103 protein-coding genes, 1 tRNA gene and 4 pseudogenes (2 of these 108 only partly in view) are annotated in these 114,902 nt (G+C 70.9%); 65 read left to right on the top strand and 43 right to left on the bottom strand.

Annotated elements, in window-relative coordinates; all coding sequences use genetic code 11:
- A protein-coding gene (locus BN1187_RS11215) for a putative quinol monooxygenase (protein WP_040161752.1) crosses the window boundary here: on the top strand, positions 1-196 show its 3' portion. Its footprint begins 128 nt before the window's first position; only the last 196 of its 324 coding nucleotides appear in the window; the start codon falls outside the window, past its left edge; the stop codon is at positions 194-196.
- Positions 197-238: 42 nt separating this feature from the next.
- On the opposite strand, the gene BN1187_RS14365 is transcribed toward BN1187_RS11215, so the two are convergent.
- Positions 239-1,732 (bottom strand): protein kinase domain-containing protein, encoded by a 1,494-nt coding sequence (locus BN1187_RS14365; RefSeq protein ID WP_072042056.1) that lies wholly within the window; start codon positions 1,730-1,732, stop codon positions 239-241.
- Positions 1,733-1,874: 142 nt separating this feature from the next.
- Here BN1187_RS14365 and BN1187_RS11205 point away from each other — a divergent pair, with 142 nt between their 5' ends.
- Entirely contained in the window at positions 1,875-2,666 is a 792-nt protein-coding gene (locus BN1187_RS11205; protein ID WP_157754771.1) for a thiamine phosphate synthase, read from the top strand.
- A 40-nt stretch (positions 2,667-2,706) separates the two neighbouring features.
- On the opposite strand, the gene BN1187_RS11200 is transcribed toward BN1187_RS11205, so the two are convergent.
- Positions 2,707-3,816: a polyprenyl synthetase family protein gene (locus BN1187_RS11200; protein ID WP_040161750.1), complete on the bottom strand. Its 1,110-nt coding sequence runs from the start codon at positions 3,814-3,816 to the stop codon at positions 2,707-2,709.
- 50 nt (positions 3,817-3,866) lie between these two features.
- Here BN1187_RS11200 and BN1187_RS11195 point away from each other — a divergent pair, with 50 nt between their 5' ends.
- Positions 3,867-4,769 carry a methylenetetrahydrofolate reductase gene (locus tag BN1187_RS11195; protein WP_040161747.1) on the top strand — a complete coding sequence of 301 codons (903 nt, stop codon included), beginning with the start codon at positions 3,867-3,869 and terminating at the stop codon, positions 4,767-4,769.
- Here the strand turns inward: BN1187_RS11195 and BN1187_RS11190 are convergent.
- The 5 genes and pseudogenes from BN1187_RS11190 to BN1187_RS11170 form a co-directional block, all read right to left on the bottom strand.
- Positions 4,702-6,885, bottom strand: coding sequence for a HelD family protein (locus BN1187_RS11190; RefSeq protein WP_052462781.1), 2,184 nt, complete (start codon positions 6,883-6,885; stop codon positions 4,702-4,704). The genes BN1187_RS11195 and BN1187_RS11190 overlap by 68 nt on opposite strands.
- 187 nt (positions 6,886-7,072) lie before the next feature.
- Positions 7,073-7,189: pseudogene (locus BN1187_RS14360) on the bottom strand (carotenoid dehydrogenase); the annotation flags it as partial.
- Between the two features lie 262 nt (positions 7,190-7,451).
- A pseudogene (locus BN1187_RS15235) lies at positions 7,452-8,294 on the bottom strand (FAD-dependent oxidoreductase); the annotation flags it as partial.
- Entirely contained in the window at positions 8,294-8,905 is a 612-nt protein-coding gene (locus BN1187_RS11175; protein ID WP_082034663.1) for a DUF4126 domain-containing protein, read from the bottom strand. The gene BN1187_RS11175 and the pseudogene BN1187_RS15235, both read right to left, overlap by 1 nt.
- Positions 8,906-8,992: 87 nt before the next feature.
- On the bottom strand, positions 8,993-9,862 hold the full coding sequence (locus BN1187_RS11170) for an exodeoxyribonuclease III (protein WP_040161738.1): 870 nt from the start codon (positions 9,860-9,862) through the stop codon (positions 8,993-8,995).
- A gap of 97 nt (positions 9,863-9,959) precedes the next feature.
- On the opposite strand from BN1187_RS11170, the gene BN1187_RS11165 reads away from it, so the two are divergent.
- From BN1187_RS11165 to BN1187_RS11145, 5 genes are all read left to right on the top strand, one after another.
- Complete coding sequence (locus BN1187_RS11165; protein ID WP_040161736.1) at positions 9,960-10,283, top strand: DUF6504 family protein; 324 nt, start codon at positions 9,960-9,962, stop codon at positions 10,281-10,283.
- A 45-nt stretch (positions 10,284-10,328) separates the two neighbouring features.
- Positions 10,329-12,989 (top strand): DNA polymerase III subunit alpha, encoded by a 2,661-nt coding sequence (dnaE, locus tag BN1187_RS11160; RefSeq protein ID WP_452436141.1) that lies wholly within the window; start codon positions 10,329-10,331, stop codon positions 12,987-12,989.
- Positions 12,990-13,042: 53 nt separating this feature from the next.
- Positions 13,043-14,404 (top strand): helix-hairpin-helix domain-containing protein, encoded by a 1,362-nt coding sequence (locus tag BN1187_RS11155; RefSeq protein WP_452436299.1) that lies wholly within the window; start codon positions 13,043-13,045, stop codon positions 14,402-14,404.
- Positions 14,401-15,561 carry a DNA polymerase IV gene (dinB, locus tag BN1187_RS11150; protein WP_040163086.1) on the top strand — a complete coding sequence of 387 codons (1,161 nt, stop codon included), beginning with the start codon at positions 14,401-14,403 and terminating at the stop codon, positions 15,559-15,561. Before BN1187_RS11155 ends, dinB begins: the two co-directional genes overlap by 4 nt.
- A 189-nt stretch (positions 15,562-15,750) precedes the next feature.
- Positions 15,751-16,128 carry a DUF3040 domain-containing protein gene (locus tag BN1187_RS11145; protein WP_040161731.1) on the top strand — a complete coding sequence of 126 codons (378 nt, stop codon included), beginning with the start codon at positions 15,751-15,753 and terminating at the stop codon, positions 16,126-16,128.
- Between the two features lie 200 nt (positions 16,129-16,328).
- Here BN1187_RS11145 and BN1187_RS11140 read toward each other — a convergent pair whose 3' ends face one another.
- From BN1187_RS11140 to BN1187_RS11125, 4 genes are all read right to left on the bottom strand, one after another.
- The gene (locus tag BN1187_RS11140; RefSeq protein WP_147675113.1) at positions 16,329-18,455 is read right to left on the bottom strand and encodes a transglutaminase TgpA family protein; all 2,127 of its coding nucleotides are present in this window, start codon (positions 18,453-18,455) and stop codon (positions 16,329-16,331) included.
- The gene (locus BN1187_RS11135; RefSeq protein WP_040161727.1) at positions 18,452-19,222 is read right to left on the bottom strand and encodes a DUF58 domain-containing protein; all 771 of its coding nucleotides are present in this window, start codon (positions 19,220-19,222) and stop codon (positions 18,452-18,454) included. The genes BN1187_RS11140 and BN1187_RS11135 overlap by 4 nt, the downstream gene beginning before the upstream one ends.
- Before the next feature lie 90 nt (positions 19,223-19,312).
- The gene (locus BN1187_RS11130; protein WP_040161724.1) at positions 19,313-19,789 is read right to left on the bottom strand and encodes a hypothetical protein; all 477 of its coding nucleotides are present in this window, start codon (positions 19,787-19,789) and stop codon (positions 19,313-19,315) included.
- Complete coding sequence (locus BN1187_RS11125; RefSeq protein WP_040163083.1) at positions 19,789-20,715, bottom strand: AAA family ATPase; 927 nt, start codon at positions 20,713-20,715, stop codon at positions 19,789-19,791. The genes BN1187_RS11130 and BN1187_RS11125 overlap by 1 nt, the downstream gene beginning before the upstream one ends.
- Before the next feature lie 416 nt (positions 20,716-21,131).
- Between BN1187_RS11125 and mraZ the strand changes: the two genes are divergently transcribed.
- The 20 genes from mraZ (at position 21,132) to pyk (ending at position 42,270) form a co-directional block, all read left to right on the top strand.
- Positions 21,132-21,569, top strand: a complete 438-nt coding sequence (gene mraZ / locus BN1187_RS11120) for a division/cell wall cluster transcriptional repressor MraZ (protein ID WP_040161723.1) — start codon at positions 21,132-21,134, stop codon at positions 21,567-21,569.
- Between the two features lie 158 nt (positions 21,570-21,727).
- The gene (rsmH, locus tag BN1187_RS11115; protein WP_040161722.1) at positions 21,728-22,693 is read left to right on the top strand and encodes a 16S rRNA (cytosine(1402)-N(4))-methyltransferase RsmH; all 966 of its coding nucleotides are present in this window, start codon (positions 21,728-21,730) and stop codon (positions 22,691-22,693) included.
- Positions 22,690-23,220: a cell division protein FtsL gene (locus tag BN1187_RS11110; protein ID WP_052462623.1), complete on the top strand. Its 531-nt coding sequence runs from the start codon at positions 22,690-22,692 to the stop codon at positions 23,218-23,220. The genes rsmH and BN1187_RS11110 overlap by 4 nt, the downstream gene beginning before the upstream one ends.
- Before the next feature lie 10 nt (positions 23,221-23,230).
- The gene (locus tag BN1187_RS11105; protein ID WP_052462622.1) at positions 23,231-25,072 is read left to right on the top strand and encodes a peptidoglycan D,D-transpeptidase FtsI family protein; all 1,842 of its coding nucleotides are present in this window, start codon (positions 23,231-23,233) and stop codon (positions 25,070-25,072) included.
- Between the two features lie 2 nt (positions 25,073-25,074).
- Complete coding sequence (locus tag BN1187_RS11100; RefSeq protein ID WP_452436136.1) at positions 25,075-26,583, top strand: UDP-N-acetylmuramoyl-L-alanyl-D-glutamate--2,6-diaminopimelate ligase; 1,509 nt, start codon at positions 25,075-25,077, stop codon at positions 26,581-26,583.
- A gap of 2 nt (positions 26,584-26,585) precedes the next feature.
- On the top strand, positions 26,586-28,007 hold the full coding sequence (locus tag BN1187_RS11095) for a UDP-N-acetylmuramoyl-tripeptide--D-alanyl-D-alanine ligase (protein ID WP_040161721.1): 1,422 nt from the start codon (positions 26,586-26,588) through the stop codon (positions 28,005-28,007).
- On the top strand, positions 28,004-29,071 hold the full coding sequence (gene mraY / locus BN1187_RS11090) for a phospho-N-acetylmuramoyl-pentapeptide-transferase (protein WP_040161719.1): 1,068 nt from the start codon (positions 28,004-28,006) through the stop codon (positions 29,069-29,071). The genes BN1187_RS11095 and mraY overlap by 4 nt, the downstream gene beginning before the upstream one ends.
- Positions 29,053-30,531, top strand: a complete 1,479-nt coding sequence (murD, locus tag BN1187_RS11085; protein WP_040161717.1) for a UDP-N-acetylmuramoyl-L-alanine--D-glutamate ligase — start codon at positions 29,053-29,055, stop codon at positions 30,529-30,531. Before mraY ends, murD begins: the two co-directional genes overlap by 19 nt.
- 8 nt (positions 30,532-30,539) lie before the next feature.
- A complete protein-coding gene (gene ftsW, locus BN1187_RS11080) occupies positions 30,540-31,832 on the top strand; it encodes a putative lipid II flippase FtsW (protein WP_218184641.1) in 1,293 nt (430 codons plus the stop codon).
- A gap of 13 nt (positions 31,833-31,845) precedes the next feature.
- Complete coding sequence (murG, locus tag BN1187_RS11075; protein WP_040161715.1) at positions 31,846-32,946, top strand: undecaprenyldiphospho-muramoylpentapeptide beta-N-acetylglucosaminyltransferase; 1,101 nt, start codon at positions 31,846-31,848, stop codon at positions 32,944-32,946.
- Position 32,947: 1 nt separating this feature from the next.
- The gene (gene murC / locus BN1187_RS11070; RefSeq protein WP_040161713.1) at positions 32,948-34,369 is read left to right on the top strand and encodes a UDP-N-acetylmuramate--L-alanine ligase; all 1,422 of its coding nucleotides are present in this window, start codon (positions 32,948-32,950) and stop codon (positions 34,367-34,369) included.
- Complete coding sequence (locus tag BN1187_RS11065) at positions 34,366-35,082, top strand: cell division protein FtsQ/DivIB (protein WP_052462621.1); 717 nt, start codon at positions 34,366-34,368, stop codon at positions 35,080-35,082. The genes murC and BN1187_RS11065 overlap by 4 nt, the downstream gene beginning before the upstream one ends.
- A 198-nt stretch (positions 35,083-35,280) precedes the next feature.
- Entirely contained in the window at positions 35,281-36,531 is a 1,251-nt protein-coding gene (gene ftsZ, locus BN1187_RS11060; protein WP_040161712.1) for a cell division protein FtsZ, read from the top strand.
- Positions 36,528-37,283: a purine nucleoside phosphorylase YfiH/LACC1 family protein gene (locus BN1187_RS11055; protein WP_040161711.1), complete on the top strand. Its 756-nt coding sequence runs from the start codon at positions 36,528-36,530 to the stop codon at positions 37,281-37,283. The genes ftsZ and BN1187_RS11055 overlap by 4 nt, the downstream gene beginning before the upstream one ends.
- 33 nt (positions 37,284-37,316) lie before the next feature.
- Complete coding sequence (locus BN1187_RS11050; protein WP_040161709.1) at positions 37,317-37,877, top strand: cell division protein SepF; 561 nt, start codon at positions 37,317-37,319, stop codon at positions 37,875-37,877.
- 76 nt (positions 37,878-37,953) lie between these two features.
- Positions 37,954-38,799 (top strand): DivIVA domain-containing protein, encoded by an 846-nt coding sequence (locus BN1187_RS11045; protein ID WP_040161706.1) that lies wholly within the window; start codon positions 37,954-37,956, stop codon positions 38,797-38,799.
- Between the two features lie 112 nt (positions 38,800-38,911).
- A complete protein-coding gene (locus BN1187_RS11040; protein WP_040161701.1) occupies positions 38,912-39,331 on the top strand; it encodes a TraR/DksA family transcriptional regulator in 420 nt (139 codons plus the stop codon).
- Positions 39,332-39,381: 50 nt separating this feature from the next.
- On the top strand, positions 39,382-39,879 hold the full coding sequence (locus tag BN1187_RS11035) for a signal peptidase II (RefSeq protein ID WP_052462780.1): 498 nt from the start codon (positions 39,382-39,384) through the stop codon (positions 39,877-39,879).
- A complete protein-coding gene (locus BN1187_RS11030; protein ID WP_040161699.1) occupies positions 39,876-40,790 on the top strand; it encodes an RluA family pseudouridine synthase in 915 nt (304 codons plus the stop codon). Before BN1187_RS11035 ends, BN1187_RS11030 begins: the two co-directional genes overlap by 4 nt.
- Before the next feature lie 64 nt (positions 40,791-40,854).
- Complete coding sequence (pyk, locus tag BN1187_RS11025; protein WP_040161696.1) at positions 40,855-42,270, top strand: pyruvate kinase; 1,416 nt, start codon at positions 40,855-40,857, stop codon at positions 42,268-42,270.
- A 79-nt stretch (positions 42,271-42,349) separates the two neighbouring features.
- Here pyk and BN1187_RS11020 read toward each other — a convergent pair.
- A tRNA-Leu gene (locus tag BN1187_RS11020) sits at positions 42,350-42,432 on the bottom strand.
- Between the two features lie 125 nt (positions 42,433-42,557).
- Here BN1187_RS11020 and BN1187_RS11015 point away from each other — a divergent pair.
- The gene (locus BN1187_RS11015; RefSeq protein WP_040161692.1) at positions 42,558-43,211 is read left to right on the top strand and encodes an ANTAR domain-containing response regulator; all 654 of its coding nucleotides are present in this window, start codon (positions 42,558-42,560) and stop codon (positions 43,209-43,211) included.
- Positions 43,212-43,214: 3 nt separating this feature from the next.
- Here the strand turns inward: BN1187_RS11015 and BN1187_RS11010 are convergent, their stop codons facing one another.
- Complete coding sequence (locus tag BN1187_RS11010; RefSeq protein WP_235750660.1) at positions 43,215-43,643, bottom strand: PaaI family thioesterase; 429 nt, start codon at positions 43,641-43,643, stop codon at positions 43,215-43,217.
- A 23-nt stretch (positions 43,644-43,666) separates the two neighbouring features.
- Between BN1187_RS11010 and polA the strand changes: the two genes are divergently transcribed.
- Positions 43,667-46,363, top strand: coding sequence for a DNA polymerase I (polA, locus tag BN1187_RS11005; RefSeq protein ID WP_040161684.1), 2,697 nt, complete (start codon positions 43,667-43,669; stop codon positions 46,361-46,363).
- Between the two features lie 75 nt (positions 46,364-46,438).
- Here polA and BN1187_RS11000 read toward each other — a convergent pair whose 3' ends face one another.
- Positions 46,439-47,005, bottom strand: a complete 567-nt coding sequence (locus tag BN1187_RS11000) for a CG0192-related protein (RefSeq protein ID WP_040161681.1) — start codon at positions 47,003-47,005, stop codon at positions 46,439-46,441.
- A 269-nt stretch (positions 47,006-47,274) separates the two neighbouring features.
- On the opposite strand from BN1187_RS11000, the gene BN1187_RS10995 reads away from it, so the two are divergent.
- A complete protein-coding gene (locus BN1187_RS10995; RefSeq protein ID WP_040161678.1) occupies positions 47,275-48,630 on the top strand; it encodes a dicarboxylate/amino acid:cation symporter in 1,356 nt (451 codons plus the stop codon).
- Between the two features lie 183 nt (positions 48,631-48,813).
- Entirely contained in the window at positions 48,814-50,277 is a 1,464-nt protein-coding gene (rpsA, locus tag BN1187_RS10990; RefSeq protein ID WP_040161675.1) for a 30S ribosomal protein S1, read from the top strand.
- Between the two features lie 104 nt (positions 50,278-50,381).
- On the opposite strand, the gene BN1187_RS14355 is transcribed toward rpsA, so the two are convergent.
- The gene (locus BN1187_RS14355) at positions 50,382-50,531 is read right to left on the bottom strand and encodes a hypothetical protein (protein ID WP_157754770.1); all 150 of its coding nucleotides are present in this window, start codon (positions 50,529-50,531) and stop codon (positions 50,382-50,384) included.
- Positions 50,532-50,670: 139 nt separating this feature from the next.
- On the opposite strand from BN1187_RS14355, the gene coaE reads away from it, so the two are divergent.
- The 3 genes from coaE (at position 50,671) to uvrB (ending at position 54,851) form a co-directional block, all read left to right on the top strand.
- Positions 50,671-51,318, top strand: coding sequence for a dephospho-CoA kinase (gene coaE, locus BN1187_RS10985; RefSeq protein WP_052462620.1), 648 nt, complete (start codon positions 50,671-50,673; stop codon positions 51,316-51,318).
- An 83-nt stretch (positions 51,319-51,401) separates the two neighbouring features.
- Complete coding sequence (locus BN1187_RS10980) at positions 51,402-52,718, top strand: Nramp family divalent metal transporter (protein ID WP_235750659.1); 1,317 nt, start codon at positions 51,402-51,404, stop codon at positions 52,716-52,718.
- A 57-nt stretch (positions 52,719-52,775) separates the two neighbouring features.
- Positions 52,776-54,851, top strand: a complete 2,076-nt coding sequence (gene uvrB / locus BN1187_RS10975; RefSeq protein ID WP_040161669.1) for an excinuclease ABC subunit UvrB — start codon at positions 52,776-52,778, stop codon at positions 54,849-54,851.
- A 45-nt stretch (positions 54,852-54,896) separates the two neighbouring features.
- Here the strand turns inward: uvrB and BN1187_RS10970 are convergent, their stop codons facing one another.
- The 3 genes from BN1187_RS10970 to BN1187_RS10960 are packed head-to-tail and all read right to left on the bottom strand — an operon-like array spanning position 54,897 to position 56,530.
- Complete coding sequence (locus BN1187_RS10970; RefSeq protein WP_052462619.1) at positions 54,897-55,187, bottom strand: potassium channel family protein; 291 nt, start codon at positions 55,185-55,187, stop codon at positions 54,897-54,899.
- A 19-nt stretch (positions 55,188-55,206) separates the two neighbouring features.
- A complete protein-coding gene (locus BN1187_RS10965; protein ID WP_040161666.1) occupies positions 55,207-55,806 on the bottom strand; it encodes an MBL fold metallo-hydrolase in 600 nt (199 codons plus the stop codon).
- Between the two features lie 10 nt (positions 55,807-55,816).
- Entirely contained in the window at positions 55,817-56,530 is a 714-nt protein-coding gene (locus tag BN1187_RS10960) for a maleylpyruvate isomerase family mycothiol-dependent enzyme (RefSeq protein WP_052462617.1), read from the bottom strand.
- Positions 56,531-56,611: 81 nt separating this feature from the next.
- On the opposite strand from BN1187_RS10960, the pseudogene uvrA reads away from it, so the two are divergent.
- Positions 56,612-59,443: pseudogene (gene uvrA / locus BN1187_RS10955) on the top strand (excinuclease ABC subunit UvrA); the annotation flags it as partial.
- Between the two features lie 17 nt (positions 59,444-59,460).
- Here the strand turns inward: uvrA and BN1187_RS10950 are convergent.
- Positions 59,461-59,865 carry a Rieske (2Fe-2S) protein gene (locus BN1187_RS10950; RefSeq protein WP_040161663.1) on the bottom strand — a complete coding sequence of 135 codons (405 nt, stop codon included), beginning with the start codon at positions 59,863-59,865 and terminating at the stop codon, positions 59,461-59,463.
- 31 nt (positions 59,866-59,896) lie between these two features.
- On the opposite strand from BN1187_RS10950, the gene uvrC reads away from it, so the two are divergent.
- From uvrC to BN1187_RS10905, 9 genes are all read left to right on the top strand, one after another.
- Entirely contained in the window at positions 59,897-61,861 is a 1,965-nt protein-coding gene (gene uvrC, locus BN1187_RS10945) for an excinuclease ABC subunit UvrC (protein WP_040161659.1), read from the top strand.
- A gap of 48 nt (positions 61,862-61,909) precedes the next feature.
- A complete protein-coding gene (gene rapZ, locus BN1187_RS10940) occupies positions 61,910-62,773 on the top strand; it encodes an RNase adapter RapZ (protein ID WP_040161656.1) in 864 nt (287 codons plus the stop codon).
- A complete protein-coding gene (locus BN1187_RS10935) occupies positions 62,773-63,723 on the top strand; it encodes a gluconeogenesis factor YvcK family protein (protein ID WP_040161653.1) in 951 nt (316 codons plus the stop codon). Before rapZ ends, BN1187_RS10935 begins: the two co-directional genes overlap by 1 nt.
- A 10-nt stretch (positions 63,724-63,733) precedes the next feature.
- The gene (gene whiA / locus BN1187_RS10930; protein WP_040161650.1) at positions 63,734-64,720 is read left to right on the top strand and encodes a DNA-binding protein WhiA; all 987 of its coding nucleotides are present in this window, start codon (positions 63,734-63,736) and stop codon (positions 64,718-64,720) included.
- Between the two features lie 110 nt (positions 64,721-64,830).
- On the top strand, positions 64,831-65,835 hold the full coding sequence (gene gap, locus BN1187_RS10925) for a type I glyceraldehyde-3-phosphate dehydrogenase (protein WP_040161647.1): 1,005 nt from the start codon (positions 64,831-64,833) through the stop codon (positions 65,833-65,835).
- A 47-nt stretch (positions 65,836-65,882) separates the two neighbouring features.
- Positions 65,883-67,085, top strand: coding sequence for a phosphoglycerate kinase (locus BN1187_RS10920; RefSeq protein WP_040161645.1), 1,203 nt, complete (start codon positions 65,883-65,885; stop codon positions 67,083-67,085).
- Positions 67,086-67,089: 4 nt separating this feature from the next.
- Positions 67,090-67,875: a triose-phosphate isomerase gene (gene tpiA / locus BN1187_RS10915; protein WP_040161643.1), complete on the top strand. Its 786-nt coding sequence runs from the start codon at positions 67,090-67,092 to the stop codon at positions 67,873-67,875.
- A 72-nt stretch (positions 67,876-67,947) separates the two neighbouring features.
- A complete protein-coding gene (secG, locus tag BN1187_RS10910; RefSeq protein WP_040161641.1) occupies positions 67,948-68,226 on the top strand; it encodes a preprotein translocase subunit SecG in 279 nt (92 codons plus the stop codon).
- A 45-nt stretch (positions 68,227-68,271) separates the two neighbouring features.
- Positions 68,272-68,628: an RNA polymerase-binding protein RbpA gene (locus BN1187_RS10905; RefSeq protein ID WP_040161639.1), complete on the top strand. Its 357-nt coding sequence runs from the start codon at positions 68,272-68,274 to the stop codon at positions 68,626-68,628.
- A 79-nt stretch (positions 68,629-68,707) separates the two neighbouring features.
- Here BN1187_RS10905 and pgl read toward each other — a convergent pair whose 3' ends face one another.
- From pgl to tal, 4 genes are read right to left on the bottom strand one after another with little or no spacing between them, the layout of a single operon-like run.
- Positions 68,708-69,427, bottom strand: coding sequence for a 6-phosphogluconolactonase (gene pgl, locus BN1187_RS10900; protein ID WP_040161637.1), 720 nt, complete (start codon positions 69,425-69,427; stop codon positions 68,708-68,710).
- Positions 69,424-70,392 carry a glucose-6-phosphate dehydrogenase assembly protein OpcA gene (locus BN1187_RS10895; RefSeq protein ID WP_052462615.1) on the bottom strand — a complete coding sequence of 323 codons (969 nt, stop codon included), beginning with the start codon at positions 70,390-70,392 and terminating at the stop codon, positions 69,424-69,426. Before BN1187_RS10895 ends, pgl begins: the two co-directional genes overlap by 4 nt.
- A 14-nt stretch (positions 70,393-70,406) precedes the next feature.
- A complete protein-coding gene (gene zwf / locus BN1187_RS10890; RefSeq protein ID WP_235750658.1) occupies positions 70,407-71,945 on the bottom strand; it encodes a glucose-6-phosphate dehydrogenase in 1,539 nt (512 codons plus the stop codon).
- A gap of 40 nt (positions 71,946-71,985) precedes the next feature.
- Positions 71,986-73,074: a transaldolase gene (gene tal / locus BN1187_RS10885; protein ID WP_040161630.1), complete on the bottom strand. Its 1,089-nt coding sequence runs from the start codon at positions 73,072-73,074 to the stop codon at positions 71,986-71,988.
- Between the two features lie 171 nt (positions 73,075-73,245).
- Here tal and BN1187_RS10880 point away from each other — a divergent pair.
- Positions 73,246-74,151, top strand: a pseudogene (locus BN1187_RS10880) (heme o synthase); the annotation flags it as partial.
- A gap of 18 nt (positions 74,152-74,169) precedes the next feature.
- Here BN1187_RS10880 and BN1187_RS10875 read toward each other — a convergent pair.
- Genes BN1187_RS10875 through BN1187_RS10860 form a run of 4 tightly spaced genes read right to left on the bottom strand, consistent with a single transcriptional unit; the run spans position 74,170 to position 79,236 of the window.
- Positions 74,170-75,084, bottom strand: a complete 915-nt coding sequence (locus BN1187_RS10875) for a COX15/CtaA family protein (protein ID WP_040161627.1) — start codon at positions 75,082-75,084, stop codon at positions 74,170-74,172.
- Positions 75,072-75,833, bottom strand: coding sequence for an ABC transporter permease (locus BN1187_RS10870; protein ID WP_040161624.1), 762 nt, complete (start codon positions 75,831-75,833; stop codon positions 75,072-75,074). The genes BN1187_RS10875 and BN1187_RS10870 overlap by 13 nt, the downstream gene beginning before the upstream one ends.
- Entirely contained in the window at positions 75,830-76,567 is a 738-nt protein-coding gene (locus tag BN1187_RS10865; protein WP_082034660.1) for an ABC transporter ATP-binding protein, read from the bottom strand. The genes BN1187_RS10870 and BN1187_RS10865 overlap by 4 nt, the downstream gene beginning before the upstream one ends.
- Before the next feature lie 41 nt (positions 76,568-76,608).
- A complete protein-coding gene (locus BN1187_RS10860) occupies positions 76,609-79,236 on the bottom strand; it encodes a sodium-translocating pyrophosphatase (RefSeq protein ID WP_082034659.1) in 2,628 nt (875 codons plus the stop codon).
- A gap of 162 nt (positions 79,237-79,398) precedes the next feature.
- On the opposite strand from BN1187_RS10860, the gene BN1187_RS10855 reads away from it, so the two are divergent.
- Genes BN1187_RS10855 through BN1187_RS10820 form a run of 8 tightly spaced genes read left to right on the top strand, consistent with a single transcriptional unit; the run spans position 79,399 to position 86,176 of the window.
- Positions 79,399-80,064: a helix-turn-helix transcriptional regulator gene (locus BN1187_RS10855; protein ID WP_187119674.1), complete on the top strand. Its 666-nt coding sequence runs from the start codon at positions 79,399-79,401 to the stop codon at positions 80,062-80,064.
- Positions 80,061-81,497 (top strand): Fe-S cluster assembly protein SufB, encoded by a 1,437-nt coding sequence (sufB, locus tag BN1187_RS10850; protein ID WP_040161618.1) that lies wholly within the window; start codon positions 80,061-80,063, stop codon positions 81,495-81,497. The genes BN1187_RS10855 and sufB overlap by 4 nt, the downstream gene beginning before the upstream one ends.
- 45 nt (positions 81,498-81,542) lie before the next feature.
- Positions 81,543-82,730, top strand: a complete 1,188-nt coding sequence (sufD, locus tag BN1187_RS10845; protein ID WP_052462614.1) for a Fe-S cluster assembly protein SufD — start codon at positions 81,543-81,545, stop codon at positions 82,728-82,730.
- Positions 82,727-83,059, top strand: a complete 333-nt coding sequence (locus BN1187_RS10840; protein WP_040161617.1) for a non-heme iron oxygenase ferredoxin subunit — start codon at positions 82,727-82,729, stop codon at positions 83,057-83,059. The genes sufD and BN1187_RS10840 overlap by 4 nt, the downstream gene beginning before the upstream one ends.
- 1 nt (position 83,060) lies before the next feature.
- Positions 83,061-83,825, top strand: a complete 765-nt coding sequence (gene sufC, locus BN1187_RS10835) for a Fe-S cluster assembly ATPase SufC (RefSeq protein WP_040161613.1) — start codon at positions 83,061-83,063, stop codon at positions 83,823-83,825.
- A complete protein-coding gene (locus BN1187_RS10830; protein WP_082034658.1) occupies positions 83,818-85,341 on the top strand; it encodes a cysteine desulfurase in 1,524 nt (507 codons plus the stop codon). The genes sufC and BN1187_RS10830 overlap by 8 nt, the downstream gene beginning before the upstream one ends.
- A complete protein-coding gene (gene sufU, locus BN1187_RS10825) occupies positions 85,338-85,793 on the top strand; it encodes a Fe-S cluster assembly sulfur transfer protein SufU (protein ID WP_040161611.1) in 456 nt (151 codons plus the stop codon). The genes BN1187_RS10830 and sufU overlap by 4 nt, the downstream gene beginning before the upstream one ends.
- Complete coding sequence (locus BN1187_RS10820; protein WP_052462613.1) at positions 85,790-86,176, top strand: metal-sulfur cluster assembly factor; 387 nt, start codon at positions 85,790-85,792, stop codon at positions 86,174-86,176. The genes sufU and BN1187_RS10820 overlap by 4 nt, the downstream gene beginning before the upstream one ends.
- On the opposite strand, the gene BN1187_RS10815 is transcribed toward BN1187_RS10820, so the two are convergent.
- Together BN1187_RS10815 and BN1187_RS10810 are read right to left on the bottom strand one after the other, a co-directional pair.
- On the bottom strand, positions 86,173-88,677 hold the full coding sequence (locus tag BN1187_RS10815) for an AAA family ATPase (protein ID WP_052462612.1): 2,505 nt from the start codon (positions 88,675-88,677) through the stop codon (positions 86,173-86,175). The genes BN1187_RS10820 and BN1187_RS10815 overlap by 4 nt on opposite strands.
- Positions 88,678-88,872: 195 nt before the next feature.
- Complete coding sequence (locus BN1187_RS10810) at positions 88,873-90,033, bottom strand: AI-2E family transporter (protein ID WP_052462611.1); 1,161 nt, start codon at positions 90,031-90,033, stop codon at positions 88,873-88,875.
- 92 nt (positions 90,034-90,125) lie between these two features.
- On the opposite strand from BN1187_RS10810, the gene BN1187_RS10805 reads away from it, so the two are divergent.
- A complete protein-coding gene (locus tag BN1187_RS10805; RefSeq protein ID WP_040161608.1) occupies positions 90,126-91,727 on the top strand; it encodes an ABC-F family ATP-binding cassette domain-containing protein in 1,602 nt (533 codons plus the stop codon).
- Between the two features lie 52 nt (positions 91,728-91,779).
- A complete protein-coding gene (locus BN1187_RS10800; RefSeq protein WP_040161606.1) occupies positions 91,780-92,274 on the top strand; it encodes a DUF456 domain-containing protein in 495 nt (164 codons plus the stop codon).
- Positions 92,275-92,280: 6 nt separating this feature from the next.
- Here BN1187_RS10800 and BN1187_RS10795 read toward each other — a convergent pair whose 3' ends face one another.
- From BN1187_RS10795 to BN1187_RS10775, 5 genes are all read right to left on the bottom strand, one after another.
- On the bottom strand, positions 92,281-93,492 hold the full coding sequence (locus BN1187_RS10795) for a M20 metallopeptidase family protein (RefSeq protein WP_040161602.1): 1,212 nt from the start codon (positions 93,490-93,492) through the stop codon (positions 92,281-92,283).
- A 159-nt stretch (positions 93,493-93,651) separates the two neighbouring features.
- The gene (locus BN1187_RS10790) at positions 93,652-94,362 is read right to left on the bottom strand and encodes a putative RNA methyltransferase (protein WP_097677332.1); all 711 of its coding nucleotides are present in this window, start codon (positions 94,360-94,362) and stop codon (positions 93,652-93,654) included.
- A 4-nt stretch (positions 94,363-94,366) separates the two neighbouring features.
- The gene (locus BN1187_RS10785) at positions 94,367-95,125 is read right to left on the bottom strand and encodes an SDR family oxidoreductase (RefSeq protein WP_040161599.1); all 759 of its coding nucleotides are present in this window, start codon (positions 95,123-95,125) and stop codon (positions 94,367-94,369) included.
- 4 nt (positions 95,126-95,129) lie between these two features.
- Positions 95,130-95,993, bottom strand: a complete 864-nt coding sequence (locus BN1187_RS10780) for an SURF1 family cytochrome oxidase biogenesis protein (RefSeq protein WP_052462610.1) — start codon at positions 95,991-95,993, stop codon at positions 95,130-95,132.
- Positions 95,994-95,998: 5 nt separating this feature from the next.
- Positions 95,999-96,346, bottom strand: a complete 348-nt coding sequence (locus tag BN1187_RS10775; RefSeq protein WP_052462609.1) for a DUF3099 domain-containing protein — start codon at positions 96,344-96,346, stop codon at positions 95,999-96,001.
- An 86-nt stretch (positions 96,347-96,432) separates the two neighbouring features.
- Between BN1187_RS10775 and fabG the strand changes: the two genes are divergently transcribed.
- The 6 genes from fabG to BN1187_RS10745 all read left to right on the top strand — a co-directional run bounded on the left by fabG (position 96,433) and on the right by BN1187_RS10745 (position 103,388).
- A complete protein-coding gene (fabG, locus tag BN1187_RS10770; RefSeq protein WP_040161596.1) occupies positions 96,433-97,152 on the top strand; it encodes a 3-oxoacyl-ACP reductase FabG in 720 nt (239 codons plus the stop codon).
- A 36-nt stretch (positions 97,153-97,188) separates the two neighbouring features.
- Complete coding sequence (gene fabI / locus BN1187_RS10765) at positions 97,189-97,962, top strand: enoyl-ACP reductase FabI (protein WP_040161593.1); 774 nt, start codon at positions 97,189-97,191, stop codon at positions 97,960-97,962.
- 55 nt (positions 97,963-98,017) lie between these two features.
- Complete coding sequence (locus BN1187_RS10760; RefSeq protein WP_040161591.1) at positions 98,018-98,803, top strand: ABC transporter ATP-binding protein; 786 nt, start codon at positions 98,018-98,020, stop codon at positions 98,801-98,803.
- 32 nt (positions 98,804-98,835) lie between these two features.
- Positions 98,836-99,312, top strand: coding sequence for an NfeD family protein (locus tag BN1187_RS10755; RefSeq protein WP_040161588.1), 477 nt, complete (start codon positions 98,836-98,838; stop codon positions 99,310-99,312).
- Positions 99,313-99,371: 59 nt separating this feature from the next.
- Complete coding sequence (locus BN1187_RS10750) at positions 99,372-100,700, top strand: SPFH domain-containing protein (protein ID WP_082034655.1); 1,329 nt, start codon at positions 99,372-99,374, stop codon at positions 100,698-100,700.
- 201 nt (positions 100,701-100,901) lie between these two features.
- Positions 100,902-103,388: a phosphoketolase family protein gene (locus BN1187_RS10745; RefSeq protein WP_040161586.1), complete on the top strand. Its 2,487-nt coding sequence runs from the start codon at positions 100,902-100,904 to the stop codon at positions 103,386-103,388.
- 96 nt (positions 103,389-103,484) lie between these two features.
- Here BN1187_RS10745 and BN1187_RS10740 read toward each other — a convergent pair whose 3' ends face one another.
- The 3 genes from BN1187_RS10740 to BN1187_RS10730 are packed head-to-tail and all read right to left on the bottom strand — an operon-like array spanning position 103,485 to position 106,513.
- Positions 103,485-104,060, bottom strand: coding sequence for a hypothetical protein (locus tag BN1187_RS10740; RefSeq protein ID WP_040161584.1), 576 nt, complete (start codon positions 104,058-104,060; stop codon positions 103,485-103,487).
- Positions 104,057-105,706 carry a phospho-sugar mutase gene (locus BN1187_RS10735; protein WP_040161582.1) on the bottom strand — a complete coding sequence of 550 codons (1,650 nt, stop codon included), beginning with the start codon at positions 105,704-105,706 and terminating at the stop codon, positions 104,057-104,059. Before BN1187_RS10735 ends, BN1187_RS10740 begins: the two co-directional genes overlap by 4 nt.
- Positions 105,707-106,513 (bottom strand): purine-nucleoside phosphorylase, encoded by an 807-nt coding sequence (locus BN1187_RS10730; RefSeq protein ID WP_040161580.1) that lies wholly within the window; start codon positions 106,511-106,513, stop codon positions 105,707-105,709. It abuts the gene before it with no gap.
- 43 nt (positions 106,514-106,556) lie between these two features.
- Here BN1187_RS10730 and BN1187_RS10725 point away from each other — a divergent pair, with 43 nt between their 5' ends.
- On the top strand, positions 106,557-107,966 hold the full coding sequence (locus tag BN1187_RS10725) for an NAD(P)H-quinone dehydrogenase (protein WP_097677331.1): 1,410 nt from the start codon (positions 106,557-106,559) through the stop codon (positions 107,964-107,966).
- 60 nt (positions 107,967-108,026) lie between these two features.
- Here the strand turns inward: BN1187_RS10725 and BN1187_RS10720 are convergent, their stop codons facing one another.
- The 5 genes from BN1187_RS10720 to BN1187_RS10700 all read right to left on the bottom strand — a co-directional run bounded on the left by BN1187_RS10720 (position 108,027) and on the right by BN1187_RS10700 (position 113,254).
- Positions 108,027-109,838 carry an acetyl/propionyl/methylcrotonyl-CoA carboxylase subunit alpha gene (locus BN1187_RS10720; protein WP_052462608.1) on the bottom strand — a complete coding sequence of 604 codons (1,812 nt, stop codon included), beginning with the start codon at positions 109,836-109,838 and terminating at the stop codon, positions 108,027-108,029.
- Between the two features lie 63 nt (positions 109,839-109,901).
- Positions 109,902-110,828, bottom strand: a complete 927-nt coding sequence (locus tag BN1187_RS10715) for a decaprenyl-phosphate phosphoribosyltransferase (protein ID WP_235750656.1) — start codon at positions 110,826-110,828, stop codon at positions 109,902-109,904.
- A gap of 11 nt (positions 110,829-110,839) precedes the next feature.
- Positions 110,840-111,436, bottom strand: coding sequence for a Maf family protein (locus BN1187_RS10710; protein WP_040161574.1), 597 nt, complete (start codon positions 111,434-111,436; stop codon positions 110,840-110,842).
- 10 nt (positions 111,437-111,446) lie between these two features.
- Positions 111,447-111,683 (bottom strand): acyl-CoA carboxylase subunit epsilon, encoded by a 237-nt coding sequence (locus tag BN1187_RS10705; protein ID WP_040161572.1) that lies wholly within the window; start codon positions 111,681-111,683, stop codon positions 111,447-111,449.
- On the bottom strand, positions 111,680-113,254 hold the full coding sequence (locus tag BN1187_RS10700; RefSeq protein WP_040161570.1) for an acyl-CoA carboxylase subunit beta: 1,575 nt from the start codon (positions 113,252-113,254) through the stop codon (positions 111,680-111,682). The genes BN1187_RS10705 and BN1187_RS10700 overlap by 4 nt, the downstream gene beginning before the upstream one ends.
- Before the next feature lie 83 nt (positions 113,255-113,337).
- Between BN1187_RS10700 and BN1187_RS10695 the strand changes: the two genes are divergently transcribed.
- Positions 113,338-114,120, top strand: coding sequence for a biotin--[acetyl-CoA-carboxylase] ligase (locus BN1187_RS10695; RefSeq protein ID WP_040161568.1), 783 nt, complete (start codon positions 113,338-113,340; stop codon positions 114,118-114,120).
- A gap of 31 nt (positions 114,121-114,151) precedes the next feature.
- The gene (locus BN1187_RS10690; RefSeq protein WP_040161566.1) at positions 114,152-114,718 is read left to right on the top strand and encodes a DinB family protein; all 567 of its coding nucleotides are present in this window, start codon (positions 114,152-114,154) and stop codon (positions 114,716-114,718) included.
- A gap of 9 nt (positions 114,719-114,727) precedes the next feature.
- Here the strand turns inward: BN1187_RS10690 and BN1187_RS10685 are convergent, their stop codons facing one another.
- A protein-coding gene (locus BN1187_RS10685) for an alpha/beta fold hydrolase (protein WP_082034653.1) crosses the window boundary here: on the bottom strand, positions 114,728-114,902 show its end. It continues 464 nt past the right edge of the window; the window shows 175 of its 639 coding nt (coding positions 465-639); its start codon lies beyond the right edge, outside the window — the gene reads right to left on this strand; it ends in the stop codon at positions 114,728-114,730.

Below are 114,902 nucleotides of genomic sequence, written 5' to 3'. Positions count from 1 at the left end.
CCGCGGCTTCTCGCTGGAGCGGTCCCTGGACAACCCCACCCATTACCGGGCCACGATCCTGTGGGAGACGCTCGACGATCACCTCGTCGGCTTCCGCGGCAGCCCGGCGTTCGGACGCTGGCGCGAGCTCGTCACGCCGCACCTGACCGAGCCGCCGAAGGCGGAGCACTTCCAGGACGCGTCGGCCGGATTCTGACTGACAGCCGGATTCTGACCGACAGAGGCGAGGCCGTCCGGCTCAGCCCCGCGCGCCGCGGGACACGACGAGCCGGACGGTTGCGCCGCGTTCGAGCGTCCCGGCCGGCGGATTCTGGGTGAGGACGGTGCCCTTGGGCGCGGCGTCGGAGTACTGCTCGGCGGTCAGGACGCGCAGGCCGAGATCCCACAGGTCGCGGCGCGCATCCTGGAACGGGCGACCACGGACGTCCGGGACGCTCACCGTCGTCGCATCCCGGGCCGTGCCGCCGGGCGCCGCGGAGGCGGTGGCGGGAGGGCGTCCGGCCTCGGCCGAGAGGTCCCCGGGCAGCAGCTGGCCGACGCCGAGGACCAGGCCGATCACCAACGCCACGGTCGCGGCCAACACGCCCGCTCGGCGTCGCCGGTGCACCGGACTGTGCTGCCACTGCGACGGGGGAGGAAGGCTCGGCAGCCCGCGCGTCGCCGGCGACACGGGCGACAGCGGGCCGGGGCGCCCGTCGGAGTAGTACGGGACGCCGTCGGTGGCGAGCTCGAACGACGGCGACACGGGGAAGCTCGGGGTGAACAGCACCTCACGCGCGGCCGTCGCGCCGGAGGAGCTGACGAGGGGACGGCGACCGTCCCGTCCGCGCGGGGCGCTCGGCCGCGTGGCGGTCAGCGCCTTGGCGAGCACGGGGTCGTCGCCATCACCGCGGCCGAGGGCGGCGCGGGCCCGGCGCAGGTGCTCGGCGAACAGATCGGCGTCCTGCGGCCGGCCGCGCCGCTCGCGCGCGGTGGCGGCCTGCACGAGGGCGTCCACGTAATCAGGGATGCGCCCCGTCGTGAGCGCCGCGGTGGGCGCCTGAGACGGCGGCGGGACGTCGTGGTGGACGTGGCGGTACGCGACGTCGACCGGCGAGTCGCCGCGGTGCGGCTTCTTCCCGGTCAGCAGCTCGTAGAGCATGATGCCGAGGGAATAGACGTCGCTGCGGGCGTCCGCGCGGCCCCGGGTGACGAGCTCGGGCGCGATGTAGGACACCGTGCCGATCACCACCTCGCCCTCGGCGGCGGGCGTCGTCTCAGCGATGAGCTTGGCCAGCCCGAAGTCGGCGACCTTGATCTCGCCGCGGTCGGAGATGAGGACGTTCTCGGGCTTCACATCGCGGTGGACGAGGCCGGCGGCGTGCGCCGCGCCCAGGGCGCTGGCCACGGGCTCGAGCAGGTCGATCGCCCGGCGCGGGTCGAACGGCGCCTCGCGGGTGATGACCTGGCGCAGCGTGCAGCCCTTGACGAGTTCCATGACGATGTAGGGGTGGTCGCCCTCGACGCCCTGGTCGAAGACCGACACGACGTGCGGGTGCGACAGCAGCGCCGCGGCGCGGGCCTCGGCATCGAACCGGCCGGCCAGATCCGCGTCGCCGTCAAGCCCATCGCGCATGATCTTGACCGCGACGATGCGCGAGAGCCGGGTGTCGAAGGCCTCGTAGACGGTGGCCATGCCGCCACGTGCCACCCGCCGGACGACCTCATAGCGGTCGCCCAGTATCTGTCCCACGGCGGGATCGTGGGTGCGCGTACTTGTCACAGCTGTGCTCCGGACACGGGTCGGGGAAGAAGGCCGATGCCGAACGTGTCTTCACCCTAGGTCGCCGGATGGTCGTCGCCGCGCCGACCCGCCGATGCCTATGCTGAGGCCCGTGACTGTATTGCTGGGCGTCGAGGCCCGCCTGCGCCGCACCCGCCTGTTGTTCGCCACCGACGCGCGCCCGCCCTCGGGCGACCTGGAGTCGCTCGCGTCCGCAGCGATCGCAGGCGGGGCCGGCATGATCGCGCTCGTCGACGACGCCTTGGACGCCCGCGGGCAACTGGACGCCCTCGAGGCGCTGCGCCGCGCCGGAGAGCGCCAGCAGGTGCTCGTCGCCGTCTACAATGACGCGGACGTCGCCGGCGAGTTCGCCGCGGACGTCCTGCTTCTGCCCGACGACGGCTCCTCGGCGAAGAAGGCCCGCCGGGCGCTGCACGAGAACGCGCTGATCGGACGGTCCTGCCGCGGCGAGGCCGACATCGACGCCGCCGTCGCCGACCCGGACGTGAACTTCTTCGTCGTGGACTCCGACGCCGCGACGGTCGGCTACGCCGCCAAGGCGGCGCCACCCTCGAACCCCGACGCCAAGCCCTGGTTCGCCGCGGGCGGTATTACTCCCGGCAACGTGGACGAGGCGCTGGGTGCAGGGGCCCGCCGCGTCATGGTGTCCCGGGCGATCGAGCGCGCCGGAGACCCGCAGGCAGCGGCATCCGCGCTGGACGAGCGGCTCGCGAAGGCGTGGCAGGGCGCCGACATGGAGGCCGCGATCTTCGGCCACCCGGGGCGTCCGGTCATGAGCGCGGAAGAGGCCTTCCCCGGCCTCGCCGGGACGGGCGGCTCGGTGGGCGGCTCGGGAGGCGGCGGCACGCGGGGGTCCGGCTCGACGAGGGCCGAGGACAGCTGAACCGGCCGGTGGCGGCGTCCGGACGAGAAGGGGCCGGGGACTAGAAGGCGCGGTGCACGGCCACGTCGGCCAGGGCGCGCAGTCCGCGGCGGCCGTCCTCGCGCAACGGGGCGTCCTCCAGGGCGGTGACGGCGGCGGTGTACTCGCGCTCGATCGCCTGCTCGACCATCTCCCGGGCGCCGGACGCGACGATGATCTCGCGGGCGGCGTCGATGTCGGAGGCGCCGAGATCGGGCCGGCCGAACAGCTCGCTGAGCCGGCGGGCGTCCGGATCCGAGGCGTGGCCGAACGCGTGCGCGACCAGCAGCGTGAGCTTGCCCTCGCGCAGGTCCTCACCGGAATCCTTGCCGGTCAGCGCCTCGTCGCCGAAGACCCCGAGCAGGTCGTCGCGATACTGGAACGCCCGGCCGAGCGGCTGACCGTAGGCGGCGAACACCGCGTGCTGCTCCTCGGACGCCCCGGCGAGCGCCCCGCCGATGTCGAGCGGGCGCCGGATCGTGTACGAGGCGGACTTGTAGGTGACGGCGTTGCCGACGATCTCGACGAGCTCGGCCAGGCCGTCGGGGGTGCGGGAGATCGCGTAGGGGTCGTGGGCCTGGGCGAGGACGTCCAGGTACTGCCCGACGGTGACCTCGGTGCGGACGGCCTCGAGGTAACGCTCGGCGCGCCGCAGGTCGGCTGCCGGCAGCCCGCAGCTGCGGAACAGCTCGTCCGACCACACGAGCAACAGGTCGCCGAGCAGGATCGCGCCGGCGTGCCCGAACGCCTCGCTGTCGCCCCGGAGCCCGGCCTCGCGATGGTCCGCCTCGAACTGGCGGTGCGCCGCGGGGACGCCGCGGCGGGTGTCCGAGGCGTCCATGACGTCGTCGTGGACGAGCGCGGACACGTGGAGGAGGTCGAGGCTGGCGGCCGCCCGCAGCACCTCATCGCCGGGGCTGCCGGCGACCGCGGCGTAAGCCCAGGCGCAGAAGGCGGGGCGCAGCCGCTTGCCGCCGCCGGTGAAGAGCCGGGCGCGCTCCAGCAGGGGCGCCGTCCGGGCGCTGATGCGGCGCAGGCCGGGCTCTTGGGCGTCCAGGAACGCCGTCAGTTCGCGCGAGACGGCGTCCCGGAAGGCCTGATCGACGGGATGTGCTGAGTCCAAGGTGACCACGGTGCGAGCCTAGCCGAGCCCCCATCGGGCCGCTGGTTAGGGTGGCGGGCATGCCAGCGAACGACGCGACGATCCCGCACGCCCTCACGACAGGCGGCTCGCCGACGTTCTCGTTCGAGTACTTCCCGCCCAAGGACGCCGTCGGCGTCGACAAGCTCCGCGAGGCCGTGTCGAACCTCAGCCGGCTGTGTCCGAGCTGGGTGTCGGTGACCTACGGCGCCACGGGCGCGACCCGTGAGCGCACGTTCGAGGCGACCCGGGTGATCCGTTCCGCGACCCCGGTCACGACCATGGGCCACCTGACGGTCGCGGGGCAGAGCGTCGACGAGGTGCGCGCCGCCATCGAGAGCTACGCGGGGCTGGGGCTGACCCACATCCTGGCGCTGCGCGGCGACCCGGCCGGCGGCCCGACCGCGCCGTTCGAGGCGCACCCGCACGGACTGTCGAACGCGACCGAGCTCGTCCGGCTCATCAAGCAGACCGGCGACTTCCGCGTCGGCGTCGCCGCGTTCCCCGACATCCACCCCGACAAGGGCGATCGCGATCTCGACGTGCAGATCCTGCTCGACAAGCAGGAGGCCGGCGCGGAGTTCGCCATCACCCAGCTCTTCTTCCGCGCCGAGAACTACTTCGACCTCGTCGAGCGCTTCCGGGCCCGCGGCGGCACCATGCCGATCGTCGCCGGCATCATGCCGGTGACGAACGTCGGCCAGATCGAGCGGTTCCGGGACATGTCGGGCGTCGCGATGCCCGACGAGTTCTCCCGGCCGCTCCTGCAGCGCGCGGACGACCCGGCGTCCTTCCGGGCGCTCGGCATCGAGCAGATGACGCGGCTGTGCGACGACGTGCTGGCGGGCGGGGCGCCCGGCCTGCAGTTCTTCACCCTCAATCGGTCGACCGCGACGTCGGAGATCCTCGCCAAGCTCCGGGAGATGCCCCCACGTCGATCGTGACGAGCCGCTGCGTCGGGCGCGTCAGCGCGACGTAGAGCACCCGGACGCCGCCCGGGCTCTCCTCGACCACGGCGTCCGGGGCGATGACGACGACCGCGTCGTACTCCAGCCCCTTGGCCTCCAGCGGCGAGATGAACGTGACGCGCTGGGCGTCCTCGCCGAGGGCCTCCGCGAGACGGCCGGTGGCGGCGTCGCGCACGGCGTCCAGCAGCGACGGCGGCACGATGACGCCGATGGTGCCGGCGACGTCGCCCGCGAGCTCGGTGACGATCCGCTCCACCTCGTCGTCCAGCTCCTCGGGGGCGGCGACCAGCAGGTCGGGCTCGACGCCGGTCGAGCGGACGGCCTCGGGCAGGTCGGCGTTGGGGTAGGCCGCGCGCACCACGTCTGCGGCCAGGTTGAACACCTCGGCCGGCGAGCGGTAGTTCACCGACAGCCGGAACTCGCGGTGCGGCGCGTTGCCGATGAGGTCGCGGACGGCGCGGCCCACCTCGTCCAGGTCGGGCCACGAGCTCTGCGCCAGGTCGCCGACGATCGTCCAGGACGCCTGCGAGCCCCGGCGGCGCAGCATGCGCCACTGCATGGGGGTGATGTCCTGGGCCTCGTCGATCAGCATGTGCGCGTAGGTGTCGTGGAGATCGTCGGTCAGGTCCGCGGGCTCGGACGGCGCCTGCAGCCGGTCGGCCGTGGTGACGAGTTCGGCGACGTCCGCGCCGGAGGTGAGGAACAGCGTCGGGTCCTCTTCCTCCTCGGCGGGCGGGGTGCCGAGGATCGCGGCGAGCTCGTCCAGCAGGGCGGTGTCACCGACGCTCCAGTCGTCGTGGCCCCGCAGGCTCTCGGACAGCGCCCGCTGTTCGGAGTCGTCGAGCACGCCGTCGGCCACGCGGGCGACGACGTCCGGGTCGGCCAGCCGGGCGAGCACGTCCGGGGCGGACAGCGGCGGCCACCACGCGTTCATGAACATCTTGAACTGGGCGGTGTCGGTGATGAGGTCCTCGATCGCCTCGGGCTCGAGGTCGATCTCGTCGGGCACCTGCGCCATCAGCGCGGCGACGACGGCCTTCTGCGCCGACTCGCGGCCGTGGTTGACCTTGTTGTGCGCCAGCACGGACGCCCTGATGCGGTTCAGCTCCGGCTCGCGCAGAGTCAGCGGCTCACCCTTGACGGTGAGCCGCAGCAGCAGGCCTTCGTCGCCGGGGGAGACCAGCGGCAGGTTCACCAGCCGCTTGAGCACGTCGACCATGCGCAGGCTGCCCTTCACGAAGGACGCCTGCGCCGAGTCGGCGCGGTGGGCGTGGACGCCGGGCAGCACGTCGCTGACGACCGAGCCGATGGCGCGCAGCGTGACGGAGTCCTCGCCGAGGCTCGGCAGGACGCGCTCGATGTAGTTCATGAACACGGGGCCCGGCCCGACCACGAGGATGCCGCCGTTCTCGAACCGGCGCCGGTTGGAGTAGAGCAGGTACGCCGCGCGGTGCAGCGCGACGACGGTTTTGCCGGTGCCCGGGCCGCCGCTGATCACGGTGACGCCGCGGTAGTCGGCGCGGATCGCGTCGTCCTGTTCGGCCTGGATCGTGGCGACGATGTCGCGCATCCGGGGCCCGCGAGCGCGGGACAGCGCGGCCATCAGCGCGCCCTCTCCGATGATCGGCAGGTCGTCGTGGTTCGCCTCGGCGTTGAGCAGGTCGTCCTCGATCCCGATGACCTTGTCGGAGCGGCAGCGCAGGACGCGGCGGCGCACGACATCCATGGGGTTGTTCGGGGTGGCGCGGTAGAACGGCTCGGCGGCGCGGGCGCGCCAGTCGATCACCAGGGGTTCGTAGTCGTCGTCTCGGACGCCGATGCGGCCGATGTAGCGGACCTCGCGGTCGGCGTCGTCGTCGAGGTCGAGCCGGCCGAAGACCAGGCCCTCGTGCTCGGCGTCCAGCACGGCGAGCCGGCGCGCTGCCTGGTAGGCGAAGGCGTCCCGCTCGAACAGGGCCGTGCCGTCCTCCTCGCGGACGTAGCTCTCGCGGTCGGAGTGGTAGAGCGAGCGTCCCTGGTCGGCGGCCGAACGGGCCGACTCGGTCGCCTCGGCGAGCCGGTCGTAGACCGTGTCGACGTGGGCCTGCTCGATGGAGAACTCACGGGCGACGACCTCGGGCGGATTCGTGTCGTTCGAGGTTGTCGCGACGGACTGTTCAGACAAAAAAGACCCCTTCGTGCTAACAGACGAAGCATTTTACGCCACGCGTCAACCACTCCGGCGTGCACGAGCGTGCGGGGCGCGTCGCGCGGACCCCTGCTCAATGCCGGGTGAGGTTGCGGTTGGAGGGGCGGATATCCTCGCCGGTGAGGGCCTCGTGCGCGGCGTAGGTGGCCAGGGCCGCCGAGAGGAGCTGGGCCCAGGGCTCGGGGCCGCCGCGGCTGCTCGCGGACGCGGTGAACAGCCGGTCGTCGTCCGGGTCGCGCAGCGCGGGCAGGTCGAGCCACTGCTCGGCGAACGACGGCGTCCGGACGAACAACCCGCGGCGGGGTCGCAGCCAGGCGGGCGCGCCCGGGACGGCCCCGGACGTCCCGGTGAGGTGGCCGGCGGGGTCGGGCGCGGTGGCGGCGCCGGGGCGCGGCGCGCGAGGGGCGGGGCGTCCGGTGAGGGCGGCCCACCGGACGCCCCGCCCCTCGCGCGCCGGGGCGCGGCGCGCGAGGGGCGGGGCGTCCGGTGAGGGCGGCCAGCTCCCAGGCGTCCACGGTGCAGACGACGGCGTCGGCGCCGAGCTCGCCGGCGTCCGTGACGACCCGGCGCCCGGACACCGCGGTGGCGGTGGTGCCCAGCTGGACGCGGACGCCGCGCTGGACGGCTCGGTCGGCGGCGGCGTCGATCAGCAGGCGGGTGGGCTGCGGCGATCCCTCGCGACCGACGAGGTGCCACCGGCCGAAGGTGCGCCGCACGCTCAGGCGCGCGAGCACCCAGTGCGGGACGGCGTCGGCCGGACCGTAACAGGCGGTCATCGAGCGCACGAGCGAGGCGACGGGGCGCGAGCCGATCCGCGCCGTGACGTCGGCGACGCTGCGCTCGGGGCCGAGGACGGGGGCGGCGCGGTCGAGCTGGGCGCGGGTGGCGAACTCGCCCTCGAGGCCGAGCGGCCGCAGTGCCTGCCAGACGTCGTCGTAGCGGTCCACGAGGTCGCGCCAGGCAACGGCGTGCTGCTCGCCGAGGGCGGCGCTGAGCGCACGCCACTGGTCGCCGCGATCGGTGGGCAGCGCGATCGCGGTGCCGTCGTCGAGGGTGTGGACGTCCGGCGGTGCGGGGACGAGGTCGAGGCCGCGCGCGCCGAGGGTTCCGGCGATGGGGCGTCCGGTCTTGGCGAACAGGTCGCGCCACGCGGCGGGCAGGTCGATCGCCGGGGCCAGGACGCCTGGCTCGACGAGGCGTCCGCCCAGGCTGTCGCGGCGCTCGACGAGCGTGACGTCGTGCCCGGCCTTCGCGAGGCGGCCGGCCGCTGCCAGCCCAGCCGGCGCGCCGCCTACGACGATGATGCGCGACATCAGTCGGCGCGAGGCTGGCGGAAGCCGGGGACGTGCTCGGCGCGCCAGCGGACGTGCTGGCGACGGCCGGCGCGGACGCGGTCGACGTTGCGGGCCAGCCCGGCCAGCGCGGCGGCGAGCAGCAGGCCGGACACGAGCGCGGCGGTGGGGGCCGCGACGGTGATGAGGGTGGAGACGATGGCGGCGGCCACCTCGCCGGCGGTGGACGCGGTGGCGGTGGCGACCGGGAGGTTGGTCGCGTGCAGAGCGAAACGCAGCCCGACCCGGGTCAGGTCGCTGAGCAGTGCCGCCAGCGCACCGACCGTGGCCAGCACGATGAGCCAGCGGTCATCCTGCCCGATCGAATAGACGACGCCGAACAGCAGGCCGCCCAGCGTGCGGAGGACGAGCGAGGGCATCGCCAACAAGACGTCGAGGTGGGGCAGCTTGTCGACGACGAAGACGAAGGCGGCGAGGATCGCGGCGATGATCAGCACGTCGGTGCGCTGGAGCACCACAGGGACGCCCGCGAGCCCGCCGAAGCGGCCGAGGAGGCCCAGGGCGAGAGCCGTCGTATACGGGTTGACTCCGCAGGCCCACCCCCCGGCGAACACGGCCGCGAGTAAATCCATGGGGCGAAGACTACTCACCCGGCCGGCTGCGAGGGCCGGGTGGTCCGATCAGCGTCCACCGCCGCCGTGGGGTTCGCCGCCGCCGCGTCAGCCGGACGCCGGGCCCTGCGGGAGGCGGCGTCCCCGCGGGTTGGCGGGGTTGGACGGCGGCGGCACCATCGGCCCGATGTCGCCGTCGGGTGCCTCGTCGAGGTCGACGATCACGGGGGCGTGGTCGCTCGGTGTCTTGCCCTTGCGGGCTTCGCGGTCGATCCAGGCGGCGTCGACCCGGCCGGCCACGGCCTCGGAGGCGAGGATCAGGTCGATGCGCATGCCCAGGTCGCGATGGAACATGCCGGCGCGGTAGTCCCAGTAGCTGAAGACCCGCTCGTTCGGCCACCGGTCGCGGACGACGTCGCGCAGCCCCAGCGCCATCAGGTCGGCCAGCGCCGCGCGCTCGGGGCCGGTGACGTGGGTGTGGCCCGCGTAGGCGGCGGGGTCGAACACGTCGGCGTCCGCCGGGGCGATGTTGAGGTCGCCGCACACCACGGACGCAGGCCCGTCGGCGGCAGCCTGGTCGCGCAGGGCGCGCAGCCAGGCGAGCTTGTAGCGGTAGTGGTCGCTGTCGACCGTGCGCCCGTTGGGGACGTAGACGCTGTGCACGCGGAGGTCGCCGCAGGTCGCGGCGATCGCCCGGGCCTCCGGGTCGGGGAAGCCCGGCTCGTCCGGCAATCCGCGCTCGACATCGTCGAGGCCGACCCGCGAGAGGATCGCGACCCCGTTCCACTGGCCGAGCCCGTGCGTGGCGTACTGGTAGCCCCGGGCGGCCAGGTCGTCGCCCAGGAGGCCGGTGAACGCCGCGTCCGTCAGCTTCAGCTCCTGCAGGCAGACGATGTCGGGGCGGCGCTGCTCCAGCCAGGGCCAGAACCGGGGCAGGCGCGGCCTGATCGAGTTCACGTTCCAGGTGGCGATGCGCATTCTCCGATCTTTCCATGTCCCGGCGGGGGATGTTTTTTGTCGGAGGGGACGCCTACTGTTCGAACACACGTTCTAAAAGAAGGTTCGGAGGTGGGCGATGCGCAGGTATGACGAGCCGATCGCGGTGCGATCGGAGCAGGCCGGGGTCGGCGAGGCGGAGGTCCCGGAGGGTGCGGAGGCGGCGGCGCCGGCGGGCTTCGTGTGGCGCAATCGGCTGTGGCGAGTGTTGGGGGTCGAGACGCGCTGGCGCGAGACGGCCGACTGGTGGAGCGATCCCGGCGACGACCTGCTCGCCGAGTCGGAGGTGTGGCGGGTGGTGGCCTCGCCGGGGAGCGCCGCGACGCCCGGGGTCTTCGAGCTGGCCTCCCGCGCGGGCGACGACGGTGAGCGGTCGTGGCGGTTGCGCCGGGCGCTCGACTGAGGGGGTGGTGGGTGACTTGACGCGTCCGCCGGGCGGGTTCTTATAGTGGTGGGTATCGAACACCTGTTCGAAAAGGAGGGTGATGGTGGGACGGCGTGGGACGGCGACCGCGGTCGCGTTGCGGGGTGCGGCGTGAGCGACCCGTTCGTCCATCTGCGGGTGGCGTCGGGGTACTCGCTGCAGTACGGCGCCAGCCACCCGTCCGAGCTCGTCGCGGCGGCGGCCGGGCATGAGATGGACACCCTCGCGCTCACCGACCGGGACGGCCTCTACGGTGCGATCCGGTTCGCGAAGGCGTGCGCCGCGGCCGGCATCGCGCCCATCGTGGGGGCCGACCTGGCGCTGGCGGGGGCTCGGCCGGACGCCCCGTCCGCGGGCCGGGCGGTGCTGCTGGCGTCCTCGCGGCGGGGCTGGGCGTCGCTGTGCCGGTTGACGTCGGCCACCCACCTGGGCGGGGAGCGCGGCCGGCCGCGCACCACCCGTGCGTTGATCGGCGGGCACCGCGACGATCTGGTGGTGATGCTGGGCGCCGACTCCGACCTCGGCCGCGCGCTCGCCGACCGCGACGACGCCCGAGCCGAGGCGGTGCTGCGCTCGTGGCTCGAGACGGTCGAGCCCGGCAACCTCGTCATCGCCGCCACCCACCACCTCATCGGCGGCGCAGGTCCCGGCTCGGCGAGCCACGCCGGCCGCATGCTGGCCTTCGCCGACGCGCACGGCCTCACCGGCGTCCTCACGAACGCGGTCCGCATGGCAAGGCGCACCGACGCGCCCACCGCCGACGTCCTCGACGCCGCGCGGCGGCTGGTGCCCCTCGACCTGCGCAACGTCGACCGCCGCAACGCCGAGGGCTACCTGAAGTCGGGCAAGGAGATGATCGAGGTGGCCGACGAGGTGAGCCGGCTGGCCGGGCGCCGCGACGCGTCCCGGCTGTTCGGCGACACCCGCACTCTCGCGCTCCGCTGCCGTCTCGACCCGGCGGCCGACATCGGCCTCGGCGAGATCCACCTGCCCGAGTTCGAGGTGCTCGACGCCCGGTCCGGCGACGCGTTCACCGAGCTGCGGCGGCGCTGCGAGGCGGGGCTGGTGCGCCGCTACGGGCGGGTGGACGCGGCGGCCGTCGACCGCATCGACGACGAGCTCGCGGTGGTGCGGCAGCTGGGGTTCGCGCCCTACTTCCTCACCGTCGGCAAGGTGGTCGACGCGATCCGTGAGAAGGGCATCCGGGTGGCCGCGCGCGGCTCGGGGGCGGGCAGCCTCATCAACTACGCCCTGGGCATCTCCGGGGTCGACCCGCTGCGCTACGACCTCATCATGGAGCGGTTCCTTTCCCCGCTGCGGGTCGCGCTGCCCGACATCGACATCGACGTGGAGTCGGCCCGGCGCACCGAGATCTACGACATGATCTTCGCGATGTTCGGCCCCGAGCGGGTCGCCTGCGTCGCGATGATGGACACCTACCGCGTGCGACACGCGATCCGTGACGTCGGCAAGGCGATGAGCCTGCCGCCCGCCGACGTGGACGCCATCGCGAAGTCGTTCCCGCACATTCGGGCGCGCGACGTCCGGCACGCGCTGCGCGACCTGCCCGAGCTGCGGGCGGCGAACCTCGGCGACCGGCAGCTGCAGGTGCTGTTCGAGCTGGTCGAGTCGCTCGACGGCCTGCCCCGGCACGTCGCCCTGCACCCGTGCGGGGTGCTGCTGAGCGACACCACGCTGCGCGACCGCACCCCGGTGGAGGCCAGCTTCGGCGACTACCCGATGAGCCAGTTCGACAAGGACGACGTCGAGGACATCGGGCTGCTCAAACTGGACGTCCTCGGCATCCGCATGCAGTCGTCCATGGCGCACGCCGTCGACGAGATCGAGCGCCTCGAGCACGAGCGCATCGACCTGGACGCGCTGGCTCCCTTCGACGACCGTTCCGTCTACGACCTCATCGCCCGCGCCGAGACACTGGGCTGCTTCCAGATCGAGTCGCCGGGGCAGCGCGAGCTGGTGGGCAAGTTCGGGCCGGCCGAGTTCAACGACATCATCATCGACATCTCGCTGTTCCGGCCGGGGCCGGTCAAGTCCGACATGGTCGTGCCGTTCCTGGAGGCGCGCAACGGCTGGGCGAGGCCGCGCTACCTGCACCCCGACCTGATCCCGGCGCTGGCCGAGACCCGCGGCGTCATCGTCTACCACGAGCAGGTGATCAAGGTGATCGCGGTGATGACCGGCTGCAGCCTCGCCTACGGCGACGAGGCGCGCCGGGCGCTCGGCTCGCCCGAGGGCCAAGAAGACGTGCGGCGGTGGTTCATCCCGGCGGCGCGGGCGCGCGGGTACGACCACGCCCTCGTCGATGACGTCTGGCAGGTGCTGGTCTCGTTCGCGTCCTTCGGCTTCTGCAAGGCGCACGCGGCGGCGTTCGCGCTGCCCACCTACCAGTCCGCGTGGCTGAAGACCTACTACCCGGCGCACTTCATCGCCGGGCTGCTCACCCACGACCCCGGCATGTACCCCAAGCGGCTGATCCTCGAGGAGGCCCGGCGCCTGGACATCCCGGTGCTGCCGCTCGACATCAACCGCAGCGCCATCGAGTACCGCGTGGAGAAGGTCGGCGGGTGGGGCGGGGGCCGTCCCGCCGGCAGGGGGCGCCCGGCCCCGCCCNCAAGGCGCACGCGGCGGCGTTCGCGCTGCCCACCTACCAGTCCGCGTGGCTGAAGACCTACTACCCGGCGCACTTCATCGCCGGGCTGCTCACCCACGACCCCGGCATGTACCCCAAGCGGCTGATCCTCGAGGAGGCCCGGCGCCTGGACATCCCGGTGCTGCCGCTCGACATCAACCGCAGCGCCATCGAGTCCCGCGTGGAGAGGGCCGGCGGGTGGGGCGGGGGCCGTCCCGCCGGCAGGGGGCGCCCGGCCCCGCCCGGGACCCCACCGCCGGGCACCCGCGGGATCCGGCTGGCGCTGGCCGACGTGAAGGGCATCAGCGAGGCCGAGCGGGAGCGGCTGGTGGCCGGGCGGCCGTACGCCGGGCTGGTCGACTTCTGGCGGCGGGCCGGCCTCTCGGTCGACGTCGCCGAGCGCCTCGTGCTCGCCGGCGCCTTCGACGAGCTGTACGGCATCGGGCTGCCCGTGCCGGTGGGCGTCCGGGGCGTCGTCACCCGCCGCGACCTGCTGCTGACCCTGGCCGACCTTGAGCGGGAACGGCGTGCCGACAACCGCGTCAACGGGCGGCGCGCCCGCGGGCTCGGCTCGTCGGCGGCTCCGCAGCAGCAGGCGGTGCAGCTCGCCCTCGACTTCGGCGGCGAGGTTGCCGATCCCGAGCCGGCCGAGCCCGACTTCGCCGGGCCGGAGGTGCACGGCGGCCGGGGGCGTCCGGGCGACGTCCGGGTGAGCGGGCTACCGGAGATGACGCCGGCCGAGCGCATGGCGGCCGAACTCGACATCATCGGCATGGATGCCACCCGGCACGTGCTGAGCGACCACCTGGAGTTCCTGACCGCGATCGGCGTCACCTGGAGCCGGGAGCTGCTCGAGCGGCGCGCCCGAAGTTCGCTGCTGGTCGCCGGGGTGAAGGTGGCCACGCAGACACCGCCGGTGCGCTCGGGCCGGCGGGTGGTGTTCCTCACGCTCGACGACACCACCGGGCCGGTCGATCTCACCTTCTTCGAGGACGCGCAGGGCCCCTACGCGGCGACCGTGTTCAACTCCTGGCTGGTGCTGGCCCGCGGGGAGCTGCGCCGTACCGGCCCGCGCGGCGTGTCGCTGCGGGCGACCGGCGCGTGGGACCTCGCGCACCTGCACGGCGTGTGGCGCCAGGTGCTGGACGCCTCCGGCGACGCCGAGCGCGCGGCCGCGGCCGTCCACGCGGTCATCGACGCGCCCGTGGAGATGCCGGCGCACGACCCGGGCGATGCCGAGTGGGAGTCCGGCCCGACGGCCGACCCGCAGGCCCACGGCCGCGCGGGTGGCATGGGGCAGCGGCGTGTGTTCCTGCACCCGAGCGGTTTCGTCCAGTCGCCGTACACCGATGTCGCGCCCGCCGGCCCCTCGGCCGCTGCGATCCCGCGGGAGTTCACCGACCCGGGCCGCAAGTTGTGGCACTCGAGCCCGGGGAGCACGGGCCGATGAGCGTCGTCCTGCACGTCGACATGGACGCCTTCTACGCCTCGGTCGAACTGCGGCGGCGCCCCGAGTTGCGCGGGCGTCCGCTGTGGGTCGGCGGCGCCGACCGCGGGGTGGTGCTGTCGGCGACGTACGAGGCGCGGGCCTACGGGGTCGAGGGTGGCATGTCGTCGACGCGGGCGCGCCGGCTGTGCCCGGACGCCGTGGCGATCCCGCCCGACTTCGACACCTACAGCGCGGTGTCGGAGGGGGTGTTCGCGATCTTCGAGGCGATCACCCCGGCGGTCGAGCCGATGTCTCTGGACGAGGCGTTCCTCGACGTGACCGGCGCCCAGCGCCGCCTCGGGACGCCCCGGCAGATCGGGGAACTGATCCGCGCGCTGGTCGCCGACGAGCAGCGCATCCCCTGCTCGGTGGGAATCGCGCCGACCAAGTTCCTCGCGAAGCTGGCCTCGAACGCGGCCAAACCCAACGGTCTGGTCGAGGTGACGCCCGGCGAGGTGATCCCGTTCCTGCATCCGCTGGGGGTGGAGAAGATGTGGGGCGTCGGCGCCGCGACGGCGGACGCGCTGCACCGGCTCGGCCTGTCCACGATCGGCGACCTGGCGCACACCCCGAAGGTGACGCTGCAGCGGGCGCTGGGCAACACCGGCGCGCACCTGCACGATCTGGCCTGGGGCATCGACGTGCGCCGGGTCGTGCCGCGCGAGCGGGAACGCAGCGTCGGCAGCCAGGAGACGTTCGGGAAGGACACCGACGACCTGCGGCTCATCGAGACCGAACTGCTCCGCGTGGCCGCGCGGGTGGCGTCCCGCATGCGGCTGGCGCGGGTGCTGGGCCGCACGGTCACGGTGCACGTCCGGTTCGCCGACTTCCGGGTCACCCAGCGTTCGCTCACCCTCGCCAGCCCCACCGACAGCACCGACGAGGTGCACGCGAGCGCGGTGAAGCTGTTCCGCGCGATGCGGCTGGTGCGGCCGCGGATTCGCCGCGTGGGCGTCCGCGTCGAGGGGCTGGTGGACGCCGACCAGGCCTACCAGCAGCCCACTCTCGACGACCGGGAGCACGGCTGGCGCGAGGCGGAGCGGGCCGCGGACGCCGTCGTCGCGAAGTACGGTCCGCGGGCGGTGCAGCGCGCGACCCTGACCGCGCGTCGGCCGTGATCGCCGCGCGGCCGTGATCCGGACGGGTGCCGTCCGGGGCCGGCCGACGGGGACGCCGTTGACCAGCGCGAACAGTGAACGATGCCGAGGCCGGACGCCCTCGCTCGTGTTCCGTTTGACAGGTTCGGCATCTACACTGACTCCAAGCGCGACTCCAGCGTCATCGATCACGAATCAAGGGAGGCTGAGATGGCCCTCTCGGAGGAAGAACAGCGGCTCCTTGAGCAGATGGAAGCCGCTCTGGCGGCCGACGATCCCAAGTTTGCCAGCACCCTGCGCGGCACCACGAACCGCAAGCTGCATCGCCGCCGGGCCGCCCTCGCGGGGCTCGGGTTCGCTGTGGGCATCGCCGCCCTCGTCCTCGGCATGCAGCTCCACCCGATCGTCAGCGTGATCGGCTTCGTCATCATGCTCGTCTCCACGATCGTGGCGCTCACCGCCTGGCAGCACGTCGGCGATTCCGCTCAGCAGTCCGGCGGCGCCGGCCCGCGCGCCACCACCAGCACGAGCGATTCGCCGTTCCGGCTGGACGAGCGATGGCGCCACGGCCCAGACGACACGCTCTGACGCGGTCGCCGCGACCCGATACCTGAAGCGGGCGGTCCCTGTGGGGCCGCCCGCTTCGTCGTCTCCACGGTGGGCGGCCCCTGGGCCGTCACGGGTGTGCGGGGCCCGGGTCGTCACGGGTGTGCGAGGCCCGGGTCGTCACGGGTGTGCGAGGCCCAGGGACGTCCCGGCGCGGGATAAGCGCGTCTCCGCGGTGCGGGTCAGCGCCGCCACAGCGAGAGCGGCCACAGCGTCGCGCGCACCCGCTGGGAGCCGGACGCCTCGGCGTCCAACCCGCGCCGGACGGCCGCCACGTCCTCGGCGATGCCGGGCCTCACGGACCCGTCGGCCGGGCGGTCGAACAGGGCGGCCTCGGCGTCCAGGGCCAGGCGGCGAAGCGGCTCGTGGGCGTCCTCGGGCAGCCGGGACGCGACGGCCGCGGCGGCATAGCGTGGGGATCCGGCGGGCCAGGGGTGGCCGTGGTCGAGGAACGACGCCCGCACCTCGTCCCAGGCCGCGATGGGCGCCTCGCGCGCGGGCAACGCGGGGTTGAGCCGTCGGCGCCGCACCAGCGCGCGGACCAGGGCGGGCGATGCCGCGACGAGCAGCGCGGCGAGTGCCACCACGGGCACCAGCCAGCCGGCGGGACCGGAGTCCGAGGGCGGCGGGGGAGTCGCGTCCGGCGGCTGCTCCTCGGGCGCGGTCGTCGGCTCCGCGCTGGGTTCCGACGTCGGGGTCTGCGTCGGCGTCGCAGTGGGGGACGCCGACGGCGTCGGCGACGGCCCGGTGCCGTTGAGCGCGTCGCCGGGGGTCGGCTCGAACGCCACCCAACCCCAGCCCTCGAAGTACAGCTCCGGCCAGGTGTGCATGTCGTGCATCGTCACCTGCCACGCGTCGCCGTCCCGCTGGCCGGGGGTGAAGCCGACGGCCACCCGCGACGGGATGCCGGCGATGCGCGCCATCAGCGCCATGGACGCGGCGTACTGCTCGCAGTAGCCCGTCTTGTCGCGCAACAGGAAACGCTCGAGCGTCTCGTAGCCGCTGCCGGGCGCCGGCCGCAGGCTGTAGGTGAACTCGGACCCCTGCAGGTAGCTCAGGATGGCCTGCGCGCGCTCGCCCGGCCCGCTCGCCCCGGCGATCACCTCGTCGGTGAGCTCCACGATGGGGGCGGGGACGTCGCCGGGCACCTCCGAGGTGAGGTCGCCCTCGGGCGGGCGGGCGCCGGCGGGGACCGCCGCCAGGTCGGCGTCGCTGGGCCGGACGTCCACGCTCGTCGCCTCGTAGGTCAGGCCGGCGGTGGCGCTCTGGCGCTCGGGTCCGCTGAGGGCGAGCACCGTCAGGCTGTCCTCGAGGTAACCCCAGTCCTCGCCGGCCCGGTAGGAGCGCGGGGCGTAGGGCAGGGGGAGGTACTCGCTCTCCAAGCCCTGGATCGTGACGGTCGTCCGGCGCGCGTCGCCGGGGCGGGTCAGGCCGGGCGGGTTCGGCAGCGAGCCCGTCCGCACCTCGGAGTCGGCCAGCCGCCAGCCGTTGGCGTCGAAGGACGGCAACGACGTGAGCCGCAGGTACACCCCGTCCGGCCCGTCCGTGGTGTAGCGGAACGCCGGCCGGTTCTCGGCGCGGACGAGGTTGCGCTTCAAGTCGATGCTGGGGTCGCTCATCCGGATCAGCTCATTGCCGCGGCGGTGGTTCGTGACCGGGACGGGCACCAGGGGCGCGACGGCCGCGGTCACGCCGACGCTCAGCGCGGTGGTGAGGGCGACCCCGGCGAGGACGGCCGCCCGGGGGCGCGCAGGGGTGCCGGCCGGGCGCGCCGACGGCACCCCGTCGGCCGCCAGCACGAGCACGAGCCCGACGGCGAACGTCACGAGGCTCAGCCCGGTGAACTCCGCGATGCGCGGGCCGAGCGCGGGTACCAGCACGAGCACGAGGAGCGGCAGGACGACCCAGCCGGCCTGGTCCAGCGTGACGGCGAGCGTCTCTGCGAGCAGCGCGAGGAGGCCGGTGAGGAAGAACATGGCCACGGTCAGCCCGGCGTGTGGCTGCACCGGCGCCACGCTGGTTGCCAGGTAAGTGGCGGTGTCGACGATCAGGTCGGCGAGCCCGACCCCCGGCGCCAGCACGAGCGCCCCGGCGAGCGTGCCGACGGCCAGCGCGACCACTTTGGCCAGCGACACGGCCCACTCCGGCGCGCGGACGACCCGCGCGATCAGCCCGGCTCCGAGCACCGCGAGCACGCCGAGCACGCCGGCGACGAGGGCCGCGCCGTCGCGGGTGACGGCCGTCCAGGCGGGCAGCTGCAGCAGCAGGGCCGCCGCGACGGCCAGGGTCAGTCGGACGTCGCGCCTCACCGGTCCACCACCGCGCTCGCCGCGCGCAGCGCCGCCCACGCCGCCGCGGGGTCGCTGTCGGGCCGCGCCGTCGCCACCGCCCAGCCGTGGGCCGAGAGGATCTGCCGCGCGTCCGCCTGAGCCCGCGAGTCATCGTCGCGCTCCAGCAGGATGACGCGGCCGCGTCCGGCATCGGCGGTCTCGACGAGGTGCGCGGCGTCGTCCACGCTGAGCGAACCGAGCAGCGCCAGCACGACGGCACCCGACTGCTGCTGGGCCAGGATCCGCGTGGCGGGGCCGAGCGAGACCTGCGGGGTGAGGACGGCGTCCACCAGGTGCTCCAGCCACGCCTGCCGCGGCTGCAGGTGCTCCCGGCCGCGGCTGGAGTGGGTGGTCGAGTCGACGTCGGTGATGCTGACGACGTAGCCGTCGTCGATGAGCCGGACCCCGACGGACGCAGCGAGGGTGACGAGCCACTCGAAGGACGCGCTGGTGGCCCGCGCGCCGCCGTGCGAGGACGAGCGCGAGTCGAGGACGAGCCAGGCCGCGGGGTCCCAGGCCTGTTCCTCGCGCCGCACCATGAGCTGCCCGGCGCGCGCGGTCGAGGGCCAGTGCACCCGCCGGACGTCGTCCAGCGGCTGGTACTCGCGCACCAGCACGTCGTCGGGGCCGCTGACGGCGGTCTGCGGGATCGGCGTCTCCCCGGACATACCGGTGGCCCGCTGCGGGCTCGGCGGCAGCGGCAGCGCCTGCGGGGTGACCAGCACGGGGGTGGGCGCCGTCAGCACGAGCTGCCGGCGCGCGAGGCCGAGCGGGTCGCGCTGGGTGACCCGCAGCCGGTCGAGGCGGAACCGCCCGCGCCGGCGGGGCCGGGTTCGCTACCGCTGCCGGCCCCGCCGGGTGCCGACGTCGAGCTCCACGTCGAGTTGCTGCCCGGCCCGCAGCCGGTCGAGGCGGAACCGCCCGCGCCGGCGGGGCCGGCAGCGGTAGCGAACCCGGGCGCGGCGGGCGGGTTCGTCGGGGGCGGGCAGGAACGTCTTCTCCCCGAAAGACGGCGGCAGCTCGTCCTCGAAGAACAGCCCGGCCGGGACGGCGCCCCGCCGGGTGCCGACGTCGAGCTCCACGTCGAGTTGCTGCCCGGCCTCCACCTGGGGCGGGTCGAGCCGGCGGCTGACCGTCAGCCCGCGGCGTCCGAGCAGCATCGTCAGCCACGAGACCAGCGGCAGCACCAGCAGGAGCACCCCGGGCACCACGAGGGCGGCCTCGGGCAGGGCGAAGGCGGCCGCGACCAGCGCCGCGCCGAGCGAGCCGAAGAGCACGCCCCGCGCCGTCGGCAGCAGCGGCGGCCGGGGCACTAGGTCCGCCGCGGGGTCGGGACGGTCGAGACGATCTCCTCGACGACGTCGGCGGTGGTGCGGTGGGCCGACTGCATCGCGAGCGGGCTGAGCAGGACGCGGTGGGCGAGCACGGCCACGGCGAGCGAGCTGACGTCTTCGGGGACGACGTAGGCGCGTCCGTCCATCGCCGCCTTCGCCCGAGCCGTGCGGGACAGGTGCAGTCCAGCCCGCGGCGAGGCCCCGAGCCGCAACTGATCGCTGGTGCGGGTGCCTTCGAGCAGGGAGACGATGTAGTCGCGCAGCGCCGGGTGCAGGTAGACGCCCTTGACGGCGTCGATCGCCGCCAGGACGCCCTCGGCGTCGGTCACGGGACGCAGGTCGTCGATCGGGTTGGCGGCGCCGTGGTGCTCGAGCATGGCGAGCTCGGCCGAGCGCGCCGGGTATCCCATCGAGATGGACGCGGTGAAGCGGTCGCGCTGCGCCTCCGGCAGCGGGTAGGTGCCCTGCATCTCGATGGGGTTCTGGGTCGCCACCACCATGAACGGCTGGGGGAGTTGGTGCGTCACGCCGTCGACGGAGACGCTGCTCTCGGCCATGGCCTCCAACAGCGCCGACTGGGTCTTGGGCGAGGCCCGATTGATCTCGTCGCCGATGACGATGTTCGCGAAGACGCCGCCCGGCTTGAACTGGAACTCGTGGGTGTCGGGGTTGAACACCGACACGCCGGTGATGTCCGTGGGCAGCAGGTCGGCGGTGAACTGGATGCGGTGCGCCGGGCAGTCGATGGTGCGGGCGAGGCTGCGGGCCAGCATCGTCTTGCCGACCCCCGGGACGTCCTCGAGGAGGAGGTGCCCGCCCGACAACAGCACGGCCAGCGCCATGTCGATCGCCTCGGTCTTTCCCTCGATGACGGTCGCGATCGCCGCCCGCAGGCGATCGGTCATGGTCGCCACCGGGGCCACATCGTGCGGGCTCGTCTCTTGCACGCTCGCCACCTTACCGAGCGGCCCGCGAGGCAGGGGCAGGCCGGCGCCCGTCCTCCACGGCGCCCCACCGTCGCGCTCCACCGTCGCGCTCCACCACGCTCCACGGCGACCCGAGCGGGCGTCCCCGCCCGAGGCGTCCCGGGGCGCACCTCCGACCGGACACGTGTCGCAGAAGTGAAAAAGTCACCCGTCCGGGGGGCGAAAAACAAGGGGTGCGGGGGAGCGGTCGGGGAGGAAAGTGGGGTACGGTGGAGCGCAGTGGAGGAGATTGGGTCGTTCAGGAAACAAGGGGTGCGGGGGAGCGGTCGGGGAGGAAAGTGGGGTACGGTGGAGCGCAGTGGAGGAGATTGGGTCGTTCAGGGGAAGGAGCCACGATGTTTCTTGGCACCTACACCCCACGGCTCGACGAGAAGGGTCGCTTCTTCCTCCCCGCCAAGTTCCGCGACGAGCTCGCCGAGGGTCTGGTGATCGCCAAGGGGCAGGAACACTGCCTGACGATCTATACCCCCGAGGGCTTCCAGCAGGAGGCGGCGAGGGCCATGAGTGGTCCGTCCACCCTTCGCGGCATCCGTGATTTTCAGCGCATGTACGCCTCCGGCGCGTCGGAGGAAGTGCCTGACAAGCAGGGACGCCTGACGGTCCCGCCGATGCTTCGGCAGTACGCGGGGCTCGACAAGGAGATCGCGGTCATCGGTGCCTTCAACCGCATCGAGGTCTGGGATCTCCCCGCCTGGGAGGCCTACCAGACCGCCCAGGAAGAGGAGTTCGCGCAGATGGACGGTGAGATCGCCCCGAAGGAACCCCTCATGTGAGACGTGCGAGGTGGCTTCAATCCTCGGGATTTCCTGGCTCCACTTCCCCGGTGCCAGGCAGGGCTCAGGATTGAAACCTCGTCGCACGTCTCTCCTTTTTACGAACGAACCGAGCTCGACCGAACAGGACGCTCGAGCAGCCGAGTCAGGGGGTGACGATGAGCGAGGATCAGCAGGGCGCCGGGCACATCCCGGTGCTGCTCGACCGTATCGTCGAGCTGCTCACCCCGGCGTTGGACGCCCCGGGCTCCGTCTACGTCGACTGCACGCTCGGCCTGGGCGGGCACGCCGCCGCCGTCCTGGCCGCCGCCCCGCGGGCCCGCCTCATCGGCATCGACCGTGACCCCGAGGCGTTGGCCGAGGCCGGACGCCGGCTGGCCCCCTTCGGCGACCGCGTCACGCTGGTGCGCGCGGTCTACGACGAGCTCGGGGACGTCCTCGCCCGCGAGGGGACGCCGCGGGTGCAGGCCGTCCTGGCCGACCTGGGGCTCAGCTCGCTGCAGATCGACCGACGCGAGCGCGGCTTCGCCTACGCGGTGGACGCCCCCCTCGACATGCGGATGAGCGCCGGCACCGGCCCGACCGCGGCCGACGTCGTCAACGGCTACGCGGCCGCCGAGCTGGCCCGCATCCTGCGCGGCTACGGCGAGGAGCGCTTCGCCGACCGCATCGCGCGCGCGATCGTCGCCGCCCGCGACACCGAGCCGTTCACCACGTCGGCACGACTCGTCGAGGTCATCTCGGCGGCGATTCCCGCAGCGGCGCGGCACACGGGCGGGCACCCGGCCAAGCGGACGTTCCAGGCGCTGCGCATCGAGGTGAACGGCGAGCTCGCGGCGTTGGAGGGGTTGCTGCCGCAGGCGCTGGACGCCCTGGCCCCGGGCGGCCGGTTCGCCGTCCTGGCCTACCACTCCCTGGAGGATCGCCCCGTCAAGAACACGTTCGCGGCGGCGTCCACCGACCGGGCCCCCCGCGGCCTGCCGGTGGTGCCGAAGGAGTACAAGGCGCGGTTCCGTCTGCTGACGCGCGGAGCCGAACGTCCCGGTGAAGAAGAGCGCAACCACAACCCGCGTGCCGCCTCAGCGCGGCTGCGGGTGGCTGAGAGACTGAGCGAGGAATCATGAGCGCCTGGGAACTGACCGAAACCCCGTCGCGGCCGTCCAAGGGCCCCGACGGGCCGAAACTGCGCCGGGTCGCGAACCCGGATCCGGGATCGATCTCGCGGCTTCCGTTCGTGGGCTTCATGATCCTGCTGCTGGCGCTCGGGATGGCCGGCCTGCTGCTGCTGAACACGCACCTGCAGGATCAGGCCATCGAGATGCGCCGTTCCCAAGCGGCGGCCACCGCCCTGGCCGACCGCCTGTCCGACCTGGAGGCGCAAGTGAACAGGGCCGAGGCGCCGAGCCAGGTGGCGGGTCGCGCCACCGAACTCGGCATGGTGCCGAACCCACACGCCGTCTACGTCGACTTGGCCACCGGCAAGATCGTGGGCGATCCCATCGCCGCGTCCGGGGACGAGATCCCCAGCCTGAAGGTGCAGTCGTCCTCGGCCGCGGTCGCCCCGCAGCCCACCATCCAGATCAAGAGCGCCGTCCAGCCCTGGTTCGACCTGCGCAACCTGCCTGCGAACGCGTCGACGTCCAACCGTTAAGGAGTCGCCCATGAGCGCCCAAGCGCCGAAGAAGGCCGTCCGCGCCGGCCGCCGCTGGCCGCTCGCGGCTTCGGCGGGACGCATCCGCGTCCTGCTGATCGTCGCCGCCATGCTCTTCTCCCTGTGCGGGGCGCGCGCGATCCAGGTGCAGGTGCTCGACCCGGGCGGCATCGCCGATGAGGCGGCCAAGCAGTATCTGGTCACCCGGCCCATCGAGGCGGAGCGCGGGACGATCACCGACCGCAACGGGCAGGTGATGGCGTTCACCGAGGACACGGTCAACATCGTCGCCGACCCGACGATGATCGCGACCAACGGCAAGGAACCCGAGACGATGCGCGACGAGGACCGCAAGCGCGCCCAAGAAGCGCCCGCGGCCATCGCGGCGGTCGTCGCGAAGTACACCGGACGCGACGCCGGCGACATCGAGGGACGCCTGCGCAACACGACCGTTCGTTACACGATCCTCGCGCCGCAGGTCACCGCCAGCACGTACGCCGCCGTCAACGCCGAGCTCGAGAAGGACGGCTGGGTCGGCGTCTTCAAGGAGCGCAACCCCCGGCGCAACTACCCGATGGGGACCGTGGCGTCCAACGTCCTGGGCTTCATGAGCCAGGGCGAGGGGGCGGGCGGCCTGGAGTTCTCGCTGCAGAAGCAGCTGGCCGGCACTCCGGGAAAGGAGAGCTACCAGAACTCGCCGAACGGACGGGTGCCGCTCGGCGCGCAGACGATGACGCCGGCCGTCGACGGCGAGGACGTCCAGCTCTCGATCGACTCGTCGCTGAACTGGGCGGTGGAGCAGCGCCTCGCTCAGGCCGTCACCGAGAACAAGGCCAACTGGGGCATCGCGATCGTGATGGACGTCAAGACCGGACGCCTGCTGGCGCTGGCCAACTCGCCGTCGTTCAACAGCAACGAGCCCGGCAAGGCCAAGACCCCGGACCTCGGCAACCGCGCGATCACCAACGTCTACGAGCCGGGCTCGACGATGAAGGTGCTGACGTTGTCGGCCCTGCTGGACGCCGGCCTCACCAACCCCGACGAGGTGACCGACGTGCCGCCGTCGATCAAGGTCGGCGACAACGAGGTGAAGGACGCGTTCAAGCACCAGGACATCCAGCTGACGACGCGTGGCATCTTGGTGCGTTCGTCCAACATCGGCACCATCGAGCTCGCCCGGCGCATGGACAAGGCGACCACCGCCGACTACCTGCGCCGCTACGGCCTGGGGGCCAAGACCGGTCTCGGGCTGCCGGGCGAGGCGTCCGGCCGCATCCCGTCGGCGACGATGCCCGACTACACCCGCGACGGCATCGCCTTCGGCACCAGTCTTTCGGTCACGTCCGTGCAGATGGCGGCCGCCGTCGCCGGCGTCATGAACGGCGGCGTCTACACGGCCCCGACCATCATCGAGTCGACGACCGGCACCGACGGCAAGCGCGTCGAGGCGCCGCTCGGTCAGACCCACCGGGTGATCTCCGACACCGCCTCGCTGCAGATGCGCGAGATGATGGAGCAGATGGTCATCCACTACAAGGACAAGTTGTCGATCCCGGGCTACCGGACCTCGGCGAAGACCGGCACCGCCTGGGGCATCGACCCGAAGACGGGCAAGTACAAGGGCCTGGTCACCTCGATCATCGGCGCTGTGCCGACCGAGGACCCGCAGATCCTCACCTACGTCGTCCTCGGCAAGGATGACCGGGCGGGCGCCGGGCTCGGCACCGCCGGCCCGGTGTACAAAGACATCATGAGCCTCGCCATCCCGCGCTACGGCATCAAGCCGAGCGCCAACGTCGTGACGACGCAGCTCCCGCTCGAGAAGAACGCCGCCCGGCCGAAGAAGAAGTGACCGTGCCGAGCAACTCCCAGGTCGGCCGTCCGGCGCAGGCGCCCGGGCTCGCCCTGTCCGAGCTTGTCCCCGGGGCCTCCGGGACGATCGGGGGCATCACCCTCGACTCCCGCCACGTCCTGCCGGGGGACCTCTACGTCGGGCTGCCCGGCGAGCGCACCCACGGGGGACGGTTCGCCGCGTCCGCCGCGGACGCGGGTGCGGTCGCCGTGCTGACCGACGGGGCGGGCCGCGGCCTGGCCGGCGACCTGGAGATCCCGGTCGTGGTGGTGGACGACCCGCGCGCCGCGATGGCCCCGATCGCCGCCCGCATCTACGGCGAGCCGACCGCCCGGGCCCTGACCCTGGGCGTCACCGGCACCAATGGCAAGACCAGCACCGTGTTCCTGGTCGAGGCGGCGCTGACCGCGCTGGGCCGCGTCCCGGCGACGGTCGGGACGATCGGCTTCCGCGTCGGCGGCGAGCCCCTCGACGTCGATCGCAGCACGGTCACCACGCCCGAGTCGCCCGACCTGCAGGCGCTGCTGGCCGTGATGGGGGAGCGCGGCGCCGACGCCTTCGCGATGGAGGTCTCCTCGCACGCGCTGGCGCTGCACCGGGTCGACGGCATCACCTTTGACGTGGCGGCCTTCACGATGCTCGGCCAGGACCACCTCGACTTCCATCACACGATGGAGAACTACTTCGCCGCGAAGGCGTCCCTGTTCCTGGGCGGACGCTCCCGTGCGGCCGTCGTCAACATCGACGACCCGTGGGGACGCCGACTGGCCGGCCTCGTCCGGGACGACGGCCACGCCCGCCTCGTCACGACCGCGGTCGAGCGGGAGGCCGACTACCGCATCGTCGCGAGCGAGACGCACGCCGACGGCTCGGCGGACGTCCGGCTGGCCACCCCGAACGGCGAGGTCGCTTTCGGCCTCACGATGCTCGGAGACTTCAACGCCCGCAACGCGCTGACCGCGCTCGCGATGGTCGGCGCGGCCGGACTGGACGTCCGGGCCGCGGCGGCCGGCCTGCGCGGCGCGCAGGTGCCCGGACGCATGCAGCGCGTGGACCTGCCCGACGGGTCACCGAACGTCGTGGTCGACTTCGGCCACACCCCCCAGGCCGTCGAGGCGGCGCTGTCCGCACTGCCCCGCACCGGGCGCGTCATCGCCGTGCTCGGCGCCGGCGGCGACCGGGACGCCACGAAGCGCGGGCCCATGGGCGCCGCGGCGGCGCGCCAGGCCGACGTGGTGGTGGTGACCGATGACAACCCTCGCTCGGAGGACCCGGCGACGATCCGCGCGGCCGTCCTGCAGGGCGCCCGCGAGCAGGCGGACGCCGGGACCGAGGTCGTCGACGGCGGCGACCGGCGCGGTGCGATCGCGCGGGCGCTGCGGCTCACCGGGCCCGGGGACTGGGTCGCGGTGTTGGGCAAGGGCCACGAACGCGGGCAGGATGTGGCGGGGGTCATCAGCCCCTTCGATGATGTCGCTGTCGTGCGTGAGCTCGTGCGGGGAGGGGAGTGACGGTGGAACCGATCTCGACGGCCGACCTGGCCGACTGGTGCGGGGGAACCCTGACCGGCGGCGCAGGCGGGGGACCTGTCGGGCCCGACGTGGTCATCGACTCGCGCCGCGTCACCCCGGGCTCGTTGTTCGTGGCCATCCCGGGCGAGCGCGTCGACGGCCACGACTACGTGGCCGGCGCCGCGGGCTCGGGCGCTGCGGCCGCGCTGGTCTCCCGCGAGGTGGACGCCGACCTCCCGCAGGTGCTGGTGGACGACACCGTGGCCGGGCTCGCGGTGCTGGCACGCAACGTCGTCGAGGACGCCGCGGCGGCCGGGCTGTGCGTGGTCGGCGTGACCGGCTCTTCCGGCAAGACGAGCACGAAGGACCTCATCGCGCAGGTCCTGGCGGCGTCCGGCCCCACCATCGCGCCCGTCGGGTCGTTCAACAACGAGATCGGCGCCCCGCTGACGGCCGTCGGGGTCGACCGCGGCACCGACTTCCTCGTCGCCGAGATGGGCGCCCGCGGCAAGGGTCACATCGCGTTCCTGTGCTCGATCACCCCGCCGCGCATCGGCGCGGTGCTCAACGTCGGCAGTGCGCACCTGGGCGAGTTCGGGTCGCGGGAGGGCATCGCGCAGGCCAAGGGAGAGCTGGTGGAGGCATTGCCCGCCGACGGCTGGGCCGTCCTCAACGGCGACGACGACCTGGTGTGGGGCATGCGGCCGCGCACGAAGGCCCGCATCGCGAGCTTCACCCTCGGCGTCCCGGCCGCGGACGCCGACCTGCGGGTCTGGGCGAGCGACGTCCGCTCCGACGAACTGCAGCGGTTCTCGTTCACCGTCCACGCGGACGGCTTCGTCACGGACAGCGCGCCGGTGCAGCTGCAGGTGCTCGGCGAACACAACGTCAGCAACGCGCTGGCCACCGTCGCCGTCGGCCTGGCCGCCGGGCTCGAGCTGCCCCTCGTCGCGAGTTCCCTGGGCGCCGCGACGCCCCGCTCGCCGCTACGGATGCAGCTCGACGAGCGGACCGACGGGCTCGCCGTCCTCAACGACTCGTACAACGCCAACCCCGAATCCATGCATGCCGCGCTGACCTCGCTGGGCCGCATGCGCCGCTCCGGCGGACGCCTCGTCGCGGTCCTCGGCACGATGCTCGAGCTCGGCGACGCGTCCGCCCAGGCTCACCGCGAGGTCGGCTCGGCCGCCCACGCCGCCGGCGTCGACGAGCTGCTCGCAGTGGGGGACTTCGGCGCCGACCTGCTCGACGGATTCGCCGCGTCGGGCGGGCAGGGCCGATACTTTTCTTCGAAGGACGAGGCGGGCGCCTACCTCACGCAGACGGTGGGCCCCCGGGACGTCGTCCTCGTCAAGGCGTCGCGAGGCATGGCGCTCGAGACCATCGCCGACCAGCTGCTGGCGGATCGAGGAGGAGATCGGTGAAGAGCATCCTGCTGGCGTCGGGGCTGGGCCTGCTGGGGACGCTGTTGGGCACCCGCGTCGCCATCGGCATCCTCGTGCGCAAGGGCTACGGACAATACGTCCGCGACGACGGGCCCAAGCAGCACCTGAAGAAGGCCGGCACCCCGACGATGGGCGGCACCGTCATCATCGTCGCCGTGTTGCTCGCCTACGCCCTCGCGCACCTGGTGTTCTGGGAGCCGCCGACCGCCTCGGGGTTGTTGCTGCTGTTCCTCTTCACCGGGCTGGGCGTCGTCGGCTTCCTCGATGACTTCATCAAGATCAGCCGCGCCCGCAGCCTCGGGCTGAACAGCACCGCGAAGCTGGTCGGTCAGACGCTCGTGGCGGTCCTGTTCGCCGTGATGGCGCTGAACTTCCCCGACGAGCGCGGCATCACCCCGGCGACCCACTTCGTCTCGTTCCTGCGCGACATCCAGTGGCTGGCGCTGCCGCCGGTGCTCGCCGTCGTCTGGATGATGTTCATCATCGCCGCGATGAGCAACGGCGTGAACCTCACCGACGGATTGGACGGCCTCGCCACCGGCGCCACCTGCATGGTGTTCGCCGCCTACGGCCTCATCAACATCTGGCAGTACAGCCGCTCGTGCGCCTACCCGGCCAGCGGCCCGCAGTGCTACGAGGTGCGCGACCCCTACGACCTGGCGCTGATCTCGCTGACCCTGGCCGGCGCGTGCTTCGGCTTCCTGTGGTGGAACGCGTCCCCGGCGAAGATCTTCATGGGCGACACCGGCTCGCTGTCGCTGGGCGGCGCCCTGGCCGGCCTGGCCATCCTGACCCGCACCGAGATGCTGCTGGTCGTCCTGGGCGGCCTGTTCGTCATCATCACCTTGTCGGTGGTGCTCCAGGTCGGCTACTTCAAGCTGAGCGGCGGCAAGCGCCTGTTCAAGATGGCTCCGCTGCAGCACCACTTCGAGATGCTCGGCTGGGCCGAGGTGACGATCGTGATCAGGTTCTGGATCATCTGCGGCCTGTTCGTCATGGTCGGCGTGGCCGGCTTCTACGCGGAATGGGTGGTGGGGCAGTGACCCTGGAGTGGATCGAGTCTGCCGACCGGCTCTCCCCGTGGGGCGAGGCGTCCGTCGTGGTGGCGGGCCTGGGCACCTCCGGCTTCGCCGCCGCGGACGGCCTGTGGAGCCTCGGCGCGAAGGTGCTCGTCCTGGACGACGCCGACACCGCCGAGAACGCCGAGAAGGCCGGGTTGCTGCGGCGCCTGGACGTCGAGGTGCGTCTCGGTCCCGGCTCGACCGCCGCGTTGCCCGAGGGCACCGACCTCGTCGTCACCTCGCCGGGCTGGCGTCCGACGTACCCGCTGCTGGCTCAGGCGGCCGAGCGCGGCGTCCCGATCTGGGGCGAGGTCGAGCTGGCGTGGCGCATGATGCACCCCGACCGCGTCGTCCCGTGGCTCGGCGTCACCGGCACCAACGGCAAGACCACGACCGTGAACATGCTCGAGTCGATCCTGTCGGCGGAGGGCCTGCGGACGTCCGCGGTGGGCAACGTGGGGCGTCCCATCGTCGAGGCGGTGCTGGACGAGATCGACTACGACGTGCTGGCCGTCGAGCTGTCGAGCTTCCAGTTGCACTGGACGAACTCCGTGACGCTGCACTCGGCCGCCGTCCTCAACCTGCACCCCGACCACCTCGAGTGGTACGCGCACACCGACGACCCGATGGCCGCCTACCGAGCCGACAAGGCACGCATCTACGAGCGCGTGACGCACGCCTGCGTCTACAACGTCGCCGACCCCGAGACCGAGCGCATGGTCGAGGAGGCCGAGGTCACCGAGGGCGCCCGCGCCATCGGGTTCACCCTCGGCATCCCGGCGATGTCGATGGTGGGCGTTGTGGACGACCTGCTCGTCGACCGCGCGTTCATCGAGCAGCGCCGCGACTCGGCGATGCCGCTGGCCCAGGTCGCCGACGTGCACCCGCTCGCCCCGCACAACGTCGAGAACGCGCTGGCCGCCGCCGCGCTGGCCCGCAGCTTCGGCGTCCGCCCGCAGTCGGTGGCCCAGGGCCTGCGCGACCTGCGGCTCGGCGACCATCGCATCCAGACCGTCGCCGAGGTCGACGGGGTCACCTACGTCGACGACTCGAAGGCGACCAACCCGCACGCGGCGGCGTCCTCGATGCGCGCCTTCGACTCGATCGTGTGGGTGGCCGGCGGCCAAGCCAAGGGGACCACGTTCGACGAGCTGGTCACGACCTACCGCGACCGGCTGCGCGGCGCCGTCCTGCTCGGCGTCGACCGCGCCGTCATCGCGGAGGCACTTGCCCAACACGCCCCCGATGTCCCGGTGATCATGATCGACGAGACGGAAACTGGGGCGATGGAGTCCGCGGTGAAGGCGGCGGCGGGCCTGGCCCGTCCCGGCGACACCGTCCTCCTGGCCCCCGGGTGCGCGAGCAAGGACATGTGGTCCGGCTACGACGCCCGAGGCGCCGATTTTGCGGCCGCCGTGACCGCGCTGACCGACGAGAGCTGAGGAGGGACGTGGCGTCCACCACCGCGACCAGGCCGAAGGGAACGCCACGCGTCCCCGAGACCGCCCGCAGTCAGATGGCGTCCTTCCGGGACGCCGCCGGCACCTGGCTGAACCATCCGATGGCCAGCTTCGTCCTCGTCCTCGTCCCCGCGGTGCTGCTGTGCATGCTCGGCACCGCGATGGTGCTGTCGGCCTCCAGCGTCTTCGCCCACTTCCAGTTCGGCGACTCCTACTACTTCCTGAAGCGCCAGGCCGTCTTCCTCGCGCTCGGCCTCATCGCCGGGACGCTCCTGGCACGCTTGGCGCCGGAGAAGTTGCGGCCCTTGGGGTGGATCATCTTCGGCGCCGCGGGGCTGCTGCTGGTCGCCACGTTCATCCCCGGCGTCGGTTACGGCGTCAAGGGCAACCGCAACTGGATCAACTTCGGCTCCGGCGCGATGATGCTGCGCCTGCAGCCCTCGGAGTTCGCGAAGCTCGCGATCATCCTGTGGGGCGCGACGGTGCTGGACACCAAGCGTCGCCTGCTCGACCAGCCCAAGCACTTGCTCGTGCCGTTCCTGCCGGGCTCGCTGATACTGATCGGCCTGGTGCTGCTGCAGCACGACCTGGGCACCGCCCTGGTGATGGGCGCCATCGTCATCGCCGTGCTGTGGTGCGTCGGGTCGTCCTGGCGCGTGCTCGGCTCGATCGCGGCGATCGTCGCGGCCGGCGCGGTTTTCCTGGTGGCCACCAACGCCGGACGCCTCACCCGCGTCCTGGCCTTCCTCGACCCGAGCGCCGACCCCACGGGGACGAACCACCAGGCCAACCAGGCGCTGTACGGCATGGCGACGGGCGGCTGGTGGGGCGTCGGCATCGGGGCGAGCCGGCAGAAGTGGGGGTCGCTCGTCGAGGCGCACACCGACTACGTGCTGGCGATCATCGGCGAGGAACTCGGCCTCGTCGGCACGCTCGCGGTGCTCGCCCTGTTCTGCGTGCTCGGCTACGCGGGCTTCCGCATCGCGCTGCGCTCGGCGACGTTCTACAGCCGCATCGTGGCGGGCGGCATCACCTGCTGGTTGATGCTGCAGACGCTCATCAACGTCATGGTCGTGCTGCGGCTGCTGCCCGTCCTGGGCGTGCCCCTGCCGCTGGTGTCCTACGGCGGATCGGCCCTTCTGGCTAACCTGATGGCCGTGGGCCTGTTGTTGGCCTGTGCCCGCGAAGAACCCGATGCGAAACGCTGGCTCGAGCGCCAGCGCGCCAAGAAGCAGCCCCGCAGGCGGCTGTCCGCCGTCCTGCCGGGACGGCGCCGGAACTGACGAAGGACGAACCATGGTTTCAGTGGTGATGGCCGGCGGGGGAACCGCCGGCCATACGTCTCCCCTGATCGCGACGGCCGAGCGGCTCCGCGCTCTCGATGCGGAGGCGAGCATCGTGTGCGTCGGGACGCCCAAGGGCATCGAGTCGCGCGTCATCCCGGGCGCCGGCCTGCCGCTGGAGATGATCCCGCCGGTGCCGCTGCCTCGCAGCCTCAGCCCCCAGTTGCTCACCGTCCCCGGCCGGCTGGCCGGCGCGGTGGGCAAGGCCCGCGGCATTCTCAAGACGCACCGGGCGGACGTCGTCGTCGGCTTCGGCGGCTACGTCTCGCTGCCGGTCTACCTCGCGGCCCGCACGCTCGGCGTCCCCGTCGTGATCCACGAGCAGAACGCGGTGCCCGGGCTGGCGAACAAGGTGGCGGCGCGGTTCGCGAAGCTGGTCGCGGTGTCCTTCCCCGACACCCCGCTGCCGGGCGCCCGCTACATCGGGCTGCCCGTGCGCGAGGGCATCGTCCAGCTCGACCGCGAGGGCTCGCGCGACGAGTACCGCCGCGCGTTCGGCCTGCGTCCCGAGGGCCCGGTGCTGCTCGTCAGCGGCGGCTCCCAGGGCGCCGTCGCGATCAACGACGCGACCCTCGCCGCGCGGAAGGAGTTGCTCGCGGCCGGCGTCGACGTCCTGCACGTGCTCGGCCCGAGGAACCTGCCTGACGACGCCGAGACGATCACCGACGAGCAGTCCGGCGCACGCTACGTGCCCCTGGGCTACGTCGACCACATGGAGCAGGCCTACGCGGCCGCCGACCTCATGGTGGGCCGTTCCGGAGCGGGCACCGTCGTCGAGACGGCGACCGCGGGGCTGCCCGTGATCTTCGTCCCGCTGCCGCACGGCAACGGCGAGCAGGCCAAGAACGCCACGTTCCTGATCCGCGAGGGCGCCGGGCGGCTCGTCCCCAACGGCGAGCTCGACGGCGACCGCCTGCGCGACGAGGTGCTTCCCCTCATCCAGACGCCCGAGCGGCTGGCCGAGATGAGCGCCAAGTGCAGCGGGCTCGTCCCCGCCGACGCCGCCGGCGACCTGGCACGGGCCGTCCTCGACGTCGCCCGGAAGGACGCCTGACATGGCCTTGGTGACCCCGGTCCCCACCGAACCCGCCGCCGAGGTGGGCCCGGTCCACTTCATCGCCATCGGCGGCGCGGGCATGAGCGCCATCGCCGCGGCGTACAACGAGCTGGGCGTCCGGGTGAGCGGCAGCGACCAGGCGGACTCGGCGAACCTGCGCCACCTCGTGGACGCCGGCGTCGACGCGCACGTCGGCCACGACCCGGCCCAGCTCGGCGACGCGGAGACGGTGGTCATCTCGTCGGCGGTGCGCGAGTCGAACGTCGAGCTCGCCGAGGCCCGTCGCCGCGGCCTGCGCGTGTGGCACCGCTCGGCGGCGCTGGCCGGACTCATGGTCGGACGCCGCGGCGTCGCGATCAGCGGCACCCACGGCAAGACCACCACCACCGGCATGTGCGCGACGATGCTGATCGGCGCGGGGGGCGACCCGTCCTACGTGATCGGCTCGCCGCTGTCGACCACGGGCAAGAGCTCGCATCTCGGCGACGGGGACGCGTTCGTCATCGAGGCCGACGAGTCGGACGGCTCGTTCCTGCAGTACCCGGCCGAGATCGTCGTCATCACCAACGTGGAGTCCGACCACCTGGACAACTGGGGGACGCCCGAGGCCTACCACGAGGGTTTCGTGCAGCTGGGCTCGGCCGGCACGGTGCGCGTCGCGATCACGAACGCCGACGACGAGGGCGCTCGCTGGGTCGCCGAGCGGCTCCGCGCCGCCGGAAAGCGGGTCGTCACGTACGGCGAGGCGGCGGACGCGGACGTCCGGTTCAGCGACTGCTCCTTCGACGGCGCCGGCAGCACCGCGCAGCTGGACGCCCCGGGCGACTCCGGTCCGCTGCGGCTGAAGGTGCCCGGACGGTTCAACGTGTCCAACGCGGCCGCCGCTTACGCGGTGGGTCGCGAGCTGGGGGCGGACGGCCCGGCCCTGCGCCGGGCGGCGGAGGCGTTCGGTGGCACCGACCGTCGCTTCCAGTTCGTGGGCGAGGCCGCGGGCGTCCGCATCTACGACGACTACGCCCACCACCCGACCGAGCTGCACGCGACGCTGACGGCCGCCCGGCCGCGCGCCGCCCAGGGACGCCTCGTCGCCTGCTTCCAGCCGCACCTGTTCAGCCGCACGGCCCAGTTCGCCGACGAGTTCGGCGCCGCCCTGGCCGGGGCGGACGAGGTGATGGTGCTGGGCATCTACGCCGCCCGCGAGGATCCGATGCCCGGCGTCACCGGCGAGCTGGTCGCCGACGCGGCCCGTGCGCACGGGGCGTCCGTGCACTACGTCGAGGACGTCCACGACGCGGCGCCGGCGCTGGCAGACCTCGTCCGCGTGGGCGACCTCGTCCTCACCCTGGGCGCCGGCGACGTGACCACGGTCGGCCCCGCACTCCTCGAGCTGCTGCGGGCGGCGGAGGCAGGGTCCGCGTGAGCCACCCGATCGATCTCGCCGGACAACGCCGGCAGCGCGCCCGGGACCGCCGGTCCCGAGTGCTGCGCCGTGTCGCCATCGCACTCGGGGTGGTCCTCGTGCTCGCCGCCGTGGCGTTCGGGCTGCTCAACTCGCCGGTGCTCGCCGTGCGCAGGGTCGCGGTCGAGGGCAACAAGGTGGTCGCGGCCGAGGCGATCCGTCAGCAGGCGAACGTCCAGCTCGGCGTGCCGCTCGCGCGGGTGGACACCGGCGCGATCGCCGGCCGCGTCGTCGCCCTGCCGGGGGTGGGGCAGGCGGACGTCCACGTCACGCTGCCCGACACCGTCACCATCGCCGTCACCGAGCGTCCGCTGGCCTACGTGACGAACCAGAACAAGGCGTTCCAGTGGGTCGACCCGTCGGGGCAGATGTTCAACGAGACCCCCCAGCGGCCCGCGGGGGCGGTGCTCGCGTCGGTCTCCGACGACCAACGGGTGCGCGCGTCCGTCGGCGCTGCGGCGAACGCGCTGCCCGACCCGCTCAAGAAGCAGGTGAAACTCATCACCGCGTCCGGGCCGGACGACATCACCCTGAAGCTCACCACGGGCGGAACGATCGTCTGGGGGAGCGCCGATCAGTCCGAGCTCAAGGCGCAGGCCGCGCAGGCGTTGCTCGCCACGAGGGCGAGCGTCATCGACGTGTCCGCCCCCACGCATCCGACCACCCGGAAGTAGCCCCTGCAGTAAGCTCGCCAGAGTCTCAACCTCACCTTGAGGGGCTCGCCGGGAGCTCGAGGGTTGTTTGGCAGCGGCTCGGGGACACCCGTAACCTTGGGCCAACGCCCAGCCCACGTTCCTTCCCCGCCGGTCCTTTTCAAACGTGAGCGCGGGTGACGACGGCAACAGCAAACGTTAGAGAGTTGGTTCCTCCCAGTGGGCACTGCATCCCAGAACTACCTGGCCATCATCAAGGTCGTCGGCGTCGGCGGAGGCGGGGTCAATGCCGTGAACCGGATGATCGAGGCCGGGCTGCGCGGCGTCGAGTTCATTGCGGTGAACACGGATGCGCAAGCCCTCCTCATGAGCGACGCCGACGTCAAGCTCGACATCGGCCGCGACCTGACGCGCGGCCTGGGCGCCGGCGCCGATCCCGACAAGGGCCGCCAGGCCGCCGAGGATCACGCCGAAGAGATCGAAGAGGTCCTCAAGGGCGCCGACATGGTCTTCGTCACCGCCGGCGAGGGCGGCGGCACCGGCACCGGCGGCGCGCCGGTCGTGGCCCGCATCGCCCGGTCGCTGGGCGCCCTGACGATCGGCGTCGTGACCCGCCCGTTCAGCTTCGAGGGGCGCCGCCGCTCCACGCAGGCGGAGAACGGCATCGTCACGCTGCGCGAAGAGGTCGACACCCTCATCGTCATCCCGAACGACAAGCTGCTCGAGGTCACCGACCACCACGTCGCGATCCTCGACGCGTTCCGCCAGGCCGACCAGGTGCTCACCCAGGGTGTGTCCGGCATCACCGACCTGATCACCACCCCCGGTCTGATCAACCTCGACTTCGCCGACGTGAAGGCCGTCATGAGCAACGCGGGTTCCGCGCTCATGGGCATCGGTTCCGCCCGCGGCGAGGAGCGCGCCCGCGCCGCCGCCGAGATGGCGGTCAGCAGCCCGCTGCTGGAGGCCAGCATCGACGGCGCCCACGGCGTCCTCCTGTCGATCGCCGGCGGTTCCGACCTCGGCCTGTTCGAGGTGTCCGCGGCCGCCAACCTCATCGAGGAGGCCGCCAGCGACGATGCGAACATCATCTTCGGCACGGTCATCGACGACGCCCTCGGCGACGAGGTGCGCGTCACCGTCATCGCCGCGGGCTTCGACGGCGGTCAGCCGCCGAACCGCCAGCCCGGCGTGAGCCGGCAGCCGAACCCCGTCCGGCAGCAGGCTCCTGCGCAGCAGCGTCCCGTCCAGGCGGCGCCGCAGCAGCGTCCGGCGCAGGCCCCGGCCCAGCAGGGCGGCGACCAGGCCCAGGGCGCGCAGGGTGCCCCGGCCGCGCCGGTCCGCCCGGCGGGCACCGGGTCGCAGCCGTCGGGCCAGCAGGCGCCGGCGTTCCGCAGTCCGGCTGCCGGGCAGCAGCGGCGTCCGGAGCCGGGTGACGACGAGCTCGACGTCCCCGACTTCCTCAAGTGACCCGTCACGACACCCACGTGGACGACCTCGGCACCGCTGGTGTCGGGGTCGTCTTCACGTCGGGCAGCAGCGACCTCGGTGACGCGCAGGACCGGGCCTCACGCGACCAGGCCTACGCCGAGTTGGCCGGACGCCTGGGCGTCCGCGTCGCGCTGGTGCGGCAGGTGCACGGCCGCGACGTCACCGTCGTCACGCCCGAGCGGGTCGCCGCCGGCGAGGGCCCGCTGGTGGCGCTGCCCGGCGTCGAGGCGGACGGTCTCGTCACCGCGGAGCCCGGCATAGCCCTGGCCATGCGGGTCGCCGACTGCGTCCCGGTGCTGTTCGCCGACGAGCAGGCGGGCGTGGTCGGCGCCGCGCACGCCGGCCGCGCGGGCGTCGAGAAGAACGTGGTGGCGGCCGTCGCGGATGAGCTCGCCCGGCTGGGCGCCACCGCGCTGACGGCCTGGATCGGCCCGCACATCTGCGGCGCCTGCTACGAGGTGCCGCCCGAAATGGCCGCAAGGTTCGCCGACGCCACCGGCGTCGCGCCGACCACGACCCGCTGGGGCACCACGGGCATCGACCTGGAGACCGCGGTCGAGCGCCAGCTCGAGGCGGTGGGTGCCCGCGTCCATCGACACGACGCCTGCACGCTGACGGACGGCGCCCTGCACTCCTACCGCCGCGAGGGCCGTACCTCCGGGCGGCAGGCCGGCCTCATTTGGCTTCGCGACGGGCGTGCCAGCTTCATGGCCCCGGGGCGGTCGCGGTAGGGTTCACCACGAGGCTCGAACGGGAGGACATGCATGGCTGACGGACTGAAGAAGGCCGCCGTGTGGCTCGGCCTGATGTCGGACACCGCCTACTCGGCGGACGAGGACACCAACGAGCGCACCGAGCGCGTCGAGTCCAGCACGCCGGACTCGTCCAGCCCGCGCGAAGGCCGGTCGGCGACCGCGGCGACGGTGGCGGACGAGCCCAGCGCCAGCATCACCGCTCTCGAGACGCGCCGCCCCTCGGCCGCCCCGACGAGCGTCCCGCAGCCGGCGCCGAAGGCTCCCGAGCGACAGAGCCAGCCGCAGGCCGCCGACCTCAGCCGCATCATCACCGTGCATCCGCGCACCTACAACGAGGCCCGCACCATCGGCGAGCACTTCCGCGACGGCGTCCCGGTGATCATGAACCTGTCCGAGATGGAGGACAGCGACGCCAAGCGCCTCGTCGATTTCTCCGCTGGCCTGATCTTCGGGCTGCGCGGCGCGATCGAGCGCATCACCAGCAAGGTCTTCCTCCTCTCGCCGAACAACGTCCACGTCACGGCGGAGGACAAAGAGCGCATCGCCGGCGGCTTCTTCAACCAGAGCTAGACCGCCCCGCCACTACGCTGCATCCACATCGACGCGCCGGTCGGCCGTCCCAGCAACACGATTCATGAGGTAAGCCATGACCCTGACCATCGAGCAGGTGCAGAACTCCAAGTTCCACCTGGCCCGCCGCGGCGGCTACGAGCCCGTCGACGTCGACAACTTCGTCGATCGCGTCGAGGAGACGTTGATCCAGCTGCACGACGAGAACGAGACGCTGAAGAAGCAGGTCGAGACGCTCCGTTCCGGCGGGGTCTCCGGCGACCCCGCGTCCGGGGACGCCGCCTCCGGCGACGAGGACCTGCGCGCGCAGCTCGCCGAGCGTGACGCCGAGATCGAGCGCCTGCGCGCCCAGCTGGAGCAGGCGACCTCCGGCGACCTGCAGCCGGTCGAGGCCTCTCCCGCCGCCACCACCGCCGAGGGCGAGGGCCGCGTCGAGCGCATCGTCGTCACGGCCGCGAGCGACGCCGCTCCGGCCGTCACGAAGCTCGTCCAGATGGCGACCGAGCAGGCCGACACGCTGGTCGGCGACGCGCGCGAGGAGGCGTCCCGCATCGTGCAGGAGGCCCAGCAGAACCGCGACCGCATGGAGACCGAGGCGAACGAGCAGGCGGCGCGCGTCACCGGCGACGCCCAGCGTCGCGCCGACGATCTCGACCAGGAGACCACCAAGCGCCGCGACGAGTTGTTCGGCACCCTCGAGTCCGAGCGCAGCGAGCTCACGGGCCGCATCGCTGCGCTGCGCGCGTTCGAACAGGACTTCCGCCTGCGGTTCGCCGATCAGCTGCAGGGCCACATCGACAACCTGCGCAACGGGGTCATCGAGCCCGTCGAGAAGCCCGATCTGGTCGACGAAGAGGCTCCGGAGTCGCGGACACCTCGTCTCGACGCGCTGCTCGCGCGGGAGAGCAAGCCCGCCGAATAGGCACTGACAAGGCCGGTTGCCCGCGGGCAGCCGGCTTTTGCCGTGGTTGGCATCGAATCGCTCGACGGCTGGTATGGTCTGCGCTCTAACCCCACCGCGGTAAGGACGATCAATGGCCAAGTCAGACGCCAGCAAGCGCGAGAAATTCCCCGTCGCCGCCGACGAGGATCCGTGGACCGACGACGAGCTCGCCGAGGTCCGCGAAGAGCTCGAGTCCGACGTGGCCCGCATGCAGCGCGCGATCGACACCGCTGAGCAGGGCCTGGAGCGTCTGTTCGACGACGGCACCGAGGGCGCGGGCCGCGACCCGGCCGACATGGGGTCCACGAACTTCGAGCGCGACCAGGAGATGTCGCTGGTCGCGAACGCCCGGGACATGTTCGAGCAGGCTCAGTTGGCGCTGCGTCGTTTCGACTCGGGCGACTATGGTTACTGCGAGTCGTGCGGCGAGCCGATCGGCAAGGATCGGTTGCAGGTGTTCCCGCGCGCGACGATGTGCCTGGCCTGCAAGCAGCGGGAGGAACGGCGATAAGCGCCTCGGAGAAGTCGACGGCCGCGACGGCGGCAGCGAGCCCCCCGGCCATCCGGTCGCGGGTGCTCATCGTCGTCATCGCCGTCGCCGGCTACCTCGCCGACCTCGGGACGAAGACCCTCGCGCTGGCCACCCTCGACCCGAACGATCCGCCTGTACTGCTGGGCGGGCTGCTGACGCTGCAGCTGATCTCGAACCCGGGCGCGGCGTTCAGCATGGGGGAGAGCTTCACGGTCGTCCTCACGATCGTCGCCCTCGCGGCGCTGGTGCTGGTCAGTGTGTGGCTGGCCCCGCGGGTGCGCACCCGCGGCTGGGGCTGTGCGGTAGGCCTGCTGCTCGCCGGCATCGCGGGCAACCTCACCGACCGGCTGTTCCGGCCACCGGCCCCCTTCCACGGCCACGTGATCGACTTCCTGCAACTGCCGCACTTCGCGATCTTCAACGTCGCCGACATGTGCATCACGGCCGCGGCCGTCCTGATCGTCTGGCTCAGCGTCGTCAAGCAGGTCGGCCCGGACGGCTCCAGCATGGAGGGGGAGGGCGCGTGAGCGTCCACCTCGTCCCCGACGGCCTGGCGGGCGACAGGGTGGACGCCGCGGCGGCCAGGATGACCGGGGTGAGCCGCAGTCGGCTGGCCGAGCTGATCGAGGCGGGCGCCGTCCGGATCAACGGACGCGCCGTGGGCAAGTCGGAGCGGGTCTCGGCGGGCGACATGCTCGAGGTCGACCTGCCGGAGCCGAAGGTGGCCCAGGTCGTGCCCCGCGAGGTCGAGGGCATGCGCATCGTCCACGACGACGCCGACATCGTGGTGGTCGACAAGCCCGCCGGCGTCGCCGCGCACCCCTCCCTGGGCTGGGACGGCCCCGACGTGCTCGGTCATTTGGCGGCCGCGGGGTTCCGGATCTCGACGTCGGGGGCGCCCGAGCGGCGCGGCATCGTGCAGCGGCTGGACGTGGGGACGTCCGGGCTGATGGTCGTCGCGAAGAGCGAGGCCGCCTACACGGTGCTCAAGCGGGCGTTCCGCGACCGGACGGTCGGCAAGGTGTACCACACCCTCGTCCAGGGCCACCCGGACCCCTTCTCGGGCACCATCGACGCCCCCATCGGACGCCACCCGGGCGCCGACTGGAAGATGGCGATCGTCGACGGCGGGCGGGCGTCCGTCACCCACTACGAGACGCTCGAGGCGCTGCGGTCCACGACGCTGCTCGAGGTGCACCTGGAGACCGGGCGCACCCACCAGATCCGCGTCCACATGCAGGCGATCCGGCACCCCGTGGTCGGCGACCCGACCTATGGGCCGAACCCGCGGCTGGCCGCCGAACTCGGCCTGATCCGGCAGTGGCTGCACGCGGTGGAGCTGTCGTTCACCCACCCGACATCGGGCGAACCGGTGACGTTCACGTCCGGCTACCCCGACGACCTGGCGCACGCCCTCGAGATCGTGAGAGCCCTGTAACAATCACCGGACAACCCCGGGCCACGAGGTGCCGAGAGAGGGCCCGAATCGCTAGGGTCGGGTCGTGCCTAACGTTCGCAAAGCCAAAATCGTCTGCACTCTCGGCCCCGCCACGGAGACGTCCGAAACCATCGAGGCGTTGGTCCGCGCGGGGATGAACGTCGCGCGGCTCAACATGAGCCACGGCAACTACGACGACCATCTTGATCGCCTGACGAAGGTGCGGGACGCCGCCAGCGCGGTGGGCCGCCCGGTGGGCATCTTCGCCGACCTCCAGGGCCCGAAGATCCGGCTCGGTACCTTCGCGGACGGGCCGCAGGAGCTCGCCCCCGGCGACCGGTTCACGATCACGACCCGTGACGTGCCCGGCACGAAGGACATCTGTTCCACCACCCTCCACACCCTCACCAACGACGTCACCCCGGGCGAGCCCATCCTCATCAACGACGGCGCGATCGCGCTGCGCGCGATCGAGGTCACCGACACCGACGTCGTCACCGAGGTCCTCGTCGGCGGCACCGTCAGCGACCACAAGGGCATCAACCTGCCCGGCGTCGCCGTCAGCGTCCCGGCGCTGACCGAGAAGGACAAGGAGGACCTGCGCTGGGCCCTGCGGCACGGCGTGGACATGATCGCCCTGTCGTTCGTCCGCTCGCCCGCCGACATCGACGACGTCCACGCGATCATGGACGAGGAGGGCCGCCGCGTCCCTGTCATCGCCAAGATCGAGAAGCCGCAGGCCGTCGACTCGCTCGACGAGGTCCTGGACGCCTTCGACGCCTTCATGGTCGCCCGCGGCGACCTGGGCGTGGAGCTTCCGCTCGAGGACGTCCCGGCGGTGCAGAAGCGCATCATCGCGGGCGCGCGTCGCATGGCCAAGCCGGTCATCGTCGCGACGCAGATGCTCGAGTCGATGATCTCGGCCCCGCGCCCGACGCGCGCCGAGGCGTCCGATGTCGCGAACGCGGTGTTGGACGGCGCCGACGCCGTGATGCTGTCGGGCGAGACGGCGGTCGGCCGGTGGCCCATCGAGACCGTCGAGACGATGTCGCGCATCATCAACACGATCGAAGAGGTCAGCACCCGCGACATCTCGCACATCGACTGGAACCCGCATACCACGTCCGGCATCATCGCGAAGGCCGCCGTCGAGGTCGCCGAGCGCGTCGGGGCGAAGTACCTGGTGGCGTTCACCAAGTCCGGCGACACGGCCCTGCGCCTGACGCGGCTGCGGTCGGCCATCCAGGTCTGCGCGTTCAGCCCCAGCCCCGAGACCAGCCAGTGGATGACGCTGGCCTGGGGCGTGAAGGCGTGGACGACGCCGGAGTTCAACACCATCGACGCCATGGTCGAGTCGGTGCAGGAGACCCTGGTGCAGGAGGAGATGGTCAGCACGGGCGACAAGGTCGTCATCGTGGCCGGCAACCCGAAGCACAGCGCCGGCAAGACCAACTCGCTGCGGGTGGCGCAGATCTCCTGACCTCCGCGAGACGGCCGAAGGGGTGGGGACGCGCACCGCGTCCCCACCCCTTCTTTCGCCGGATCGTCGGCGAGTGCCGTACCGGGAAGGGGAGTCGAACCCCTAAGGCCTTGCAGCCAGACGGGTTTGAGCCGTCCGCGTCTACCATTCCGCCACCCCGGCAGGAGGCAACATTCTGCCACAATAGCCCGCGGACCTCCGCATCGAGGGGTCGCGCCGTACGCTCGAGGCACGGAGTCGCCAACTAAGCTGTGAGCGACACCGAAGCCGTAGGAAGAGGTCAATCCGTGAGTTCCGAAGAAAAGCCCGAGGCCGCCGCCCGTCGCCGTGTGCTGGTGGCCGAGGACGAGGCGCTGATCCGCCTCGACCTGATCGAACTCCTCGCCGGCGAGGGTTACGACGTGGTGGGCGAGGCCGGCGACGGTGAGGAGGCTCTCGCGCTGGCGCGTGAGCTGAAGCCCGACCTGGTCGTCATGGACGTCAAGATGCCGAAGATGGACGGCATCACCGCCGCCAAGGAGATCGCCAACGACCGCATCGCTCCCGTCGTGATGCTGACGGCGTTCAGCCAGCGCGAACTGGTTGACCGGGCGCGCGAGGCCGGCGCGATGGCGTACGTCGTCAAGCCGTTCGACAGCTCCGACGTCGTGCCGGCGATCGAGCTGGCGATGGCCCGTTACGCCGAGATCCGCGCTGTCGAGGAGGAGGTGCTCGACCTCAACGAGCGCCTCGAGTCGCGCAAGGCCGTCGACCACGCGAAGGGCCTGCTGATGGAGGGGCTGGGGCTCAGCGAGCCCGAGGCCTTCCGCTGGATCCAGAAGACCGCCATGGACCTGCGCAAGTCGATGCGCGAGGTCGCCGAGAGCGTCATCGACCACACGAAGCTGGAGTCGAAGCCCAAGAAGAAGTCCCGGGCCAAGGACGTCGACGACGAGGCCTAGGTCCTAAGACGTTGCCCCCTGGTCGCGCGGTCCCTTCGGGCGGCGCAGGGCGCAAGTGAGACGGGCGGTGCACAGGCGCTGCCCGTCTTCGTCGGTGATGACGACGTCGTAGGTGGCCAGCGTCCCCCCGACGAACAGCGCGGTCGCGGTGCCGTACACGCGCCCGGATCGCACGGCGCGGTGATGGGTGGCGTTGATGTCGACGCCGAACACAACCCCGCGGGGCCCGACCTCGGCCGCCGCGGCGAGCGAGCCCAGGGTCTCTGCCAGAACGCAGGACGCCCCACCGTGCCAATAGCCGAACGGTTGGGTGTTGCCTTCGACGGGCAGGTTTCCGCACGCGCGCCGCGGGGTCACCTCGGTCAGTTCGAGGCCCATCTTGTCGTCCAGGGCGCTGGACAGCGGGCCCATCCACTCAGGTAGCTCGGTCACAGCACCCAGACTAGAGTCGCCGTGTGACAGCGACGCAGAACGAGACCAGCACGCCCCGCCTCCTGCTCATCGACGGGCACTCGGTGGCGTACCGGGCGTTCTTCGCGCTCCCCGTGGAGAACTTCTCCACGAGCACGGGCCAGCACACGAACGCGGTCTACGGCTTCACGTCGATGCTCATCAACGTGCTGCGCGACGAGCAGCCCACGCACCTCGCGGTGGCGTTCGACGTCTCACGGCAGACGTTCCGCGCCGAGAGCTACGCGGCGTACAAGGCGAACCGCGCGGCGTCCCCGGACGAGTTCCGCGGCCAGGTGGATCTGATCAAGGAAGTGCTGGACGCCCTCAACATCGTCCACCTGGAGCTCGACGGCTTCGAGGCTGACGACATCATCGCGACGCTGTCGCGGCAGGCCGGCGCGGCGAACTGGTCGACCCTGATCTGCACCGGCGATCGCGACTCCCTGCAGCTCGTCGACGACAACACGACGGTGCTGTACCCGCGCAAGGGTGTCTCCGACCTCATGCGGCTGACCCCCGAGGCGGTGGAGGAGAAGTACCTGGTGCCGCCGAAGCGCTACCCCGAGTTGGCCGCGCTGGTGGGGGAGACGTCGGACAACCTGCCTGGCGTCCCGGGCGTGGGGCCGAAGACGGCGGCCAAGTGGTTGGCGAACTATGACGGCCTCGAGAACGTGGTGCGGCACGCCGACGAGATCAAGGGCAAGGTCGGCGACTCGCTGCGCGCCCACCTCCACGACGTGACCCGCAACCGCGAACTCAACGCGCTGGTCGGCGACCTGGCGCTGCCGGTCGGGCTCGGGGACCTGGAGCGCCGCGACTGGAACCGGGAGGCCGTCCACACGCTGTTCGACAGCCTCGAGTTCCGCGTGCTGCGCGACCGGCTGCTGGAGACCCTGCCCGAGAGCGAGGAGGAGCCCAGCGGCGGCTTCGACCTGCACGGCGCCGTGCTCGCGCCCGGCGATCTGGCCGGCTGGCTGGACGCCCACGGTGCCGGCACAGTCGCGCTGTACCCGCAGGGCACGTGGCGGGCCGGATCGGGCGACCTGACCGGGCTCGCGCTGGCGGCCGACGACCACGCCGCCGCCTGGCTGGACGTGACGACGATCACGCCCGCGGACGACGCCGCGCTGGCCGCTTGGCTGGCGGACCCGGCGCGCCCGAAGGTCATGCATGACGCGAAGGGCCCGCTTCTGGCGATCTGGGCGCGCGGCTGGGATCTGCAGGGCCTGGTCAGCGACACGCAGCTGGCCGCCTACCTGCTGCGTCCCGACCAGCGGGTCTTCGACCTGGCCGATCTCTCGCTGCGTCACCTCAAGCGCGAGCTCGCGGTGGACGGCTCCGACGGCGCGGCGGACGACGGCCAGCTGGCGCTCGACTTCGCCGACGACAACGCCGGCGCCGACGCCATGGTGCGGGCGGCGGCGGTCCACGAGCTCGCCGGGGTGCTGGACTCCGAGCTCGCCGAGCACGGCGGGACGCCGCTGCTGCAGGAGGTGGAACTGCCCCTGTCGCGGACGCTCGCGACGATGGAGCGGCTCGGCGTCGCGGTGGACGCCGACCAGCTCGACTCGCTGTACTCCGAGTTCGACGCCGAGGTGCGCCAGGCCGAGGCCGACGCCTTCGAGGTGCTCGGCAAGCCGATCAACCTGGGCTCGCCGAAGCAGCTGCAGGCCGTCCTGTTCGACGAGCTCGGCATGCCGAAGACCCGCCGGACCCGCACGGGCTACACCACCGACGCGGACGCCCTGGCCGGGCTGTACGCCAAGACCGAGCACCCGTTCCTGGCGCACCTGCTGCGGCACCGCGACCAGATCCGGCTGCGCCAGACCGTCGAGGGGCTGCAGAAGTCCATCGCGGACGACGGCCGCATCCACACCACGTACAGCCAGACGATCGCCGCGACCGGACGCCTGTCGTCGACCGACCCGAACCTGCAGAACATCCCGATCCGCACCGAGGCCGGCCGCCGCATCCGTGAGGCGTTCGTGGTGGGGGCCGGGTTCGACGACCTGATGAGCGCCGACTACAGCCAGATCGAGATGCGCATCATGGCGCACGTCTCCGAGGACGCGGCTCTCATCGAGGCGTTCAACTCGGGCGCCGACTTCCACTCCGCGACGGCGGCGAGCGTCTTCGGCGTCGACCCGGCCGAGGTGTCGGGGGAGCAGCGCGCGAAGATCAAGGCGATGAACTACGGCTTGGCCTACGGGCTGTCGGCGTTCGGGTTGTCGGGGCAGCTGCGCATCTCCACCGCGGAGGCGCGCGGGCTGATGGACGAGTACTTCCAGCGGTTCGGCCACGTCCGCGACTACCTGAGCGAGGTCGTCGACCGGGCCCGGCGCACCGGCTACACCGAAACCCTGCTCGGCCGTCGGCGCTACCTGCCCGACCTGACGTCGTCCAACCGGCAGCGCCGCGAGATGGCCGAGCGGATGGCGCTCAACGCCCCGATCCAAGGGTCGGCGGCCGACATCATCAAGGTCGCGATGCTCGACGTCGAGGCCGCGCTGGCCCAGGAGGGGCTGGCCTCCAGGATGCTGCTGCAGGTGCACGACGAGCTCGTCTTCGAGATCGCGCCCGGCGAGCGGGAGGCGCTGGAGACGCTGGTGCGCGACCGCATGGGCCACGCGATGGACCTGGCCGTCCCGCTGGACGTCTCCGTCGGCGTGGGACGGTCCTGGCACGACGCGGCGCACTGAGCGGGAACGCGCGCGGAGCCGGACACACGACGGCCCCGGACGCGACCGCGCGCGTCCGGGGCCGGTTGCCGGGACTTAGTGCAGGGTGGCGAGCACCGCGGTGCGCTCGGCGCCGTCTTCGGTCCAGGTGCCGGTGAGGTTCCCGACGACCCGGGTGGGCAGCGCGTGCTCGTCGTCCAGGACGCGCGCGAGCCGCGCGGTGCCGCTGGAGTTCGCCACCGGCTCGGCGCCGGAGCCGCGCACGGACATGTCCTCTTCGCCGCTGGACATCGCGGCCTGGTTGTCGCCCTCGCGGATCACGCGGATGAGCTCCTCGACGTAGACGGGGTCGCCCGTCGCGTCGTAAACCCAGCGCTTGCCGAGGAGCGAATGGTCCATGGTGCCCAGCAGGTACTCGTCGGCGCCGTCGAGGGCCTCGCCGCGGTACGTGAGCGGGACCTGGTAGGTGACGCCGCCCGAGTGCAGCAGAAGCGTCTCGATACCGACCTCGCCGTCGGGATCGACGAAGCGGCAGTGCGCGACCTGGGTCACGTCGCCGGTGTCCCCGGCGAACCAGGACTGGTTGGGAAGCCACGCCTTGACGACGTCCAGCTTGCTGGGGGTGATGACTGCTTCGGGGTGCACATCGGCGGTGCCGCTCATCGCTCGCTCCTTGCTCTGGTTGGTATCGACCTGGGTCCACGCTAGCCCAGCAGCCGGGCCCCTGGGATGCGCGTCGACAACCCGGGGAATGTTCTAAGCGGCGTCGACGTTGTTCGATGAACATCCTGCAAACGAGAGGCACAGGGGTATGTCCGCGTTCTGGCGTCGACTCGAGGTCGACTTCTGCCGCGACCGCAGCGCGAGCTGTCGGTCCTGATCGTCCTGCGCAACCCCATCCACCCCAGGCTCTCGAAAGGTCCTGATCCTTCATGTCCACCTCTTCTGCCGCGCCCGCGACGAAGGACGCATCCTCGTCGCGGCGGCGCACCGTCCCCTTCTGGGCCCAGGTGCTGATCGGCCTGGCCGTCGGCATCGTCCTCGGCGCCCTCGCCCGCGCCTACTCCCTCGATTGGCTCACCACCACGCTGTCGACCATCGGGACGATCTTCGTCCAGTTGCTGCGCGTGATCGTCGTGCCGCTCGTCCTGACCGCGCTCATCGTCTCCATCACCCAGCTGCGGCAGGTGACGAACGCCGCGCGGCTGGCCGTCCAAACGCTGATCTGGTTCGCCATCACGGCGGCCATCTCGGTGGCGATCGGCATCGCGCTCGGACTGCTGACCAACCCCGGCGCCAGCGCGACCATCGGCACCGCCGGCGCGCACGCGGTCGACACCCAGGGCACGTGGCTCGACTTCCTGAAGTCGCTGGTGCCGAGCAACTTCCTCGGCCTCGGCGTCACCACCACCCTCGAGGACGGCGCGGTGTCGTCCACCGTGAACTTCAACGTCCTGCAGCTGGTCGTCCTCGGCATCGCCCTGGGCGCCGGTGCGCTCGCCGTCGGCGACCCCGCCAAGCCGTTCATCGACGTCGCCCGGTCGGTGCTCGAGGTGCTGCAGAAGCTCGTGTGGTGGGTCATCCTGCTGGCCCCGTACGGCTCGGCCGCGCTGATCGGCCGCGCCGTGGCCACCTACGGCTGGGACCTCGTCGCGCCCCTCGGCGTGTTCACCGTCGACGTCTACGTCGGCTGCGCGCTGGTGATGTTCGGGCTCTACCCGCTGCTGCTCAAGCTCAACGGGTTGTCGGTGCGGCGGTTCTTCGCCGGCGCCTGGGAGGCCATCACGTTCGCGTTCGTCTCCCGCTCTTCCGTCGGCAGCATCCCGATCACGCAGCGCGCGGTGACGCAGAAGCTCGGCGTGCAGTCCGAGTACGCGTCGTTCGTCGTCCCGCTGGGCGCCACCACCAAGATGGACGGCTGCGCCGCCATCTATCCGGCGCTGGCCGCGATCACCGTGGCGCAGCTGTTCGGCATCCAGCTGACCCTCGTGCACTACCTGCTGATCGCCTTCGTCGCGGTCGTGGGGTCGGCGGCCACCGCCGGGCTGACCGGCGCCATCGTCATGTTGACCCTGACGCTGTCGACGCTGGGCCTGCCGCTGGAGGGCGTCGGCCTGCTGCTCGCCATCGACCCGATCATCGACATGGCCCGCACGGCGACCAACGTCGCCGGCCAGGCGCTCATCCCGACGATCGTCGCCAAGCACAACGGCATCCTCGACGAGGACGTCTACAACGGCGTCGCACCGGCCTTGGCCGGTCGCGAGGCGGTCGCCGCGCAGGCGTGAGGCGACCGACGGGCCGTCCCCTGAGCCGGGGGCGGCCCGTCGTCGTCCCTTTTGACCCGCACCGGGCGCGCGGATAGGCTTGTTGTTCGGTGAGGTTTGTCTTCTGCCGGACGGAGTGCACGAAGACGCGCCGGATCTCGCCGGAACAAACGAAACCTACTATTCACTTCGGAGCCCTACTACATGACCTCCTCTCCTGAGGCCGCTCAGGTCGCGGTCGACGACATCGGATCGGCGGAGGATTTCGCCGCAGCCGTCGACTCCACAATCAAGTACTTCAACGACGGTGACATCGTCACCGGCACCGTCGTCAAGGTCGACCGGGACGAAGTCCTGCTCGACATCGGTTACAAGACCGAAGGTGTCATCCCTTCCAAGGAACTCTCCATCAAGCATGACGTCGACCCGTTCGACGTCGTCGAGGTGGGCGATGTCATCGAGGCCCTCGTCCAGACCAAGGAAGACAAGGAAGGGCGCCTGATCCTGTCCAAGAAGCGGGCTCAGTACGAGCGCGCCTGGGGCACGATCGAGAAGATCAAGGAAGAGGACGGCGTGGTCACCGGCCGCGTCATCGAGGTGGTCAAGGGTGGTCTGATCGTCGACATCGGCCTGCGAGGCTTCCTGCCCGCGTCCCTGGTCGAGATGCGCCGCGTCCGCGACCTGCAGCCCTACGTGGGCCAGGAGCTCGAGGCGAAGATCATCGAACTCGACAAGAACCGCAACAACGTGGTGCTGTCGCGCCGCGCGTGGCTCGAGCAGACGCAGTCCGAGGTGCGTCACACGTTCCTCAACCAGCTGCAGAAGGGCCAGATCCGCAAGGGTGTCGTGTCCTCCATCGTCAACTTCGGCGCGTTCGTCGACCTCGGCGGTGTGGACGGCCTCGTGCACGTCTCGGAGCTGTCCTGGAAGCACATCGACCACCCGTCCGAGGTCGTCGAGGTCGGCCAGGAGGTCACCGTCGAGGTGCTCGACGTCGACATGGATCGCGAGCGCGTCTCGCTGTCGCTCAAGGCGACCCAGGAAGATCCGTGGCAGACCTTCGCCCGCACCCACCAGATCGGGCAGATCGTCCCGGGTAAGGTCACCAAGCTCGTCCCGTTCGGCGCGTTCGTGCGCGTCGAGGAGGGTATCGAGGGCCTGGTGCACGTCTCCGAGCTGGCCGAGCGCCACGTGGAGATCCCCGAGCAGGTCGTCAGCGTCAACGACGAGGTCATGGTCAAGATCATCGACATCGACCTCGAGCGTCGCCGCATCTCGCTGTCGCTGAAGCAGGCGAACGAGGGCGTGGACGTCGCCGCGGACGACTTCGATCCGTCGCTGTACGGCATGACCGCCAACTACGACGAGCAGGGCAACTACATCTACCCCGAGGGTTTCGATCCCGACACCCAGGAGTGGAAGCCCGGCTACGAGGAGCAGCAGCGGGCGTGGGAGCAGCAGTACGCCGAGGCTCAGGCGCGCTGGGAGGCCCACAAGCGTCAGGTCGAGGAGGCCGAGGCGGCCGACCACAACGCGGTCGAGCAGCAGGCCAAGGCGTCGACGTACTCCGCGGGCGGCTCGAGCGACTCCGCGGCCCCGGAGGGCTCGCTGGCGTCCGACGAGGCCCTGCAGGCCCTGCGCGAGAAGCTGACCGGCGGCGCCCACTGATCGGGTAGCTCGCTGACAACGCGGAACGGCGTCCCCACGCGCAGTGGGGACGCCGTTTCGTCGTCTCCGGAGGACGGCGGCCGGAGCGCGGTCGACGCCGAGACTCAGCCCTGCACGGCGTGGGCCCGCACCAGCGCCTGCGCGATGGCCTGCACGCCGTCGGCGTTGGGGTGGTCGCCGTCGGGGGCGAGCAGGGCGGTCGCGTCCTCCGTGCCGTCCGGGCCGTGGAACGATGGTGGGTCGGCCAGCGGCACGCCTACAACACCTGGACCCGGCACATGAACCAGGCGATCACCTGGTTGGGGGAGACGATGCCGGGGTTCGCGCCCTAGCGCCGCGTCCTGTGCGGCGGGCCCGGCCGAAATTGTCGGCGGCGGGTGAAACGATGCCCACATGACCAGCAGGGTTGCTCTCACCGGGGGGATCGCGTCCGGGAAGTCCGCGGTTTCGCAACTGCTCGCCGAGCGGGGGGCGGTGATCATCGACTCCGATGTGCTCGCCCGCGACGTCGTCGAGCCCGGCACGCGTGGGCTGGCCGCGATCACGGAGCGGTTCGGGCCGATGGTGCTCGCGCCCGACGGTTCGCTCGACCGGGCGAAGCTGGGACGGCTGGTGTTCCGCGACGATCAGGCGCGTGCCGACCTGAACGCGATCGTCCACCCGGCCATCAGGGCGCGGGCCGCCGAGCTTCAGTTGGCCGCGCCGGCGGACGCGGTGGTCGTCCAGGTGATCCCGCTGCTCGTGGAGACGGGGCAGGCCGACGACTTCGACACGGTGGTCGTCGTTGACGTGGACGAGAAGACCCAGGTCCGGCGGCTGATGCGGCGAAACGGGCTGTCGCCGGCGGACGCCCGCGCCCGGCTCCGCGCGCAGGCCAGCAGAGAGGAGCGGCTGGAGATCGCCGACGTGGTCATCGACAACGCGGGCACGCCTGAGCAGCTGGTTCCGCAGGTGGACGCGCTGTGGACCCGGCTGACGTCGTCGGCGCCGCTGGGCGGGGTAACCAGCCACACCACCCGATCAAGCGACCAGAAAACGTGACTTGGCTGGCGCGATGTGGGAAAGATAGGCGGCAGACCAAGCACCGACCGGACGGCGACGGAGCCGTCAGACGGGAGATCCGCATGAGCTCGGCAGCGAACGGTGAGGCACGTCGGCACCACGCGTCCATGAAAGAGGGCCACTTCGAGCGCGTCGACGACGACGGCGGCAAGGAAGCCAAGTGGAGCCTGATCGGTCCCGGCATTGTCGTGGCCGGCACCGGCGTCGGCGCTGCCGACATGGTCGCCACCCTGATCGGCGGCTCTCGCTACGGCTACATGCTGCTGTGGGCGGTCATCGTGGGCGTCGTCATGAAGATCATCCTGGTCGAGGGCGCGGGCCGCTACTCGCTGGCGACCGGCTACACCGTGTTCGAAGGCTGGCGCAAGCTCGGCAAGTGGACGACGTGGTACTTCGCCCCCTACATCGTCATCTGGGGCTTCGTGTACGGCGCCTCGGCGATGTCCTCCACGGCGCTGCCGCTGGCCGCCCTGTTCCCCCAGGTTCCGCTGAACGCGTGGGCGGTCGGCACCGGCATCGTCGGGTTCCTGCTGGTGTGGTTCAACAAGTACGCCATCGTCGAGAAGGTCACGGCCGCCCTCGTCGGCATCATGTTCGTCACCATCGTCGCTCTGGCCGTCATCGCGGTGCCGAACATCCCCGAGATGCTGAACGGCCTCATCCCGCGGCTGCCGTCGGAGGAGGGCGGCATCATGTACACGCTCGCCCTGGCCGGTGGCGTCGGCGGCACGATCACCCTGGCGGCCTACGGGTACTGGCTGCGCGAGAAGGGCTGGTACACGCCCAAGTGGATGAAGGTCATGCGTATCGACAACACGATGGCCTACGTCATGACCGGTATCTTCGTCGTCTCCATGCTGATCGTGGGGGCCGAGGTGGTTCGCGCCGGCGGCATCAAGCTGAGCACCACCGACGCGGGTCTGCTCGACCTCGAGAAAGTGCTCGAGGCGCGCTACGGGGTCTTCATCGGGAAGTTCTTCCTCGTCGGGTTCTTCGCCGCCGCGTTCAGCTCGGTCATCGGCGTCTGGAACGGCGTCTCGCTGATGTTCGCCGACTTCATGGCCAAGATGAAGGGCCTCCCCGACGACCACCCGGACGGCCGCAACGGCGGCAAGTACTTCAAGTGGTACGTGTTGTGGCTCACGTTCCCGCCGATGCTGCTGCTGTTCATCCAGCGGCCGTTCGGCCTGATCGTCGCCTACGGCGTCCTGGGCGCCCTGTTCATGCCGTTCATGGCGATCACGAACCTCGGCCTGCTGAACAGGCGCAAGCTGATCCCGGACGAGTGGCGCAACAACCCGGTGCAGAACATCGCGCTGGGCATCACCGCGCTGCTGTTCGTGGTTCTCGGCGTCTACCAGGTGATCCGGGCGTTCTAGGCGCGCGCCTGCCGGGGCCCATCGGAAAGTGTCGGAGGTGGCGCCTACGCTGGTGGTATGCGTCCGACGACTGATATCCAGCGCCGCGTGGCCCCGTTCGAGGTCCACGCCGACTTCGAGCCTGGCGGCGACCAGCCCGCCGCGATCGACGAACTGCAGCGGCGCATCGAGGCGGGGGAGCAGGACGTGGTGCTGCTCGGCGCCACGGGTACCGGCAAGACGGCCACGGTGGCGTGGCTGGCGGAGCGGGTGCAGCGACCGATGCTCGTCATGCAGCCCAACAAGACGCTGGCGGCCCAGTTCGCCAACGAGCTGCGGCAGTTCTTCCCCGAGAACGCGGTGGAGTACTTCGTCAGCTACTACGACTACTACCAGCCCGAGGCTTACGTCCCGCAGACGGACACCTACATCGAGAAAGACTCCTCGCTGAACGAGGAGGTGGAGCGGCTGCGGCACTCGGCGACGAACTCGTTGCTGACCAGGCGCGATGTCATCGTGGTGGCCACGGTCTCCGCGATCTACGGGCTGGGCACGCCCCAGGAGTACGTCGACCGCATGTTGCGTCTGCGCGTCGGCGATGAGTGGGACCGAGACGCGCTGCTGCGTCGGCTCGTCGAGATCCAGTACGCCCGAAACGACCTGGCCGGCACGCGAGGCACGTTCCGGGTGCGGGGAGACACGCTCGAGGTGTTCCCCGTCTACGAAGAGCACGCGGTGCGCATCGAGTTCTTCGGCGACGAGATCGAGGGGCTCACCACCCTGCACCCGCTGACGGGCGAGATCGTCAGCCAGGACCAGGAGCTCTACATCTTCCCGGCCACGCACTACGTCGCCGGCCCCGAGCGCATGGAGCGTGCCATCGGGGGCATCGAGGCGGAGCTCGAGGAACGGTTGGCCGAGCTGGAAGGCCAGAACAAGCTGCTCGAGGCGCAGCGGCTGCGCATGCGCACCGGCTACGACATCGAGATGATGCGCCAGATCGGCACCTGCTCCGGCATCGAGAACTACTCCCGTCACATCGACGGACGCGGCCCCGGCACCCCGCCGAACTGCCTGCTCGACTACTTCCCCGAGGACTTCGTGCTCGTCATCGACGAGAGCCACGTGACCGTGCCGCAGATCGGGGGCATGTACGAGGGCGACATGTCCCGCAAGCGCACGCTCGTCGACTTCGGTTTCCGATTGCCGAGCGCCATGGACAACCGTCCGCTGCGGTTCGAGGAGTTCACCGAGCGCATCGGCCAGACCGTGTACCTGTCGGCGACGCCCGGCAACTACGAGATGGCGCGCAGCGACGGGTTCGTCGAGCAGGTCATCCGTCCCACGGGCCTGGTGGATCCCGAGGTCATCGTCAAGCCCACGAAGGGTCAGATCGACGACCTGATGGGGGAGATCAAGGCTCGCGCGGAGCGCGACGAGCGCGTTCTGGTGACGACGCTGACCAAGAAGATGGCGGAGGACCTCACCGACTACCTGATGGAGAACGGGGTGCGGACGCGGTACCTGCATTCCGAGGTCGACACGCTGCGGCGCGTGGAACTGCTGCGGGAGTTGCGCCTGGGCGACTACGACGTCCTGGTCGGCATCAACCTGCTGCGCGAGGGCCTCGACCTGCCCGAGGTCTCGCTGGTGAGCATCCTGGACGCCGACAAGGAAGGCTTCCTGCGCTCGGAGCGGTCGCTCATCCAGACCATCGGGCGTGCGGCCCGTAACGTCGACGGTCAGGTGCACATGTACGCCGACAAGATGACGCCCTCCATGGAGGCCGCCATTGATGAGACCAACCGCCGCCGCGACAAGCAGATCGCCTACAACACCGAACACGGCATCGACCCTCAGCCGCTGCGGAAGAAGATCGCGGACATCACCGACATGCTGGCCCGCGAGGACGCCGACACCCGCGAGCTCGTCGCCAAGGCGGGCGGACGGCAGAAGGTCTCGCCGACCCCGTCCGGCGAGGTGCGCAACGTCGAGGCGCTGCCCACGTCCGAGCTCGCCGGAATGGTCACCGAGCTCACCGAACAGATGCACCAGGCCGCCGCCGAACTCCAGTTCGAGCTCGCCGCCAAGCTGCGCGACGAGATCAGCGACCTGAAGAAGACCCTGCGGCAGATGGTGGCCGCGACCAAGTAGCGACGTCGGCGGCTCCGCTCGGGAGTCGCCGGGTCGGGGGCCCTGCTAGCCGGCCTCCCGACTGACCTCGTCGCGGACGCGCTCGACCATCCAGGACGAGATGGCGGCGGTGACGGTGGAGAGGATCGCGATGCCGCCGAGCATGAGGCCCACCGCCACGAACCGACCCATCGTCGTGATCGGGTAAAGGTCGCCGTAGCCAACGGTCGTCATGGTCGTGAACGCCCACCACAGGGCATCGCCGAACGTCGTGATGTTGCCTCCGGGGAACTCGCGTTCCGCGTCCAGCACGGCCAAGGCGCCGACGAAAGCGAGGAGACCGGCGAGGCGTTGCATGGACGGTTCGCCCCTGCTGTCACCAGCCGCGCTGGCGCCACTCGGCGAGGTGGGGGCGCTCGGCGCCGAGGGTGGTGTCGTCGCCATGTCCCGGCCGCACCACGGTGTCGTCCGCGAACACGTCGAAGAGCTTGGCCTGGACGTCGTTGATCAGCGACGTGAAGTCCTCGGGCGAGGTCGTCCGGCCGATGCCGCCGGGAAACAGCGAGTCGCCGGTGAACAGCTCCGCGGGGCCGTCTTCTGGGCGCAGCGCCAGCGCGATCGAGCCCGGGGTGTGGCCGACGAGTCCGATGACGTCCAAGCTGACGCCGGCGATCTCGACGGTGTCACCGTCCCAGACGCCCTCGATGCTGAGGCCGGTGGACGCGGTGATCGCGGCGACGTCCGGCGATCCGGCCACCAGACGCGCTCCGGACGCGCCGGCCAGTTCGGTGAGCGCCTGGATGTGGTCGGGGTGACGGTGGGTGGTGACGATCGTCTGCAGCGTGGTGTCCCCGACCAGGGACAGGAGGGTGTTCGGCTCGTTCGCGGCGTCGATCAGCAGGCCGACACCGCCGTCACTGAGCAGGTAGGCGTTGTTGTCCATGGGTCCGACCGACTGCTTGGTGACCTGCAGCATCGCGTGCCTTTCAGCTCGACAGCGGGAAGCTGATGCCCTCCGCGCCCTCCACCGTAGCGGCATCGCCGCGTCCGACCAGCCAGGCCCACAGGGCCGCATCGTCGCCGGTGACGCGGCGGCGTTCCCCGAGATCGCCAACGGACTCGACATTGCCGGAGGTGCTGGTGAGCTCGACGGCCGGCAGCCCCGGACGGTCGCGGAGCAGCCGCGCCGCCCACTGCAGCATCCACCGCGCGAGCACCGGGTCGAGTTCGGCCGGGGAGAACCCCACGTCGAGGTCGACGTGGTGCAGGATCACCTCGTGTAGCCGTGCCGTCGCGACGGCGGTGATCGGGAACTCGCCCGCCGGCAGACGGACCGGCACGAGCCAGTCGGTGACCTCGTCGAAGGCCTGGGAAAGTTCGCCGGCGGACCCGTCCAGGCTGATCTGGAGGTCCATCCCGCTGCGCTCCGCGCCCCGCTCGATCTCCTCGACCTGGTCCGCCTCGGACGCGTAGAGCGGAACCGGATGATCATTCACGTGGCCCCGGACGAACCGCGCGAGCGCGTAGGCGTTCGCGCTCAGGTGCGCGGCGACGTGCGCACGCGTCCACCCCGGTAGGCGGGTCGGGGCCGTCCATTCCTCGTCGCTGAGCACGATCGTGTCGCCCAGCAGGCGCTGCGTCGCCTCCCCCAGGCGCTTGCGGACTGTCTCGACCTGGCCTAGCCGGATGATGTCGCGCATGACCCCAACCTACGGCCTGGCCCCGCCGCTTGGGCAATCCTGCGCGAGAACTGTCAGTCCCAGCACCTACTATGGAGCGTTGTGAGTGAACGACTGATCATCCGCGGTGCGCGGGAGCACAACCTGCGTAACGTGAGCCTCGACCTGCCCCGAGACGCGATGGTCGTCTTCACAGGATTGTCTGGTTCAGGCAAGTCGTCGCTCGCCTTCGACACCATCTTCGCCGAGGGCCAGCGCCGCTACGTGGAATCGCTCTCGGCCTACGCGCGGCAGTTCCTCGGCCAGATGGACAAACCCGACGTCGATTTCATCGAGGGGCTGAGCCCGGCGGTGTCGATCGATCAGAAGTCGACGAGCCGGAACCCGCGCTCGACGGTCGGAACCATCACCGAGATCTACGACTACCTGCGCCTCCTGTTCGCCCGCGCCGGACGCCCCCACTGCCCGGTCTGCCACGCGCCGATCAGCCGCCAGACGCCCCAACAGATCGTCGACCGCCTGCTCTCCCTCGACGAGGGCACCCGCTTCCAGGTGCTGGCCCCGGTGGTCCGCGGGCGCAAGGGCGAATACCACGACCTGTTCCAGCAGCTGACCACCGACGGGTTCAACCGCGTCCGGGTCGACGGCGACACGCACCAACTCGCCAACGTGCCGGCGCTCGACAAGCAGAAGAAGCACAACATCGAGGTGGTCGTCGACCGCCTTGCGGTGAAGCCGACCGTGAAGCAGCGCCTCACCGACTCGGTCGAGACGGCCCTCGGCCTCGCGAACGGGGTCGTGGCCATCGACTTCGTCGACCTACCGCCGTCCGACCGCAACCGCGAGCGCCGCTATTCGGAGAAGCTGGCCTGCCCCAACGGGCACGACATCTCGATCGAGGAACTCGAGCCGCGGCAGTTCTCGTTCAACGCGCCCTGGGGCGCCTGCCCCGAGTGCTCGGGCCTGGGCACGCGGCTCGAGGTCGATCCCGATCTGCTGGTGCCCGACCGCGGGAAGAGCCTGAGCGAGAACCCGGTCGCCGTGTGGTCGTCGATCTACGTCTCGGGATACTTCCAGAGCATCTTCAACACCCTGGCCAAGCAGGAGGGCTTCTCGATGAAGACCCCCTGGGAAGATCTGCCCGAGAAAGTTCGCGGCATGATCCTGCACGGCGTCCGGGAGCCTCTGCACGTGTCCACCCGCACCAAGCGTGGCCGCGAACACAGCTACAACGCCAAGTTCGAGGGCGCGATCCCGTACGTCCGCCGCCGGTTCACGGAGGCCGAGAGCGACAACCAGCGCGAACGCTTCGCGGGCTACATGCGGGAGATCCCCTGCGACGCCTGCCACGGTGCGCGACTCAAGCCGTCCTCGCTGGCCGTCACGGTCAACGACAAGAACATCGCCGAGGTCGCCGACCTCGCGATCTCCGACCTCGCCGCGTTCATGCGCGACCTGCAGCTCACCGAACGCGAGGCGGCGATCGCCGAGCGCCTGGTGAAAGAGATCAACGAACGGCTGCGGTTCCTGCTCGACGTCGGGCTCGACTACCTGACGCTGTCGCGCTCGGCGGCGTCCCTGTCCGGCGGCGAGGCGCAGCGCATCCGGCTGGCCACGCAGATCGGATCGGGGCTGACCGGCGTCCTCTACGTGCTCGACGAGCCGTCCATCGGCCTGCATCAGCGCGACAACCGGCGACTCATCGACACGCTGCTGCGGCTGCGCGACCTCGGCAACACGCTCATCGTCGTCGAGCACGACGAGGACACCATCAAGGTGGCCGACTGGGTCGTCGACATCGGCCCCGGCGCCGGCGAGCACGGCGGAAACGTCGTGGTTTCCGGGACCGTCGACAAGCTGTACAAGAGCCGGGAGTCCATCACGGGCGCGTACCTCACCGGACGCCGCAGCATCCCGGTGCCCGAGATCCGACGGCCGGGCAACGGCAAAGAGATCGTCATCCATGGGGCGACCGAGAACAACCTGCGCGACATCACCGTCAGGTTCCCGCTCGGCAAGATCGTCGCCGTGACGGGGGTCTCCGGGTCCGGCAAGTCGACGCTGGTCAACCACATCCTGTATCGCGCGCTGGCGAGCCAGCTCTATAGCGCGAAGGACGTCCCCGGCCACCACAAGCGGATCACCGGCATCGAGAACGTCGACAAGGCGATCCACGTCGACCAGTCGCCGATCGGCCGGACGCCCCGGTCGAATCCGGCCACCTACACCGGGGTGTTCGACCGCATCCGCAAGCTGTTCGCCGAGACGCCGGAGGCGAAGGTGCGCGGCTATCAGCCGGGCCGCTTCTCGTTCAACGTGAAGGGCGGACGCTGCGAGAACTGCCACGGTGACGGCACCATCAAGATCGAGATGAACTTCCTGCCCGACGTCTACGTGCCCTGCGAGGTGTGCCACGGCGCCCGCTACAACCGGGAGACGCTCGAGGTGCACTACAAGGGCAAGACGATCGCCGAGGTTCTCCACATGCCGATCGAGGAGGCCGCGGAGTTCTTCGCCCCGATCAACGCGATCGCGCGCTACCTGAACACGCTCATCGACGTCGGCCTCGGCTACGTCCGGCTCGGGCAGCCCGCCACCACGCTGTCCGGCGGCGAGGCCCAACGCGTCAAGCTCGCCACCGAGTTGCAGCGCCGCTCCACCGGACGCACCGTCTACGTGCTGGACGAGCCCACCACCGGGCTGCACTTCGAGGACATCAACAAGCTCCTGCACGTGCTCAACCGCCTCGCGGACGCAGGGAACACGGTGATCGTCATCGAGCACAACCTCGACGTGATCAAGACCGCCGATTGGCTGATCGACATGGGCCCCGAAGGAGGCTCGCGCGGCGGCATCGTCGTCGCCGAAGGAACCCCCGAGGACGTCGCGGCGAACCCCGACTCGTTCACGGGGGAGTACCTCAAGCCGCTCGTGAACTGACTCCCGCAGGCTCAGGCGCGGGAGATGACCACCCGGTCGCCCTGAACGGTGGCCTTCGCTTCGGGCAGCGGCTTGGTCGCCGGGCCGTTCAGCACGTGGCCGTCGGCGGTGCTGAACCGCGCGCCGTGGCAGCGGCAGACGATCGCGTCGCCGGCGATCTCGGTCACCGGGCAACCCTGGTGCGTGCACGCCTTGCTGAACGCCTTGAACTGCCCCGACGCGGGCTGCGTCACGACGTAGGGGCCGTCCGCCATGATCATTCCGCCGCCGACGGGGACATCGGCCTTCGGCACGGTGGTCGGCGCGGCGGGAGTGGACGGCCGCGTCGGCTGGCTGCAGCCGGCGACGCCGGCGCCCGCGCTCACGGCCAGGGCGCCCAGCCCGGCGGCCTTCAGGAACGAACGGCGATCACTCATGGCGTCAGGCTACCGACCTAGACTGAACGTCATGGCTGATCCGGCAACTTATCGTCCCGCTCCCGGATCGATCCCGACGAACCCGGGCGTCTACCGCTTCATCGACGCGGCCGGCACGGTCATCTATGTCGGTAAGGCCAAGAACCTGCGGCAGCGGCTCAACTCCTACTTCGCCGACCCGGCGTCGCTGCACTTCCGCACCCAGACGATGGTGCGCACCGCGGCGCAGGTGAAGTGGACCGTGGTGCAGAACGAGTTGGAGTCGCTGCAGCTCGAGTACACCTGGATCAAGCAGTACGACCCGCGGTTCAACATCAAGTACCGCGACGACAAGTCCTACCCGTGGGTGGCGATCACCTGGAGCGACGAGTTCCCGCGCGTCTTCGTGGGCCGCGGCTCCAAGCGCAAGGGCAACCGCTACTACGGCCCCTACGCGCAGGCCTGGGCGATCCGCGACACGATCGATTCGCTGCTGCGGGTCTTCCCGATGCGGTCCTGCTCGAACGGGGTGTTTCGCAACGCGAAGGCGTCCGGACGGCCCTGCCTGCTGGGCTACATCGGCAAGTGTTCCGCCCCGTGCGTGGGGCGCATCGACGCCGACGACCACCGCGCGATCGTCGAGGACGTCTGTGATTTCCTCGCCGGCCAGACCAACGGCCTGACCCGGCGCCTGGAGAGGCAGATGGCGGAGGCGTCGAGGAACCTCGAGTTCGAGAAGGCGGCGGTGCTGCGCGACCAGCTGGGCGCGCTGCGGCAGGCGTCCGAGAAGAACGCGATCGTGTTGGGCGACGGCACGGACGCCGACGTCGTCGCCTTCGCCGCCGACGAGCTCGAGGTGTCGCTGCAGATCTTCCACGTGCGAGCGGGACGCGTCCGCGGCCAGCGCGGCTGGATCGCCGACCGCGCCGACGACGCGACGCTGCCCGAGCTGCTGGACACCTTCCTGCTCGGCTTCTACGCCGACGCCGACACCGAGGGCACGGAGGTCAGCGGCGCCATCCCGCGCGAGATCCTGGTGCCCGTCGCGCCGGCGAACCGCGACGCGCTCACCGAGCTGCTGAGCGACGTGCGGGGCTCGCGGGTCACCATCCACGTCCCGCAGCGCGGCGACAAGCGCGTCCTGATGGACACCGTCGCCAAGAACGCGAGCGAGGCCCTGGCCCGGCACAAGATGCGCCGGGCGTCCGACCTGTCCACGCGCAACCAGGCGATCGAGGAGATCCAGGAGGCGCTCGACCTGCCGGAACCGCCGCTCCGCATCGAGTGCTACGACATCTCGCACCTGCAGGGCACCGAGGTCGTCGGCTCGATGGTGGTCTTCGAGGACGGCCTGCCGCGCAAGTCCGAGTACCGCCGCTTCGTCATCCGCACGGTGGAGGGCAGCAACGACGTCGGCGCCATCGACGAGGTCATCACGCGCCGCTTCCGCCGCTACCTGGAGGATCGCGCGTCCGTCGAGGGCGACAACGCCGTCCTCGTCGACCCGACCACCGGGCAGGCGAAGAAGTTCGCCTACGCGCCCGGCCTGGTCATCGTGGACGGCGGCGCCCCGCAGGTGGACGCCGCGGCCGCCGCGATGGAGAGGCTCGGCGTCGGCGACATCCCGGTCATCGGGCTGGCCAAGCGGCTGGAAGAGGTGTGGCTGCCGGGCGAGGAGTTCCCGCTGATCCTGCCGCGCACCAGCGAGGGTCTGTACCTGCTGCAGCGCGCCCGCGACGAGGCTCACCGCTTCGCCATCACCCACCACCGCGGCCGGCGCAGCAAGTCGATGGTCGAGTCGCTGCTGGACGACGTCCCCGGGCTCGGCGAGCTGCGCCGCAAGGCCGTCATCAAGCACTTCGGCTCGCTCAAGAAGCTCCGGGCGGCCCGGATCGAGGACATCGCGCAGGTCCCCGGCATCGGCCCGAAGACCGCGATCGCGATCAAGGCCGCGCTCGACGCCTCGGAGCCGGGCGATGCCGTCAACACCGCCACGGGCGAGGTCATCGAGGGCTGAGGGGCGGGCGGATGCCGCATCGTCGGCGAAGCCAGCCATAATGGCGACATGAGCGAGCCTGGGGTCCGATTCGTCGTTGTCACCGGCATGTCGGGAGCGGGACGCCGCACCGCGGCCCACACGCTGGAGGACTTCGGCTGGTACGTCGTCGACAACCTGCCGCCGAGCATGCTGCCCGAGTTGCTCGATACCGCCCTGGAGCGCGGCTTCAACCGGGTCGCGGTCATCATCGACGTCCGCACCCGCTCGGAGTTCGACGAGCTCCCGGCCGCGTTCGACACGCTCGCCCGCCGGGGCGTCCTGCCGCAGATCCTCTTCCTCGAGGCCCCCGACGACGTCATCGTCCGCCGCCAGGAGTCCGTGCGCCGCCCGCACCCGTTGCAGGGCGACGGCGTCATGCTGGACGGCATCAAACGCGAGCGGGAGATGCTCGCCGTCCTGCGGGCCGCCGCCGACATGGTCATCGACACCGGACGCCTCAACGTGCACCAGCTCGCCTCCAGGGTCGCCTACGCGTTCAACCCCGACGTCAGCCGCGGCCTGCACGTCACCGTCCTGTCGTTCGGCTTCAAGAACGGGCTTCCCATGGACGCCGACGTCGTCCTCGACGTGCGCTTCCTGCCGAACCCGCACTGGGTGCCCGACCTGCGCCCCCAGACCGGGCTCTCGCAGGCGGTCTCGTCGTACGTCCTCGGCTTCGACGAGGCCCGCGAGTACCTCGACTCCGTGGAACGCATGCTGCTCACCATGACCCCCGGCTACGTCCGCGAGGGCAAGCGGCTGGCCACGGTCGCGATCGGCTGCACGGGGGGCAAGCATCGCTCCACCGCGATGGCCGAAGAGCTGTCTCGCCGGCTCAACGCCGCCGGCGTCGACAGCAACGTCCTGCACCGCGACCTGGGGCTCGAGTGATGGTGAACCCCCTCACGCCGCTCCCGGCCGTCGTCGCCCTCGGCGGCGGGCACGGGCTGTCGGCGACGCTGGCCGCGCTGCGGCGCGTCACCAACCGCATCACCGCGGTGGTGACGGTCGCCGACGACGGCGGCTCGTCCGGACGTCTGCGCACCGAGTTCGACATCCTGCCGCCCGGCGACCTCCGCATGGCCCTGGCGGCCCTGTGCGGCGACGACGAGGACGGCCGCGTCTGGGCCGACATCCTGCAGTCACGCTTCCCGGGGGACGGACCCCTCGGCGGCCACGCCATCGGCAACCTGCTGATCGCCGGCATCTGGGAGCGCCTCGGCACGGACCCTGTCACCGGCCTCGACATGGTGGGCACGCTGCTGGACGTCCAGGGCCGGGTGCTGCCCATGGCGACGGTCCCGCTCGAGATCGAGGCCGAGGTGCTGGGTGTCGACCCTGCGCTGCCGGACGAGATGCGCGTCGTCCGCGGCCAGGCCAACGTGGCCCAGGCGTCCGGAGAGGTGCGAGCCGTGCGGCTGATTCCGTCCGAGCCGCCGGGGACGCCGCAGGCGCTCGCGGCGATCGCGGAGGCCGACCACATCGTCCTGGGGCCGGGCTCCTGGTTCTCCTCGGTGATGCCGCACCTGCTCGTGCCCGACCTGGCGCGCGCGCTGCAGGCGACGAGCGCGCGGCGCACCCTCGTGCTGAACCTCACGCCCGACGACGAGACGGCCGGTTACTCGGCGGCCGAACATCTGGAGTTCCTGTCCGAGCACGCGCCGTGGCTGCGGCTCGACACCGTTGTCGTCGACCCGTCGTTCCAGGATCAGCACCTCGACGCGTACGCCGGGTCGTTCGGCGCCCGGCTGGTGATCGCGCCCGTCCGGATGAGCGACGGCTCGCCCCGGCACGACCCGAATCGGCTGGCGTCCGTGTTTGCGGACATCGTGGGTCGCTAATCTCTTCCCCATGGCGCTGACAGCAGAGGTGAAGGCGGAACTGGCGAACGTCGAGGTGACGAAGCCCGCCGTCCGCAAAGCGGAAGTGGCCGCGATGCTGCGGTTCGCCGGGGGGCTGCACCTCGCGGGCGGCCGCATCATCATCGAGGCTGACCTCGACACCGGGGGAGCGGCCCGCCGGCTGCGCACCGCGATCGACGACCTGTTCGGCTTCACCTGCGACTTCGTCGTCATCACGCCGAGCCAGCTGCGCCGTGGCACCCGCTACGTCGTCCGGCTGATCCGCGACGGGGACTCCCTGGCTCGTCAGATCGGCCTCATTGACTCCCGGGGACGCCCCGTGCGCGGCCTGCCCGCCGCGCTGGTCAGCGGGGGACTCGACGTCTCCACGGCGGTGTGGCGCGGCGCGTTCCTCGCTCACGGCTCGCTGACCGAGCCGGGCCGCTCGATGGCGTTGGAGGTCACCTGTCCCGGCTCGGAGGCGGCGCTGGCTCTCGTCGGCGCGGCCCGACGGCTCGGGATCGCCGTCAAGGCCCGCGAGGTGCGCAACACCGACCGGGTGGTCATTCGTGACGGCGACGCGATCGCCGCCATGCTCACCCGGATGGGGGCTCACGAGACGCTCCTGCAGTGGGAGGACCGCCGGATGCGACGCGAGATCAAGGCGTCCGCGAACCGGCTGGCCAACTTCGACGACGCGAACCTGCGCCGCTCGGCGCGCGCGGCCGTCGCAGCGGGGGTGCGCGTCGAGCGCGCCCTGGAGATCCTCGGCGACGACGTCCCAGAGCACCTGCGCACGGCCGGTCTGCTCCGGCTGGAACACAAGCAGGCCAGTCTCGAGGAACTCGGACAGCTGCACCAGCCCCCGCTGACCAAGGACGCCGTCGCCGGCCGCATCCGCCGGCTGCTGGCCACGGCGGACAAACGTGCAGCGGAACTGGGAATCGAGGGCACAGAAGCGAACCTGAGCCCCGAAATGCTGGAGGAGCGGGACTGATCCACTCCGCGCCATGCCACCGCGGGCGACCTCCGGTAGGGTGGAGATGTCCGTCATGGCCCTGCGCTTGTGACGCAGCGGCATGCGCCTACGAAGGAGAACGAAACTTCATGACTGTCAAGGTTGGCATCAACGGTTTCGGCCGCATCGGCCGTAACTACTACCGCGCGCTGGTTGCCGCCGGCGCCGACATCGAGGTCGTTGCGGTCAACGACCTCACCGACAACAAGACCCTGGCCCACCTGCTGAAGTACGACTCGATCCTGGGCCGCTTCGACGGGGAGGTCACCTCCGACGAGGAGTCGATCACCGCCAACGGTCACCAGATCAAGGTGTTCGCCGAGAAGGATCCGGCTCAGCTCCCCTGGGGCGAGGTCGGCGCCGACATCGTCATCGAGTCGACCGGTCGCTTCACCAACGCCGAGGCCGCCTCCGCCCACATCACGGGTGGCGCGAAGAAGGTCATCATCTCCGCCCCGGCCAAGGGGGAGGACATCACCGTCGTCATGGGCGTCAACGACGGCGAGTTCGACGCGGAGAAGCACAACATCATCTCGAACGCGTCCTGCACCACGAACTGCCTGGCCCCGATGGCCAAGGTCCTCAACGACGAGTTCGAGATCGTCAAGGGCCTGATGACCACCGTGCACGCGTACACCGCGGACCAGAACCTGCAGGACGGCCCGCACAAGGACCTGCGTCGCGCCCGCGCCGCGGCCCTGAACATCGTCCCCACCAAGACCGGCGCCGCTCAGGCCGTCGCCCTGGTGCTGCCCGAGCTCAAGGGCAAGTTCGACGGCTACGCGCTGCGCGTCCCGACCCCCACCGGCTCCGCCACCGACCTGACCTTCCAGGCCGGCAAGGAGACCACCGTCGAGGAGGTCAACGCCGCCGTGAAGAAGGCCGCCGAGGGTCCGCTGAAGGGCATCCTGTCCTACACCGAGGATCCGATCGTCTCCAAGGACATCGAGACCGATCCGCACTCCTGCATCTTCGACGCCGGCCTCACCAAGGTGATCGGCGACCTGGTGAAGGTGGTCGGCTGGTACGACAACGAGTGGGGCTACTCGAACCGCCTCGTCGATCTGACCACCCTGGTCGGCTCGAAGCTCTGAGAAACCCGATCCGACTCTTCGACATCTGAATAAGAAAGGCTGATGAGGTGAAGTCCATCAACGATCTGGGAGATCTGAAGGGCAAGCGGGTCCTGATCCGCTGCGATTTCAACGTGCCGCTGGATGGCGACACCATCACCGATGACGGACGCATCAAGGCTGCGCTGCCCACGCTGCGCCAGCTGGTCGATGCCGGTGCCAAGGTCGTCGTGATGGCTCACCTCGGACGCCCGAAGGGCGAGGTCAATCCGAAGTACAGCCTCGCTCCGGTCGCCAAGCGGCTGGGCGAGCTGATCGACGCCAAGGTCACGCTGGCCGCCGACGTGGTGGGTCCGTCCGCCACGGAGGCCGTGGCCAGCCTGGCCGAGGGCGAGATCGTCCTGCTCGAGAACGTCCGCTACGAAAAGGCGGAGGAGAGCAAGGACGAGGCCGAGCGCCAGGCGCTCGCCGCAAAGTACGCCGAATTCGGCGACGTGTTCGTCTCCGACGGCTTCGGCGTCGTGCACCGCAAGCAGGCCTCCGTCTATGACGTGGCCAAGATGCTGCCCGCCGGCGCGGGCCTCCTGGTCGCGAAGGAGGTCGAGGTGCTCAAGAAGCTCACCGAGACCCCGGAGCGCCCCTACGTCGTCGTCCTCGGCGGCGCCAAGGTGGCCGACAAGCTTCCGGTCATCGACAACCTGCTCAAGATCGCCGACACCGTGATCATCGGCGGCGGCATGGGCTACACGTTCCTCAAGGCCCAGGGCTACGAGGTCGGCACGTCGCTCCTCGATGAGGAGAAGATCGACAGCGTCAAGGGCTACATGGACGAGGCCAAGTCTGCCGGCAAGCAGTTGCTCGTGCCGCAGGACGCCGTCGTCTCGCCCGAGTTCCCCTCCGGTGACGGCCCTCACGAGAAGACCGTCGTCGCTGCGGACGTCATCCCGGCCGACCAGATGGGCCTCGACATCGGCCCGGAGACCGCCGAGGCTTACGCCGAAGCGATCAAGGGGGCCAAGACCGTGTTCTGGAACGGCCCGATGGGCGTCTTCGAGGTGAAGGAGTTCTCTGAGGGCACCAAGGCTGTGGCCGAGGCCCTGGCTCAGACCGACGCGTTCACGGTCGTGGGCGGCGGCGACTCCGCCGCGGCCGTCCGCCAGCTCGGCTTCGCCGACGACGACTTCGGCCACATCTCGACCGGCGGCGGTGCCTCGCTGGAGTACCTCGAGGGCAAGACCCTACCCGGTCTCGACGTGCTCGAAGGGAACTGAGCTCATGTCAGCACGCACACCGCTCATGGCGGGCAACTGGAAGATGAACCTGAACCACGTCGAGGCGACGGGCTTGGTGCAGAAGTTGTCCTGGACGCTCGCCGACAAGCACTATGACGCCGCCAAGTCTGAGTGCGCCGTCATCGTGCCGTTCACCGACCTGCGCACCGTGCAGACGCTCGTGGAGGGGGACAAGCTGCCGCTGGCCTACGGCGCGCAGGACGTCTCCGCCCACGAGAAGGGCGCCTACACGGGCGAGATCTCGGCCGACATGCTGGGCAAGCTCAAGTGCCGCTACGTCGTGGTCGGGCACTCCGAGCGCCGTCAGTACCACGCGGAGACCGACGAGATCGTGAACGCCAAGGCGCGCGCGGTCCTGACGGGGGGCATGACGCCCATCATCTGCGTCGGCGAGAGCCTGGACGTCCGCAAGGAGGGCCGCCAGGTCGAGTTCGTGCTCGGTCAGGTGCGCGAGTGCCTCGCCGAGCTGAGCGCCGAGCAGGTGGCCGGTCTCGTCATCGCCTACGAGCCCGTCTGGGCCATCGGCACCGGCGAGGTCGCGACCCCCGAGGACGCCCAGGAGGTCTGCGGTGCCATCCGCCAGTTCATCGCCGATGAGCTGCAGGGCGCCGAGGCGGCCGAGCGCGTCCGCATCCAATACGGCGGATCGGTCAAGTCGAGCAACGTCGTGGAGATCATGGCCAAGCCCGACGTTGACGGCGCGCTCGTCGGAGGCGCCAGCCTGGACGCCGAGGAGTTCGCAAAGATCGTCCTGTTCTACGCGCAATAGGGGCGATTTCGTATCGAGTTCGGAGCGACAGTCACCCTGGGTTAGAATGCTCGGGTGACTGTCGCTCCTCTCATGACATGGCCGATCCTGTCTGCCTCGATCCTGCTGGTGTTGACCAGCCTGGTCCTGGCCGCCTTGATCCTCTTCCATAAGAGCCGGGGCGGTGGTCTGTCCGACCTGTTCGGCGGCGGCATGTCGACGTCGATGGGCGGAACGTCGTCGGCGGAGCGCAACCTCGACCGGCTGACGGTGATCGTGGGTTTGATCTGGCTCGCCTGCATCATCGGTCTGCTGGTGTTGTACCGCTACTTCCCCGATCTCGGCGCGCTCGGAACCCAGGCCAACGGCTGATCGGTGTTGGCCCACAACAGAATTTCATGCTGACAAGGAGACACAGTGGTCGGTGGTAGCGCGATCCGGGGCAGCCGGGTCGGAGCCGGTCCGATGGGCGAGGCTGAGCGGGGCGATACCGCTCCTCGGCTCTACGTATCGTATTTCTGCTCCAACAATCATGAGACGCGGCCGGCCTTCGCCGCGGACGCCCAGATCCCCGAGACCTGGGACTGCCCCCGTTGCGGTCTCCCGGCCAACCTGGACGCGGACAACCCGCCGCCCCCGCCGAAGATCACCCCGTACAAGACGCACCTGGCCTACGTGAAGGAGCGCCGTTCCGACGAGGAAGCGGCCGCGATCCTCACCGAGGCGCTCGAGCTGCTCCGCTCGCGCCGCGCCAACGGCGAAGTCATCTACTAGAACTCGGCCGGACCCCGTTCCAGCGATCATCCCGCCCTGCGAGAGCGCAGCGGGATGATCGCTTCGCCGGGAAGAAGCGCTAGAGGGAGCAGCGGTAGTAGTCGAGTCGCGCGGCGGCGTCGGCGTCCAGCAACCAGACCGTCTGCTCGGTGCCGCGGACGACCCCAGCGGGCAACGCGGGATCGCCCGCCATGGCCCGCGCCACCACCTCCGCCTTCTCCGCGCCGCTGCCCAGGAACCACACCTGGCGCGACCGGTTGAGCGTGTCGACGGCCAGGCTGATCCGCTGGCTGGGGGGAGTGGGCGCGTCGTTCACGCCCAGCACCTTGTGCGTGGTCGGCTCGAACGACGGGTGCGCGGGGAAGATCGAGGCGACCTCCCCGTGGGAGCCCACGCCCAACAGGCAGACGTCGAAGACGGTGTCGCCGAGCTCCTTGCCGTAGGTGACGGCCCCCGCGACCGCGTCGGTGACGCCGTCGGCAGCCGGCATCGGGTGCGTCTTGCTGGGGTCGAGCGTGAAGTGCCCGGCCAGCAGCGCCAGCGTCGGCCCCGCGTTGCGTCCCGGGTCATCGGTGGGCACGAACTGCTCGCTGCTCCACCACAACTCCAACTCGCGCGGGTCGAGGTCGCCCACGAGTGGGCCGAACTCGCGGAAGAGCCGGGTGGCCAGCCTGCCGCCGGTGAGGCACAGCTGGGCAACGCGTCCGCCCTTCTGCAAGGTGCGCAACTGCTGCACCAGCATCCGAGCCCCGTCGGCGGCCAGGGCCTCCGCGTCGGCGTACCTGTGGACCGCAGTCACTCGACCTGGCTGCCCTTCGCCGCCGGGATCGCGCCGTCGGCGCTGGCATCCGCCGGCTCGGGGTGGTCGACGCGGCGCAGCAGTTGCTTCATGGCGTTCTGCAGGATGTCGTCGGGGTCGATCCGGCGCAGCTCCTCGGTGAGCAGCTGCGAGATGTCGCGACGAGGCAGGGCCACCTTGCGCGCCGGGGTCTTGGGTGCCGAGTACGACGCCATCTTGCCGTCGGAGCGGCGGATGCTGATGGTGCCCTCGTCCATGGTCAGCTCGACCGAGGTGATGCCCGGACCCTTGGTGGTGGTGTCGATGCTCACGTTGCAGTCGAGCCGGTCGTCCAGCCACGAGGCCAGCAGGACGCCGGCGGCGTTGTCGACCTCGGCCGCGATCGAGATGTCCTTCAGCTTGCTGGGGTACTGGTCGAGCGCCGACACGAGCAGCGCTCGCCAGGGCGTCAACCGCGTCCAGGTGAGGTCGGTGTCGCCGGGCGTCATGTTGCGGGCCCGTACCTCGAGCGCGTCGATCGGGTCCGCGGCGCCCATCGAATCGCTGATGCGGCGGATCGCCAGCGAGCCCAGCGGGTCGTCGGCCAGGGACACCGGCGACGTGCCGGGCCACCAGGCGATGACCGGGGAATCGGGCAGCAGCAGCGGCAGTACGACGGACTCGCGGTGGTTCGTCAGGTCGCCCTGGAAGCGCAGTGAGATGATCTCGCCGGGCACGTCCTCGCCGAGGTGGATCTCGGCGTCCACCCGGTCGGCCGCGGCGGCGCCGTTCGTGACGATCAGCACGCGGGACGGGTGCTCGCGGCTGGCGTCGATGCAGGCCTCCAGCACGGAGGTGTATTCGCGCAGGTCGGTGATCACCACCAGGGTGAAGACGAGGCCGGACGCCGCGCCGACGTCACGCCGGGCGGCGGTGATGGCGTTCTGGATGCCCTGGGCGGTGGTGCCCTTCAGAGTCTTGATCATCGCTCGTTCCTCTCTCAGGGTCGGCGCCAGGCGCGTCCATCGCGGGTCAACATGGTCTTGCCCGACGGCGGGCCCCAGGAGCCGGCGACGTAGCCCTCCGGCTGGCGCCGCTTGGCGTCCCAGTAGTCGAGGATCGGGTCGAGGATCTCCCACGACTGCTCGACCTCGCGGGCCTGCGGGAACAGCGGCGGGTCGCCCAGGAACACGTCCAGGATCAGGCGCTCGTAGGCCTCGGGGCTCGACTCGGCGAACGAGTTGCCGTACTGGAAATCCATCGTGACGTCGCGGATCTCCATCTGCGTGGCCGGCACCTTCGCGCCGAAGCGCAGGGTGACGCCTTCGTCGGGTTGGATGCGCATCACCAAAGCGTTGGAGCCGAGAGCCTCGGTCTGGGTCGCGTTGAACGGCAGGTGCGGCGCCGGCCGCATCATCAGCGCGATCTCGGTGACGCGGCGCGGCATGCGCTTCGCGGTACGCAGGTAGAACGGCACGTCCGCCCAGCGACGGTTGTCGATGTCAACGCGGATCGCGGCATAGGTCTCCGTCGTGGAGTCGGGCGAGATGCCGTCCTCCTCCAGGTAGCCCTTCACCTTCTCGCCGCCTGCCCAACCCGCCAGGTACTGGCCGCGGGCGGTGTGAGACTTGAGGTCCGTCGGCGGCCGGGCCGCGCCCAGCACCTTCTCCTTCTCGCTGCGCAGCTGGGCCGCGTCGAAGGACGTCGGCTCCTCCATGGCGATCAGCGCCAGCAGTTGCAGTAGGTGGTTCTGGATCACGTCGCGGGCGGCGCCGACGCCGTCGTAGTAGCCGGCGCGGCCGCCGATGCCGATGTCCTCGGCCATCGTGATCTGGACGTGGTCGACGTAGTTGCGGTTCCAGACCGGCTCGAACAGTTGGTTGGCGAACCGCAGCGCCAACATGTTCTGTACCGTCTCCTTGCCCAGGTAGTGGTCGATGCGGAACACGGAGTTGGCGTTGAAGACGCTCTCGACCGTCTCCTCGAGCTCGATCGCGCTGCGCAGGTCGTGCCCGAACGGCTTCTCGATCACGACCCGGTTCCAGGGCGTCTTCTGCTCCTTGTCGACGAGTTGCGCCTTGCGCAGATTGCTGATCACCGCCTCGAACCGGTTCGGGGGGATCGAGAGGTAGTAGGCGTGGTTGCCTTCGGTGCCCTGTTCCTCGTCGAGGACGCGTAGCGTCTCCTTCAGGCGCGCGTACGTGTCCTCGTCGGTCAGGTCCCCGGTGACGACCCGAAGGCCTTCGTGGAGCTGCGCCCACACCTCCTCGCGGAAGGGGGTGCGGGCGCGCTCTTTGACGGCCTCCAGGCAGTAGTTCGCGAAATCGTCGTCGTCCCAGTCACGCCGGGCGATGCCGACGAGACCGAAACCCGGAGGTAGCAGGCCACGGTTGGCCAGGTCGTAGATGGCTGGCAACAGCTTCTTGTGTGCGAGGTCGCCGGTGACCCCGAACATCACCAGGGCACAAGGCCCGGCGACGCGGGGAAGACGACGATCCTGGGAGTCGCGAAGCGGGTTGACGTAGCTCTGCTCGCTCACAGTCGAAATCGATTCCTTAGCTGGTTGATCGGGGCCGAGGTTACTTGGCGTTGGCCTGTGCGGTCTTCACGGACTCGACGAGCTCGTCCCAGGAGACCACGAACTTCTGCACGCCCTCGTCCTCGAGCACCTTGTAGACGTCGGCGAGATCGACACCGGCCTTCTCGACCTCGTCGAGGACCTTCTGGCCCTCCTCGCCGGAGCCCTGGATGGACGTGCCGACCTCGCCGTGATCGGCGAACGCCTGCATGGTCTTCTCGGGCATCGTGTTGACGACGCCCTCCGCGACCAGGTCGCTCACGTAGAGGGTGTCGGGCAGCGACGGATCCTTGGTGCCGGTGGACGCCCACAGCGGGCGCTGCTTGTTGGCGCCCTTGGCCTCGAGCGCCTTGAAGCGCTCGCCGCCGAAGACCTCGTCGAACGCGGCGAGGGCGACCTGGGCGTTGGCGATGGCGGCCTTCCCCTTCAGGTCGTCGCGGCCGGCCTGGGTGAGTCGCTTGTCGATCTCGGTGTCGACGCGCGAGATGAAGAACGACGCCACCGAGTGGATCGTCGACAGGTCGCGGCCCGCCTCGGCGGCCTTCTCGAGGCCGGTGAGGTAGGCGTCCATGACCTCGCGGTAGCGATCGACCGAGAAGATCAGGGTGACGTTGACGGAGATGCCGCGGGAGATCGCCTCGGTGATGGCCGGCAGGCCGGGCTTGGTCGCCGGGATCTTGATGAGGACGTTCTCGCGGTCGACCAGGTCGTAGAGCGCCTGGGCCTGGTCGATGGTGCCCTGGGTGTCGTTGGCCAGGCCCGGCTCAACCTCGATGGAGACGCGGCCGTCGTAGCCGGCGGACGAGTTGTAGATGTCCTTGAACAGGTCACACGCGTTACGGACGTCGGCGGACGTCAGCTCCTGGATCGCCTTGGTGACATCGACGTCACCGACCTCGCGGAGCTGCTCTTCGTAGTCGGCGCCGTGCGTCAGCGCCGCCGCGAAGATGGTGGGGTTGGTCGTGACCCCGGAGACGGAGTTCTCGTCGATCAGGCTCTTCAGGTTCCCGCTGTTCAGACGGTGGCGCGACAGATCGTCGAGCCAGATCGAGACACCGGCGTCGGCGAGGGCCTTCAATCGATCGTTCATGATCTTCTCCCTGAGTGTGGTGGGCCGGCGGGGGACGCCTGCCTTGTTCATCCAGCACTCTAATAGCCTCCGTCAGTGGCCGGGAAGGCGACGGCGTCGACTACACTGCCAGCGGTAGGCGGGAGGCTCATCATTCGATTTCACGGGACCGCCGGCGAACAGGCGCGCGTCAGCGCTACGGGTGCGCCGGCCACAGCGGGGGAGCGGTTCTCGGCTTATCTGGGTCTGACGAAGCCGCGCATCATCGAGCTCTTGCTCGTGACGACCATCCCGGCCATGTTCCTGGCCGCGGACGGCATCCCCGACCCCGTTCTCGTCTGGTGGACACTGCTCGGCGGCGCGCTGTCAGCTGGCGGCGCCAACTCGTTCAACTCGATCATCGACCGGGACATCGACGAGCAGATGCGCCGCACCCGGCGGCGTCCGATGGTGCGCCATCTCGTCGGCAAGACCCAGGCCTACGTCTTCGCCTGGACGCTGACGATCGTCTCCACGCTCATCCTGGGCTTCGGTGCGAACTGGCTCTCGGCGGCACTCGCCCTCGTCGCCACGCTGTACTACGTCTTCGTCTACACGCTGTGGCTCAAGCGCCGCACCCCGCAGAACATCGTGTGGGGCGGCATCGCGGGCTGCTTCCCTCCGCTCATCGGCTGGACGGCCGTGACCGGTTCCGTGGCCTGGACGCCGATCGTCCTGTTCCTCATCGTGTTCTGGTGGACGCCGCCGCACACCTGGGCGCTCGGGCTGCGCTACCGCGAGGACTACGCCGGCGCCGACGTCCCGATGCTCCCGGTCGTCCGCGAGGCGCCCGAGGTGACCAAGCAGATCCTGGTCTACGCGGTCGCGATGGTGCTGACGTCGCTGGCCCTGTGGCCTGTGGCCGGTACCGGCTGGCTCTACCCGGCCGTCGCGGCCATCGCGGGCGTCTGGATCCTATGGGAGGCCTTCCGCCTGGACGCCCGCGCGCGGGCCGGACAACGTGACGCGGCGCTGCAGCCGATGCGGCTGTTCCACGCCTCGAACACCTACCTGGCGCTGGTCTTCTTGGCTGCCGCGATCGACCCGCTGCTCTTCTAAATCCGCAGGGACGCCGCGTCAGCCCTGCAGGGCCGGCGCCGGCTCAGCCGTCGGGGCGGCGTCCACCGGGGAGGGCGCGAGCAGCAACTGCAGATGCGACAGCGCGATGGCGAACAGGCTCGTGCCGACCATGTGGCCCAACACCAGCGCGATCGGCAGGTGCGTGAAGTACTGCACATAGCCGATCGCCCCCTGGACCAGTTCGACCAGCAGCAGCGCGACGTACACGCGCCACAGGCGGCGGTCGGCCTTCGCCAGGATCAGGCCGGCGACCGTCAGCGCGACCAGCACCCACACCATCCACGCGTGCGTCTTGGCCGCCCACTCCAGGGGCAGGCCGTTGCGCTGGGCGGCGCCGTCGCCCGCGTTCGGGCCCGCGCCGGTGACGACGACGCCGAGCAGGATGACCGCGATGCCGACGAAGCCGATCATGCGGGCGACCGCGAGGTTGCGGCGTCCGACCGCCAGCGGCGGGATCCGCCACGCCATGTGCAGCATCTCCATGCACCACCAGATCAGCAGCACCGACACGACCATGTGCAGCCCGACCACCCACGGGTTGAGTTGCAGCCGCACCGAGACGCCGCCGATGACGGCCTGGGCGATGATGCCGAGACCAACGAGGATCGCCCGGCCCAGCAGCCGCCGCGGCATGGTGCCGGCGCGGACGTGCTTCAGTGCGCTGAGCGCGGTGCCGATCGCGATCGCGATGAGCACGAACGTCAGCAGGCGGTTGCTGAACTCGATCACCCCGTGGATGCCCGCCTCGGGCACCGGGACGTACGAGCTCGGCTCGCAGCGCGGCCACGTTGAACACCCCAGGCCCGACTTGGTGAGCCGGACGAGCGCGCCCGTCCAGATGATCACCATGTTCGCGACGACGGACGCCAGCGTCCAGCCGCGCAGGGCTCGGGGGGAACTCAGGAGGTCCATCGGAAGGCCTTTCGGGCGAGGAAGAGCAGGACGACCGTCCAGGCGGCGAGGACGGCCAGGGGCCACAGCGGCGCAGCCCCGGAGGCCCAGCCGCGCAGCAGCTCGCCGAGCGCGCCCGAAGGCAGCGCGGCCAGCAACGGACGGAGGGCGGCGGGATAGGCCGACAGGGGCAGCACGAGCGCGCCGCCGGCCGCGACCGCGAGATAGATGAGGTTGGCCACCGCCAGCGTCGTCTCGGCGGACACCCGCCCGGCCAGGGCGAGCGCGACGCCGGCGAAGGCGAGCATCGCCAGGACGACGCCCACGAGGGCCGGCACCGTGCCGGCGAGGGTGGGCTGCGGGCGCCAACCGAGGGCGAGCGCGACCGCGGCCAGCAGCACGAGCTGGCCGGCGGCCACCGCCGCGGTCGCCAGCGCCTTGCCGCCGATGAGATCGCCGCGGGTCAACGGGGTCGCGGCGAGCCGCTCGAACACCCCGTAGCGGCGCTCGAAGCCGGTGTTGATCGCCAGCGACGTGAAGGACGTCGACCACACGGCCAGCGCCAGCACGGAGGCGGGGAACGCCTGCGGGTCGAGCCCGACGCGTCCGCCCCACACGAGCCCGGCCACGAGGAGCGCGACGGGGATCACGAGCGCCAGCAGCAGTTGCTCGCCGTTACGCAGCAGGAGGCTCGCCTCCATGCGGGCGTGGGAGCCGATGCGGCGCCCGCGGGCCGCGGGGGCGGCGGCCGGTGACAGGTCGAGGCTCATGCCTGACCTCCTCGGGTGTGGGCCAGGAAGACGCTCTCGAGCGACCCCTCCCGGGTCAGCTCGGCGACGGTGCCGTCCAGCGCGATGGCGCCGGCGTCCATGATCCAGACGTGGTCGGCGAGCTGTTGGGCCTCGTCCATCGCGTGGGTGGTGAGCAGCACCGCCACCCCGGCGTCTCGCAGCGCGCGGATGACGTCCCAGGTGTGGTGCCGCACGTGGGGATCCATGCCGGCGGTGGGCTCGTCGAGGAAGACGAGTTCGGGACGGCCGACGAGGGCGCCGGCGAGGTTGACCAGCTGCTTCTGGCCGCCCGAGAGCCGCCGGTAGGGGGTCTGGGCGAACGGGCCGATGCCGAGGAGGTCGATGAGCTGCTCGGTCGGCTGGGGGTGGAGGTAGAGGGAGCCGAGGTAGGCGAGCAGCTCACGTGGCCGGACGCCCGACCAGGCGCCGGTCGACTGCGGCATCAGGCCCAGCCGGGCCTGAACGTCCGGGCTGCCGGGCGCGCCGTCCAGGACGCGGATGGTGCCGGTGTCGGGGGTGAGCAGGCCGGTGCAGCAGCGGATCGTCGTGGTCTTGCCTGCGCCGTTGGGCCCCAGCAGGGCGGTGATGCGGCCGGGGCGCGCCTCGAAGCTCAGCCCGTTCAGCACGGGCGCTCCGCCGAGGGCGAGCCCGACACTCGACAGGGTCAACGCGGGTTCGGACACCCGCACAGTGTAGGACGCGGCCCCCGGCATCGGTTGCCGGGGGCGCGTCGGTGAGGGGGAGCGCCGGCGGGTCAGCGGACGCGTTCCTCGTCGAGGGCCTGGCGCGGCGTCTCCTCGGCCAGGACGGCGTCCCCGGGCCTGTCTGCCGTGGCGCGGGGGGCCGCGAAGTCGGCCGCCGTCAACATCGGGGAGTCGATCCGCATCGCGTAGAACGAGCGCCACACGAAGTACGCCGAGGCCAGGAAGAACACCGCCGCCAGCACGTGCACCAGGGTGCCGTTGCCGCCCGACGTCAGGGACACCGCCAGCTCGACGGCCAGCAGGCCGAACAGGGTGGTGAACTTGATGACCGGGTTGAGCGCCACCGACGAGGTGTCCTTGTACGGGTCGCCGACGGTGTCGCCAACGATGGACGCGTCGTGCAGGTCGGTGCCCTTGGCGTCCAGGTCGACCTCGACGATCTTCTTCGCGTTGTCCCAGGCGCCGCCCGCGTTCGCCATGAAGATCGCCTGGTACAGGCCGAACAGGGCGATCGAGATCAGGTAGCCGATGAAGAAGAAGGGCTCCACGAACGCGAAGGCCAAGGTGGCGAAGAAGATGCCCAGGAAGATGTTCAGCATGCCGCGCTGGGCGTACTGGGTGCAGATCTCCACGACCCGCCGGGAGTCGCTGACGGACGCCCGCGTGGCGCCCATGTCGAGCTTGATGTTGTCCTTGATGAACTCCACCGCCCGGAACGAGCCCGTGGTGACGGCCTGCATGGACGCGCCGGTGAACCAGTAGATGACCGCGCCGCCGGTGATGAGCCCCAGCAGGAACGGGGCGTGCAGCAGCGACAGCATCTCGAGGTTCTCGGTGACGCCGTTGGTGAGGGCCACGATGATCGAGAAGATCATGGTGGTCGCGCCGACGACGGCGGTCCCGATGAGCACCGGCTTCGCGGTCGCCTTGAACGTGTTGCCGGCGCCGTCGTTCTCCTCGAGCAGGCGCTTGGCGCGGTCCCAGTTGACGTCGAAGCCGTGATCCGCGCGGATCTGCTCGTCGATGTCGTCGATCTGCTCGATCATCGACAGCTCGTAGACCGACTGGGCGTTGTCGGTGACCGGACCGTACGAGTCGACCGCGATCGTGACGGGGCCCATGCCCAGGAATCCGAACGCGACCAGCCCGAACGCGAACACCGCCGGGGCGACCATCATGGCGCCGAGGCCGAGCGTGGAGATGAAGTAGGCCACGCTCATCAGGCCGACGATCGCCAACCCCAGCCAGTAGGCGCTGAAGTTGCCCGCGACCAGGCCGGACAGGATGTCGAGCGAGGCGCCACCCTTGTTCGCGGACTTGACGACCTCCTCGACGTGCTTGCTCTTCACCGAGGTGAAGGCCTTCACGAGCTCCGGGATGAGGGCGCCGGCCAGCGTGCCGCAGGAGATGATCGTGGCGAGCTTCCACCACAGGCTGTCGCCGCCCGGGATCGCCATCATGGTGGTGCTGAACGGGCCGATCATCAGGTACGAGGTGAGGTAGGACAGCACGATCGAGCTGATCGAGGTGATCCAGACGAGGTTCGTCAGGGGGCGCTCGAAGTCCATCTCGTCGGCCTGGGCGTACTTTGCCTTGGTCAGGAATTGGTTGACGGTGTACGAGAGCGCGGACGCGACGATCATCACGGCGCGGATGAAGAAGATCCACACCAGCAGGGTCGACTGCAGCACGTGGTTCTCCGCCGGGACGGCCAGCATGATGAACGTCACCAGCGCGACGCCGGTGACGCCGTAGGTCTCGAAGCCGTCGGCGGACGGCCCCACCGAGTCGCCGGCGTTGTCGCCCGTGCAGTCGGCGATGACGCCCGGGTTGCGCGCGTCGTCCTCCTTGATCTTGAACACGATCTTCATCAGGTCGGAGCCGACGTCGGCGATCTTGGTGAAGATGCCGCCTGCGATGCGCAGCGCCGAGGCCCCCAGCGACTCGCCGATGGCGAAGCCGATGAAGCACGACCCGGCGATCTCGCCGGGCAGGAACAGCATGATGAACAGCATCGCGAACAGTTCGACCGAGATCAGCATCATGCCCACGCTCATGCCGGCGTGCAGCGGGATCTCGTGGCAGTTGTAAGGACGACCGCGCAGGGACGCGAAGGCCGTGCGGCTGTTGGCGAACGTGTTGACGCGGATGCCGTACCAGGCGATGGCGTAGGAGCCGCCCATGCCGAGCAGCGAGAACGCCAGGATGATCGCGACCTGCCCCCAGCCGGAGCCGGCCAGGAAGCGGAAGTAGATGAAGATCACCGCGCCGATGAAGACCCAGAGCACCAGCAGGAAGCGGCCCTGCTGGACCAGGTAGGCCTTGCAGGTCTCGTAGATGAGGTCGGAGATCTCCCGCATCGACACGTGCACGGGGAGCTTGCGCAGCTGCAGGTACGTGACGACGCCGAACAGGAAACCGAAGAAGCACACGACGAGGCCGAGCATCAGCAGCATGCGGCCGTCGACGAGGTCGTTGAAGAAGCGGGCCGACGACAGGTCCGGCAGCGCGATGTTGGCTTCGCCGCCGTGCCGCTCGCCGCCCGAGGGGGGTGAGGACGGGCCGGAACAGCCCGCCAAGAGGAGGGTGGTGGACGCCGCGGCCAGCAGCCGCGCCGGCGTCCTGTACGCGCGTCGCTGCGCGCCGGAGTGGGGGTCGGGGAGATGAGGCGTGCTCATTGATTTCCTTGAATCTTCACGTGGGGAGCTCGGCATCGAGCCACCACCCACGCTATGCCTCTGGCCGGGCGCAGGAGGCCGAATTCGAGAAGGACCGCCAGAGGGTTTGCGTGGACCCCGTGATTTAGCAACAATGGCGTTGTGAAAAACGAGGCGGTGATGATGAATCCGGTGGCCGAGGCGCCGTCGGAGGACGCCTCGACCCGCGACCGGGTGGCGTTGTCCGTCCTCGAGCACGGTCCCTCGACCGCCGCGGAGCTCGCCGACCGCCTCAGCCTGACCGCGGCCGCCGTCCGGCGGCACCTGAGCGTCCTCGTGGAGGTGGGCCACCTCGTCTCCCGCGAGAAGCGCGTCTACGGCCAACGCGGCCGGGGGCGTCCGGCGAAGGTCTTCGCGCTCACCGATGCCGGCCGCGCCGAGTTCTACCAGGCCTACGACAAGCTGGCGATCCAGAGCCTGTCGTTCTTGGCCGACAGCCTGGGCGAGGGGGCGATCTCCGAGTTCGCCGAGTCGGTGATGTCGACCATCGAGACCCGGTTCGACCCGTCGCCGGAATACGACACGGCGGCGGACGCGTTGGTGGCTGTGCTGACGCGTCAGGGGTTCGTGGCGTCACTGCGGCCCATGCCCGCCGGGCGCCAGCTGTGTCAGTACCACTGCCCGTTCGCTCACGTCGCGCGCGAGTTCCCCGAACTCTGCGCGGCCGAGACCAGGATCTTCTCCCGCGTCCTCGGCTCCCACGTTCAAAGGCTCGCCACGATCGCCCACGGCGATGGGGTGTGCACCACCTTCATCCCACACACGCTGCAACAGGAAGGTCAGAAATGACGCAGACGCAGGCACCCGGTACCGGGTCGACCCAGGACGAGCACCTCGAGGCGCTCGGCAAGTACCGTTTCGGCTGGCACGATGAGGACGTCGCCGGTGCGAGCGCGCAGCGCGGCCTGAACGAGGCGGTCGTGCGGGACATCTCCGCCCGCAAGGACGAGCCCGAGTGGATGCTGAAGCGGCGCCTGAAGGGCCTGAAGATGTTCGACCGCAAGCCGATGCCCACGTGGGGCGCCGACCTGTCGGACATCGACTTCGACAACATCAAGTACTTCGTCCGCTCCACCGAGAAGCAGGCGGCCTCGTGGGAGGAGCTCCCCGAGGACATCAAGAACACCTACGACCGCCTGGGCATCCCCGAGGCCGAGAAGGCCCGGCTCGTGGCCGGCGTGGCCGCGCAGTACGAGTCGGAGGTCGTCTACCACAAGATCAACGAGGAGCTGGAGCGCCAAGGCGTCATCTTCCTCGACACCGACACCGCGCTGCGCGAGCATCCCGAGATCTTCGAGGAGTACTTCGGCACGGTCATCCCCGTCGGTGACAACAAGTTCGCCTCGCTGAACACCGCCGTGTGGTCGGGCGGCTCGTTCATCTACGTGCCCAAGGGCGTCCACGTCTCGATCCCGCTGCAGGCCTACTTCCGCATCAACACCGAGAACATGGGCCAGTTCGAGCGGACGCTGATCATCGCGGACGAGGACTCCTACGTCCATTACGTCGAGGGCTGCACCGCCCCGATCTACAAGTCGGATTCACTGCACTCCGCCGTCGTCGAGATCGTCGTGAAGAAGAACGCCCGGGTCCGGTACACGACCATCCAGAACTGGTCGAACAACGTGTACAACCTGGTCACCAAGCGCGCCACCTGCGAGGAGGGCGCCACGATGGAGTGGGTCGACGGCAACATCGGCTCCAAGGTCACGATGAAGTACCCGGCGGTGTGGCTGATGGGCGAGCACGCCCGCGGCGAGACGCTGTCGATCGCCTTCGCCGGCGAGGGCCAGCACCAGGACACCGGCTCCAAGATGGTGCACGCGGCCCCGAACACGTCGAGCTCCATCATCAGCAAGTCCGTCGCGCGGTCCGGCGGCCGGGCTTCCTACCGCGGCCTCGTCCAGGTCAACGAGGGCGCGGAGAAGTCGGCGTCCTCGGTGAAGTGCGACGCGCTGCTGGTCGACTCGGTCTCCCGCTCCGACACCTACCCCTACGTGGACGTCCGCGAGGACGACGTGTCGATGGCCCACGAGGCCACCGTCTCCAAGGTGAGCGAGGACCAGCTGTTCTACCTGATGAGCCGCGGCATGGAGGAGGACGAGGCGATGGCGATGGTCGTGCGCGGCTTCGTCGAGCCGATCGCCCGCGAGCTCCCGATGGAGTACGCGCTCGAACTCAACCGGCTCATCGAGCTGCAGATGGAGGGCGCGGTCGGCTGAGCCCGCCCGTCCCCCGCCTCGCCACCTATTTCGGACAAGGAGATCATGAGCACCACGCTGGACCTGGGCGACGCCCCCACGCCGCCCGACAACCCTGTCGCGTCCGCCGACCGCCGGGTCGAGTCGCACCTGCACCCCAGCCCGAGCTGGGACGTCGCCGACCACCCCGAGCCGGTGGGCACGGAGGAGGTGTGGCGCTTCACGCCGCTGCACCGCATCAAGGCGCTGTTCGCGGAGCCGGACCCCGGCGCCCGCATCGAGCGGCACGTCGACCTGCCCGAGGGCGTCACGCTGAGTGAGATCGGCGCCCAGGAGGCCCGTGAGCTGGCGGCCGAAGGCCCCATCGACCGCGTCGCGGCGCTGGCCGCCGAGCACGCCGGCACGATCAGCCGCCTCGACGTCCCGAACGACGCCGTCGTCGACGACGCCATCATCCTCGAGACGACGGGCACCGGCGCCGCCCTGGCCGAGCACCTGGTGGTGACCGTCGGTCGGCACGCCCAGGCCACCGTCGTGCTGCGGCACCAGGGGTCGGCGCGGTACGCCGCCAAGGTGGACGTCCGCGTCGGCGAGGGCGCGCACCTCAACTTCGTCAGCGTCCAAGACTGGGCGGATGACGCCGTCCACGGCGGGCAGACGTCCTTCGTGATCGGACGCGACGCGCAGGTGCGCACCATCGACGTCAGCCTCGGCGGCGACCTGGTGCGGCTCACCGACACCGCCCGCTACGACGGCCCGGGCGGCACGCTGGAGCAGTTCGGCCTGTACTTCGTGGACGCCGGCCAGCACATCGAGCACCGCCTGCTTGTCGACCACAACCAGCCCAAGACGGTCTCGAACGTCGACTACCGCGGCGCCCTCCAGGGCGACGGCGCGCACTCGGTGTGGGTGGGCGACGTCGTGATCCGGCCCGAGGCGCTCGGCATCAGCACCTACGAACAGAACCGCAACCTCGTCCTCACCGACGGGGCCTGGGCCGACTCGGTGCCGAACCTCGAAATCGAAACCGGCGAGATCGAGGGGGCGGGCCACAGCTCGACCACCGGACGGTTCGACGACGAGCAGCTGTTCTACCTCACCTCCCGCGGCATCGGCGAGCTCGAGGCCAAGCGGCTGGTCGTCCAGGGCTTCTTCGCCGACATCATTCGGCGCATCGGCGTCCCGAGCCTCGAGGCCAAGCTCATGGAGGACATCGAGTCCGAGCTGGCCGTGACCATGGGCGGCGCGCAGTGAGCTTCGTGCGCGCGTGCGCTGTTGACGAGCTGACCGACGAGACGCCGTTCAGCGTCGACGTGTCCGGCACGCTCGTCGCGATCGTGCCCTCCGAGGGCGAGCTGTTCGCGATCCGCGACGAGTGCTCGCACGCCCGCATCATGCTGAGCGAGGGCGAGGTCGAGGAGTGCACCATCGAGTGCTTCGCGCACGGCTCGCGCTTCGACCTGCGCACCGGCGAGCCCCTCGACCTGCCGGCGACCCAGCCGGTCCCCGTTTATCCCGTCACGATCGAGGGCGGCGACGTCCTCGTCGACATCGACAATCCCCTTGCCATCCAGGAGTCCTGAAGTGTCCCTTTCCATCAATGACCTGCACGTCGACGTGGCCACCGAGGCCGGGCCGAAGGAGATCCTCAAGGGGGTGAACCTCGAGATCAAGCCCGGTGAGGTGCACGCCATCATGGGCCCGAACGGCTCGGGCAAGTCCACGCTGGCGTACTCGCTGGCGGGCCACCCCAAGTACACGATCACGTCGGGTTCTGCGAGCTTGGACGGCGTCGAGCTCAACGGGCTGACCGCTGACGAGCGCGCCCGCGCCGGCCTGTACCTGGCGATGCAGTACCCGGTCGAGGTGCCCGGCGTCTCCATGGCGAACTTCCTGCGCACCGCGAAGACCGCCGTGTCCGGCGAGGCGCCCAAGGTGCGTACCTGGGTCAAGGAGGTCAACGCGGCGATGAACAAGATGGGCCTCGACTCCGACTTCGCCCAGCGCTCGCTGAACGAGGGCTTCTCCGGCGGCGAGAAGAAGCGCGCGGAGATCGTCCAGCTCGATCTGCTCAACCCGAAGTACGCGATCCTCGACGAGACCGATTCGGGGCTCGACATCGACGCGCTGCGGGTCGTCTCCGACGGCGTGAACCGCTACATGGAGCAGGGCGATCGCGGCCTGCTGCTGATCACCCACTACACGCGCATCTTGAACTACATCAAGCCGGACGTGGTGCACATCTACGTCGACGGCCGCGTGGTCGATCAGGGCGGCCCCGAGCTGGCCAACGCGCTCGAGTCCACCGGCTACGACAAGTACGTGAGCGCGGCGAAGGCCGATGCCTGATCGTCCTCTTCGGTGGGGTGATCCGCGGACGTCCCGTTCGGACCTGAGCAACGAGCAGTGGCAATCCGCGCGGGACGCCCGTGCGGCCGCCGCCCCCGCTGGACGCCGCGGTGCGGGCTCGCTCGGCGAGGCGTCCACCGATGCCCCGCCGCGTCCGGACGAGTTGGCCGACGCAGCGCAGGGGCCGCTCGGCACCGAACGGACGGCGCCCACGGCGGCGCTGGAGGACCGCATCGCGGCCTTCGATGCGTCCGGCGACCCCTACGGTCTGGCGCGTGCGGTCCGCCCGGACTTCCCGATCTTCGGCCGGACGGTGGGGGAGTACCCGCTGGCCTACCTCGACTCGGGCAACACGTCGCAGAAGCCGCAACAGGTCGTCGAGCGGATGGCCGAGCACTACCTGGCGCACAACGCCAACGTCGCGCGCGCTATGCACACCCTGGGCGCGGAGGCCACCGAGGCGTTCGAGGGCGGACGTGCCAAGGTCGCCGCGTTCGTCGGGGCGCGTCCCGAAGAGATCGTGTTCACCAAAAACGCGTCCGAGGCTCTGAACCTGTGCGCGCACACCCTCGGGCAGAAGCTCGCCCTGGGCCCCGGCGACGAGGTCGTCGTCTCCGTCATGGAGCACCACTCGAACATCGTGCCGTGGCAGTTGCTGTGCGAGCGCACCGGCGCCACGCTGCGCTGGTTCGACGTGACCGACGACGGACGCCTCGACCTCGACAAGGCGGCCGCCGACGGACTCATCAACGAGCGCACGCGCGTCGTGTCGCTGGCCTGGGTGTCGAACGTGCTGGGCACGGTCAACCCCGTCGCCGCCATCGCCAGCAAGGCCCACGAGGTGGGCGCCGTCATGATCGCCGACGGCTCCCAGGGCGTCCCGCAGCTACCCACGGACGTGGCGGCGCTCGGCGTCGACCTGTTCGCGTTCACCGGCCACAAGATGGTCGGCCCGACCGGGGTCGGCGTGCTGTGGGGACGCTACGACCTGCTCGAGACGCTGCCCCCGTTCCTCGGGGGCGGCGAGATGATCGAGATCGTCACGATGGAGCGCAGCACGTTCGCGGCGCCGCCCGCGCGGTTCGAGGCGGGCACCCCGCCGATCGCGCAGGCCGTCGGGCTGGGCGCGGCCGTCGACTACCTGAACGCGGTGGGCATGCAGCGGGTCGCGGCGCACGAGCACGCGATCACCGGCTACCTGCTGGAGCGGCTCGCGGGCGTCCGCGGCGTGCGGATCCTCGGGCCGGCCGAGCCCGTCGACCGGGGCGGCGCGGTGTCGTTCACCGTGACGACCGACGACGGCCTCGACGTCCACCCGCACGACCTGATGCAGTTCCTCGACAGCCGGGGCGTCGCCGTCCGCGGCGGTCATCACTGCGCGCGCCCGCTGCACAAGCGGTTCGGCATCCAGAGCTCGACCCGGGCGTCCGTGTACCTGTACACGACGCCGGAGGACGTCGACGCGCTGGCCGACGCGCTGGACTACACGCGCGACTTCTTTGGAGGGAAGCGATGAGCGTCGAACAGATGTATCAGGAGATCATCCTCGACCACTACAAAGAGAAGCATCACTCGGGGCTCCGCCAGCCCTACGAGGCCGAGGTCACCCACGTGAACCCGTCCTGCGGCGACGAGATCATGCTCCGCGTCCACCTGGACGGCGACACCGTCGCCGACATCAGCTACGACGCGGTGGGGTGCTCGATCTCGCAGGCGTCCACGTCCGTGATGACCGACCTGGTGATCGGACGCACGGTGGACGAGGCGATGCAGATCGCCACGGACTTCCAGGAGATGATGCACTCCCGTGGCGAGGCGGAGCCCGACGAGGACATCCTGGAGGACGGCATCGCCTTCGTCGGGGTCGCCAAGTTCCCCGGGCGCGTCAAGTGCGCCATGCTGGCCTGGTCGGCCTGGAAGGACGCCGTCGCCCAAGCGATGACGAGCAGTGACAAGGAGAGCCGATGACCGAAAATCCGCAAACCCGACCCTCGGACCTGGTGCGCGACACCTTGCCCGGCGAGCAGGACGTCGTCAGCTCCAGGCCCACGATGGAGGACCTGGAGGAGGCCATGCGGGAGGTCGTGGACCCCGAACTCATGGTCAACGTGGTCGATCTCGGCCTCGTCTACGGCATGCACCTGGACGAGGAGAACAACGCCACCATCGACATGACGCTGACCTCGCCGACGTGCCCGCTGACCGACCGGCTCGAGTACGACACGCAGGTCGCGATGGAGGGCCTCGTCAACTCCGTGGCCATCAACTGGGTCTGGCTGCCGCCGTGGACGCTGGACAACATCACCGAGGAGGGGCGCGAGCAGCTGCGCGCGATCGGGTTCAGCGTCTAGCGCTCCGCCTGCGCCTCCTCGAGCTGGCGCAGGCCCTCGGTGAGCTCGGTCAGGACCGGTCCGGTCAGGCCGGCCGCTTCCGCGACCGCCAGCGCCTCCACGTACTCGCCGCGCGCCTCCTCGACGCGTCCGGTGCGCTCCAGGGCGGGCGCGAGTGACTTCCGCAGCGACACCTCGTCGAACGGCATGTCCCGCGCGACGCTCTGGTCCAGCGCGCTGCGATACAGCTCGACCGCGTCGTCGTCCCGTCCCGCGAGGGCCGCTAGGTCGGCGGAGACGTGTAGGAACTGCAGCCCCAGGAAGGGGTCCGGCTGTTCGGAGACGGCGTTCTCGACGTCGGCCAACAGGTTCGCCGCCGCATCGTGGAGCCCTGTCCAGGCCGCCCACTGCGCCTCCACCAGCAGCAGCGCGGTGCGGGCCCGGCTCGGCTGGTGGACGCCCTTGAGAGCCCGCGCTTCGTCCAGGACGACGCCCGCCTCCTGAAGATTGCCGTCGTCGATGAGGCTGGAGGCCAGGTTCACCAGGCCGAGGATGCCGCTCAGCGGGACCGAGCCGTCCGCGGTCGGCCGGGCGGCCGCTCGGTAGTGCTTCTCCGTCAGCTCCGCGTCGCGGCGCGAGTCATGGAGGATGCCGAGGTTGAGGTGGATGCTCGAGCGCAGCACGGGCTGGTCGTCGGACGTCCCCGCCAGCGCCTCCTCGAGCGCGCGCCGGCCCTCCTCGAACCGGCTCGCGTAGGCGCAGGCCAGGCCCAAGGAGTTGAGCGCTAGCAACCGCACCTTCTCGAGCCCCAGTTCGTCGGCGATCACCAGGGCGGCGCGCAGCTTCTCCTCCGCCTCGGCCAGCTCGGCCCGCCGCGCGTGATGGTCGCCGAAGCGGAGCAGAAGCGCCGCCTCGCCGAGTCGGTCGCCGCTGTCGCGGGCCACCTCGAGGGTCTCCTCCTGCAGCGGGGATCCGCTGGGATAACGCATCTCGTCGTAGGCCCACATCGTGCGCTCCGCCAGCGTGACGATCGCCCGGGCGTCCATCCGACCGACGGACCCCACGGTGACGCGGATCAGCACGTCGTTGTCGGCCAGGCGCGCCCAGGCCTGCGCGCGATCGAGCGGCAGCTCGGGGTGCGGCACGCCCTCGGGCCAGGGCAGGAGGCAGAGCTCGTCGTCGAGCGTCGCGCGCTCGACGAGGGCCATGTGGTAACCGAGGATGCGGGTCAGCGCCTCGCCTACGACCTCCGGCGCGTCCTCCGCCTCGAGCCGCTCCTGGGCGAGCGCGGCGACCAGGTCGTGGCGCGCCCACAGGTCGGGATCCAGCGGCGTCAGCAGGCTCCGCTGGGCGAGGGCCTCGAGCTCGCGCCGGGCGGCGACGCGGCTCAGCCCGGCGATCGCGGCGCTGCTGTCCAGCCCGACCGTCGGCCCCGGAAGCAGGCTCGTCAGGCGGAGGAAGCGCTGGGTCGACGGCGGCAGGGTGCGATACGACCAGTCGAGAATGGTGCGCACCTCGCCGCCGGTCTCGCGGTTGAGCGCGAGCACGTCCAGCAGCGGCTCGCCGTCGGCCACCTCGCTCAGGACGCCGCCGAGCGACCCGAGGGCCTCGGCCCGTTCCCGGACCACCTGCAGCGCCAGCGGCAGCCCGCCGCACAGGTTGAGCACCGCGTCGATCTGCGGCGCGCGACCGGGCAGGCGGCTGAGCAGCCGGCGGGCGTCCGCGTCGGCGAGGGGGCCCACCTGCAGGCGCACGGCCCCGTTGCGGACGCCCAGGCCCCGAAGCTGGTCGCGGCTGGTGAGGACGACGTCGCTGCGGGTCGTGCCCGGCAGGAACGGCTGGACCTGCTCCTCGCCCTGGGCGTTGTCGAGGATCAGCAGCAGCCGCCGGCCGGAGACCGCCGTGCGGAAGACGTCCATCCGCTCGTCGAGGGTGGGCGGCAGCAGGGCCGTGTTGTGGCCGAGGGCGGCGAGGAAGCGGGTCAGCGTGCGTTCGGGGCCGACGGGTTCCTGGCTGGAGTAGCCGCGCAGATCGGTGTAGAGGACGCCGTCGGGGTACTCGTCGAGGTGCTGGGCGGCCCATTGGCCGACGATGGCCGTCTTGCCGACACCGCCGGCCCCGACGAGGGCGACGAGGCGTCCGACGCCGTGGGAGGGGCGCAGCGCCTCGTCGAGCGCGGTGAGCTCACGCTCCCGGCCGACGAAGTCGCGCGCCAAGGGCGGCAGCTGGCGCGGGACGGGCGCGGCGTTGTCCACCGCGGCCGACTGGGCCGGCGGGTTCGTGGCGATGCGGTCCAAGGCGACGATCCATCGCTTGACCTCGCGCTGGTCGCCGCCGAGCGCGGTGATGATCTGGGCCAGCGCGTCCGCCGGAGGGATGACGCGTCCGCTCACGTAGACGTGCACGGTGGAGCGGGGGATCCGGGTCGCCCGGGCGAGGTCGTCGATGCTGACCCGCGCCTTGCCGGTGCCGAAGGCGGCGCGCCGGCGGAGGCTGTTCAGCGCGGAAACGAACGCTTCCACGCTGTCGATCCCCGAGGGGTCGATCGGCCCCTGAACCGGGCTGGTTCTCCGCTTCGTCAACTGACCTCCCACGGCCGGGGCGCCGGTCCCGATGCCGACGCTGGGCCATCGTAACGCCCTTGTGGACGCATGAGGCCCGATCCCGGTCACACGATGGTCACCCTTGTCAGCCGGGGCTCGGCCTCATCGGGACGCTCAGTCGCCGGCCGGCAGGGCGCGGTGTGAGCCGCGGCCACCCTTGGGCGTCGGGTCGTCGGGGTCGGCGTCCAGCACCTGCGGCTGACCGGCCTCCGAGGGGTTGGTCGTCTCCGGCTTGCTGGCGATGAAGGCGTTGAGCCAGCGGGTGTCGGGATCGTGGTCGACGAGCAGGTTCTTCACCAGCAGGGTGGCCGGCAGGCCGAGCAGCGCGCCCATGGGGCCGAGCACGGTGCTCCACAGCAGCAGGGAGAGGAACGACACCGTCGCTGTGACGCCGACCGCGTCGCCGTTGAACTTGGGCTGGATGATCGACTGCAGCACGAAGTTGATCACCGAGTAGGCGATGATCACGATCAACGCCGCGGTCGGTCCCTGGGTGAGGAGCGCCATCAGGACCGGCGGGATGATGCCGATGATGAAGCCGACGTTCGGGATGTAGTTCGTCAGGAACGACACGATGCCCCAGACGAACGCGAGCGGGATGTTCATGAAGAGCAGCACGGCGACATCGAGGACCGCGACGATCAGGCCGAAGATGGACGTGACGATCCAGTACCGGCGCACGCCGAGCACGAAATCGGTGAGCGCGACCGAGACCCGGGGCTGGAACTTCTGCAGCGAGACCTCGCGGGAATGGAACGTCCCGGAGTCGATCACCATCATGAACATCATGACGATGATCACCGTGACCAGGGAGACCAGGTTCGAGACCTGGCTCAGCGCGCTCTGCGCCAGGCCGGTGAAGTTGGCGGGGCTGATCTGCTGCAGCTGGCTCACCAGCTGCTGCTCGGTGATGCCGAAGCTGGCCAGCAGGGCCACCGACTCCCGGTACAGCTCCAGGTAGCGGCTCTGATAGGCGGGGAGCTCGGTGACCAGCGCGCTGACGCCCCAGCCGAGCGCGAAGAAGAAGATCGCCAGGATCAAGAAGACGACCAGGAACAGGGCGAGGGCGCCGACGAGGCGCGGCGCGCCGCGCTTCAACAGCGCCGTCCGGACGGGCCACGCCGCGATGAACAGGTTGACGGTCAAGAACAGGGGACCGACGATCTCGGAGATCGTGTTCAGACCGGCGAGGCCGACCACCGCGGCGGCGATGACGAGCAGGACGATGAGGATCTGCGGCGTGCCGGACGTGCGGCCCTCGGGGGTGCTTTCCATGACGGGAAGGGTAGTTGACGTCCGCGTCCGCTCCGCCACCCGCCCAGGTGACGACGCGGCGGCGCTCAGGACGGCCGGTAGAGTGGCTCCTCGTGATTGTTGCGCGTGAGGTGGAGGTCCAGGTCGGCGCCCGGACGTTGCTGCAGCCCGTCTCGTTCCAGATCGCCGGAGGCGACCGCATCGGCCTGGTGGGCCGTAACGGCGCCGGCAAGACGACGCTCACCCGCATTCTGGCCGGCGAGGCGCTGCCCGCCGGCGGCACGATCCAGCGCACCGGTCAGATCGGCTATCTCCCTCAGGACCCCCGTACCGGCGACCTGCACATGCTCGCTCGTGAGCGCATCCTCGCCGCCCGCGGCCTCGACAACATCATCCGGCGGCTGCGCACCTATGAGACCGCGATGGCCGAGGCGTCCGGGGACGCCGAGCGCGAGAAGGCGATGGCGTCCTACACCCGCGCGGAGACCGAGCTCGCCGCGGCGGGGGGCTATGCGGCCGAGTCGGAGGCCGCCCGGATCGCCGCGAACCTGGGCCTGCCCGAGCGGGTGCTCGACCAGGAGATCGGCACCCTGTCCGGTGGCCAGCGCCGCCGTGTCGAGCTGGCGCGCATCCTGTTCTCGGGGGCCGACACGCTGCTGCTCGACGAGCCGACGAACCACCTGGACGCCGACTCGATCATCTGGCTACGCGGCTACCTGCAGACGTACGCCGGCGCGGTGCTGATGATCTCCCACGACACGGGCCTGCTCGACGCCACGGTCACCAAGGTGTTCCATCTGGACGCCAACCGCGCCGTCCTCGACGTCTACTCCATGGACTGGAAGCGCTACCTGATGCAGCGCGAGACCGACGAGAAGCGTCGCCGCCGCGAGCGCGCCAACGCCGAGCGCAAGGCGGAGCAGCTGATGGCGCAGGCCGACAAGATGCGCGCGAAGGCCACCAAGGCCGTCGCCGCGCAGAACATGGCGAAGCGGGCCGAGCGGCTGGTCGCGGGCCTGGAGAACGAGCGGGCAGCCGACCGGGTCGCCAAGATCCGCTTCCCCGACCCGGCCCCGTGCGGCCGCGTGCCGTTGACCGCCGAGGACCTGTCGCGAAGCTACGGGTCGCTGGAGGTCTTCACCGGCGTCGACCTCGCGATCGACCGCGGGGCGAAGGTCGTCGTGCTCGGCCTCAACGGCGCCGGCAAGACGACGCTGCTGCGGCTCCTGGCCGGCCTGGAGGAGCCGGATACCGGGCGCGTCGTGCCGGGCCACGGGCTGAAGCTCGGCTACTACGCGCAGGAGCACGAGACCCTGGACGTCTCCCGCAGCGTCCTGGACAACATGAAGACGGCCTCGCCGGACCTCAACGACACCGAGGTGCGCAAGATCCTGGGGTCGTTCCTGTTCAGCGGTGACGACGTGGACAAGCCGGCGCGCGTCCTGTCCGGCGGCGAGAAGACCCGGCTGGCGCTCGCGATGCTGGTGGTGTCGGCGGCGAACGTCCTGCTGCTGGACGAGCCGACCAACAACCTCGACCCGGCATCCCGCCAGGAGGTGCTCAACGCGGTCCGCACCTACGCGGGCGCCGTCGTCCTCGTCACCCACGACGAGGGGGCCGTGCACGCGCTGGATCCCGACCGGGTGCTCCTGCTCCCCGACGGCGACGAGGACCTGTGGAGCCCCGAGTACGCCGAGCTGGTCTCCCTGGCCTGACGCCAGACCCTGCCGCGTCGGGGGTGTCCGGGTGGCCCTCTAGACTGTCGCCGTGACTTCCGCCGTGATCGCCGCCGTGGTGGCCGTCCTGCTCGTGGCGATCGGTGTCGTGGGCATCGTCGTCCCCGTCCTTCCCGGGAGCGTGACGATCGCGCTCGGCCTGCTCGTGTGGGCCATCTGGGGCGGTTCGCCCTGGGGCTGGATCGCCTTCGCCGCCGGAATGGTGCTCGTCGCCGTCGGGATGGGGTCGCAGTACGTCCTGACGGGACGGACGCTGCGCGCCAAGCAGATCCCCAACCGGTCCGTCGTCATCGGGCTGGTCTCCGGCGTCGTCGGGCTGTTCGTCATCCCGTTCCTGGGGCTTCCGATCGGCTTCGTGGCCGGCCTGCTCGTCACCGAGTACGTCCGGGTGCGCGATCTCAACACGGCGCTGTCGACCAGTTGGGCCGCGGTGAAATCCGTCGGCGCGGGCATGCTCATCGAGCTGTGCTGCGGGCTGGCGGCCGCCGTCGTGCTAGCGGTCAGCGTGCTGACGTCGTTCCTGTGATCCTGCTCAGTCGCTGTCGCCGACGCGCGGGCGTCCCATCTCCACCGCGCCCACGTACCCGCAGGCCAGCGCGTAGGCCGCCAGCCTGATCGCCTCCTCGTCGGGAAGGTAGCGCTCGTGGTGCAGCCCCACCTGGACGCGGTCGGTCATCGCCGCCGGGGTTCCCGTGCCGGCGAACATCATCACCGAGGGGATGCGTTCGCAGTAGGCCGAGAAGTCGTCCGAACCGCACGAGCGGAAGGGGCGCCGCGCCAGCCGCACCCCCGTGTGCTCGATGAGGGGATCGATGACGTGCACGAGCGCGTCGTCGTTGTAGAGCATCGCGCCGCCGGTCACGACGCGGACGTCCGCGGTCGCCCCGCGCGCCGCGGCGGACAGCTCGGCGAGCCGCCGGATCTCCGCGTGCACCTGTTCGCGGTCGCGGTCGTTGGTCGTGCGGACGGTCCCCATGCAGGACGCGCTGCCCGCGATGACGTTCGGGGCGGTGCCGCCACCGATCTTCCCCACGGAGATGACCGTCGGGTGGGTCGGGTCGATCGACCGCCCGGCCAGGTCGCCCAGGCCCGTGATGATCGTGGCGAGGATGCCGATGGGGTCGAGCGAGACGTGCGGGTAGGCGCCGTGGCCCGGCTGGCCGTGCACGGTGATGTGGAACTCGTCGAACGCGGCGTTGACGGCGCCCGCACCGGTCGAGATCACTCCGGCCGGGACCCGCGGCTGCACGTGCACGCCGAGCATGGCGCGGATGTCGTGCTCCTCCAGCACGCCGGCCGAGCAGACGTCGTTGGCTCCCGACGGAGAGATCTCTTCGCGCGGCTGGAAGACCGGCACCATCGCCACGGGCAGCTCCACCCCCTGCGCGGCCTGCAGCAGCGACCACAGCGCCGCCATGTGCACGTCGTGGCCGCAGGCGTGCATGACGCCGGGCCGCGCGGAGGCCCAGTCGAGCCCGGTGCGCTCCTGGACCGGAAGGGCGTCCAACTCGGCGCGTAGGCCGATGGCGGGACCGTCCGGACCGAGGCGCCCGTACATTCCGGTGCCCGCGACCGGACGCCAACTGAGCCAGTCGAGCTGGCTGTGCAGCGTCTGTCGCGTCGGTGCCTCCTCGCCGCCGACGAAGGGGTGGCGGTGGATGAGGCGGCGCAGCTTGCGCGCCTCGGGTTGGACGCGGTCGATGCCCGCGGTGAGCTGGTCGAGGAGATCGGAGGCAGAGGTCATGGCGCGCCCACTCTAGCGCCGCGGGGTCACGTCCCCCCGGGGGCGCACGGGGACCTCAGCCGTGTTCGCCGGGGCTGCGGAACAACCACACGGTCACGCTGACGCGCACCGGTCCCGCGGTGACGTCGGCGTGGGGCTCGTGGAAGGCGTTCGGCCCCATCATGATATGAGGTCGCGGACGTCGCCGGCGGCGGCGTCCACCTCGTAGTCGAGCGTCGTGCGCGCCACCGGCTCGAGGAACCCCGACGTCGACTTCAGCAGCCGGTCGTCCTTGTCCGGCTCGACGCCGAGCAGCGCGTAACGCTCGCGCAGGTTCTCCAGGTGGTGCGGGGCGGGGGTGACGACGACGGCCAGCCCGCCGGGGGTCAGCACGCGGGCGAACTCTTGGGGATTGCGCGGGGCGAAGACGCACAGCACCGCCGCGAACCGGCGGGACAGCAGCGGCAGGCCCGCCCAGACGTCCCCGACGACGGAGGCCGCCCGCGGATGCGCCTTCGCGGCGCGCTTCGCGGCGGCGACCGAGACGTCGATCGCGACCCCGCGGGCGGCGGGGTTCCGATCGAGCGCGGCCTCCAGGTAGTACCCGGTCCCGGCGCCGACCTCGGCGATCACGGACGAATGCGCCAGTCGGCCCGCGACGGCGTCCGCGATGGGGCGGTAGTGCCCGGTCGCGAGGAACCGCTCCCGGGCGGCGACCATCGCGGCGGTGTCGGCGTTCGCGGGCGGCGCGGAGCCGAGCAGGTTCACATAGCCCTGCTTCGCCAGGTCGTAGCGGTGTCCCCGCGCGCAGCCGAGCGCGCGCTCGGCGGGCCCCAGCGCCGACCCGCAGACCGGGCAGGCGAGGAGGCCGCGCGCCGCGGACAGCGTCATCGGGTCACAGGGCCGGGATGCTGCCGCCGTCGACCGGGATCATCGAGCCCGTGACGTAGGACGCGGCGTCCGAGAGCAGGAAGGCGGCGACGCGGCCGAACTCCTCGGGCTGGCCGACGCGCTTGAGCGCCGCACCGGCGCCCATATCCTTCAGCGCCTGGGCGGGGTCGTCGGCCTGACCCGTGAGGAAATCGATGCGTGCGGTCTGGATGGTGCCCGGCATCAGCCCGACGACGCGGGAGCCCTGCGGGCCGAGTTCGCCGGCGAGCTGCTTGAGCACCATCGCTAGGCCGGGGCGCATGCCGTTCGACAGGGCCATCTCTGGAAGAGGGGACTTCACCGAGCTCGACAGCACGAAGGCGAGCGAGACAGGGCCGGCGGCGGCCGCGACGACCGCCCGGGCGGTGCGCACGGCGGCCAGGAACACCGAGTTGAACGCCTCGGTCCAGGTGTCGTCGGCGACGTCCAGGACGCGGCCCTTGGGCGGCCCGCCGACGCTGACGAGGGCGCCGTCGAGGCGTCCGAACCGCTCCACGGCCGCGGCTGCGACCTTCTCGGCCGTGCCGGGCTCGCCCAGGTCCGCGGCCAGGTACGCGGCCGCGTCCTCGCCGAGGTCCGCGGTCAGCGCGGCCAGCTTCTCCTCGCCGCGGGCAACGAGAAACACCTTCGCGCCCTCGGCGGCGAGCTGCTGCGCCGTCGCCTTACCCAGGCCGCTGGAGGCGGCGGTGACGAGGAAGACCTTGCCGGTCAGTCCGAGATCCATGGGGTTACTCCTTCGGTGCGGTGCTGGAATCAGTCGGGTGGTCGGGGACGGCGGCCAGCGGGGCGTCGTGGCTCTCGCCGCCGGACGCCGCGGCCGCGCGGGCGTCCTCGCGCCTCGCCCGGGCCTTGCGGCGGTCGCGGACGTCGTTGCGGATGAGGATCACCAGCCCGATCGCGGCGATGGCGGTGAACGAGAACCACTGCAGCGCGTAGGACAGGTGCGGGCCCTCGTCCAGGGGCGGCGGTTCCACCTGTGAGAGGCCACCCGATTGCGCGGGCTGCACCTCCAGCAGGCCGATGTAGCCGTCCACCAGCGGAACGCCCATTGATTCGCCGATCTTGACGGAGTTGATGAGCCGCACCGAGCCCTCCAGCGGGACGGTCGCGTTGTCGGCGCCCTGCTCGTTGCGGCGGACGTGGCCGACGACGCTCACCTGCCCGGACGGCGGGGCCGGCAGCGCGGCCGGCGGCGGGAAGTCCTGGCCGGGCGGCCGCGGGGCGAAGCCGCGGTCGACCAGCACGGTGCGGCCGTCCGTCGCGCGCAGCGGGGTGACGACCTCCCAGCCGGTCTGGTCGCCGTTGGAGCGGTAGCGCACCAGCAGTTGATGGGAGGCGTCGAACGTCCCGGTGACGCGCACGCGCTGCCATTGGTCGGCTTCGGTGATCGGCCGGTTCATCACGGACGCGAAGTCGGCGACGGGCTTGTTCTCGTGCTCGACGACGACCGCGTTGCGGGCGCGCCGCTGGTCGAGCCGGTCGAGCTGCCACTCGCCGAGCCGCACGAACAGCAGCGCGAGGGCGACGACGAAGACGCCCATCATGATCCAGCGCGCCCACGGCTTGCTGTCGGGGTCGCGGCTCGCGCCCATCGTCCTCACTGCGGCTCCTCCTTCGGCCGTTCGTCCTTGTCGTCCACGTCGCCGGGGATGATCAGCCCCGGGGGCAGCGCGGCGTACCGCGTCGGCTCCGCGTCGTCCTGCTCGACCACCGTGCGCCGATCGATGGCGTTGGCCAAGATGACCGCGACGCCCGGCAGGATCGCCGCGGCGATGAACGCCGCCCAGTTCCAGGGCAACGGCAGGAAACAGCCGAAGAGGAAGCAGGCGACGCGGAACGACATGGTGATCAGGTAGCGCTTCTGCCGCTCGTCGGCGTCGAGGCTGCGCGGCTTCCGGGCGCTGGTGATCAGCGTCGGACGCGGGTGCGTAGCCCTCCCTGCCATAGCGGCCACTCTACGCGCGCCCGGCGATGGCGCCGCATCGCGTCGGCGCCGTTCCCACCAGGGGGCGCTGCGGTAGCGTGTGCCCGATGAACGAGACCGCATCCCCCCGCAGCGTCCTGGTCACCGGCGGCAGCCGGGGCATCGGCCGCACCATCGTCGAACGGTTCCTGGCCGACGGCCACCGCGTCACCTGCGCCAGCACCAGCGGCGAGGCGCCCGCGGGCGCGCTCGGTGTGGCCTGCGACGTCACCGACGCCGCCCAGGTCGACGCCGCGTTCGCCGCCGCGGAGGAGGCGCACGGGCCCGTGACCGTCGCCGTGGCCAACGCCGGCATCACGCGCGACACCCTCATCCTGCGGATGTCCGACGACGACTGGGACGCCGTCGTCGACGTCAACCTCAAGGGCGCCTTCCACGTCGCCAAGCGCGCCACCCGCTCGATGCTGCGCGCGAAGGGCGGACGTCTCGTCTTCATCGGCTCGGTCGTCGGCCTGCACGGTACGCCCGGCCAGGTGAACTACGCCGCCACCAAGACCGGCCTCATCGGCATGGCCCGCGCGCTGACGCGCGAGGTCGGCAGGAAGGGCATCACCGCGAACGTCGTCGCGCCCGGCTTCATCGAGACCGAGATGACGGCCGTCCTCCCCGAGGAGCGCCGCGCCGAGTACCTCGCCCAGATCCCGGCCGGACGGCTCGGGTCCACCGACGACGTGGCCGCCGCGGTCGCCTTCCTCGCCTCCGACCAGGCCCGCTACATCAGCGGCGCGGTCGTCCCGGTCGACGGTGGCCTCGGCATGGGGCACTGAACCGAGAACCGTAGTTCCAGCGAGAAGGGAAGCACCGTGGGAATCCTCGAAGGCAAGAACGTCCTGGTCACCGGCGTGACGATGACCAACTCCATCGCCTACAAGGTGGCGGAGATCGCGCAGGCCGAGGGCGCGAGCGTCGTCATCTCCAACTTCGGGCGCGCGCTGTCGCTGACCAGGCGCATCGCGAAGAAGCTCGACCCGGAGCCCGCGGTCCTCGAGTTGGACGTCACCAGCGAGGAGCACCTCGCCGGGCTCGCCGATGCGCTGCGGGAGCAGGGCTTCGACCACCTGGACGGCCTCGTCCACTCGATCGCCTTCGCCAACCCCGAGACGGCGCTCGGCGGCGCGTTCCTGTCGACCGAGTGGGGCGACGTCGGCACGTCGCTGCAGATCTCCGCGTACTCGCTGGTCAGCCTGACCCGCGCCTGCCTGCCGCTGATGGGCGAGGGCGGCTCGGTCGTCGGCATGACGTTCGATGCGCGCATCTCGTGGCCGTCGTATGACTGGATGGGCGTGTCGAAGGCGGCCCTGGAGAGCGCCTCGCGCTACCTGGCCCGCTACGTCGGCGAGCAGGGCATCCGGTCGAACATCGTCTCGGCCGGCCCGCTGGACACCATCGCCAAGAAGGCGATCCCGGGGTCGTCCTCGTTCAACGACATCTGGGCCGAGCGCGCTCCGCTGGGCTGGGACGCCACCGACACCACCCCGGCGGCCAAGGCGGTCGTGGCGCTGCTGTCGGACTGGTTCGCCTCCACCACGGGCGAGATGATCCACGTGGACGGCGGCCTCCACTCCACGGGAGCCTGACCAGCCCCGTGCGGCGTCCGCACGCGCGAGGGGAGCGGCGGGTAGATTGAGCCCCATGCAATCTGTCGCTGAGCTGGCCGGGGTGTCCGTCGTCCGTGGCGGTGCCACCCTTCTCGACGACATCGACTGGCGGGTGAACGAGGGTGACCGCTGGGTCATCATCGGTCCGAACGGCGCCGGCAAGACGACGCTGCTGCAGCTGCTGAGCGCCTCCCTGCACCCCACCCGAGGCTTCGTGCAGCTGCTGGGGGAGTACCTGGGCGCCGTGGACGTCTTCGAGTTGCGTCCGCGCATCGGCGTCGCCTCGGCGGCGCTGGCCGATCGCATCCCGCGGGGCGAGGCCGTCGGCAACGTCGTGGTGTCGGCCGCCTACGCCGTCGTCGGCCGCTGGAACGAGCGCTACGACGCCATGGATCTGGCCCGCGCCGGGCAGCTGATGAAGCAGCTCGACATCGCCCACCTGAGCAAGCGCACCTTCGGCACGCTGAGCGAGGGCGAGCGCAAGCGGGTGCAGATCGCCCGCGCGCTGATGACCGACCCCGAGCTGCTGCTGATGGACGAGCCCGCGGCCGGGCTCGACCTGGCCGGACGCGAGCGGCTCGTCGCCACGCTGGGCGGCATCGCGGCCGACGAGGAGGCGCCTGCCATGGTGCTCGTCACGCACCACCTGGAGGAGATCCCGGCGGGCATGACGCACGCGCTGCTGCTCAAGGACGGCCGGATCGTCTCGGCCGGCGACATCGCGGACGTCTTGACCGCCGAGAAACTGAGCGAGACGTTCGATCTGCCGTTGGAACTCACCGAGTCCGACGGCCGCTGGAGTGCCCGCGCGCTGACCTGAGCGGTCGCGCACCAACCGCCGGGGAGGACGACATGCCGCAGTGGTGGCAGGAGAACTGGTGGGCGATCTGGTTCGCCCTCGCCGGGGTGCTGGCCGCCGCCGAGATGCTCACCCTCGACCTGACGCTGCTGATGCTCGCCTCCGGCGCCCTCGCCGGCGGCGTCGTGGCGATCGTCCTGCCCGGCGTGCTGTGGGCGCAGGTGCTCGTCGCGGTGGCCGTGGCGTTCATCACGCTCTTCCTGGTGCGGCCGATGCTGCGTCGCCGGTTCCAGCTCTCCCCGGGTTACCGCAGCTCCGTCGACAAGATGGTGGGTAGCGAAGGGACCGTGACCCGGCAGGTCACGGCGTCCGGCGGCGAGATCAAGGTGAACGGCGAGGCGTGGAGCGCGCGCAGCTACGACGGCGAGGACATCGAGCCGGGCGTCGTCATCGAGGTCTTCGAGGTCGACGGCGTCACGGCGGTCGTCTACCCGCGCCACCGGCCGCTGACGGGCGGCAGCCCGTCCTGATGCCCCGCCCGCCTCAAGGGTGGGCTGTAGGGTGAGACAAAGCCCCACAGGAGGTCCCCATGCCCTTCGTCTCGCTCATCTTGATCATCATCGTCGTCGTGGTCGCCGTCGTCGCGCTGGTCTCGTCGGTCCGGGTGATCCGCCAGATGCGCATCGGCGTCGTCGAGCGTGTCGGCCGGTTCCACAAGACGCTCGATCCCGGCCTGCACCTGATCGTCCCCATCGTCGACCGGGTGGCGCACAACATCGACACCCGGGAGACCGTCGTCCCGTTCCCGCCGCAGGGCGTGATCACCGAGGACAACCTGATGGTGAGCATCGACTCCGTCATCTACTTCCAGGTCGTCGACCCGGTGCGCGCGGCGTACGAGGCGCAGAACTACATCCAGGCGATCGAGCAGCTCACCCAGACCACGCTGCGCAACATCATCGGCGGCATGGACCTGGAGCAGACGCTGACGAGCCGCGAGGAGATCAACCAGAAGCTGCGCGCGGTGCTCGACGACGCGACCGGCAAGTGGGGCATCAAGGTCAATCGCGTGGAGCTGCGGTCGGTCGAGCCGCCGGCCACGATCCGCGACGCGATGGAGAAGGGCGCCCGCGCCGAGCGCGACAAGCGCGCCTCCATCCTCCTGGCGGAGGGTCAGCGGCAGAGCCAGATCCTCAGCGCGTCCGGCGACCGGGAGAGCTCGATCCTGCGCGCCCAGGGCGAGCGGGAGTCTGCGGTGCTGCGGGCGCAGGCGGACCGGCAGGCGTCCATGCTGAGGGCCGAGGGCGAGGCGCAGGCCATCACCACCGTGTTCAACGCGATCCACGCGGGACAGCCCGATCAGGCACTGCTGTCGTACCAATACCTGCAGATGCTGCCGGAGCTGGCCAAGGGCGACTCCAACAAGGTCTGGATCGTGCCCTCCGAACTGAACGACGCCCTCAAGGGCCTCGGGACGACCGTCGGGAGCCTGGCCAAGCAGTTCAACGCGACCGATCCGAGCCAGTTCACCGCCCCGGAGAAGGTGGACGTCTTCGCCGAGATCGAGCAGCAGAAGGACAGCGACGCCAAAGACTCGCAGCGCTCGGTCGAGCAGGCGATCGCCGAGGCGCAGCGCATCGAGAACGCCGGGTCCAGCTCGCTGCGCGGCCGGCGTCGCGGCGACGAGGCGCCGCAGCTGGACGCCGCGGCCGCCGGAGCTTCCGAGCAGGCCGCCCTCGAGCTGACGCCGCTCGAGGAGGACGCCGACCATCCGGAAGCCGCGCCCGCGGCGGCCTCCACGGCCAGCGCGGCGCCGCAGCAGACGCAGGAGGTCTCCGAGCCCCCGACCGGCCAGCCTGCATCGGGGGGCGAGTCCTCCTCGGCCACCCCGCCGGCCACCGAGGAAGGCCGCGACTGATCTGCCGGCCGCCCGAACCGACGCCGCGGTGACCAGCAGGTGACATTCCGGCGGCGAAGCGCGGCAACCGTTGTCCACCCGTGGCCCTCGGCCGCGTGGATGGGCAAGAATGACGGATGACTTGATCGTCGGCAGGGAGGCCGCGCACCTGTGGCGTCCCCGCCGACGGCAGGACCAACGACAAATTGCGAATGGAGTGAGATGTCCACCAACACGACGCAGACCGCGTCAGCGTGGCGCCGGCGCCCAGACGACGCACCGGAGACCATCACGGACGAGACCGTCGACCTTCTCGAGGGCTGGTGGCGTGCCGCGAACTACCTCTCGGTGGGGCAGATTTACCTGCTGGACAACCCGCTGCTGCGGCGCCCCCTGACCAAGGACGATGTGAAGCGCCGCCTGCTGGGCCACTGGGGCACCACCCCGGGCTTGAACTTCCTGTACGCGCACTTCAACCGCGCCATCATCGAGCGCGAGCTGCGCGCGATCTACATCGCGGGCCCCGGCCACGGCGGCCCCGGTCTGGTGGCGAACACCTACCTCGAGGACACCTACACCGAGGTCTACCCCAACATCACCCGCGACGAGGCCGGCGTGGGCAAGCTGTTCAAGCAGTTCTCGTTCCCGGGCGGCATCCCGTCGCACGTCGCGCCCGAGACCCCCGGCTCCATCCACGAGGGTGGCGAGCTGGGCTACTCGCTGTCGCACGCGTTCGGCGCGATGTTCAACAACCCCGACCAGATCGCCTTCACCGTTGTCGGTGACGGCGAGGCCGAGACGGGCCCGCTGGCGACCGCGTGGCACAGCAACAAGTTCCTCAACCCCGTCACCGACGGCGTCGTGCTGCCGATCCTGCACCTCAACGGGTACAAGATCGCCAACCCGACCGTCCTGGCGCGCATCCCCGAGGAAGAGCTGGTCTCGCTGATGAAGGGCTACGGCTGGGAGCCGCTGCTCTTCGAGGTGGACGCCGACGAGGACCACGCCGAGGTGCACAAGCGCTTCGCGAAGGTGCTCGACGAGGCCCTCGACAAGATCGCCGACATCAAGAAGGCGAACGAGGGCGTCGATCCGAAGGACTGCGAGCGGCCGATCTGGCCGATGATCGTCTTCCGTCACCCCAAGGGCTGGACGGGCCCCGCGTCGGTCGACGGCAAGAAGGCCGAGGCGTCCTGGCGCTCGCACCAGGTGCCGCTGTCCAACGCCCGCGACACCGACGAGCACCTCAAGCTGCTCGAGGACTGGCTGAAGTCCTACAAGCCGGATGAGCTGTTCGACGAGGAGGGCAAGCTCGAGGCGCGCTTCGACGCGCTGAAGCCGGAGGGCGACCTGCGCATGTCGGCGAACCCGTCCACCAACGGTGGCCTGGTGCTCCGCGACCTGCTCATGCCCGACTTCCGCGACTTCGGCATCGAGACCGAGGGCCACGGCGGCCCGATGGTCGAGTCGACGCGCGTACTGGGCAAGTTCTTCCGCGAGATCGCGAAGCAGAACCCGGACAACTTCCGCATCTTCGGCCCCGACGAGACGGCGTCCAACCGGCTTCAGGACGTCTACGAGGTCACCGAGAAGCAGTGGATGGCGGAGTTCCTGGACGACGACGACAGCTTCATCGACCAGCAGGGTCAGGTCATGGAGATGCTGTCCGAGCACCAGTGCCAGGGCTGGCTCGAGGGCTACCTGCTCACCGGTCGCCACGGCATGATGAGCTCCTACGAGGCGTTCATCCACATCGTCGACTCGATGTTCAACCAGCACGCCAAGTGGCTCGAGTCCACCGAGGACATCGGCTGGCGGCGTCCGATCGCGTCGCTGAACTACCTGCTCAGCTCGCACGTGTGGCGCCAGGATCACAACGGCTTCAGCCACCAGGATCCGGGCTTCCTGGACGTGGTGCTGAACAAGTCCCCGCGCGTCACCCGCGTCTACCTGCCGCCGGACGTCAACACGCTGCTGTCGACGTTCGACCACTGCCTGCGGTCGAAGAACTACGTGAACGTGGTCGTCGCCGGCAAGCAGCCGGAGCCGGTGTTCCTGAGCATGGATGAGGCGATCGCGCACTGCACGCGCGGCATCGGCATCTGGGACTGGGCTGGCAGCGAGGTCGCCGGCGAGGATCCGGATGTCGTGCTGGCCTGCGCCGGCGACGTCCCCACGCTGGAGACGCTGGCCGCGGCGGAGCTGCTCGAGAAGAGCATCCCCGACCTGAAGGTGCGCGTGGTCAACGTGGTTGACCTCATGCGCCTGCAGGACGAGAAGGAGCACCCGCACGGCATGTCGAGCCACGACTTCGACACCGTGTTCACGGCCGACAAGCCGGTGATCTTCGCCTTCCACGGCTACCCGTGGCTGGTGCACCGGCTGACCTACCGCCGCACGAACCACGCCAATCTGCACGTGCGTGGCTTCAAGGAGAAGGGCTCGACCACGACGCCGTTCGACATGTGCATGCGCAACGACATCGACCGTTTCCACCTGGTGATGGACGTGATCGATCGCGTCCCGAGCCTGCGGTCGCGCTACGCCGGTCTCCGCCAGGAGATGGCGGACCGTCGCATCGAGGCGCGCGCCTACGCGAACCAGTGGGGCACCGACCTGCCGGAGATCGCCGACTGGGTGTGGCCGGACGCCGGCGACGCCGTCGGCAAGGTGGGGGCCACCGCCACCACCGGCGGCGACAACGAGTGATGATCGACTGAACCCTCCCGCGGTCGCGGGGGAGCGAGGGGCCGGTGCCGGAAGGCGCCGGCCCCTCGTCGTGTCCGGCGGGGACCGGGCGGCCGGTCAGGTGTCGGAGCGCAGCCGGGCGACGATCGCGCGCAGGGTGCCCGGGACGAAGCCGGCCGCCATGGCCCGGCGCCACAGCGCCGGCTGGGCGCGCCACAGCGCCGCGCCCCGGCGCAGCAGGACGCGCACCGGCTTGCGGTGCTGGTGTAGATCGCGGCGCAGCCGCAGCGCCGCGACCAGGGTGCGGGGCCGGTCGAGGTAGTACCCCTCGACGGGCAACCCAGCGGCCCGCGCGAGCGGGAGCAGCTCGATCGCGAAGATCCCCTCGGCGATCACCAGGGTGCGGCCGTCCAGCGCGAGCCGGTGCGTGCCCGTGCGCCGACTCGCGGTGATGTCGTAGACGGGGACGTCGGCGACGCCGTCGTCCAGAACCGCCCGAAGGGCGGCCAGCGCGCCGGCGGCGTCCCAGGTGGCGATGTCGTCCCAGTCGATGACGCCGTGCACCCGGGGCAACCCCGGAACGTCTTGGTCGCGGTAGAAGTCGTCGAGCCGGACGACGAGCGCGTCCACCTGGCGCGCGAGCCGCGACTTCCCGCTGCCGGACGGCCCGGCCAACAGCACCAGGCGCGTCACAGGGCCAGCGCCTGGGCGACCTCGGCCCGGACGGTCTCCATCAGATCGCCGGCTTGGCGGCGGGCGGCCGGAAGGTCAGCGGACTCGGCGGGGGAGAGCCGCACCTGCAGGTAGCACTTCAGCTTCGGCTCGGTACCGGACGGCCGGACGACGGCCCGCACCCGGGCGCCCTCGAGCAGCACCGCGTCCGTGGGCGGGAGACCGCCCCAGCCGGCGGACAGGTCACTGACGGCGACGCCCTCGCCGGCGAGCCGGGTGGGCGGCGTCTCGCGAAGCCGCGACATCGCGCCGGAGATGAGCGTCAGGTCGCGCACGCGGAACGACAGCTGCGAGGTCAGGTGCAGCCCGTAGCGGCCCGCGATCTCGTCGAGCCGACGGGCGACGGTGCTTCCCTCGGCCCGCAGCCGGGCGGCCAGCCCGAGGATGCGCACGAGCGTGGAGATGCCGTCCTTGTCGGCGACGGCCTGCGGGTCGGTGCAGTAGCCGATCGCCTCCTCGTACCCGAAGGTCAGGCCGGGGACGCGGCCGATCCACTTGAAGCCGGTCAGCGTGGTCGCGAACGGCTGGCCGTGGGCCTCGGCCATCGTCCCCAACAGCGTGCTGGACACCACCGAGCACGCGTACGTGCCCGCCCGTCCGGCGCGCAGGGCGTCGTCGGCCAGCAGGGTGCCCAGCTCGTCACCGGTGAGCATCCGCCAGCCGTCCGCGAACGGGGCCGCCAGCGCGCAGCGGTCGGCGTCGGGGTCGTTGGCGACGGCCAGGTCGGCGTCCTGCTGCTGGGCCAGAGCCAGCGCCAGGTCGAGGGCACCCGGCTCCTCGGGGTTCGGGAAGGAGACGGTGGGGAACGCGGGATCGGGCTCGGCCTGCTCGGCGACCAGGTGCGGCGCGGGGAGGCCGGCCTTGTCGAGGACGCGGGTGACGACGGCGGCCCCGACCCCGTGCATCGGGGTGTAGACCCAGGTCAGCTCGCGCGGGTCGTCCGCGCCGATCAGCGACGCGGCCCGCGTGACGTAGGCGGTGAGCAGCTCGTCGCCGACGGTCTCGTAGTCGGTCGAGCGGGGGAGCGCCGCGGTCGGCTCGGCGCTGACCTGCGCGATCTGCGCGGCGATCTCGGCGTCGGTGGGCGGGACGATCTGGCTGCCGCCCACGTAGACCTTGTAGCCGTTGTCCTGCGGCGGGTTGTGGGACGCGGTGACGACCACGCCGGCCTCGCACAGGAGGTGCCCGATTCCGAACGCGACCACCGGCGTCGGGACGTGGGTCTCGGTGAGGAGGGGGCGAAGCCCGTACCCGGCGAGGATCTCCGCGGTGTCGCGGGCGAACACGTCGCTGTTGTAGCGGGCGTCGTAGCCGACGAGGACGCGGGCGTCCGGCGCGCCGGCGGCGATCAGGTGGCGGGCCAGGCCGGCGGCGGCGTGCGCGACGACGACCCGGTTCATGCGCCCGGGCCCGGGGCCGAGCGCGGCGCGCAGCCCCGCGGTGCCGAACGTCAGCGGCCCCGCGAAGGCGTCCGCCAGCTCGGCCTCGGCGTCGGCGTCTCCCTGCGCGGCCTGGGCCACCAGGTGGTCGAGCGCTGTCTGCGTGGCCGGGTCGGGGTCGTCCTCGCGCCAGGATCGGATCGCGGCCAGCGTCGCCTCGGTCAGCATCTAGAGCACCTCCAGCAGGCCGGCGAGCAGGGTGCGCAGCCGGCCGACGGCGGCCTGCCCGGCGGCGACGACCTCGGCGTGGCTGAGCGGTTCCCCGGCGAGGCCGGCGGCGGCGTTGGTGACCAGCGAGATGCCCAGCACCTCGAGCCCGGCCTCGCGGGCGGCGATGGTCTCCAGGGCCGTCGACATGCCGACGAGGTCGCCACCGATCGTGCGCGCCATCCGCACCTCGGCGGGCGTCTCGTAGTGCGGCCCGGGGAACTGGACGTAGACGCCCTCGTCGAGGCCCGGGTCGACGCCACGGGCGAGCGTGCGCAGGGCGTGGCTGTAGGCGTCGGTGAGGTCGACGAAGGTGGCGCCCCGCAGCGGCGAGACGGCGGTGAGGTTGATGTGGTCGCTGATCAGCACGGGCGTGCCGGGCGTCCAGGCCGGGTTGAGGCCGCCGCAACCGTTGGTGAGGACGAGGCGGGTGGCGCCCGCAGCCGCGACCGTCCGGACGCCGTGAACGACCGGCGCGACGCCGCGTCCCTCGTAGAAGTGGGTGCGCCCGGTGAGGATCAGCGCGATCCGCCCGGCCGGGGTGCGCACCGCGCGGGCCTGGCCGCCGTGGCCGGCCACGACGGGGGCGCTGAAGCCGGGGAGTTCCGCCAGCGGGCACTCGGCGATCGGCTCGCCGAGCCCCTCGGCCGCGGTGGCCCAGCCGGAACCCAGCACCAGCCCCACATCGATACCGTCGATTCCCAGCCGCCGGCGCAGTTCGCCGGCCGCCTCGTGCGCCGTTGCCGTCGGGTCGTCGAAGTCATTCACGCGCCGACTATAACGAAGCCCGTCCTCTGGAAGAATGAGCCGCATGGTAGACGTGGTGATTATCGGAGGCGGCCCGGGCGGCTACGAGGCGGGGCTGGTGGCGTCGCAGTTGGGCGGTCGCGTGACGATCGTCGAGAACAAGGGCCTGGGAGGCTCGGCGGTGCTGACGGACGTGGTCCCCTCGAAGTCGCTGATCGCGGCGTCCGAGGTGATGGAGAAGGTGCGGGGCGCCGAGGCGCTCGGGCTGCGCGCCACGCAGGGCGGGACGCTGCAGGAGAACGTCGCCGTCGACATGGCGGCAGTCAACGACCGCGTGCTCCGGCTGGCGTCCGCGCAGAGTGGCGACATCGCCAAGCGCCTCGAGACCGAGGGCGTGCGCCTCATCAAGGGCACCGGCCGGCTCGATGGCACCGAGCACGTCGTCGTGACGGCGGAGGACGGCGCCGAGGAGCGGTTGGACGCCGACATCATCCTGGTCTCGACCGGCGCACGGCCCCGCGAACTGCCCGACGCGATGCCCGATGGCGAGCGCATCCTCAACTGGACGCAGATGTACAACCTCACCGAGCCCCCGAAGCGGCTGATCGTCGTGGGCTCGGGCGTCACCGGCGCCGAGTTCGCGAGCGCCTACAACGCGCTCGGCGTCGATGTCGTGCTGGTCTCGTCGCGTCGCCAGGTGCTCCCCAGCCAGGACGACGACGCGGCGCGCGTGCTGCAGGAGGTCTTCGAGGCGACCGGAATGACGATCCTGTCCGAGTCGCGGGCCAACAGCGCCCGGCGCACCGAGGACGGGGTGATCGTCGGGCTGCAGGACGGCCGCGAGATCGAGGGCAGCCACGTGCTGATGGCCGTCGGCGCCATCCCCAACACCGAGGACCTGGGGCTGGCCGAGGCGGGCATCGAGGTCAGCGAGTCGGGGCACATCGTGGTCGACAAGGTCTCCCGGACGTCCGCCCGCGGCGTCTACGCGGCCGGCGACTGCACCGGGGTGTTCGCGCTGGCGTCCGTGGCGGCGATGCAGGGCCGCATCGCCATGTGGCACGCGCTGGGCGACGCGGTCTCGCCGCTCAACCTCCGCTCGATCTCGTCCAACGTCTTCACCGCGCCCGAGATCGCCACGGTCGGCGTCGGGCAGGCCGAGATCGACGCGGGCCTGGTCGCGGCGCGCACCGTGGTGATGCCGCTGCGCTCCAACGCCCGCGCGAAGATGCAGAGCCTCCGGGACGGTTTCATCAAGGTCTTCTGCCTCCCGACCACCGGCATCGTCATCGGCGGCGTCATCGTGGCGCCGCAAGCCAGCGAACTGATCTACCCGCTGGCGATGGCCGTGAATTCGAAGATCACCGTCGACGAGGCCGCCCAGTCGTTCACCGTCTACCCCTCGCTGTCCGGCTCCATCGCCGAGGCGTCCCGCCGTCTGCACACGGGCGGGGTGGACGAGTCGCTGTACTGATCGCTCGCCACAACCACGACGGCCCCGGCGATCACGCCGGGGCCGTCGGAGGTCAGGGGGTCACTCCGCGTCGACGATCTCGCAGATCGCCTCGCCGCTGCCGACGGTGCTGCCCGCCTCGGCGCTGAGGCCCTTGACGACGCCGGCCCGGTGCGCGTTGAGCGGCTGCTCCATCTTCATGGCCTCCAGCACGACGATCAGGTCGCCCTCGGCCACCTCGTCGCCGTCCGAGACCGCGACCTTGACGATCGTGCCCTGCATCGGGGACGTGAGCGCGTTCGTCGACGGAGCCTGGGCGGTGGCACCGCTGCGGCTGCGCTTCGTGGGCTTCTTGGGCCCGGACGCGCGACCTGCGGCGGGGGCGGCCAAGCCGGCCGGGACACGGACCTCGACGCGCTTGCCGTTGACCTCGACGACGTAGCTGGTCTTCTCGTCCTCATCGGACTCGCCCAGCGTGCCGGTGTAGGGCTCGACGGTGTTGTCGAACTCGGTCTCGATCCAGTTCGTGAAGACGCCGAAGTTGCCGTCCTCCGCGGTGAAGGCGGGGTCGCGCAGCACGACCTTGTGGAACGGGATCACCGTCGGCATACCGTCGAGGACGGTCTCGTCGAGGGTGCGCCGAGCACGCTCGATGGCCTGCTGGCGATCGGCGCCCGTGACGATGATCTTGGCGACCAGGGAGTCGAAGGAGCCGGGGACGGCCATGCCCTCGAGGTAACCGGAGTCGACGCGGACGCCGGGGCCGGTCGGCGGCACCCACCTGACCAGCGTGCCGGGGGCGGGCATGAAGTTGCGGCCGGCGTCCTCGGCGTTGATACGGAACTCGATGGAGTGACCGCGCAGCTCCGGGTCGTCGTAGCCGAGCTCCTCGCCGTCGGCGATGCGGAACATCTCGCGGACGAGGTCGAGGCCGGAGACCTCTTCGGAGACGGGGTGCTCGACCTGCAGGCGGGTGTTGACCTCGAGGAACGAGATCAGGCCGTCCTGCGCGACGAGGAACTCGCAGGTTCCCGCGCCGACGTAGCCGGCCTCCTTCAGGATCGCCTTGGAGGACGAGTACAGCTTCTCGAGCTGCTCGTCGGACAGGAAGGGGGCGGGGGCCTCCTCGACCAGCTTCTGGTGGCGGCGCTGCAGCGAGCAGTCACGCGTGGAGACCACGACGACGTTGCCGTGCTTGTCGGCGAGGCACTGGGTCTCGACGTGGCGCGGCTTGTCGAGGTAGCGCTCCACGAAGCACTCACCGCGTCCGAACGCGGTGACGGCCTCGCGGGTGGCGGAGTCGAACAGCTCGGCGACCTCTTCGCGCTTGCGAGCGACCTTCAGGCCGCGGCCGCCGCCGCCGAAGGCGGCCTTGATGGCGATGGGCAGCCCGTGCTCGTCGACGAACTGCAGCACCTCGTCGGCGTTCGCCACCGGGTCGGCGGTGCCGGGGACGAGGGGCGCGCCCACCTTGAGCGCGATGTGCCGGGCCTTCACCTTGTCGCCCAGGTTCTCGATGGCCTCGGGCGGGGGGCCGATCCACGTCAGCCCGGCGTCGATGACGGCCTGGGCGAAGTCGGCGTTCTCCGCGAGGAAGCCGTACCCGGGGTGCACCGCGTCCGCCCCGGACCGCTCGGCGACGTCCAGCAGCTTGGCGATGTCGAGGTAGGTCTGCGCCGGGGACAACCCGTTCAGCGCGAACGCCTCGTCGGCGAGCTTGACGAAAAGCGAGTCCGCGTCGGGATCGGCGTAAACGGCGACGCTGGCCAAGCCTGCGTCCGCCGCCGCCCGGATCACCCGGACCGCGATTTCGCCTCGGTTGGCCACCAAGACCTTGGTGATAGGCACTGTTCCTCCTTGAAAAGCCTGACGCGAGTGCGCGGCAACGTCCATCTCGGAGTCTAGGGCCACGACACCGTCAGCGTCAGCGTTTGGCGTCCCCGCCCCGGATTCGTCTTAGAGAAAGACCGCGATGGCGACGGGGATGATCCACAGGACGGCCAGCGCCTGCAGCATGCGGTCGTTGATGACCACGTCTTCCGGCTCACCCGCGCCGCCGGTGTCGATCGTCATCGCGTAGCGCAGCAGGGCCAGCGTGAACGGCGCGATGGACAGCGCCGTCCAGTTGACCCCCCACAGCGGCTCGTGGGGGCGTTGCTCGAACGCCCACAGGCTGTAAGACATGATCACCGCGCTGCAGGAGACCGCCCAGACGAACCGCAGGTAGCTGGGCGTGTACCGCCGCAGGGACGCCCGCGTGCCGGCCTCGGGACCGAGCTCGACCATCTCGGAGTAGCGCTTGCCCGCCACCATGAACAGCGACCCGAAGGACGCCACCAGCAGGAACCACTGCGACAGCGGGATGCCGGACGCGACTCCGCCGGCGATCGCGCGCAGCAGGAAACCGGACGCCACCATGGCGAGGTCGATGATCGGCTGGTTCTTCAGGAAGAGCGAGTAGCCGACCTGCAGCACCCAGTAGGACGCCAGGACCGCCGCCAGCGCCGGAGCCACCCACCAGCCCAGCGCCAGGCTCACCGCGAGGCTGACGACGGCCATGACGAGCGCGGTGGACGGCTTGAGCTCGCCCGCCGCGATCGGGCGGAACCGCTTCTTCGGGTGCTGCCGGTCGGATTCGACGTCGCGGACGTCGTTGACGAGGTAGACCGACGCGCTGACCAGGCAGAAAGCCACGAACGCCCACGCGGTGGCGCCGAGCACCCGAGGGTCGAACAGCCGCCCGGCGGCCACGGGAGCGGCGACCACGAGCACGTTCTTGACCCACTGTTTGGGCCGCATCGCCCGCACCGGCGCCGGCAGGATCGGGCGCCGTGGAACGACGTCGGAATCGCCGTCTGTCAGGTCGATGTCGGAGTCGGACACAAGCGGTGAGCCTAGCCTGCGGGTCGCCACAGGTCGTGCCACGCCACTCCCAGCTCGGCGAGCATCTCGCGCAGCAGGGGGACGCTGATCCCGACGACGTTGTGCGGGTCACCTTCGATCCCGCGCACGAACGCGGCGCCGTAGCCGTCGATCGCGAACGCGCCGGCCACCCAGACCGGCTCGCCGGTCGCGACATATGCGTCGATCTCGGCGTCGCTGACGTCCGCGAAGTGGACGACGGTGGAGCCGACGCGAGTGAGGTGGCCGGCGGGTCCGGCGAGGTGGTGGCCGGTGTGCAGGACGCCGGTGCGCCCGCGCAGCCGCCGCCAGACCTCCGCGGCCGCCTCGGGGCTGCCCGGCTTGCCGACGGCGCGGCCGTCCAGCTCGAGCAGGGAATCGCAGCCCACGATCAGGTCGTGGGCGAGCGGGCCGACCTCGGCCAACACCGCCTGCGCCTTCAGCGTGGCCAGCGTCGCGGTGGTCTCGGCGACGCTCGGGGCGCGCACGCCCGACTCGTCCACGCCGGAGACGTGCACGACCGGATCGACGCCCGCGGCGCGCAGCGTCTGCAAGCGCGCCGGGGAGGCCGACGCCAGGATCAGCCGCACGGGGGCGTCCTCACCGGCGGATCGTGGCGCGCCAGGCGTCCCGGCCGGGGTAGAAGGGCTGCCGGACGTTGGCCCAGTACGACTTCCAGCCGCTCACCTGGGCCCGGTTCTCGGGGGCGTGCGGACGTCCGCGCTCGCGGCGCAGCGACGACAGCACGACGGCGAGCGCCGCCAGCTCCTCGTCGGTGGGGTTTCCGCCGACGACCCGGAACGCCGGGCCCGGGGCCTGCTCTGCCTGCGCGGTCACAGCGGGATGTTCCCGTGCTTCTTGGGCGGAAGCTGCTGACGCTTGGTGCGCAGCAGCCGCAGCACGCGGACGACGGTCTCTCGGGTGGCGTGCGGATAGATGACCTGGTCGATGTAGCCGCGCTCGGCCGCCACGTACGGGTTGGCGAGCTCGTCGTTGTACTCCTGGACGAGCTGCGCGCGACGGGCGGTCGGGTCGTCGGTGTCGGCGAGTTCCCGGCGGTACAGGATGTTGACCGCGCCCTCGGCGCCCATCACCGCGATCTGAGCGGTCGGCCAGGCGAGGTTCACGTCCGCGCCCAGGTGCTTCGACCCCATGACGTCGTAGGCGCCGCCGTAGGCCTTGCGGGTGATGACGGTCAGCAGCGGCACGGTCGCCTCGGCGTAGGCGTAGATCAGCTTGGCGCCGCGGCGAATGATGCCGTCGTACTCCTGGTCGGTGCCGGGCAGGAAGCCCGGGGTGTCGACGAACGTCAGCACCGGGATGTTGAAGCAGTCGCACGTGCGGACGAAGCGCGCCGCCTTCTCGGAGCTCTTCGTGTCGAGGCAGCCCGCGAACACCGTGGGTTGGTTGGCGACGATGCCGATGGAGCGGCCCTCGATGCGGCCGAAGCCGACGACGATGTTGCCGGCGTACAGCTCTTGAACCTCGAGGAACTCGTCGTCGTCGAGCACAGTCTTGATGACCTCGCGCATGTCGTACGGCTGGTTCGGGGAGTCCGGGATCAGCGCGTCGAGCTTGCGGTCGTGGTCGGTGATGGTCAGGTCGACCTCGTTCTCGTCGAAGACCGGCGGATCCTCCAGGTTGTTCTGGGGCAGGTAGGTCAGCAGGTCGCGGACGTACTCGATCGCGTCCGTCTCGTCGGCGGCTAGGTAGTGCGCGTTGCCCGACTTGGTGTTGTGGGTGCGCGCGCCGCCCAACTCCTCGAGCGTGACCGTCTCACCGGTGACGGTCTTGATGACGTCGGGACCGGTGATGAACATCTGCGAGGTCTGATCGACCATGACGATGAAGTCAGTGAGCGCGGGGCCGTAGACGTGGCCGCCGGCCGCCGCGCCCATGATGAGGGAGACCTGCGGGATGACGCCGGACGCCAGCGTGTTACGCTTGAAGATGTCGCCGTAGAGGCCGAGGGAGACCACGCCCTCCTGGATGCGCGCGCCGCCGCCCTCGTTCATGCCGATGATGGGGCAGCCGGTCTTGATCGCGAAGTCGAGGATCTTGACGATCTTCTCGCCGTAGACCGCGCCGAGCGCGCCGCCGAAGATGGTGACGTCCTGGCTGAACACGCAGACCGGGCGCCCGTTGATGGCGCCGACGCCGGTGATGACGCCGTCGGTGTAGGGACGCTTCTTCTGCATGCCGAAGGCCGTGGACCGGTGCCGGGAGAACTCGTCGAACTCGGCGAAGGTGCCCTCGTCGAGCAGCGCGTGGATGCGCTCGCGCGCGGTCATCTTGCCGCGGGCGTGCTGCTTCTCGATCGCTTCGGGGGAACTGGGATTGACGGCGGCGTCAATACGGGCCCCGAGATCGGCGATCTTCCCTTGGGTCGTGTGGATGTCGATCTCCATGCCCCGAACATTATCCGCAATCGACCCGCTTGGGGCCGTAGTCGAGGACAGTTCTCGACGCGCCGGGCCTAACATCGGTCGGCGTGAGTGACTTCCTGGACGGCGCCTCGCTCGCCGCACGACTCGAAGGGGGCCTGTGGCGCCACATCGAGCTCGCCGAGGTGGTGCCCTCCACAAACGCCGAGGTCGCGGCGCGGGCGAAGGCGGGCGTGCCCGGGGGGCTCGTGCTGATCACCGGCTACCAGAACGCCGGCCGCGGCCGGTTCGACCGGGTGTGGGAGGCTCCGCCGGACCGCTCGATCGCGATGTCGGCGCTGCTGTACCCGCGCCGCGGGATGCGGGCCTGGGGCTGGCTGTCGCTGCTGGCCGGGGTCGCCGTGTGCGAGGGGCTGCAGGCGGCCACCGGGCTGCCCGCGACGCTGAAATGGCCCAACGACGTGCTCGTCCGCGGCCGCAAGATCTGCGGGATCCTGTGCGAGGCGGTCCCGGCGTCCCGGGGCGCGGCGGCGGTCCTCGGCATGGGGATCAACGTCGCCCTGCGCGCCGAGGAGCTGCCGGTGCCCACCGCGACCTCGGTCCGGCTGGAGGGATCGGACGCCTCCGGCACCGACGTGGCCGTGGCGGTGCTGACGTCGCTGGAGGACCTCTTCACCCGCTGGGACGCCGGCCAGTCTCTGCGCCCGCGCTACCGCGAGCACTGCTCGACGCTGGGCGCGCAGGTCGCGGTGCACATCCACGACGACCGGATCGTGCACGGGGTGGCCGTCGACGTCGCCGAGAACGGCTCGCTGGTCGTGGACACGCCGGAGGGGCGTCGCGAGTTCTCCTCGGGCGACGTCGTCCACCTGCGCCGGCCCGGTCGCTGAACTGTCGGACGCGGATGCGATACTCCGCGGCATGGACACCGACGTTCTGCTCCGTTACCTGACCGCCGCGCGCACGTCCCTGATCTGGAAGGTCGAGGGGCTCTCCGAACGAGAGGCGCGCTGGCCCCGCACCCGCACGGGCACCAGCCTCGCGGGGCTAGTCAAGCACTGCGCCCTCGTCGAGCACGGCTATTTCGGCGAGGTCCTCGGCCGCGACCCCGGCATCGAGGTGCCCGGCTTCGGACACGACGACGATCCCAACGCCGACCTCTACCTCACCGAGGACGAGACGGTCGGCGACATCATCGCCCTGTACCGCCGCGTGGGCGACTACGTCACGAAGACGGTGCGGGAGCTCCCGCTGGACACCCCGGGCCACGTGCCCTGGTGGGGGCCGCGCGGGGAGACGACGCTCGGGGCCCTGCTGGTGCACGTCACCTACGACGTGAGCCGGCACGCGGGCCAGGCCGACATTCTGCGCGAGCTCGCCGACTGCACCGTGGGGCTCACCCAGGTCAACGACAACCTCGGCGTCCCGCCGGAGGGCTGGGACGCGCAGCGCGCGCGACTGGAGGACGTCGCCGGCCGGTTCCGGTGAACCGGCGCCTCAGCCTTGGGCGAGGAACCCGTAGAGAAGGTCGTTGAACGCGGCCGGCTGCTGCACGGGGACGTCCGCCCCGGAACCCTCGACCACCTCGAGCCGGGCGTCGGCGAGGCGCTCGGCCAGGTCGGACGCCGCCTCCAGCGCCGGCCTGTCCTGGTCGCCGGTGACGATGAGGGTG

The sequence above is a fragment of the Nigerium massiliense genome, from assembly GCF_000826085.1.
In the GTDB taxonomy this organism is placed as follows: Bacteria; Actinomycetota; Actinomycetes; order Propionibacteriales; family Propionibacteriaceae; genus Propioniciclava; species Propioniciclava massiliense.
Note: the sequence above shows the minus strand (reverse complement) of the source record. Positions and strands in the feature narration are given on the sequence as shown.

Excerpts from the sequence above, each read along its gene's own strand:
- BN1187_RS11195 (WP_040161747.1), top strand. The coding sequence starts at position 3,867 with ATGCCAGCGAACGACGCGACGATCCCGCACGCCCTCACGACAGGCGGC.
- BN1187_RS11175 (WP_082034663.1), bottom strand. The coding sequence starts at position 8,905 with ATGGATTTACTCGCGGCCGTGTTCGCCGGGGGGTGGGCCTGCGGAGTC.
- BN1187_RS11170 (WP_040161738.1), bottom strand. The coding sequence starts at position 9,862 with ATGCGCATCGCCACCTGGAACGTGAACTCGATCAGGCCGCGCCTGCCC.
- BN1187_RS11165 (WP_040161736.1), top strand. The coding sequence starts at position 9,960 with ATGCGCAGGTATGACGAGCCGATCGCGGTGCGATCGGAGCAGGCCGGG.
- BN1187_RS11155 (WP_452436299.1), top strand. The coding sequence starts at position 13,043 with ATGTACCCCAAGCGGCTGATCCTCGAGGAGGCCCGGCGCCTGGACATC.
- dinB (WP_040163086.1), top strand. The coding sequence starts at position 14,401 with ATGAGCGTCGTCCTGCACGTCGACATGGACGCCTTCTACGCCTCGGTC.
- BN1187_RS11145 (WP_040161731.1), top strand. The coding sequence starts at position 15,751 with ATGGCCCTCTCGGAGGAAGAACAGCGGCTCCTTGAGCAGATGGAAGCC.
- BN1187_RS11125 (WP_040163083.1), bottom strand. The coding sequence starts at position 20,715 with ATGACCGATCGCCTGCGGGCGGCGATCGCGACCGTCATCGAGGGAAAG.
- mraZ (WP_040161723.1), top strand. The coding sequence starts at position 21,132 with ATGTTTCTTGGCACCTACACCCCACGGCTCGACGAGAAGGGTCGCTTC.
- rsmH (WP_040161722.1), top strand. The coding sequence starts at position 21,728 with ATGAGCGAGGATCAGCAGGGCGCCGGGCACATCCCGGTGCTGCTCGAC.
- BN1187_RS11110 (WP_052462623.1), top strand. The coding sequence starts at position 22,690 with ATGAGCGCCTGGGAACTGACCGAAACCCCGTCGCGGCCGTCCAAGGGC.
- BN1187_RS11105 (WP_052462622.1), top strand. The coding sequence starts at position 23,231 with ATGAGCGCCCAAGCGCCGAAGAAGGCCGTCCGCGCCGGCCGCCGCTGG.
- murD (WP_040161717.1), top strand. The coding sequence starts at position 29,053 with ATGGGTGGTGGGGCAGTGACCCTGGAGTGGATCGAGTCTGCCGACCGG.
- murG (WP_040161715.1), top strand. The coding sequence starts at position 31,846 with ATGGTTTCAGTGGTGATGGCCGGCGGGGGAACCGCCGGCCATACGTCT.
- murC (WP_040161713.1), top strand. The coding sequence starts at position 32,948 with ATGGCCTTGGTGACCCCGGTCCCCACCGAACCCGCCGCCGAGGTGGGC.
- BN1187_RS11050 (WP_040161709.1), top strand. The coding sequence starts at position 37,317 with ATGGCTGACGGACTGAAGAAGGCCGCCGTGTGGCTCGGCCTGATGTCG.
- BN1187_RS11045 (WP_040161706.1), top strand. The coding sequence starts at position 37,954 with ATGACCCTGACCATCGAGCAGGTGCAGAACTCCAAGTTCCACCTGGCC.
- BN1187_RS11040 (WP_040161701.1), top strand. The coding sequence starts at position 38,912 with ATGGCCAAGTCAGACGCCAGCAAGCGCGAGAAATTCCCCGTCGCCGCC.
- BN1187_RS11000 (WP_040161681.1), bottom strand. The coding sequence starts at position 47,005 with ATGAGCGGCACCGCCGATGTGCACCCCGAAGCAGTCATCACCCCCAGC.
- BN1187_RS10995 (WP_040161678.1), top strand. The coding sequence starts at position 47,275 with ATGTCCACCTCTTCTGCCGCGCCCGCGACGAAGGACGCATCCTCGTCG.
- rpsA (WP_040161675.1), top strand. The coding sequence starts at position 48,814 with ATGACCTCCTCTCCTGAGGCCGCTCAGGTCGCGGTCGACGACATCGGA.
- coaE (WP_052462620.1), top strand. The coding sequence starts at position 50,671 with ATGACCAGCAGGGTTGCTCTCACCGGGGGGATCGCGTCCGGGAAGTCC.
- BN1187_RS10980 (WP_235750659.1), top strand. The coding sequence starts at position 51,402 with ATGAGCTCGGCAGCGAACGGTGAGGCACGTCGGCACCACGCGTCCATG.
- uvrB (WP_040161669.1), top strand. The coding sequence starts at position 52,776 with ATGCGTCCGACGACTGATATCCAGCGCCGCGTGGCCCCGTTCGAGGTC.
- BN1187_RS10970 (WP_052462619.1), bottom strand. The coding sequence starts at position 55,187 with ATGCAACGCCTCGCCGGTCTCCTCGCTTTCGTCGGCGCCTTGGCCGTG.
- BN1187_RS10965 (WP_040161666.1), bottom strand. The coding sequence starts at position 55,806 with ATGCTGCAGGTCACCAAGCAGTCGGTCGGACCCATGGACAACAACGCC.
- BN1187_RS10960 (WP_052462617.1), bottom strand. The coding sequence starts at position 56,530 with ATGCGCGACATCATCCGGCTAGGCCAGGTCGAGACAGTCCGCAAGCGC.
- BN1187_RS10950 (WP_040161663.1), bottom strand. The coding sequence starts at position 59,865 with ATGAGTGATCGCCGTTCGTTCCTGAAGGCCGCCGGGCTGGGCGCCCTG.
- uvrC (WP_040161659.1), top strand. The coding sequence starts at position 59,897 with ATGGCTGATCCGGCAACTTATCGTCCCGCTCCCGGATCGATCCCGACG.
- rapZ (WP_040161656.1), top strand. The coding sequence starts at position 61,910 with ATGAGCGAGCCTGGGGTCCGATTCGTCGTTGTCACCGGCATGTCGGGA.
- BN1187_RS10935 (WP_040161653.1), top strand. The coding sequence starts at position 62,773 with ATGGTGAACCCCCTCACGCCGCTCCCGGCCGTCGTCGCCCTCGGCGGC.
- whiA (WP_040161650.1), top strand. The coding sequence starts at position 63,734 with ATGGCGCTGACAGCAGAGGTGAAGGCGGAACTGGCGAACGTCGAGGTG.
- gap (WP_040161647.1), top strand. The coding sequence starts at position 64,831 with ATGACTGTCAAGGTTGGCATCAACGGTTTCGGCCGCATCGGCCGTAAC.
- tpiA (WP_040161643.1), top strand. The coding sequence starts at position 67,090 with ATGTCAGCACGCACACCGCTCATGGCGGGCAACTGGAAGATGAACCTG.
- secG (WP_040161641.1), top strand. The coding sequence starts at position 67,948 with ATGACATGGCCGATCCTGTCTGCCTCGATCCTGCTGGTGTTGACCAGC.
- BN1187_RS10895 (WP_052462615.1), bottom strand. The coding sequence starts at position 70,392 with ATGATCAAGACTCTGAAGGGCACCACCGCCCAGGGCATCCAGAACGCC.
- tal (WP_040161630.1), bottom strand. The coding sequence starts at position 73,074 with ATGAACGATCGATTGAAGGCCCTCGCCGACGCCGGTGTCTCGATCTGG.
- BN1187_RS10875 (WP_040161627.1), bottom strand. The coding sequence starts at position 75,084 with ATGGACCTCCTGAGTTCCCCCCGAGCCCTGCGCGGCTGGACGCTGGCG.
- BN1187_RS10870 (WP_040161624.1), bottom strand. The coding sequence starts at position 75,833 with ATGAGCCTCGACCTGTCACCGGCCGCCGCCCCCGCGGCCCGCGGGCGC.
- BN1187_RS10865 (WP_082034660.1), bottom strand. The coding sequence starts at position 76,567 with ATGCCGGGGGCCGCGTCCTACACTGTGCGGGTGTCCGAACCCGCGTTG.
- BN1187_RS10860 (WP_082034659.1), bottom strand. The coding sequence starts at position 79,236 with ATGAGCACGCCTCATCTCCCCGACCCCCACTCCGGCGCGCAGCGACGC.
- BN1187_RS10855 (WP_187119674.1), top strand. The coding sequence starts at position 79,399 with ATGAATCCGGTGGCCGAGGCGCCGTCGGAGGACGCCTCGACCCGCGAC.
- sufB (WP_040161618.1), top strand. The coding sequence starts at position 80,061 with ATGACGCAGACGCAGGCACCCGGTACCGGGTCGACCCAGGACGAGCAC.
- sufD (WP_052462614.1), top strand. The coding sequence starts at position 81,543 with ATGAGCACCACGCTGGACCTGGGCGACGCCCCCACGCCGCCCGACAAC.
- BN1187_RS10830 (WP_082034658.1), top strand. The coding sequence starts at position 83,818 with ATGCCTGATCGTCCTCTTCGGTGGGGTGATCCGCGGACGTCCCGTTCG.
- sufU (WP_040161611.1), top strand. The coding sequence starts at position 85,338 with ATGAGCGTCGAACAGATGTATCAGGAGATCATCCTCGACCACTACAAA.
- BN1187_RS10820 (WP_052462613.1), top strand. The coding sequence starts at position 85,790 with ATGACCGAAAATCCGCAAACCCGACCCTCGGACCTGGTGCGCGACACC.
- BN1187_RS10810 (WP_052462611.1), bottom strand. The coding sequence starts at position 90,033 with ATGGAAAGCACCCCCGAGGGCCGCACGTCCGGCACGCCGCAGATCCTC.
- BN1187_RS10795 (WP_040161602.1), bottom strand. The coding sequence starts at position 93,492 with ATGACCTCTGCCTCCGATCTCCTCGACCAGCTCACCGCGGGCATCGAC.
- BN1187_RS10790 (WP_097677332.1), bottom strand. The coding sequence starts at position 94,362 with ATGACGCTGTCCGCGGCGCGCGGCCTCCTCGCCTGCCCGGTCTGCGGG.
- BN1187_RS10785 (WP_040161599.1), bottom strand. The coding sequence starts at position 95,125 with ATGGATCTCGGACTGACCGGCAAGGTCTTCCTCGTCACCGCCGCCTCC.
- BN1187_RS10780 (WP_052462610.1), bottom strand. The coding sequence starts at position 95,993 with ATGGGCGCGAGCCGCGACCCCGACAGCAAGCCGTGGGCGCGCTGGATC.
- BN1187_RS10775 (WP_052462609.1), bottom strand. The coding sequence starts at position 96,346 with ATGGCAGGGAGGGCTACGCACCCGCGTCCGACGCTGATCACCAGCGCC.
- fabG (WP_040161596.1), top strand. The coding sequence starts at position 96,433 with ATGAACGAGACCGCATCCCCCCGCAGCGTCCTGGTCACCGGCGGCAGC.
- BN1187_RS10760 (WP_040161591.1), top strand. The coding sequence starts at position 98,018 with ATGCAATCTGTCGCTGAGCTGGCCGGGGTGTCCGTCGTCCGTGGCGGT.
- BN1187_RS10755 (WP_040161588.1), top strand. The coding sequence starts at position 98,836 with ATGCCGCAGTGGTGGCAGGAGAACTGGTGGGCGATCTGGTTCGCCCTC.
- BN1187_RS10750 (WP_082034655.1), top strand. The coding sequence starts at position 99,372 with ATGCCCTTCGTCTCGCTCATCTTGATCATCATCGTCGTCGTGGTCGCC.
- BN1187_RS10745 (WP_040161586.1), top strand. The coding sequence starts at position 100,902 with ATGTCCACCAACACGACGCAGACCGCGTCAGCGTGGCGCCGGCGCCCA.
- BN1187_RS10735 (WP_040161582.1), bottom strand. The coding sequence starts at position 105,706 with ATGCTGACCGAGGCGACGCTGGCCGCGATCCGATCCTGGCGCGAGGAC.
- BN1187_RS10725 (WP_097677331.1), top strand. The coding sequence starts at position 106,557 with ATGGTAGACGTGGTGATTATCGGAGGCGGCCCGGGCGGCTACGAGGCG.
- BN1187_RS10720 (WP_052462608.1), bottom strand. The coding sequence starts at position 109,838 with ATGGACGTTGCCGCGCACTCGCGTCAGGCTTTTCAAGGAGGAACAGTG.
- BN1187_RS10700 (WP_040161570.1), bottom strand. The coding sequence starts at position 113,254 with ATGGAGATCGACATCCACACGACCCAAGGGAAGATCGCCGATCTCGGG.
- BN1187_RS10690 (WP_040161566.1), top strand. The coding sequence starts at position 114,152 with ATGGACACCGACGTTCTGCTCCGTTACCTGACCGCCGCGCGCACGTCC.